This window comes from Enterobacter cloacae complex sp. IR5418 (genome assembly GCF_049238105.1).
GTDB lineage: Bacteria > Pseudomonadota > Gammaproteobacteria > Enterobacterales > Enterobacteriaceae > Enterobacter > Enterobacter hormaechei.
Window position 1 is genome coordinate 1 of the sequence record NZ_JBMKHS010000015.1, and the last position, 100,016, is coordinate 100,016.

At 55.9% G+C, this 100,016-nt stretch carries 93 protein-coding genes, 2 pseudogenes and 1 riboswitch; of the genes and pseudogenes, 61 read left to right on the plus strand and 34 right to left on the minus strand.

The window, feature by feature from the left end; genetic code table 11:
* Positions 1-520 precede the first annotated feature (520 nt).
* The gene (gene purT, locus ACOTX7_RS13120; protein ID WP_221813086.1) at positions 521-1,699 is read right to left on the minus strand and encodes a formate-dependent phosphoribosylglycinamide formyltransferase; all 1,179 of its coding nucleotides are present in this window, start codon (positions 1,697-1,699) and stop codon (positions 521-523) included.
* 172 nt (positions 1,700-1,871) lie between these two features.
* Here purT and ACOTX7_RS13125 point away from each other — a divergent pair, with 172 nt between their 5' ends.
* Together ACOTX7_RS13125 and ptrB are read left to right on the plus strand one after the other, a co-directional pair.
* Positions 1,872-2,522: a tellurite resistance TerB family protein gene (locus ACOTX7_RS13125; RefSeq protein WP_006811019.1), complete on the plus strand. Its 651-nt coding sequence runs from the start codon at positions 1,872-1,874 to the stop codon at positions 2,520-2,522.
* A gap of 75 nt (positions 2,523-2,597) precedes the next feature.
* Positions 2,598-4,673: an oligopeptidase B gene (gene ptrB / locus ACOTX7_RS13130; protein WP_047354225.1), complete on the plus strand. Its 2,076-nt coding sequence runs from the start codon at positions 2,598-2,600 to the stop codon at positions 4,671-4,673.
* Here ptrB and exoX read toward each other — a convergent pair.
* The 3 genes from exoX to ACOTX7_RS13145 form a co-directional block, all read right to left on the minus strand.
* Positions 4,655-5,317 (minus strand): exodeoxyribonuclease X, encoded by a 663-nt coding sequence (gene exoX / locus ACOTX7_RS13135; RefSeq protein WP_047354224.1) that lies wholly within the window; start codon positions 5,315-5,317, stop codon positions 4,655-4,657. The two genes, ptrB and exoX, sit on opposite strands and share 19 nt — an antisense overlap.
* Positions 5,318-5,341: 24 nt before the next feature.
* On the minus strand, positions 5,342-5,992 hold the full coding sequence (locus ACOTX7_RS13140) for a nitrilase-related carbon-nitrogen hydrolase (RefSeq protein WP_047354223.1): 651 nt from the start codon (positions 5,990-5,992) through the stop codon (positions 5,342-5,344).
* 111 nt (positions 5,993-6,103) lie between these two features.
* Positions 6,104-6,334, minus strand: coding sequence for a DNA polymerase III subunit theta (locus tag ACOTX7_RS13145; protein ID WP_003859784.1), 231 nt, complete (start codon positions 6,332-6,334; stop codon positions 6,104-6,106).
* Positions 6,335-6,471: 137 nt separating this feature from the next.
* Between ACOTX7_RS13145 and yobA the strand changes: the two genes are divergently transcribed.
* The 3 genes from yobA to ACOTX7_RS13160 are packed head-to-tail and all read left to right on the plus strand — an operon-like array spanning position 6,472 to position 8,070.
* Complete coding sequence (yobA, locus tag ACOTX7_RS13150; RefSeq protein ID WP_032673899.1) at positions 6,472-6,843, plus strand: CopC domain-containing protein YobA; 372 nt, start codon at positions 6,472-6,474, stop codon at positions 6,841-6,843.
* 1 nt (position 6,844) lies between these two features.
* Positions 6,845-7,714, plus strand: coding sequence for a copper homeostasis membrane protein CopD (copD, locus tag ACOTX7_RS13155; protein WP_221256137.1), 870 nt, complete (start codon positions 6,845-6,847; stop codon positions 7,712-7,714).
* Positions 7,715-7,731: 17 nt separating this feature from the next.
* Positions 7,732-8,070, plus strand: coding sequence for a YebY family protein (locus ACOTX7_RS13160; RefSeq protein ID WP_000753186.1), 339 nt, complete (start codon positions 7,732-7,734; stop codon positions 8,068-8,070).
* A 125-nt stretch (positions 8,071-8,195) separates the two neighbouring features.
* Here ACOTX7_RS13160 and ACOTX7_RS13165 read toward each other — a convergent pair whose 3' ends face one another.
* Both ACOTX7_RS13165 and ACOTX7_RS13170 read right to left on the minus strand, forming a co-directional pair.
* Positions 8,196-8,393, minus strand: a complete 198-nt coding sequence (locus ACOTX7_RS13165) for a hypothetical protein (protein ID WP_000460990.1) — start codon at positions 8,391-8,393, stop codon at positions 8,196-8,198.
* A 69-nt stretch (positions 8,394-8,462) separates the two neighbouring features.
* Positions 8,463-9,419 carry a VirK/YbjX family protein gene (locus ACOTX7_RS13170; RefSeq protein ID WP_221256136.1) on the minus strand — a complete coding sequence of 319 codons (957 nt, stop codon included), beginning with the start codon at positions 9,417-9,419 and terminating at the stop codon, positions 8,463-8,465.
* A gap of 167 nt (positions 9,420-9,586) precedes the next feature.
* Between ACOTX7_RS13170 and pphA the strand changes: the two genes are divergently transcribed.
* Positions 9,587-10,231 carry a protein-serine/threonine phosphatase gene (gene pphA, locus ACOTX7_RS13175; protein ID WP_221257254.1) on the plus strand — a complete coding sequence of 215 codons (645 nt, stop codon included), beginning with the start codon at positions 9,587-9,589 and terminating at the stop codon, positions 10,229-10,231.
* A gap of 34 nt (positions 10,232-10,265) precedes the next feature.
* Here the strand turns inward: pphA and ACOTX7_RS13180 are convergent, their stop codons facing one another.
* From ACOTX7_RS13180 to yebS, 4 genes are all read right to left on the minus strand, one after another.
* Positions 10,266-10,505 carry a YebV family protein gene (locus tag ACOTX7_RS13180; protein ID WP_006811010.1) on the minus strand — a complete coding sequence of 80 codons (240 nt, stop codon included), beginning with the start codon at positions 10,503-10,505 and terminating at the stop codon, positions 10,266-10,268.
* Between the two features lie 105 nt (positions 10,506-10,610).
* Positions 10,611-12,008 (minus strand): 16S rRNA (cytosine(1407)-C(5))-methyltransferase RsmF, encoded by a 1,398-nt coding sequence (gene rsmF, locus ACOTX7_RS13185; protein WP_407045038.1) that lies wholly within the window; start codon positions 12,006-12,008, stop codon positions 10,611-10,613.
* A gap of 122 nt (positions 12,009-12,130) precedes the next feature.
* Positions 12,131-14,764, minus strand: a complete 2,634-nt coding sequence (locus tag ACOTX7_RS13190; RefSeq protein WP_125358995.1) for a PqiB family protein — start codon at positions 14,762-14,764, stop codon at positions 12,131-12,133.
* Positions 14,733-16,016, minus strand: coding sequence for a paraquat-inducible protein A (gene yebS / locus ACOTX7_RS13195; protein WP_221256134.1), 1,284 nt, complete (start codon positions 16,014-16,016; stop codon positions 14,733-14,735). Before yebS ends, ACOTX7_RS13190 begins: the two co-directional genes overlap by 32 nt.
* A 132-nt stretch (positions 16,017-16,148) precedes the next feature.
* On the opposite strand from yebS, the gene ACOTX7_RS13200 reads away from it, so the two are divergent.
* The 4 genes from ACOTX7_RS13200 (at position 16,149) to htpX (ending at position 20,572) form a co-directional block, all read left to right on the plus strand.
* Positions 16,149-16,646: a GAF domain-containing protein gene (locus tag ACOTX7_RS13200; RefSeq protein ID WP_006811006.1), complete on the plus strand. Its 498-nt coding sequence runs from the start codon at positions 16,149-16,151 to the stop codon at positions 16,644-16,646.
* 96 nt (positions 16,647-16,742) lie between these two features.
* A complete protein-coding gene (proQ, locus tag ACOTX7_RS13205) occupies positions 16,743-17,429 on the plus strand; it encodes an RNA chaperone ProQ (RefSeq protein ID WP_006811005.1) in 687 nt (228 codons plus the stop codon).
* Positions 17,430-17,448: 19 nt separating this feature from the next.
* On the plus strand, positions 17,449-19,497 hold the full coding sequence (gene prc / locus ACOTX7_RS13210; protein ID WP_221256133.1) for a carboxy terminal-processing peptidase: 2,049 nt from the start codon (positions 17,449-17,451) through the stop codon (positions 19,495-19,497).
* 193 nt (positions 19,498-19,690) lie between these two features.
* Complete coding sequence (gene htpX / locus ACOTX7_RS13215; RefSeq protein WP_003859899.1) at positions 19,691-20,572, plus strand: protease HtpX; 882 nt, start codon at positions 19,691-19,693, stop codon at positions 20,570-20,572.
* Positions 20,573-20,623: 51 nt separating this feature from the next.
* On the opposite strand, the gene ACOTX7_RS13220 is transcribed toward htpX, so the two are convergent.
* Positions 20,624-21,997, minus strand: a complete 1,374-nt coding sequence (locus ACOTX7_RS13220; protein ID WP_221256132.1) for an MFS transporter — start codon at positions 21,995-21,997, stop codon at positions 20,624-20,626.
* Between the two features lie 178 nt (positions 21,998-22,175).
* Here ACOTX7_RS13220 and kdgR point away from each other — a divergent pair, with 178 nt between their 5' ends.
* Positions 22,176-22,967 (plus strand): DNA-binding transcriptional regulator KdgR, encoded by a 792-nt coding sequence (gene kdgR / locus ACOTX7_RS13225; protein WP_006811002.1) that lies wholly within the window; start codon positions 22,176-22,178, stop codon positions 22,965-22,967.
* Positions 22,968-23,029: 62 nt separating this feature from the next.
* On the opposite strand, the gene ACOTX7_RS13230 is transcribed toward kdgR, so the two are convergent.
* Complete coding sequence (locus ACOTX7_RS13230; RefSeq protein ID WP_148385365.1) at positions 23,030-23,269, minus strand: YobH family protein; 240 nt, start codon at positions 23,267-23,269, stop codon at positions 23,030-23,032.
* Between the two features lie 160 nt (positions 23,270-23,429).
* Here ACOTX7_RS13230 and mgrB point away from each other — a divergent pair, with 160 nt between their 5' ends.
* The 6 genes and pseudogenes from mgrB to rlmA all read left to right on the plus strand — a co-directional run bounded on the left by mgrB (position 23,430) and on the right by rlmA (position 27,785).
* Positions 23,430-23,573: a PhoP/PhoQ regulator MgrB gene (gene mgrB / locus ACOTX7_RS13235; RefSeq protein WP_003859906.1), complete on the plus strand. Its 144-nt coding sequence runs from the start codon at positions 23,430-23,432 to the stop codon at positions 23,571-23,573.
* Between the two features lie 74 nt (positions 23,574-23,647).
* The gene (locus ACOTX7_RS13240; RefSeq protein WP_006811000.1) at positions 23,648-23,932 is read left to right on the plus strand and encodes a YebO family protein; all 285 of its coding nucleotides are present in this window, start codon (positions 23,648-23,650) and stop codon (positions 23,930-23,932) included.
* 669 nt (positions 23,933-24,601) lie between these two features.
* A pseudogene (locus tag ACOTX7_RS13245) lies at positions 24,602-24,746 on the plus strand (DUF2627 domain-containing protein).
* A gap of 12 nt (positions 24,747-24,758) precedes the next feature.
* The gene (gene cspE / locus ACOTX7_RS13250; protein WP_001062678.1) at positions 24,759-24,968 is read left to right on the plus strand and encodes a transcription antiterminator/RNA stability regulator CspE; all 210 of its coding nucleotides are present in this window, start codon (positions 24,759-24,761) and stop codon (positions 24,966-24,968) included.
* Between the two features lie 216 nt (positions 24,969-25,184).
* Entirely contained in the window at positions 25,185-26,930 is a 1,746-nt protein-coding gene (ftsI, locus tag ACOTX7_RS13255) for a peptidoglycan glycosyltransferase FtsI (RefSeq protein WP_221256131.1), read from the plus strand.
* Positions 26,931-26,969: 39 nt separating this feature from the next.
* Positions 26,970-27,785: a 23S rRNA (guanine(745)-N(1))-methyltransferase gene (gene rlmA / locus ACOTX7_RS13260; protein WP_006810997.1), complete on the plus strand. Its 816-nt coding sequence runs from the start codon at positions 26,970-26,972 to the stop codon at positions 27,783-27,785.
* Here rlmA and mntP read toward each other — a convergent pair.
* The 5 genes from mntP to manX form a co-directional block, all read right to left on the minus strand.
* The gene (gene mntP / locus ACOTX7_RS13265) at positions 27,782-28,348 is read right to left on the minus strand and encodes a manganese efflux pump MntP (protein ID WP_032622454.1); all 567 of its coding nucleotides are present in this window, start codon (positions 28,346-28,348) and stop codon (positions 27,782-27,784) included. The genes rlmA and mntP overlap by 4 nt on opposite strands.
* Before the next feature lies 1 nt (position 28,349).
* A riboswitch (yybP-ykoY riboswitch) is annotated at positions 28,350-28,549 on the minus strand.
* A 198-nt stretch (positions 28,550-28,747) separates the two neighbouring features.
* Entirely contained in the window at positions 28,748-29,206 is a 459-nt protein-coding gene (locus ACOTX7_RS13270) for a DUF986 family protein (protein ID WP_006810995.1), read from the minus strand.
* A 54-nt stretch (positions 29,207-29,260) separates the two neighbouring features.
* A complete protein-coding gene (locus ACOTX7_RS13275; RefSeq protein WP_006810994.1) occupies positions 29,261-30,112 on the minus strand; it encodes a PTS mannose transporter subunit IID in 852 nt (283 codons plus the stop codon).
* Positions 30,113-30,124: 12 nt separating this feature from the next.
* Complete coding sequence (gene manY, locus ACOTX7_RS13280) at positions 30,125-30,925, minus strand: PTS mannose transporter subunit IIC (protein ID WP_003859914.1); 801 nt, start codon at positions 30,923-30,925, stop codon at positions 30,125-30,127.
* A gap of 47 nt (positions 30,926-30,972) precedes the next feature.
* The gene (manX, locus tag ACOTX7_RS13285) at positions 30,973-31,935 is read right to left on the minus strand and encodes a PTS mannose transporter subunit IIAB (protein ID WP_047354212.1); all 963 of its coding nucleotides are present in this window, start codon (positions 31,933-31,935) and stop codon (positions 30,973-30,975) included.
* A 316-nt stretch (positions 31,936-32,251) separates the two neighbouring features.
* Between manX and ACOTX7_RS13290 the strand changes: the two genes are divergently transcribed.
* Both ACOTX7_RS13290 and yoaE read left to right on the plus strand, forming a co-directional pair.
* Positions 32,252-32,410, plus strand: a complete 159-nt coding sequence (locus ACOTX7_RS13290; protein ID WP_407045036.1) for a protein YoaL — start codon at positions 32,252-32,254, stop codon at positions 32,408-32,410.
* A complete protein-coding gene (gene yoaE / locus ACOTX7_RS13295) occupies positions 32,398-33,957 on the plus strand; it encodes a CNNM family cation transport protein YoaE (protein WP_006810992.1) in 1,560 nt (519 codons plus the stop codon). The genes ACOTX7_RS13290 and yoaE overlap by 13 nt, the downstream gene beginning before the upstream one ends.
* A gap of 6 nt (positions 33,958-33,963) precedes the next feature.
* Here the strand turns inward: yoaE and ACOTX7_RS13300 are convergent, their stop codons facing one another.
* The 4 genes from ACOTX7_RS13300 to pabB all read right to left on the minus strand — a co-directional run bounded on the left by ACOTX7_RS13300 (position 33,964) and on the right by pabB (position 39,150).
* The gene (locus ACOTX7_RS13300; protein WP_221256130.1) at positions 33,964-35,562 is read right to left on the minus strand and encodes an EAL domain-containing protein; all 1,599 of its coding nucleotides are present in this window, start codon (positions 35,560-35,562) and stop codon (positions 33,964-33,966) included.
* 129 nt (positions 35,563-35,691) lie between these two features.
* The gene (sdaA, locus tag ACOTX7_RS13305; RefSeq protein ID WP_047354210.1) at positions 35,692-37,056 is read right to left on the minus strand and encodes an L-serine ammonia-lyase; all 1,365 of its coding nucleotides are present in this window, start codon (positions 37,054-37,056) and stop codon (positions 35,692-35,694) included.
* Positions 37,057-37,240: 184 nt separating this feature from the next.
* A complete protein-coding gene (locus ACOTX7_RS13310) occupies positions 37,241-37,819 on the minus strand; it encodes a CoA pyrophosphatase (RefSeq protein WP_006810989.1) in 579 nt (192 codons plus the stop codon).
* A complete protein-coding gene (pabB, locus tag ACOTX7_RS13315; protein WP_221257253.1) occupies positions 37,816-39,150 on the minus strand; it encodes an aminodeoxychorismate synthase component 1 in 1,335 nt (444 codons plus the stop codon). Before pabB ends, ACOTX7_RS13310 begins: the two co-directional genes overlap by 4 nt.
* Before the next feature lie 61 nt (positions 39,151-39,211).
* On the opposite strand from pabB, the gene ACOTX7_RS13320 reads away from it, so the two are divergent.
* Positions 39,212-39,394 carry a YoaH family protein gene (locus tag ACOTX7_RS13320; RefSeq protein ID WP_003859925.1) on the plus strand — a complete coding sequence of 61 codons (183 nt, stop codon included), beginning with the start codon at positions 39,212-39,214 and terminating at the stop codon, positions 39,392-39,394.
* Positions 39,395-39,399: 5 nt separating this feature from the next.
* On the opposite strand, the gene ACOTX7_RS13325 is transcribed toward ACOTX7_RS13320, so the two are convergent.
* Positions 39,400-39,744: a RidA family protein gene (locus tag ACOTX7_RS13325; RefSeq protein WP_160863418.1), complete on the minus strand. Its 345-nt coding sequence runs from the start codon at positions 39,742-39,744 to the stop codon at positions 39,400-39,402.
* A gap of 133 nt (positions 39,745-39,877) precedes the next feature.
* Between ACOTX7_RS13325 and ACOTX7_RS13330 the strand changes: the two genes are divergently transcribed.
* The 5 genes from ACOTX7_RS13330 to rnd all read left to right on the plus strand — a co-directional run bounded on the left by ACOTX7_RS13330 (position 39,878) and on the right by rnd (position 46,258).
* Positions 39,878-41,788 carry an ATP-dependent DNA helicase gene (locus ACOTX7_RS13330; protein ID WP_221256129.1) on the plus strand — a complete coding sequence of 637 codons (1,911 nt, stop codon included), beginning with the start codon at positions 39,878-39,880 and terminating at the stop codon, positions 41,786-41,788.
* 66 nt (positions 41,789-41,854) lie between these two features.
* On the plus strand, positions 41,855-42,550 hold the full coding sequence (gene tsaB / locus ACOTX7_RS13335; RefSeq protein ID WP_221256128.1) for a tRNA (adenosine(37)-N6)-threonylcarbamoyltransferase complex dimerization subunit type 1 TsaB: 696 nt from the start codon (positions 41,855-41,857) through the stop codon (positions 42,548-42,550).
* Between the two features lie 37 nt (positions 42,551-42,587).
* Complete coding sequence (locus ACOTX7_RS13340; RefSeq protein ID WP_221256127.1) at positions 42,588-43,169, plus strand: Slp family lipoprotein; 582 nt, start codon at positions 42,588-42,590, stop codon at positions 43,167-43,169.
* A gap of 204 nt (positions 43,170-43,373) precedes the next feature.
* Complete coding sequence (gene fadD, locus ACOTX7_RS13345) at positions 43,374-45,059, plus strand: long-chain-fatty-acid--CoA ligase FadD (protein WP_125359005.1); 1,686 nt, start codon at positions 43,374-43,376, stop codon at positions 45,057-45,059.
* An 83-nt stretch (positions 45,060-45,142) separates the two neighbouring features.
* On the plus strand, positions 45,143-46,258 hold the full coding sequence (gene rnd / locus ACOTX7_RS13350; RefSeq protein WP_221257252.1) for a ribonuclease D: 1,116 nt from the start codon (positions 45,143-45,145) through the stop codon (positions 46,256-46,258).
* 92 nt (positions 46,259-46,350) lie between these two features.
* On the opposite strand, the gene minE is transcribed toward rnd, so the two are convergent.
* From minE to minC, 3 genes are read right to left on the minus strand one after another with little or no spacing between them, the layout of a single operon-like run.
* Positions 46,351-46,617, minus strand: a complete 267-nt coding sequence (gene minE, locus ACOTX7_RS13355; RefSeq protein WP_003859937.1) for a cell division topological specificity factor MinE — start codon at positions 46,615-46,617, stop codon at positions 46,351-46,353.
* A 3-nt stretch (positions 46,618-46,620) separates the two neighbouring features.
* Positions 46,621-47,433: a septum site-determining protein MinD gene (minD, locus tag ACOTX7_RS13360; RefSeq protein ID WP_003859938.1), complete on the minus strand. Its 813-nt coding sequence runs from the start codon at positions 47,431-47,433 to the stop codon at positions 46,621-46,623.
* 22 nt (positions 47,434-47,455) lie between these two features.
* Positions 47,456-48,163: a septum site-determining protein MinC gene (minC, locus tag ACOTX7_RS13365; protein ID WP_006810983.1), complete on the minus strand. Its 708-nt coding sequence runs from the start codon at positions 48,161-48,163 to the stop codon at positions 47,456-47,458.
* A 123-nt stretch (positions 48,164-48,286) separates the two neighbouring features.
* On the opposite strand from minC, the gene ACOTX7_RS13370 reads away from it, so the two are divergent.
* From ACOTX7_RS13370 to ACOTX7_RS13380, 3 genes are all read left to right on the plus strand, one after another.
* On the plus strand, positions 48,287-48,562 hold the full coding sequence (locus ACOTX7_RS13370) for a YcgL domain-containing protein (RefSeq protein WP_006810982.1): 276 nt from the start codon (positions 48,287-48,289) through the stop codon (positions 48,560-48,562).
* A gap of 47 nt (positions 48,563-48,609) precedes the next feature.
* Positions 48,610-49,269 carry a fumarylacetoacetate hydrolase family protein gene (locus ACOTX7_RS13375; RefSeq protein ID WP_221256126.1) on the plus strand — a complete coding sequence of 220 codons (660 nt, stop codon included), beginning with the start codon at positions 48,610-48,612 and terminating at the stop codon, positions 49,267-49,269.
* Between the two features lie 93 nt (positions 49,270-49,362).
* Complete coding sequence (locus ACOTX7_RS13380; protein WP_015570314.1) at positions 49,363-49,803, plus strand: YcgN family cysteine cluster protein; 441 nt, start codon at positions 49,363-49,365, stop codon at positions 49,801-49,803.
* A gap of 99 nt (positions 49,804-49,902) precedes the next feature.
* Here the strand turns inward: ACOTX7_RS13380 and dsbB are convergent, their stop codons facing one another.
* Both dsbB and nhaB read right to left on the minus strand, forming a co-directional pair.
* A complete protein-coding gene (dsbB, locus tag ACOTX7_RS13385) occupies positions 49,903-50,433 on the minus strand; it encodes a disulfide bond formation protein DsbB (RefSeq protein ID WP_032673889.1) in 531 nt (176 codons plus the stop codon).
* Positions 50,434-50,479: 46 nt separating this feature from the next.
* Positions 50,480-52,018: a Na(+)/H(+) antiporter NhaB gene (gene nhaB, locus ACOTX7_RS13390; RefSeq protein WP_221256125.1), complete on the minus strand. Its 1,539-nt coding sequence runs from the start codon at positions 52,016-52,018 to the stop codon at positions 50,480-50,482.
* 203 nt (positions 52,019-52,221) lie between these two features.
* Between nhaB and fadR the strand changes: the two genes are divergently transcribed.
* Positions 52,222-52,941 (plus strand): fatty acid metabolism transcriptional regulator FadR, encoded by a 720-nt coding sequence (gene fadR, locus ACOTX7_RS13395; protein WP_003859951.1) that lies wholly within the window; start codon positions 52,222-52,224, stop codon positions 52,939-52,941.
* Between the two features lie 72 nt (positions 52,942-53,013).
* On the opposite strand, the gene ACOTX7_RS13400 is transcribed toward fadR, so the two are convergent.
* The gene (locus ACOTX7_RS13400) at positions 53,014-54,546 is read right to left on the minus strand and encodes a SpoVR family protein (protein WP_006810976.1); all 1,533 of its coding nucleotides are present in this window, start codon (positions 54,544-54,546) and stop codon (positions 53,014-53,016) included.
* A 321-nt stretch (positions 54,547-54,867) separates the two neighbouring features.
* On the opposite strand from ACOTX7_RS13400, the gene ACOTX7_RS13405 reads away from it, so the two are divergent.
* Both ACOTX7_RS13405 and dadX read left to right on the plus strand, forming a co-directional pair.
* Positions 54,868-56,166 (plus strand): D-amino acid dehydrogenase, encoded by a 1,299-nt coding sequence (locus tag ACOTX7_RS13405; protein ID WP_006810975.1) that lies wholly within the window; start codon positions 54,868-54,870, stop codon positions 56,164-56,166.
* Positions 56,167-56,175: 9 nt separating this feature from the next.
* The gene (dadX, locus tag ACOTX7_RS13410) at positions 56,176-57,246 is read left to right on the plus strand and encodes a catabolic alanine racemase DadX (RefSeq protein ID WP_221256124.1); all 1,071 of its coding nucleotides are present in this window, start codon (positions 56,176-56,178) and stop codon (positions 57,244-57,246) included.
* Positions 57,247-57,360: 114 nt separating this feature from the next.
* Here dadX and ACOTX7_RS13415 read toward each other — a convergent pair.
* Positions 57,361-59,028 (minus strand): annotated as a pseudogene (locus ACOTX7_RS13415) (potassium/proton antiporter); the annotation flags it as partial.
* A 97-nt stretch (positions 59,029-59,125) separates the two neighbouring features.
* Positions 59,126-60,040 (minus strand): muramoyltetrapeptide carboxypeptidase, encoded by a 915-nt coding sequence (gene ldcA / locus ACOTX7_RS13420; protein WP_221256123.1) that lies wholly within the window; start codon positions 60,038-60,040, stop codon positions 59,126-59,128.
* 107 nt (positions 60,041-60,147) lie between these two features.
* On the opposite strand from ldcA, the gene emtA reads away from it, so the two are divergent.
* Entirely contained in the window at positions 60,148-60,759 is a 612-nt protein-coding gene (gene emtA, locus ACOTX7_RS13425; protein ID WP_017384310.1) for a membrane-bound lytic murein transglycosylase EmtA, read from the plus strand.
* Positions 60,760-60,796: 37 nt separating this feature from the next.
* Here emtA and ycgR read toward each other — a convergent pair whose 3' ends face one another.
* Complete coding sequence (gene ycgR / locus ACOTX7_RS13430) at positions 60,797-61,528, minus strand: flagellar brake protein YcgR (RefSeq protein ID WP_205923723.1); 732 nt, start codon at positions 61,526-61,528, stop codon at positions 60,797-60,799.
* A 160-nt stretch (positions 61,529-61,688) separates the two neighbouring features.
* Here ycgR and ACOTX7_RS13435 point away from each other — a divergent pair, with 160 nt between their 5' ends.
* Complete coding sequence (locus ACOTX7_RS13435; RefSeq protein WP_205923724.1) at positions 61,689-63,791, plus strand: TonB-dependent siderophore receptor; 2,103 nt, start codon at positions 61,689-61,691, stop codon at positions 63,789-63,791.
* Between the two features lie 90 nt (positions 63,792-63,881).
* Here ACOTX7_RS13435 and ACOTX7_RS13440 read toward each other — a convergent pair whose 3' ends face one another.
* The gene (locus ACOTX7_RS13440; protein WP_221256122.1) at positions 63,882-65,564 is read right to left on the minus strand and encodes an alpha,alpha-trehalase; all 1,683 of its coding nucleotides are present in this window, start codon (positions 65,562-65,564) and stop codon (positions 63,882-63,884) included.
* A 437-nt stretch (positions 65,565-66,001) separates the two neighbouring features.
* Here ACOTX7_RS13440 and ACOTX7_RS13445 point away from each other — a divergent pair, with 437 nt between their 5' ends.
* Positions 66,002-67,339, plus strand: coding sequence for a carbohydrate porin (locus ACOTX7_RS13445; protein WP_047355041.1), 1,338 nt, complete (start codon positions 66,002-66,004; stop codon positions 67,337-67,339).
* An 87-nt stretch (positions 67,340-67,426) separates the two neighbouring features.
* Here ACOTX7_RS13445 and gap read toward each other — a convergent pair whose 3' ends face one another.
* Together gap and ACOTX7_RS13455 are read right to left on the minus strand one after the other, a co-directional pair.
* Complete coding sequence (gene gap / locus ACOTX7_RS13450) at positions 67,427-68,437, minus strand: type I glyceraldehyde-3-phosphate dehydrogenase (RefSeq protein WP_205923725.1); 1,011 nt, start codon at positions 68,435-68,437, stop codon at positions 67,427-67,429.
* Between the two features lie 78 nt (positions 68,438-68,515).
* Positions 68,516-69,496, minus strand: a complete 981-nt coding sequence (locus tag ACOTX7_RS13455; protein WP_421626088.1) for a GlxA family transcriptional regulator — start codon at positions 69,494-69,496, stop codon at positions 68,516-68,518.
* A gap of 858 nt (positions 69,497-70,354) precedes the next feature.
* Here ACOTX7_RS13455 and ACOTX7_RS13460 point away from each other — a divergent pair.
* From ACOTX7_RS13460 to ACOTX7_RS13590, 27 genes are all read left to right on the plus strand, one after another.
* Entirely contained in the window at positions 70,355-70,849 is a 495-nt protein-coding gene (locus tag ACOTX7_RS13460) for a hypothetical protein (protein WP_006810964.1), read from the plus strand.
* Between the two features lie 23 nt (positions 70,850-70,872).
* Positions 70,873-71,376, plus strand: coding sequence for a type VI secretion system lipoprotein TssJ (tssJ, locus tag ACOTX7_RS13465; RefSeq protein WP_006810963.1), 504 nt, complete (start codon positions 70,873-70,875; stop codon positions 71,374-71,376).
* A gap of 28 nt (positions 71,377-71,404) precedes the next feature.
* Positions 71,405-72,748: a type VI secretion system baseplate subunit TssK gene (gene tssK / locus ACOTX7_RS13470; RefSeq protein WP_221256120.1), complete on the plus strand. Its 1,344-nt coding sequence runs from the start codon at positions 71,405-71,407 to the stop codon at positions 72,746-72,748.
* Between the two features lie 17 nt (positions 72,749-72,765).
* The gene (locus ACOTX7_RS13475) at positions 72,766-74,004 is read left to right on the plus strand and encodes a DotU family type VI secretion system protein (RefSeq protein ID WP_006810961.1); all 1,239 of its coding nucleotides are present in this window, start codon (positions 72,766-72,768) and stop codon (positions 74,002-74,004) included.
* A gap of 2 nt (positions 74,005-74,006) precedes the next feature.
* A complete protein-coding gene (tssM, locus tag ACOTX7_RS13480; RefSeq protein WP_221256119.1) occupies positions 74,007-77,627 on the plus strand; it encodes a type VI secretion system membrane subunit TssM in 3,621 nt (1,206 codons plus the stop codon).
* 16 nt (positions 77,628-77,643) lie between these two features.
* On the plus strand, positions 77,644-78,360 hold the full coding sequence (gene tagF / locus ACOTX7_RS13485) for a type VI secretion system-associated protein TagF (RefSeq protein WP_006810959.1): 717 nt from the start codon (positions 77,644-77,646) through the stop codon (positions 78,358-78,360).
* 11 nt (positions 78,361-78,371) lie between these two features.
* Positions 78,372-79,388, plus strand: coding sequence for a type VI secretion system protein TssA (tssA, locus tag ACOTX7_RS13490; protein WP_214591934.1), 1,017 nt, complete (start codon positions 78,372-78,374; stop codon positions 79,386-79,388).
* Between the two features lie 75 nt (positions 79,389-79,463).
* Positions 79,464-79,988, plus strand: a complete 525-nt coding sequence (gene tssB / locus ACOTX7_RS13495) for a type VI secretion system contractile sheath small subunit (RefSeq protein WP_008502644.1) — start codon at positions 79,464-79,466, stop codon at positions 79,986-79,988.
* A 3-nt stretch (positions 79,989-79,991) separates the two neighbouring features.
* Entirely contained in the window at positions 79,992-81,491 is a 1,500-nt protein-coding gene (gene tssC / locus ACOTX7_RS13500; RefSeq protein ID WP_006810956.1) for a type VI secretion system contractile sheath large subunit, read from the plus strand.
* A gap of 368 nt (positions 81,492-81,859) precedes the next feature.
* A complete protein-coding gene (locus tag ACOTX7_RS13505) occupies positions 81,860-82,252 on the plus strand; it encodes a T6SS amidase immunity protein Tai4 family protein (protein WP_409557583.1) in 393 nt (130 codons plus the stop codon).
* A 177-nt stretch (positions 82,253-82,429) separates the two neighbouring features.
* Complete coding sequence (locus ACOTX7_RS13510) at positions 82,430-82,912, plus strand: Hcp family type VI secretion system effector (protein WP_014884229.1); 483 nt, start codon at positions 82,430-82,432, stop codon at positions 82,910-82,912.
* 57 nt (positions 82,913-82,969) lie between these two features.
* On the plus strand, positions 82,970-83,512 hold the full coding sequence (locus tag ACOTX7_RS13515; RefSeq protein WP_047360871.1) for a hypothetical protein: 543 nt from the start codon (positions 82,970-82,972) through the stop codon (positions 83,510-83,512).
* Entirely contained in the window at positions 83,503-83,910 is a 408-nt protein-coding gene (locus ACOTX7_RS13520; RefSeq protein WP_213827394.1) for a putative T6SS immunity periplasmic lipoprotein, read from the plus strand. The genes ACOTX7_RS13515 and ACOTX7_RS13520 overlap by 10 nt, the downstream gene beginning before the upstream one ends.
* 82 nt (positions 83,911-83,992) lie before the next feature.
* Positions 83,993-85,762, plus strand: coding sequence for a type VI secretion system-associated FHA domain protein TagH (gene tagH / locus ACOTX7_RS13525; protein WP_221813094.1), 1,770 nt, complete (start codon positions 83,993-83,995; stop codon positions 85,760-85,762).
* Positions 85,759-86,556, plus strand: a complete 798-nt coding sequence (locus ACOTX7_RS13530) for a PP2C family protein-serine/threonine phosphatase (RefSeq protein ID WP_221256117.1) — start codon at positions 85,759-85,761, stop codon at positions 86,554-86,556. The genes tagH and ACOTX7_RS13530 overlap by 4 nt, the downstream gene beginning before the upstream one ends.
* Before the next feature lie 16 nt (positions 86,557-86,572).
* Positions 86,573-87,565: a hypothetical protein gene (locus ACOTX7_RS13535; protein WP_221813097.1), complete on the plus strand. Its 993-nt coding sequence runs from the start codon at positions 86,573-86,575 to the stop codon at positions 87,563-87,565.
* 9 nt (positions 87,566-87,574) lie between these two features.
* Positions 87,575-88,387: a type VI secretion system accessory protein TagJ gene (locus ACOTX7_RS13540; RefSeq protein WP_221256115.1), complete on the plus strand. Its 813-nt coding sequence runs from the start codon at positions 87,575-87,577 to the stop codon at positions 88,385-88,387.
* Positions 88,380-88,943 (plus strand): type VI secretion system baseplate subunit TssE, encoded by a 564-nt coding sequence (gene tssE, locus ACOTX7_RS13545; protein WP_015570336.1) that lies wholly within the window; start codon positions 88,380-88,382, stop codon positions 88,941-88,943. The genes ACOTX7_RS13540 and tssE overlap by 8 nt, the downstream gene beginning before the upstream one ends.
* Before the next feature lie 2 nt (positions 88,944-88,945).
* The gene (gene tssF, locus ACOTX7_RS13550) at positions 88,946-90,817 is read left to right on the plus strand and encodes a type VI secretion system baseplate subunit TssF (protein ID WP_221256114.1); all 1,872 of its coding nucleotides are present in this window, start codon (positions 88,946-88,948) and stop codon (positions 90,815-90,817) included.
* Positions 90,814-91,857, plus strand: a complete 1,044-nt coding sequence (tssG, locus tag ACOTX7_RS13555; RefSeq protein WP_006810944.1) for a type VI secretion system baseplate subunit TssG — start codon at positions 90,814-90,816, stop codon at positions 91,855-91,857. The genes tssF and tssG overlap by 4 nt, the downstream gene beginning before the upstream one ends.
* 38 nt (positions 91,858-91,895) lie before the next feature.
* Complete coding sequence (gene tssH, locus ACOTX7_RS13560; RefSeq protein ID WP_221256113.1) at positions 91,896-94,511, plus strand: type VI secretion system ATPase TssH; 2,616 nt, start codon at positions 91,896-91,898, stop codon at positions 94,509-94,511.
* A gap of 24 nt (positions 94,512-94,535) precedes the next feature.
* Positions 94,536-95,966 (plus strand): serine/threonine protein kinase, encoded by a 1,431-nt coding sequence (locus ACOTX7_RS13565; RefSeq protein WP_221813099.1) that lies wholly within the window; start codon positions 94,536-94,538, stop codon positions 95,964-95,966.
* Positions 95,967-95,991: 25 nt separating this feature from the next.
* On the plus strand, positions 95,992-97,458 hold the full coding sequence (locus tag ACOTX7_RS13570; RefSeq protein ID WP_221256111.1) for a phospholipase: 1,467 nt from the start codon (positions 95,992-95,994) through the stop codon (positions 97,456-97,458).
* Positions 97,455-98,216 (plus strand): ankyrin repeat domain-containing protein, encoded by a 762-nt coding sequence (locus ACOTX7_RS13575; protein ID WP_407045037.1) that lies wholly within the window; start codon positions 97,455-97,457, stop codon positions 98,214-98,216. Before ACOTX7_RS13570 ends, ACOTX7_RS13575 begins: the two co-directional genes overlap by 4 nt.
* Positions 98,217-98,268: 52 nt before the next feature.
* A complete protein-coding gene (locus tag ACOTX7_RS13580) occupies positions 98,269-98,679 on the plus strand; it encodes a hypothetical protein (protein ID WP_260630795.1) in 411 nt (136 codons plus the stop codon).
* A gap of 167 nt (positions 98,680-98,846) precedes the next feature.
* Positions 98,847-99,281 carry an immunity protein Tsi6 family protein gene (locus tag ACOTX7_RS13585; protein ID WP_260630796.1) on the plus strand — a complete coding sequence of 145 codons (435 nt, stop codon included), beginning with the start codon at positions 98,847-98,849 and terminating at the stop codon, positions 99,279-99,281.
* Positions 99,282-99,366: 85 nt separating this feature from the next.
* On the plus strand, positions 99,367-100,016 hold a 650-nt coding region (locus ACOTX7_RS13590; protein ID WP_421626090.1), incomplete at its 3' end, for a type VI secretion system Vgr family protein.

Consider the following 100,016-nt stretch of genomic DNA (forward strand, 5'->3'; position numbering starts at 1 on the left):
AAGATGCGTGATCTGATCCTTCAACTCAGCAAAAGTTCGATTTATTCAACAAAGTCATGCCTCTCTGGGCGCAAAGAGTGCCGGGTATCGGTGGCTGGCACTGGCATTTGCAGCGGATGCGGTAAAATATGCCCAAGGGGAGCAACTCGTAGCTTATTCTGACAAAAACAAATTTTGTATTACTGCGCTTTCCTCCAGGAAGACCGCTATTCCGAAAAAGCTTGTCTGGTGCAACTGGAATCATCCCCTTTATCCTGCGGGGATGGCGGCTTTATTCTGCGTATTATCCCTCATTGCCTATCGTATCAGTTTCCCTGCGCAAAATGATCCGCCAGCAATCTGGGCACTGATGGCGAGCATCTTTATTCCCTTCGTAATTTTTATTGGCATGGGTATTTTTATTTTCATATCGAAAACTAATGCAGCCTATGAGGATATGGAATTCTAATGGGAGCGATGGGATGATAAAAAGTCAATAATGCAATGCGGCTGGTCACCGAGGTGACCAGCCTATAGTTATTTATCCTGTCACGTTCACCGCTGTGGCCGCTTTTTTCGCTCTCGCGACGGCGTCGTCCACGTTATCCCCGGTGGCTAATGCCACGCCCAGACGGCGGCTTCCGTCGATCTCCGGTTTGCCGAACAGTCGGACCTGCAAGCCTGCACCAACCGCACCTTCGACGTTATCAAAGGTGACATTCTGGCTGGTCAGCTGCGGCAGGATCACCGCCGAGGCTGCCGGGCCGTACTGACGGATACCGCCAACCGGCAGGCCGAGGAAAGCACGCACGTGCAGCGCGAACTCGGAGAGATCCTGTGAAATCAGCGTAACCATCCCGGTATCGTGCGGGCGAGGGGAGACTTCACTGAAAATCACTTCGTCGCCGCAAACAAACAATTCCACACCGAACAGGCCGTAGCCGCCCAGCGCCAGCACCGTCTTGCGGGCGATCTCCTGCGCGCGTGCCAGCGCCAGCGCGCTCATCTGCTGCGGCTGCCAGGATTCGCGATAATCGCCGTCTTCCTGTCGATGCCCAATCGGGTCGCAGAAATGAACGCCGTCCACGGCGCTGACGGTGAGCAGGGTAATTTCAAAATCAAACTTCACCACGCCTTCCACGATGACGCGCCCGGCACCGGCACGGCCGCCCTGCTGGGCATAGTCCCAGGCCTTGTCCAGCGTGCTGCTGTCGCGGATAAAGCTCTGCCCTTTGCCGGAGGAGCTCATTACCGGCTTAATGATGCACGGGTAGCCAATCTCTTCTACGGCCTGAAGAAACGCGGCTTTATCCCCGGCAAAACGGTAGCTGGAGGTCGGGAGCTGTAATTCTTCTGCCGCCAGGCGACGAATGCCTTCCCGGTTCATGGTCAGTTTTGCCGCTGTGGCGCAGGGCACCACGCGCTGGCCTTCCTGTTCAAGGGCAACCAGCATCTCAGTCGCAATGGCTTCAATTTCAGGTACCACGAAATCCGGTTTTTCGTCAGCAATTAACGTGCACAGGGCGTTACCGTCAAGCATATCGATGACGTACGAGCGGTGCGCGACATGCATGGCAGGCGCATCCTTATAACGGTCAACCGCAATCACCTCGACACCCAAACGCTGACACTCAATGGCCACTTCTTTACCCAGTTCACCCGATCCCAACAGCATGACGCGCGTCGCGGCAGGACGTAGCGCAGTTCCTAAACGAGTCATAAAAATCCCCCTGAAAAAGATGCGGGCAGTATAAACGAAAACGTTTGCGTCTGTCTTGTATGGGAACAGCGACAGTAGGGGTGAAATTTGCGCTTCTTTAGTACTGACAGACATTTCCTGACACCCGCTCGCTTAGGCTGTGAAGGTTACGCACTGTTACGTGAGGAAAAATATGTCAGGCTGGATGAATCAACTGCAATCCCTGTTGGGACAAAAAGGCTCGTCGTCCGGCGAGCAGGGTCTAAGCAAGCTGCTGGTGCCGGGGGCGCTCGGCGGGCTGGCCGGTTTGCTGGTGGCCAATAAGTCATCGCGGAAACTGCTTACCAAATACGGTACCGGCGCGCTGCTGGCGGGCGGAGGGGCTATTGCAGGCTCCGTCTTGTGGAACAAATACAAAGACAAGGTGCGCAACGCGCATCAGGATGAACCGCAGTATGGGCAGCAGGTATCACCGTTAGATTTACGCACCGAACGCCTGATCCTCGCTCTGGTCTTTGCGGCCAAAAGCGACGGACATATCGATGCCAGTGAACGTGCCGCAATTGAACAGCAGATGCGGGAAGCGGGCGTTGAGGAGCAGGGCAGGGCGCTGGTGGCGCAGGCCATCGAACAGCCGCTCGATCCGCAGCGTCTGGCGCAAAGCGTGAAAAACGAAGAAGAGGCGCTGGAACTCTATTTTCTGAGCTGTGCCGCCATCGATATCGATCACTTTATGGAGCGTAGCTACCTGAACGCCCTGGGCGATGCGCTGAAGATCCCACAGGACGTTCGCGAGGGAATTGAGCAGGATATTCAGCAGCAGAAACAGACCCTCGCGGGCTAGAAGGCCATGTTTCGCTTGCATCATACGCGTGTTTTGCCAACCTTATAGGATGTAAAACGAAAAAGTAAGAATGCCATGCCTCCAAAAGCCCGACGTACTCCTTATGCGATCACCACGCATGGCGATACGCGTATCGATAACTACTACTGGCTGCGGGACGATTCTCGTTCCCGGCCAGAAGTACTCGACTATCTGCACGAGGAAAACGACTATGGCCGACAGGTCATGGCCAGCCAGCAGGCGCTTCAGGATCAACTTCTGAATGAAATGGTGCAGCGTATCCCCCAGCGTGATGTCTCTGCCCCGTGGTGCAAAAACGGTTATCGCTATCGCCATATTTATGAGCCGGGAAACGAATATCCCATCTACCAGCGCCAGTCTGTGCTGAGCGCCGAGTGGGATGAATGGGAGATCCTGCTGGATGCCAACAAACGTGCGGCTCACAGTGAGTTTTATACGCTGGGCGGCATGTCCATTTCCCCCGATAACGCCATTATGGCGCTGGCTGAGGATTACCTCTCCCGCCGCCAGTACGGTTTGCGTTTCCGTAACCTGGAAACGGGGAACTGGTATCCCGAAATGCTGGATAATGTCTCCCCCGATTTCGTCTGGGGTAACGATTCAGAAACGGTCTATTACGTTAAAAAGCATGCGTCTACGCTGCTGCCTTATCAGGTCTGGCGCCATACGGTCGGGACCGATTCCGCCGACGATGAACTGGTTTATGAGGAAAAAGACGAGACGTTCTACGTCAGCCTGCATAAAACGTCATCTCGCCACTACGTGATCATTTTCCTCGCCAGTGCCACTACCTCCGAAGTGCTGCTGCTGGATGCCGAGCTGCCGGATGCCCAGCCGCTGTGCTTCCTGCCGCGGCGCAAAGATCATGAGTACAGCCTGGATCACTTCCAGCACAGCTTTTACCTGCGTTCGAACCGCGAGGGCAAAAACTTTGGCCTCTATAAAACCAAAGTGCGCGATGAACGTAAGTGGGAAGTATTAATTCCCGCGCGCGATCAGGTGATGCTGGAGGGGTTCACCCTGTTTACCGACTGGCTGGTGGTGGAAGAGCGGCAGCGCGGGCTGACCAGTATCCGCCAAATCAACCGTAAAACCCGCGAAGTGGTGGGCATTGCGTTCGATGACCCGGCTTACGTGACGTGGATCGGCTTTAATCCGGAACCGGAATCGTCCCGCCTGCGGTACGGCTATTCGTCGATGACCACCCCGGATACGTTGTTTGAACTGGATATGGACACCGGGCAGCGTCAGGTGATTAAACAGGCGGAGGTCCGGGGGTTTGAGTCGGAAAATTATCGCAGTGAGCACCTGTGGGTGACCGCACGCGACGGCGTCGAAGTCCCTGTTTCCCTCGTCTATCACAAGGCGCACTTCAATAAAGGCAAAAACCCTGTTCTCGTCTACGGTTACGGCTCCTATGGATCCAGCATGGACGCCGATTTCAGCACCAGCAGGCTGAGCCTGCTCGACCGCGGTTTTGTGTATGCGATTGCCCACATTCGCGGCGGCGGCGAGCTGGGTCAGCACTGGTATGAAGACGGAAAATTCCTCAAAAAGAAAAATACCTTCAATGATTACCTTGATGTCTGCGACGCGCTGATCGCGCAGGGTTATGGCGATCCGCAGCGCTGCTTTGGCATGGGGGGCAGCGCCGGAGGCATGCTCATGGGTGCCGTGATCAACCAGCGGCCTGAACTGTTTAAAGGCGTTATCGCCCAGGTGCCGTTTGTGGACGTGGTAACGACCATGCTGGATGAGTCCATTCCGCTGACCACCGGCGAGTTTGAGGAGTGGGGGAACCCGCAGGATGAGACCTATTACCGCTACATGAAAGAGTACAGCCCGTACGATAACGTCGAGGCAAAAGCCTATCCGCATATGCTGGTGACCACCGGCCTGCACGATTCCCAGGTGCAGTACTGGGAGCCTGCGAAATGGGTGGCGAAACTGCGTGAGCTGAAAACTGACGATAATCTGCTGCTGCTCTGTACCGATATGGACTCGGGGCACGGGGGAAAATCAGGGCGATTTAAATCCTATGAAGGGGTGGCGCTGGAGTACGCCTTTTTGATTGGCCTGGCGCAGGATACGCTGCCAGGCCAGGCGGGAACTCAGGCTTCGCCTAAATAATGCTTCAGCGTCAGGCGCAGTTCCGGGCTCATTCTGTCGAGGTTGTTATACAGCCAGCGCAGGTAGCCCGGATCTTTATCCGCCACTTCCGATACCGGTTTCCCGCGATATTTACCGAACGTGAAAGTGGTCAGTAGCGCGGGGCGCCCGGTAATGGTTGCCATATCGTCTGGCGTCCAGCCGGAAGTTTTCATGATATCAATCAGGAGCGCTGCGGTGATGTAGCAGTCGTAGAGGGCACGGTGATGATGCAGCCCTTCCGGCGTCCGTACGCTAAGTTTGCGCGACTTATACAGCGCCATATTGCTGTATTTGATCCCCGGCCACAGACGGCGCGCCAGCTTCATGGTGCAAATCCATTCGCCGGGCATCTCTGGCAGCACGCGGCGGTCAAAGCTGGCGTTATGGGCCACATACCACTGACTGCCGTGGTAGAGAGGGATGATCTCTTCAATCCACGGCTTGTCCGCCACCATCGACTCCGTAATGCGATGTATGGCCATTGCCTGCGCACTGATGGGTCGATCCGGGCGCACCAGGTGGCTCATTGGGTTGACTATTTTTCCGTCAATCACGTCGACAGAAGCGACTTCCACAATTCCACCCTGCAAATCGCAAGTTTCGGTATCGATAACGCGCAGCATTGATCGCTCCTGATCCTAAAATGCCTAGCCTAATGGAATGATATCGCCTTGCCAACCCTGTCGGCCTAAAGAACCGGTTAACAGCAGCTCTCCCTTATCGGCACGCACGATCAGCTGACCTTTTTCATCCCATAACGCGCTACCGCTGCGCGCGTTCGCCATTAACACCGCGATGGCGTATTTGTGCGCGAAGCGTTGTAACGAACCGATGGATTGCCGCCAGCGGTGCTCGCCCACCGCCAGGCTGCTGGTGAACAGCGTTGCCTCCGGGTCCAGTTCCGGGGCGTCTGTCTGGTTATCCACGATGGTGAGCCGTTTATCGCCAGGGATGACGCCCGCCCCGTTACCCTGCGGATAACGCCGGATGGTTGACAGACTGGGCGTGAAAAGCGCGAGTCCTTTCTGACGCTGGTCGTGTTGCTGGAGCGTAATACCGGCAATCACCGTGATGAAACGTGTCTGCGCGGCGTGAAGGAGGGGAGCAAGCTGCAAATCGTCAGGGGGTGGGGGTAAGGTTGTTCCGCCGGGACCGGTAAGCGAAAGTTCCGGAAAGACGATTAAATCACACCCATGCCAGGCAGCTTCGGCAATGAAGTGCAGGTGGTGTTTTACGTGCTCATCAACACAGCTGTGCCGCGGAGCATACTGGGCCGCGGCAATATTCCATCGGGACATCGTGACTTCCTTATACACTGAGTCGCTGGGATTTTAAGATTACACCTAAATTTATCAGGGTTTTCTTATCCTGCCACATAAGGCGTAAGGAAGTGTAACGAGACGTTAAGCTTATTTAACTTTAGGTTCGTACGGCAGGCGCGAGAGATTGACGGAGGCGAGGCGATGCGCAATCAGACGTTCGCGAAACCAGTCACGCAGATGCGCGGGTTGTTCACGCTCTACCACTTCAGCCACGACGGGCATGTTGTAACGCTCTTTGAATGCGACCCCCGCGGCGGCGAGATCGACATTCACTTTGTCCATCTCGTCCTGAGGAAGGGCGGCCAGGTTAACGTTCATTTCCTTCTCCTTTTTCTGCGGCGGCAACGTTACCGCGATTGTGCAACGATGACAAGGGAGCAAAGGATGATCCTCGACTCGTTAATTATACAGAGTTATTCTTTAGCATTCAGGCATAACGAAAAGGAATGATTGTGATGCATTTTACCCCTTCCCGTATCGCGTGCGCGCTGGTCTTTCTGCTCTCTTCGGCCATCACGCCCGCAGTTCTGGCCCATGCGCATCTTAAGCAGCAATCCCCGCAGGAAAATACCGTCGCGGTGGCACCCGAGGTCATTACCCTGAACTTCTCGGAAGGCATTGAGCCAGCTTTTAGCGGCGTTGTAGTGACGAATGCGCAGCAGCAGAAGATCAAAACCGGCGCGGTGAAGCGTGACGAGAAGGATAATGCAAAGCTGATTGTTCCCCTTGAGAAACCGTTGACGACCGGCACCTATACGGTGGACTGGCATGTGGTCTCCGTAGACGGTCACAAAACCAAAGGCAGCTATCACTTTAGCGTGAAATAGTATGCTGGCCCTGAGCTATGTCGCGTTACGCTTTATCCATTTTGCGGCGCTGATCCTGCTTTTCGGCAATGCGCTTTACAGCGTCTGGTTTGCGCCGTCTTCGTTGCAGCGCCTCATGATGCAGCGTTTCCAGCGGCAGCAGAACATCGCGGCCCTGGTCAGCCTGATGGCGGCCCTGCTGATGTTCGGCCTGCAAAGTGGGTTAATGGGCAACGGCTGGGGCGATGTCATTCGCCCGGCGGTCTGGCACAGCGTGCTGGGAACGCAATTTGGTGGCGTCTGGTTGTGGCAAATGGTGCTGGCCGCGGTGACGGCGGGTGCAGCATGGCTTACCCCGCAAAAAGGCTCACGGCTGTTACTGCTCGCGATGGGGCAACTGGTGCTGCTGGCGGGCGTGGGACATGCCGCGATGAACGGTGGCGCGCCGGGCGCGTTGCATCGTCTGAACCATGCGCTTCACCTGCTCTGCGCCGCGACCTGGGTGGGCGGTTTACTGCCGCTGCTGTATTGCATGCAACTGGCGAAAGGCCGCTGGCAGCCAGCCGCAATTTTTACCATGATGCGCTTCTCCCGGGTGGGGCATTACGCCGTGGCGGGCGTGCTGCTGACAGGGATAATCAATACGCTCTTTATTGTTGGCATAAACGTGCCGTGGCAGGCGCCTTATGTCCAGCTGTTGTTGTTCAAATGTGCGCTGGTGATGATGATGGTGGCAATTGCGCTGGCGAATCGGTATTTTCTTGTGCCACGCTTTCGCCCTGAGACCGGGCGGGAACAACAGATTTTTATCAGGATGACACAGGCAGAAGTGGTGCTGGGCGCGCTGGTACTGGCGGCTGTCAGCCTGTTCGCGACCTGGGAACCCTTCTGACAAGGTTAAATAGACATATGAAAAAGACACTGCTTTCTCTTTTACTCCTCACCTGTGCCAGCAGTGCGCTGGCCGCGCCGCAGGTCATCACCGTCAGCCGGTTTGAAGTGGGCAAGGACAACTGGGCATTTAATCGTGAAGAGGTCATGCTCACCTGCCGTCCCGGTCACGCGCTGTATGTCATCAATCCCAGTACGCTCGTGCAGTATCCGTTAAATGATGTAGCGGAGCAGCAGGTTGCCAGCGGGAAAAGTAACGGACAGCCCGTCAGCGTGATCCAGGTCGACGATCCGGCAAACCCAGGGCAGAAGAAGAGTCTGGCACCGTTTATTGCGCGCGCAGAAAAGCTCTGTTAGCGGTCAGGTTTCCAGTAAAAAAAAACCGCAGGTGCTTGTAAAAGCTCTGCGGTTTTTCACATTTAGTGATGTTCTGACGCTTTTTTTCAGGCCACTTTTACTGTGGACTGGAAAACCTGACGTCGTCATCTATTCTTAAAGGGCAAGGCGATTGAGCCTGCATTAATGCCAACTTTTAGCGCACGGCTCTCTCCCAAGAGCCATTTCCCTGGACCGAATACAGGAATCGTATTCGGTCTCTTTTTATCTGCATGAAAATAAACGATAAATTCCGGTTTTCGTCTCAGCAGGAGGTTCACTTCCTGTGCGCCTGCTTCAAACATACCACAACCCGGCAGGCGTAAGTCCAGTCCTTTTTGGCTGTTTTGTTAAATTTTTGTTTGTTTTTTGCCTTAGATGACGGTCGACTCAATCCGCGCCTGTACGGAAGCTGCAATATCATCAAGTAACGCAAAGCGGCGACGGTATTCGGCGCGCTTTTTACTGGCAATCTCCTCCAGCGCTTTACGCTCAATCTGGAGCGGCAACTGCCAGCAGAAGGGGGAAAGTTTCTTTCCGTTCAGGCCTTCCCAGAACTCGTCGTAGCTGGCGTGGAAATGACGGCCTTTGCTCAGACGGTAGCGCAGCGCGCGGAAAACATGTCCCTCATCGCTGACGGCAAAAATAGCACTGATGTTCGAGCGTGACGCAAGCTGGAAGATCACCTCCATCAGTACGCGTTTCGGGAACAGACCATGGCAGGCACGGGTGGCCTGTTTAATCACCTCCCGTGAAACATGACGACGCGGACCCTGAAGGCCGCCGATCACCAGCACCGTACGGCCGTTACTGCGTGCGACACAGAACGTCAGGCTGGCCAGCAGCGTATTGTCATTGTCATGCAGCCAAAGCGTGCTTTCGCCTTCGCGTTCGGCCTTACCTGCGGACGAGGCGTGGACGGTATAAATTTCGCCGTTTTTTGCCTCGAACCGGATAACTGGCAACGCCTGTGGGCTGGTCAGCGCGTGGGCGAGTGCCGTGTTTTTCAGACTATCAATCCAGTGATAGTGGCTGACGATAGCATCGGCCCGGTCGTGAGAGGTCAGACCGCGCATCAGATACTGACGGTGAGTTTTGCTCGGCAACGTGATTTGAGAGGCCAGCAGCCTGTCGAAATCATCGCGTCCGGATAGCGCCTCCAGCATGCGATGGGTGGAGGACCAGAATAAGAGCGAGCGCAGAAGAAACTTTAAACGGTAATCACGTTTGTGCCAGATAGGGCCAGGAACGCGTTTCCCGCTCACCAGTTCAGAAATAATATTTGTGCGATGCGGATAATAAACATCGTTTTGCAGGTGTATGTTTGACACGTGAAAATCCCTCTATTTATTCCGCTCTATCTTAAGGGCCAGGGAATAAGGGATTAATAGCGCAGCGATCTTTATTTCCGGCTGGTTGATGGTTTGTTTGGATTCGCGATATCTCACGCCCGCTTATGACATTTTCTGTGGCAGCTATACTTCTTACAGGAGGCGTTATGTATCAGAAAATTGAGGGAGACCACTGGCGCCATGTCTGGGTTGTCAGCGATATTCATGGTTGCTATCAGTGGCTTATGGATGAGCTGAAAAAGCGGCATTTTAATCCTGACAGGGATCTGCTGATCTCGGTGGGGGATATTATCGACCGCGGGCCGGACAGCGTAAAATGTTTAGAGCTGATGCAGGAAAAGTGGTTTTATGCGGTACGCGGTAATCACGAGCAAATGGCATTAGATGCGCTTGAAAATAATGATTTTAGTCTGTGGTCGATTAATGGCGGTATGTGGTTTACCGGCCTTAATGCGGCTCAACAAAAACAGGCGAAGGGTTTACTCGACGCGTGTCGGGCCTTACCGCACATCATTGAAATAACCTGTAAAAATGGTCTGAACGTGGTGGCTCATGCGGATTATCCCTCCGCTGAATATGCCTGGCATAAGCCGGTAGATGCCCGGCGCGTGTTGTGGGATCGCGATCGCTTAATGGGCTTTATGGAGGGTAAAGGGCAGGGCATAAGGGGTGCGGATCACTTCTGGTTCGGACATACACCCGTGGACAAGCGATATGATTTCAACAATCTGCACTACATCGATACGGGGGCGGTGTTCGGAGGCTTTCTGACGCTGGTGCAGCTTCAGTGATAAATAACCCGCCTTCGGGCGGGTTCTCTTTAGGTCAGGCAAGACGCAAGACCCAGGCATCGGTTTTACTGTCGTAATGCTCACGGTACAGAACGGAATGTTCCCCATCAAGGATCGCCGGAACGCTGGTATCGGCATCCCAGGCGTCCAGCTGCATGCACAAATCCGGATCGGATTTGCAGGGAATACTTAACGTTCGTTCGCCTTGTGCTTCGCCGCGCAATTCAGCGTCGTCGATTTCAAAAGCGCCAATGCGTACGCTGGTTTTCGTCATAATGCTCTCCGGTTTGTTGCCCAAAATCTGGTATGACCAGTGCAGTCACCCATTTTTGATCCTAGACAAGGAGAGCGAAATCGCCAGTAAAAAAATGCGCTTTTTTCAGGCAGTGCGGTTGTTACCGGTAAACAGGCGACCATCGCGTACCAGTTCGCGCGGATAGCTGTTTTTTAGCCGCGAGCCGACTTTTTTCGCCAGCCCCAGCGGAAAGCCCTGATACGTCACGATCACTTCATCCTGCGCCGGGCTGTTCTCCGGGTAAACGTCACGACCGCGATACCACTCTTCCGCTTCCTGATGCGTCAGGGCGAAGGTGTTCTCATCACCTGCCAGCGCAATGACCGCTTCGTGCTGCCAGCGATAGCCCTTATTGTGGATCTCCGCCAGGCGAATACCGAGGCGGGAGAAACGCACTTTACCTATCAGCGGTTCGATAGTGGTCGGGAACAACCACAGCTCTTTGTCACGCATCCAGAGGCGCAGGCTCTCATCCCAGTGCAGGCCCACTTTGCTCGCAGCCGCTTGCACCTGTGCCGCTTCACGGCCTTTGACCGGCGCGAACGGGAAGTTGCCGACCTTAAACGCAGGCGCAGGCAGGGGATCAACGGCGCGGGTTTTACGCAGACGCGCAACAAAGAAGCCCTCGCAATCGTAAATCTGCGGGAAGACGTGCAGGAAGCCTTCAGGCGTGGCCGCATGGCTGGCCGAGTCGAAGAGGGTGTCCAGCGGCAGAAACTCGACGGCATCCGCATAGCGTTGCTTCAGCCACAGGCAGACATCCTCGTTTTCATCGCGATTCAGCGTACAGGTGGAATAAACCAGCGTCCCGCCTGGGCGCAGGGCATGGAACGCACTGTCGATCAGTTCACGCTGCGTGGCGGCGATCTCCAGGTTGCTTGCAACGGACCAGTTTTTTAATGCATCAGGATCTTTGCGCACTACGCCTTCGCCGGAACAGGGTGCGTCGAGCAGGATAGCATCAAAGACTTCCGGCAGGGCAGCCCCAAACACGCGACCGTCGAAGTGCGTCAAGGCGACGTTGCGGATCCCGCAGCGGCTGATATTGGCATGCAGAACTTTGACGCGGCTGGCAGAAAATTCGTTAGCGAGGATCGCGCCGCGGTTATTCATCCGGGCAGCAATTTGCGTGGTTTTGGAGCCAGGTGCCGCCGCCACGTCCATGACCCGCTCAGGCTGGTTTTCGTCGGCAAACAGCGCGGCAACCGGCAGCATGGAGCTGGCTTCCTGAATATAAAACAGCCCGCTCAGGTGCTCGGCGGTGCTGCCGAGCGGCAAGCTCTCTTCATCATCCCGCTCGATCCAGAACCCTTCTTCACACCACGGCACCGGCGTCAGTTGCCAGCCGTAGGGGGAGACGAGATCCAGAAACGCCCCGACGCTGATTTTTAGCGTATTGACGCGAATACTGCGGCGCAAAGGGCGCTGGCAGGCGGCGACAAAATCGTCGAAAGAGAGATGAGCAGGAAGCGCCTCGCGCATCTGTGCGAGGAATTGTTCGGGAAGAAATACGGAGTTTTGAGCCACGGGCACACCACAGGGAAACATTCAGGTGCGCAGTGTAACATAAAGGCTCCGGCGCGTTGACACCGGAGCCTGCGAGATTAACGTGGCAGCGCCGTTCCCCATTCGCGCCACTCTTTCGGTTCACTTTCCAGCAGAAGGAAATGTTTTCCTGCCTGCGCCTTAGGTGCCAGAGGCGTACCCGGAGGCGTCGCAAAGGCTATGCCGCCGCGAATGAACTGGTTGAAGGTCCCCGTTTTGACCACGCCACCGGTCAGGCCGAAGTCCAGCGAGTAGCCTGATGCCAGCCAGAACACCGAGTTGTTGCGAACCAGATGCTGATAACGCTGGCTGATGCGCAGGCCGACCATCACGCGATCGGACAGGTTACCCAGCGTCAGGCTCGTGACCGTCCCCACTTCAATGCCGCGGAACAGCACCGGCGTGCCGATGCCCAGCGAACCGGCTTCCGGCACTTCAACCACAATGCTCAGACCGTCCAGATAACGGGAGTCGGTGATGGTCGCCTCCTGCAACTCAAATTCGCGACGTGCGTTGCCGCGACCCGGTTCAACGTTAATGTACGGCTGAAGAATGGTGTCGAGGTGCTCAACCCCTGCGGCAGAAATTTGCGGCGTAACCACCGAGAAGCGCGAGCCTGCCCGGGCAAAGGTCTGTACATATTCCGGATAAAGCACGGCGGTAGCCTGGACTTCATTGCGCGCGGTGATCAGCGTCAGTTTCTGGACCTGCCCGATATCAATGCCGAGATAGCGGATGGGCATGCCTTCCGCCAGTTTACCGGCGTCAAAAGTGTGTAGGGTAATCTGCCCCCCGACGGCGCGCGCCGCGGTTTCAGACGGGAAGAGGATCCGCTTGTCACCTTTACGCATGTTGCCGCCCGCGCCGCTCAGGTTATCAAAGCTGATCGCACCGCGCAGGGCACGGGAGAGGGGAGAGGCCTGTACGGTCAGCCCGTTGCCGTTAAGCTGCACTTTCGCGCCGCCTTCAGCCCAGAACACGCTGTTTGGCGTGAGCAGCTTGCGGTATTCCGGTTTGATATGCAGCTCGATATCAAACGCGTCCGCCCGGGGACGAACGGTGATCACTTCCCCGACCTCAAACTTACGATAAAGCACGACGGAGCCTGCCTGGACATCCGGCAGCGTTTCAGCGCTTAAGGTCAGCGTGGTGGTCGGCAGGTCGCCCAGGCTGTTTTCAATGGCCTTGTCCAGATTGGCGAACAGCGGATAGCTCTCGCGCAGCGCACCCTTGCTGCCCGGCAGAATGCGGATCCCGCCGTTAACCCACTCGCTGGCGCTGGCGCCGAGGAACTCAACCCCGTCCAGACCCACCTTCACGTCGACCCGGCTGTTAACCACAAATTTACTGTCGCCGTGGACCAGATTGCTGTACTGCGGATCGATGGCGGCGGAGAAGGAGACCCCTTTTTCCGACAGCTTACGTTCGAGAACCTGGCCCACCTGCACACCGTGCAGGATCAGCGGTTGCCCGGCTTCGATACCATAGCTTTCCGGCGCATTCAGCGTCACCGTCAACACACCTGGTTTTTGCAGCAGGGCTTTATCCGCTGGTGCGATAACGAAGTTTTTATTCGGCGCACCTTCACCGGGGATCAGTTCAAAGGTACTGCCCGTCAGCAGAGAACTGATGCTGGCGTCGCTGAGGGAGAGCTTCGGATTACGCAGTTCAATGCGCGTTTTTTCCCGCAGGAGATCCACCACGCTCGGATCCACCGTCATTTCGCCGGTAACGGAGCCGCCCGCATTGAGGGTTAGTTTTGTTAACTGACCGACCTCTAATCCCTGATACATCAGCGGGGTCGAACCGGCTTTCAGGCCTTTGGCATCCGGCAGGGTCAATTTGACGATGACTCCGCGCTGGCTGTGCGCAAGGTCAGCGTACAGGCCAAAGGTATCTTCTGCCTCGGCAGGGCTGGAGTCAGCAGGTGAGTCGAAGGCGATAGCGCCATTCACCAGCGCCGCCAGGCTCTCAAGCTTCACTTTCGCGCCGCTTAAGCTCAGGTCGGCATCGACGCCGGAGACGTTCCAGAAGCGGCTGCCTTTTTTCACCAGGCTGGTAAAACGCCGTTCGATGAGTACATCAATGGTCACGCCATCTTTGTTCGGGTTAATGGCGTAATCGTAAACGCGGCCCACCGGAATTTTGCGGAAATAGACCAGAGAACCACTGTTCAACGAGCCGAGATCCGGCGCGCGGAGGTGGATCATCAAATCGCCGTTATTCAGCCGGTATTTCGGCTGGGTATCCAGCGCAACAAAGTGATCCTGTGGCTCACCTTTCCCGGGCATCATGCCGATATAGTTACCGCCGACAAGCGCATCCAGCCCGGAAACGCCAGCCAGGGAGGCTTTAGGCGTGACCAGCCAGAACTGCGTTTCGGCGCGCAGGGCATCCTGCATGTCAGACTTAATGCTCGCCCGGACCTGGATTTTGTTCAGCCCTTTGCCGAGGGAAATATCCTGCACGGTGCCCACTTCCACCCCCTGGAAGCGAACGGGGGTGCGTCCGGCGACAATGCCGTCCGCAGACTGGAAATCAATCGTGATGGTACTTCCGCGATCTTCATAGGTCGTCCAGATAAGCCAGCCTGCGATCATCAGCGCGATCACAGGCAGCAACCAGAATGGCGAAATGCGGCGTTTTGTTTTAATTCTCGCTTCAGTCGGCGAAGCGGGCGTTTCCTGACTCATGTGCGTCCCAAAGTAAGCGGCTGTCCAGCCATTCCACTGCAAGAATAGTCAATATCACCGCAGAGCCGAAATAAAAAGCTGCGGGTCCCATGGTAAAAGCAAGTAACTGATCGCGATTGATGAGCGACATCATCAGCGAAATCACGAACAGATCCAACATCGACCAGCGACCAATCCAGGTCACGAATCGCAGAAGCAGGATGCGGGTGCGTAGTCCTTGTTTGCATTTAAAGTGAATGCTAATAAGCAGCGTAAACATCACCACCACTTTGGTAAAGGGCACCAGAATACTGGCGATGAAAACGATGGCGGCGACCCCCACGTTACTGTGCGCCAGAGAGATAATCCCTGAAAGGATAGTATCTTCCTGACGGGCGCCGTTCACATAAATCACGGAGATCGGCAGCATATTGGCCGGGAACAAAAAGACCAGAGAGGCAATAAGCGCCGCCCAGCATTTTTGCAGGCTGTTGTTGCGCCGCAATCTTAACGGAATGTGGCAGCGCGGGCACCTCCCGCGTTTATCCGGGAAACCGGTGTAATGACACCCCAGGCAGACGCGCAGGTTTTCATCAGGTCGGGTCGCGGGGCGCTGAGGGTAAAATCGCTCCCAAAGCTGTTCAACATTCAGATGAATCAGGGTCAAAATACTCAGCAGGACCAGCGAAATAAACGCGAAAAGGCCAATGCCGGGCTGTAAAAAAGCATAGTCCTGCACCTTGATGGAGGCCACACCCACGCCGACCAGATAGATGTCCAGCATGACCCACTCTTTGAGCTTTTCCAGCATCAGCAGGACCGGGCGCAGGTTCATCCCCAGGATGTTGCCAAACCACAGGTAGGCAATTGCCGCGACCAGTACCAGTGGGGCGCCGACGACGCAGAACAGCACCATGGCGGCCGTAAGCGGATCGCCCTCGCGCGTCATCTGCCAGATCCCCTGCAACACGTTAGCGTCAATACGCACGCCAAGGAGGTAGAGCTTTAACAGCGGCTCGGTCCAGGCGAAGGGCATCAGCAGCAGCATGGTGACCGCCATGGCCGCCAGCCGCGTCAATGACCAGTCCCGGCCATCGCGAATTTTGGCATCGCAGCGAGGACAAAAAGCGCTTTGGTGCGATTTCATCTTCGGCAACATAAAAAGCGTATCGCACTGCGGACAACGCTGATAATGTGCACGAGGCAGAGCCTGGCTTACCGTACGGACAACGATCTTTCGTGTCGGCGTAATTTGGGGTGTTTTTAGGGCCATCAGTCGCACACAGATAAGTATTGTTGAAAGTTATAATAACTCATGAACGGATTCATCTTGAGCATGAGTGCATTTAATGCTTATTTTAATAGGCTATGCGGTAAATATGTAAGTTAACTAAGTGATTGAATAATGAACAAAACAGAATTCTACGCGGATCTGAATCGCGATTTTAAGGCATTAATGGCGGGGGAAACCAGTTTCTTAGCCACTCTGGCAAATACCAGTGCGTTACTGTTCGAACGCCTTTCTGACGTGAACTGGGCGGGCTTTTATCTGCTCGAAGGTGACACGCTGGTGCTGGGGCCTTTCCAGGGGAAACTCGCCTGCGTGCGTATCCCGGTAGGTCGCGGCGTGTGCGGTACCGCAGTGGCGACCCGGCAGGTTCAGCGTGTCGAGGACGTTCATGCGTTTGACGGCCACATTGCCTGCGATGCCAGCAGCAATTCTGAAATCGTACTGCCGCTGGTGGTTAAAAATCAGATTATTGGCGTTCTGGATATCGACAGCACGGTCTTCAGTCGCTTTACTGCCGAGGATGAGCAGGGGTTGCGCGCGCTGGCGGCAAACCTGGAAAATGTTCTGGCAGAGACCGATTATCATAAATTCTTTGCGAGCGTCGCAGGATAATCAACGGATAACGTAGCATTTACTGATAGCGTCATTATAATGTCGCCTGTTCATGCCTGCGCTTGTTGGCAACGTCCGTTGTAATCAGGAAATTTCATGGAAAATCAACCTAAGTTGAATAGCAGTAAAGAAGTTATCGCATTTCTGGCCGAGCGTTTCCCGCAGTGCTTCAGCGCTGAAGGTGAAGCGCGTCCTCTGAAAGTCGGTATCTTTCAGGATTTGGTCGCGCGCGTTGAGGGGGAGATGAACCTCAGCAAAACGCAGCTTCGTTCTGCCTTACGCCTTTATACCTCGAGCTGGCGTTACCTGTACGGTATCAAGCCGGGTGCGACCCGTGTCGACCTCGATGGCAACCCGTGCGGTGAGCTGGACGAGCAGCACGTAGAACATGCGCGTAAGCAGCTTGAAGAAGCCAAAGCTCGCGTGCAGGCACAGCGTGCGGAACAGCAGGCGAAAAAACGCGAAGCCGCAGCGGCTAACGGTCAGGAAGACGCCCCTCGTCGCGAGCGTAAACCGCGCCCGGCGCCGCGTCGTGCTGAAAATAACGATCGCAAACCGCGTGCTGACAAACCAGCAGCTAAAGCCCCACGTGCGCCGCGCGAAGAGCCGCGCCACACCCCGGTTTCTGACATCAACGCGCTCAGCGTGGGTCAGTCTCTGAAGGTTAAAGCGGGTAACAACGCGATGGACGCCACCGTACTGGAAATCACCAAAGATGGCGTTCGTGTACAGCTGACTTCTGGTATGTCAATGATTGTACGCGCAGAACACTTGTTGTTCTGAAACGGAGGCCGAGCCTGGCATGAACACTTTTTTTAAGCTCACCGCGCTGGCTGGCCTGTTTGCTATAACAGGCCACGCTTTCGCTGTGGACGATATTACGCGTGTAGATCAAATTCCGGTTCTCAAGGAAGAGACTCAGCACGCGACGGTGAGTGAGCGCGTGACGTCGCGCTTTACTCGTTCGCACTATCGTCAGTTCGATCTCGATCAGGCCTTTTCGGCCAAAATCTTTGACCGTTATCTGAACTTGCTGGATTACAGCCATAACGTACTGCTGGCCAGCGATGTCGAACAGTTCGCTAAACGCAAATCCGACGTGGGTGATGAGCTGCGCTCCGGAAAGCTGGATCTGTTCTACGATCTGTACAATTTATCGCAAAAGCGCCGTTTTGAACGTTATCAATACGCGCTGAAGGTGCTGGAACGTCCGATGGACTTCACCGGCAACGACACCTTTAATCTGGACCGCAGCAAAGCGCCATGGCCGAAAGACGAGGCTGAACTGAATGCGCTGTGGGACGGAAAAGTCAAATATGACGAACTGAGCCTCAAGCTCACGGGCAAAGACGAAAAAGAGATTCGTGAGACGTTAAACCGTCGCTACAAATTCGCTATTCGTCGTCTGGCGCAGACCAACAGTGAAGATGTTTTCTCACTGGCGATGACCGCGTTTGCGCATGAAATTGATCCGCACACCAACTATCTCTCTCCACGCAACACCGAACAGTTCAATACCGAAATGAGCCTGTCTCTGGAAGGCATTGGTGCGGTGCTTCAGATGGACGATGACTACACCGTGATCAACTCCATGGTGGCCGGTGGCCCTGCGTCGAAAAGCAAAGCGATCAGCGTAGGCGACCGTATTGTCGGTGTCGGTCAAACCGGAAAGAGCATGGTGGACGTGATTGGCTGGCGTCTTGATGACGTTGTTGCGCTGATCAAAGGGCCGAAGGGCAGCAAAGTTCGCCTGGAGATCCTGCCAGCCGGTAAGGGGACCAAAACCCGTATCGTTACTCTGACCCGTGAGCGTATCCGTCTGGAAGATCGCGCGGTGAAAATGTCGGTGAAAACCGTGGGTAAAGAGAAGGTTGGCGTTCTGGATATCCCAGGCTTCTACGTTGGCCTGACCGACGATGTGAAAGTGCAGCTCCAGAAGCTTGAGAAGCAGAATGTCAGCAGCGTGATCATTGACCTGCGCAGCAACGGCGGCGGGGCTTTGACCGAGGCCGTCTCGCTTTCCGGGCTGTTTATCCCGTCTGGCCCGGTGGTACAGGTGCGTGATAACAACGGTAAAGTGCGTGAAGATGCCGATACCGATGGCGTGGTTTACTATAAAGGTCCGCTGGTGGTGCTGGTCGATCGCTTCAGTGCCTCTGCATCGGAAATCTTCGCTGCTGCCATGCAGGATTATGGCCGTGCGTTAATCGTCGGCGAACCGACGTTTGGCAAGGGCACCGTGCAGCAGTACCGCTCTCTGAACCGTATTTACGACCAGATGCTGCGCCCTGAATGGCCGGCGCTGGGTTCAGTACAGTACACCATTCAGAAGTTTTACCGCGTCAACGGCGGCAGTACGCAGCGCAAAGGCGTTACGCCGGATATCCTGATGCCGACAGGTACTGAAGAGACGGAAACGGGCGAGAAGTTTGAAGATAACGCGCTGCCGTGGGATAGCATTGATGCCGCGACATTCGTGAAATCGGGTGATATGAAACAGTTCGGACCGGAACTGCTGAAAAATCACAACGATCGCATCGGGAAGGATCGGGAATTCCAGTACATCATGAAGGACATCGCACGTTTCAACGCGCTTAAAGCGAAACGGAACATTGTCTCTCTGAATTACGCCCAGCGTGAAAAAGAGAACAATGAAGATGACGCAACACGTCTGGCGCGTATCAACGATCGCTTCAAACGTGAAGGCAAGCCTCTGCTCAAAAAACTGGACGATCTGCCGAAGGATTACCAGGAGCCCGATCCGTATCTGGACGAGACGGTGCATATCGCGCTTGATCTCGCGAAGCTGGAGAAAGAGAAGCCAGCCGTGCAACCTGCTCCGGCAAAATAATCCCCCAACAGGCACAAGAAATTGTGCCTGTTTCTTTTTGTTCCTCATCCTTCCGTCAGACAGATTTCCAATTGTGTAAAGTTGTGTCTTTCTGGTGACTTACGCCGTCTGGATGCTTGAAAATAGCCGCAATACCCATACGATGTGGGTAATCGCATAGTGCGTTTTGTTAAACTGAGGTTAAAAGAATATTATGATGCGAATCGCGCTCTTCCTGCTCACCAACCTGGCGGTCATGGTGGTATTCGGGCTGGTGCTAAGCCTGACGGGAATTCAGTCGAGCAGCGTTCAGGGTCTGTTGATTATGGCGCTGCTGTTTGGTTTCGGTGGCTCTTTCATTTCACTGCTGATGTCGAAGTGGATGGCACTGAAATCCGTTGGCGGTGAAGTTATTGAGCAACCGCGTAACGATATGGAACAGTGGCTGATGAGCACCGTTGCTCAGCAGTCAAAACAGGCGGGCATTGCCATGCCGCAGGTTGCCATTTACCACGCGCCGGATATCAACGCATTTGCTACCGGTGCGCGTCGTGACGCGTCCCTGGTGGCCGTCAGTACTGGTCTGCTGCAAAATATGAGCCGTGACGAAGCGGAAGCGGTTATTGCTCACGAGATCAGCCACATCGCCAACGGCGATATGGTCACCATGACCCTGATCCAGGGTGTGGTGAACACCTTCGTTATCTTTATTTCCCGTATTCTGGCGCAAATTGCTGCCGGGTTTATGGGAGGCAATCGCGATGAGGGTGAAGAGAGCAACGGCAACCCGCTGATCTATTTTGCTGTTTCGATGGTGCTGGAGCTGGTGTTCGGTATCCTGGCAAGCATCATTACCATGTGGTTCTCCCGTCACCGTGAGTTCCACGCGGATGCCGGTTCCGCGAAACTGGTGGGTCGTGAGAAGATGATTGCCGCGCTGCAACGTCTGAAAACCAGCTACGAGCCGCAGGAAGCGAACAGCATGATGGCCTTCTGCATCAACGGTAAATCAAAATCGCTGAGCGAACTGTTTATGTCTCACCCGCCGCTGGATAAACGTATTGAAGCGCTGCGTAGCGGCGAATACCTGAAGTAAGGCAATCGGGTTGAAAAAAACCGGGCAGGAGAGCTTCTCCGCCCGGTTTTTTTATGCCTGCGCCTTTGGCTGGGTGACCCGAATGCCGCTAATGATCGCCGCGAGGGTCGCCAGTGTCCCTGCGGTAACCAGCGCAACGTGTGTCGCATTCTGCCCGGCAAGGTTAAACATCAACGCCACCATGGCGGCCCCGGTGCTTTGCCCTAACAATCTTGCCGTACCCAGCATCCCGCTGGCGCCACCGCTGCGATGACGTGGGGCCGAGGTGATGATCGTGTGGTTATTGGGAGACTGGAACAGTCCAAAACCGGCCCCGCAGAGGATCATGCGCCAGATAATATCCAGATCTCCCGGTGAGGAGGGCAGGAGCGCCAGCGCAAACAGTCCCACCGCCATGACGACCAGCCCAATCGCCCCCAGCAGTCCGGCATGAACTCGCTCAATAAGGTAACCGGCCAGCGGGGCCATCACCATGGTTGCCAGAGGCCAGGGGGTGAGCAGCAAGCCTGTTTCCACTTCCGAACGACCAAGCACGCTCTGTAAAAAGAACGGCAGCGCAACCAGCGCCAGCATCTGGGCGCAGAACGAACAAATGGAGGTACAAATGGAGAGCGAAAACAGCGGAATACGCAGTAAATCGACAGGTAATAATGGCACCGGCAGGGCCAGCTGACGCCGCACGAAGAAAAAGCCGACGGTGAGCATGGCAACGATTTCTGCGGCGATCAGCGTCAGAGACTGCCCCTGTGCAAAACCGCTGAGCGCGGTAATCAGCAGGCCGAACGTCAGCGCGTTCATCACTGCGCTGGGCAGATCAAAACGCGGCATGGCGCTTTTCGGGCCATTTTCCGGCAAATAGCGCAGGGCGAAGACGATCGCCACAACGCCCAGCGGCACGTTAATGGCAAACAGCCACTGCCACGAGGCAACGGACAGAATGGCGGCGGCAATCGTCGGCCCGGCGGCAGACGACACGGCCACAATAAAAGAGTTAATGCCCATGCCGCGCCCAAGATGGCGATGAGGATAGATGAGTCGTATCAGGGCCGTATTCACGCTCATCAGCGCCGCGCCGCCAAAACCCTGTGCGATACGCGCAAGCGTAAGGGTGTGCAGTGAATCGGAAAGAGCACAGAAGAGCGAGGTGAGGGTAAAGACCACCAGCCCACACTGGTAAACCCGGCGATAACCAAACATATCGCCCAGGAATGAGAGCGACAAAAGGGAAATCACAATCGCTATCTGGTACGCATTAACAATCCAGATGGAGCTTGCGGGAGAAGCATTAAGGTCTTTGGCAATGGTAGGAAGCGCCACGTTGGCAATCGCACCGTCAAGGACAGCCATCGAAATACCGATGACAATAGTGGCAATTGCCCCATACCGTTGCGGTAAGGGCAGGCCATCAGAAACGTTTTTTTGCATGGGAAAAGAATGACTCAACGTGAAATTATTTTCAGGGTAACTATTTTAGCATCGTTATTTCGGTTTTATGTCGCAGATTTGTAACGAAGTAAAGCCAGACAGATTGCAGCACGCATCACACGAATTTATAATAAAAACCGGTTCTGATTTTTATAAAACACTCTCCATGAGGTGATAAATGGCAATCGCAGATTTGGATAAGCAGCCAGATTCTGTTTCTTCCGTGCTGAAGGTGTTTGGCATCTTGCAGGCGCTCGGAGAAGAGCGTGAAATTGGTATTACAGAGTTGTCGCAGCGTGTGATGATGTCGAAAAGCACCGTTTATCGCTTTTTGCAGACGATGAAATCATTGGGTTATGTCGCGCAGGAAGGAGAATCAGAAAAATATTCTCTGACCCTGAAACTGTTTGAACTGGGTGCCCGCGCCTTGCAAAACGTGGATCTGATCCGCAGCGCAGACATTCAGATGCGCGAACTTTCGCGGCTGACGAAAGAGACCATTCACCTTGGCGCACTGGATGAAGACAGCATTGTTTACATCCACAAAATTGACTCTATGTACAACCTGCGCATGTATTCACGCATCGGTCGTCGTAACCCGCTGTACAGCACCGCAATTGGTAAAGTGCTGCTGGCCTGGCGCGATCGCGAAGAGGTGAAGCAAATCCTTGACGGTGTGGAATATAAACGCAGCACCGACCGCACGATTACGAGTACGGATGAACTGCTGAGCGTGCTGGATCAGGTGCGTGAGCAGGGTTATGGGGAAGATAACGAAGAGCAGGAAGAGGGGCTACGTTGCATCGGTGTGCCGGTATTTGACCGCTTCGGCGTTGTCATTGCGGGCCTGAGCATTTCGTTCCCAACGCTGCGTTTCTCCGAAGAGCGTCTTCATGAATATGTGGCGATTCTGCATACCGCAGCGCGCAAAATTTCAGAGCAGATGGGCTATAACGACTATCCGTTCTGATCGACGACCCAACAAAAACGCCGCAACAGTGCGGCGTTTTTGTAAGCAAAATTCAGCGCTGATTAGCCGTTATCAACCACAACAGATGATTTTCGCAGCACAGGACAGTTGGTTAACCCGATGATCCCGCTGTCTGAATGGATGTACTGTGCCGTGCTTACCCCCTGGGCGGTGAGATATTTACACTGGATACCCAGACCCGCGGCATTTTCTTTGCTCCCCATAAGTACGCCATACCCACTTAATAACAGGCCGATCCACACAATGGCCAGTACAATTACCGTACGAATAAGTAAACGCATCGTTGCCTCTTTTTTCTTTGTTGTCATGGAGTAAGCGTAACGGGTTTACGCAGTGAAACAAGTGCACGATTCCGAAAAGAGTCTGTTGAAGGTACAGTTAGCCCCTGTTTAAGATAACCGTGATAACCTGGCTGCATCAGGTCATAAGACGGAGTGTGGAGTGAAAAAAATACGCTGGGTAATTCTGATTATCGTGTTGATAGCATGCGTGGTGCTGTGGACGCAGACTATCAATGTGATGTGCGATCAGGATGTACAGTTCTTTAGCGGCATTTGTTCAATCAATAAATTTATCCCCTGGTAGAGGCCATTTTTACGCTGAGTGATGTCCTTACGTGGCGGCAGTGGTAAAATGGCGGTTTTTACTGAGGTGGTGAAATGGGTGAGTTACTGAATTCGGGGCTGCTGAGCATTGCATCCCTGGTCATGTCTTTGGTGGTGCTGGTCGTTGGGCTGGTGCTGTGGTTCTTTGTTAACCGCGCCAGCTCCCGCACCAACGAGCAGGTTGAGCTGCTGGAAGCATTGCTCGATCAGCAGAAACGGCAGAATGCGTTGCTGCGTCGTTTGTGTGAAGCCAACGAGCCGGAAGCGAAAGAGGTAGCGAAGGACGCCGTTGCTCAACAAGACGAGGAAGACTTCATTCGTCTGGTAGCCGAACGATAGTCTGCCCGGAGCGGGGAGGTGGCCTGACGTACGGCGTAAATCCCCTCCCTAATCAAATGTGCCCCTCAACATCTCTGCATGTAATTAAGCAGCCGTTAACTATTGTTTCAGCATACTGAAAATTGGCGAATATTTATCCTTATTCAACAATTACGGTTTCGTTGAATAAAGAGTGTGCTTTATCTTTCCTGAAGTGTTTTATTTTTATCGAAACGTTTTGCTTGCCTTCTTTTGAGGCAGAGTCATAAAAATTTCATTATTTTGGTGCAGAATAACGCTTATTAAATGGTGGATTTTAATACAGTTAGCAAAATGGAATTAACATCGTATATTCCCTGTCACACATTGGTGCGTTGCAATGTTTTCAGCATAACTTTTCACAAAATGTTCTAACTCAGTCATTACTTTTAAGAAAATCAGGGATTGGGATGGACGCTTTGAAATGATTGAGCTATGTTTAAAAAGTCTTTGATTACAGGGCGCGTCATTGCACCCTGCGGGCAGTCAGGTCAGGTGGTGCCTCATTAGACAATTCGCATAACTGTGCAGATTGTTATGAAGTAAAGCCTGAATTTGTGCGGCGGATCGAGACACGTTTAAAAATGGCTTGCCATATTAAACGTTGTGTGTGATAACACGTTTTGGGTCAAACGAGGTACAGTTCTGTTTATGTGTGGCATTTTCAGTAAAGAAGTCCTGAGTAAACACGTTGTCGTTGAATACCGCTTCTCTGCCGAACCTTATATTAGTGCCTCAAGCAGTAATGTCTCAGTTTTATCTAAGTCAAAGCCTGCGGGCTAAGAAAACACTCTAAGGAATTTTGCAAATGGCAAAGATTAAAGGTCAAGTTAAGTGGTTCAACGAGTCTAAAGGTTTTGGTTTCATTACTCCTGCTGACGGCAGCAAAGACGTGTTCGTACACTTCTCTGCAATCCAGGGTAACGGCTTCAAAACTCTGGCTGAAGGCCAGAACGTTGAGTTCGAAATTCAGGATGGCCAGAAAGGCCCAGCTGCGGTTAACGTAACTGCTATCTGATCGAATCACTGCTGACTGAAGCGCCCGGCGCTTCGATCTCAGACATAAGCCTCGCCAATGCGGGGCTTTTTTATTCGCTTATTTTTCAAAATATTACGTAATCCTCCTCTGTTATTATCTTGTTGCAAAGCCGCGAGGTTATTAGCATTGTTTTCCCGCCTGATTAGCCGTTTTTCCCGTTAAATCAGGGCGTTGATCAACAGCCCTGGGATTAAGGTGAAAAAAAATACAATAACGACCACCGGAAACTTTACTCCGGCACGTTTTGCACTGCTGTGTCTCGCCATCTTTTGTAGCCTTGCATTTCTGCTGGGCCGCGTGGCGTGGCTACAAATTATCAAACCGGACAATCTGGTAAAGCAGGAGGATATGCGTTCTCTGCGCGAAGTGGCGATAGACGCCCCGCGTGGGATGATTGTAGACCGTGAAGGGCGTCCCCTTGCGGTAAGCGTCCCTGTCCAGGCCGTCTGGGCCGATCCTAAAACAGTGCTGGAAAAAGGAGGGGTCGGTTTTGACTCGCACTGGCAGGCTCTGGCAAATGCCTTACACCTTTCTCTGAGCACGCTCGCATCACGAATCAACAGCAACCCGCACGGGCGATTTATTTACCTTGCCCGTCAGGTTGATCCCTCCCAGGCAAAGTGGATCGATAAGCTGCGTCTTCCCGGTATCAATCTCCGCGATGAGTCCCGCCGTTTTTATCCTGCCGGACATGTGGCGGCTAACCTGATTGGCTTCACGAATATTGATGGTCAGGGCATTGAGGGCGTCGAGAAAAGCTTCAACACGCAGCTTACCGGCAAGGCAGGCGTGCGGCTGGTCAGGAAAGATCGCTACGGACACGTGGTTGAAAACCTCACGGAGGTGGCTCCCGTACCTGCACATAATATCCAGCTTAGTATCGATGAACGCCTGCAAACCATCACCGAAGACGCGCTGGATAACGCCGTGGCGTGGAACAAAGCCGAATCTGGCGCGTCGGTACTGATTAATATCCAGACGGGCGAAATTCTGGCGATGGCGAGCTTCCCCGACTTCAACCCCAACAACCGGGAAGGGGCAACGCTGGATGATTTTCGCAATCGTGCGATCAGCGACACCTTTGAACCAGGCTCTACCGTTAAGCCTTTGGTGTTAATGACGGCGCTACAGCAGGGGCTGGTTCAGCCTGACAGCGTGATAGACACGCATCCCTACACCATTGATGGCCATCGTATCCGCGATGTGGGCTACTACCCTGAACTGACGATGACCGGGATCCTGCAAAAATCCAGCGACACGGGCGTATCCCGTCTTTCGCTGGCGATGCCCGTGCAACGGTTACTGGATACCTATAAACACTTCGGTTTTGGCGAGAGTACCGGGCTTGGTTTAACGGGAGAAAGCGCAGGTTTACTGCCGCAGCGAAAATTCTGGAGTCAGTTAGATCGGGCGACCTTTGCCTTTGGTTATGGCCTGATGGTCACCCCTCTCCAGCTGGCGCATGTGTATGCCACCATCGGCAGTTATGGTATTGAACGGCCTCTGTCCATCACCCGTATCGATCCGCCGGTGATTGGCAAGCGGGTGATGCCCGAGGAAATTGTTCACGAGGTGGAACACATGATGGAGAGCGTCGCGTTACCCGGCGGTGGCGGGATCAAAGCGGCGGTACGTAACTATCGCGTGGCGATAAAAACCGGGACGGCCAAAAAAATCGATGAGCATGGGCAGTATGTGGATAAATACGTCGCCTATACCGCAGGCGTTGCGCCTGCCAGCGATCCCCGTTTTGCGCTGGTGGTGGTGATTAACGATCCGCAAAACGGCGCCTATTACGGCGGGGCCGTTTCCGCACCCGTATTCAGCGAAATTATGGGCAACGTTCTGCGCCTGGAAAACGTGAAGCCAGACGGGCTGCCGGCAGATTCTGACCATCTGATCGTGATGCGCCACCCAGCCGTTTATAACCCTGGCGAATAGCGGTACACTTCGCCTTTTGGTTTACGCCCTGGAGTTGTCATGTCTTTCAGTTGTCCCCTTTGCCACGCGCCGCTGACGCGCGCGGAGAAAACGTTTATCTGTCCACAGGGACATCAGTTTGACCGGGCGAAAGAGGGCTATGTGAATCTTCTGCCTGTACAGCACAAGCGTTCCCGGGATCCGGGTGACAGCGCAGAGATGATGCAGGCGCGCCGGGCGTTTCTTGATGCCGGGCACTATCAACCGCTCAGGGATGCCGTTGTCGCCTTACTCCGTGGATCTCTGACAGAAGGCGCATCCGCTATGCTGGATATCGGCTGCGGTGAAGGCTATTACACTGCCACGTTTGCTGACGTGGCGGCTGAGAAGGGCGCTGAAACTTACGGGCTGGACGTCTCGAAGGTGGCTATCCGTGCGGCAGCAAAGCGCTACTCAGCGGTAACGTTCTGCGTGGCCTCCAGCCACCGCCTGCCGTTTGAGGAGGCGAGTATGGACGCCGTGGTGCGTATCTATGCGCCGTGCAAGGCAGAGGAGCTGGCGCGCGTCGTTAAGCCCGGCGGGTGGGTTATCACCGTCACGCCCGGGCCACGTCACCTGCTGGAGCTGAAAGGGCTGATCTATGATGAAGTCCACCTGCATGCGCCTCACTCTGAACAACTGGCGGGCTTTGCGTTAAAGCAGGCGCAGTCGGTGGCGTATGACATGACGTTACAAGGAAGCGAAGCGGTGGCGTTACTGCAAATGACGCCCTTTGCATGGAGGGCAAAACCAGAGGTGTGGGAAACGCTGGCAGCACAGACTGAATTTTGCTGCCAGACGGATTTCAGCATCCATTGCTGGCAGCGCGAAGGTTAACCCGCGAAGTGTGCCCAAAGGATTTGGGCACCAATCCCGATCAGTACGATACCGCCCAGGATTTCGGCACGTTTACCCAACAGCGGGCCAATGAAGCGACCCACCATCATCCCCAGCGTTGACATGATCAGCGTGGCGCAGCCAATCGCCAGCGCGGTGGCGATAATATTGACCTGCAAAAACGCCAGACCCACACCCACGGCCATTGCGTCCAGGCTGGTTGCGATGGCGGTTGTCACCAGAAGCCAGAAGCCGTGACGTTGCAGCGGCGCGTCATCTTCATCGCTATTGCCACGAAACCCTTCAATCACCATGCGTCCGCCGAGGAACACCAGCAGCACGAAGGCAATCCAGTGGTTCCACTCCAGCACGAACTGGCTTGCGAGCATTCCCAGACCCCAGCCGATAAGCGGCGTCAGCGTTTCGATAGCGCCAAAGATGAGACCGGTACGCAGGGCTTCGGAAAATTTAGGTTTATGGAGGGTAGCACCTTTACCGATAGAGGCGGCAAACGCGTCCATGGACATGCCAAAAGCCAGAAGGATTGTAGCGGAGATATTCATAAGAGCGTCCAGACCGGGGATATCCATATGACACATCACTGCCCCCAGTAAACAGCAGTTGATGTATCTATGGTCTCGCCTGATCACTTCTGCACAGTAAGTGTGCTGAAAGCGATCCGTACGCGCCACGTTTTTCAACGAGTATGTTGACACGTACATTTCCTGTAAGCAGGAAATCGGCTACTCCCCAACGACGGGCGCAACCTTAACATATTTTGAGAATATAAAACAACAACGAAGAAGGCTTTATTTAGCCACTTCGTTGATAACGATTTTCATTTAGATTTATGCGTGAAAACATCGTTAATAAATATAAGTTAATTAGCAGAGAAGATATAGCAACGGCTATATTGCTCATTGAAAAATAATGCAATATATAGCCGATGCTATAATATTAACTCATTGAGTTTTAAGGAGTAATTTGTAGATCTTTTCCAGGTCATCAATATTTTTAACCCGGATGAGCAGGCGGCGTTGTTCTAATTGCATTACCAGTACCCCGTCTTCAGATAAATTCATCTCTTTAATACGGTTATATTCTATCCAGACATTGGCGAAGAAAAATCCGTGTTTTTTAAAAATGAGTTTAGGCGCGCGGATCCAGAACAGGTAAATGGCCATTAATGCCAGCGCACATAATAACCATGTGGTTAATATTGCACCGTGGCTGGTCACGTTATTGTAAATCAGGATGACTACCAGACCCGCGAAGATAAACGCATCAACGCGTCCACGGCGTAAAAGGGGAAGGGTCAGTAGCGTCTCGCCATGGCGGCGAGGCATAATGAACTCGTCATAGATCGCGTAAGCCAGTAGGGCAACAATAAATAAAACCAGTACGGTGTCCGTGACAGTCATTCATCCTCCAGATAAAAAGACCGGGGGCAAGCCCCCGGTCGGTAACGCATTTTATTACAGACCCAGCAGGCCGACGGCGTAGCCCGCGATACCGATGACGAAGAAGCCAACGATGATCCACAGCGGGTTCACTTTCTTACGCAGCAGCCACATACAGGCGAAGGTTAACAGCAGCGGGACCAGGCCCGGCATCAGCTGGTCCAGAATGGTCTGCACGGTGGTGACACGGGTCTGACCATCCTGACCGGTGATCGTCGAGACCACCAGCGGGATGTTCACGTGCGTCCACTTGTTCACCAGGGCTCCCATTACAAACAGGCCGAGGATTGACGCCCCCTCAGTCAGTTTTTGCAGGAAGCCGCCGCCCATATCCTTAACGATATCCACCCCTTTACGGTAACCGTACGCCACGCCGTAGTAACGGGTCAGCAGACGCACCGCGTTGAACAGAATGAAGAACAGCAGGGGACCGAGCAGGCTGCCGCTCATGGCGATCCCGGCGCCCAGTGCCGCAAAGACCGGACGCACCGTACCCCAGAAGATCGGGTCGCCCACGCCTGCCAGCGGCCCCATCAGACCGACTTTGATACCGTTGATAGCACCATCGTCGATCTCAGCCCCGTTCGCACGCTGCTCTTCCATCGCCAGCGTCACGCCCAGAACAGGCGCTGCAACATAAGGGTGGGTGTTGAAGAATTCCAGGTGACGCTTAATTGCCTGACGGCGTGCTTCGTTGTTTTCCGGATACAGGCGTTTGATGGCCGGTACCATGGAGAAGCAGAAGCCGAGCGCCTGCATACGTTCGAAGTTCCATGAACCCTGAAACAGGTTAGAACGGATGAACACGCCACGAATATCACCCGGAGTGAGTTTTTTCTCAGTGGTAGTTTTAGTCATATCAACCATTTCGCTCACCTGTTAGTCCAGTTCGTTATCGAGATCGTTGTTACCAGCTGCCTGCGCAGGGGCACCCGCGACGCGGTTGTATTTCGGGCTGAGCTGGATATAAAGAATCGCCATCACCGCACCAATCACACCCAGCGCAACCAGGTTGAAGTTGGTGAACGCAGCGGTAACGAAGCCGAGGTAGAAGAATGGCATCAGGTAGCCTGCGCGCATCATGTTGATGACCATCGCATAACCAACCACCACGATCATGCCGCCCGCAATGTTCAGACCGCTGGTGACCACTTCAGGGATAGCATTCAGCATGCCCTGAACTTCGCTGGTGCCGACAGAGATCGCCACGATAACCGCAGGGATCGCGATACGCATCGCTTGCAGGAACAGGGAAGACACGTGGATCCAGGAGAGCGCGGTGAGGTTGCCGTTTTCGGCCGCCTTATCCGCCGCGTGCTGGAAGGCAACGGTGATAGTACGAACGATGATGGTCAGCACCTGACCCGCTGCGGCCAGTGGGATAGCCAGCGCGATACCGGCACCAATACTCTGGTGGCCAGCGATAACCAGAACGGTTGAAATAATGGACGCCAGCGCGGCATCTGGCGCCACTGCCGCACCGATGTTCATCCAGCCGAGGGCGATCATTTCCAGGGTACCACCGATGATGATACCGGTTTTCATGTCACCGAGAACGGCGCCAATCAACGTACAGGCCACCAGCGGACGGTGGAACTGAAATTCATCAAGTACGGACTCCATACCCGCAATACATGCGACGATGAACACCAGTACAATCTGAAGAGTAGTAATCTCCACTGCACTTCTCCTATTACATAAGCTCTATATGAAAAACCGGCCCGGGCTTATTTCCCCACCTTGCCGATCAAATCCATCATTTTCAGTTTCTGATCCGTGGAAACCTTACGGGCTTCCAGTTCGATACCGCGGGCATTCAGTTTATTGAAGGCCTCGATATCTTTCGCATCCACTGAAATCGCGTTGTTGACCTGCGTTTTGCCCTGACGGAATGCCATACCGCCAATGTTAACGGAGGTGATTTTCACGCCGCCTTCAACAATGCGTTCGACGTCTGTCGGGTTGGTGAAGAGAAGCATCACGCGCTCGCCCGCATATTTCGGGTTGTTGTAAACGCGGATCATTTTGGCGACATCCACGACGTGCGCGGTGACGCCCGGCGGTGCAACCTGGGTGAGAAGGGTTTTACGGACAGTGTCGGCGGCCACTTCGTCACTGACCACGATGATGCGTTGTACGTTGGTCTCTTTGGTCCAGCGTGTCGCCACCTGGCCGTGGATCAGACGGTCATCAATACGCGCCAGGCCGATAACCATGTAATCGTTCGGACCCATCGGTTTTGCGGGTGCCGCCGCCTTTGGCGCTGCCGCAACAGGGGCGGGTTTCTCAACCGGCTGCGCTTTCAGTGCTTTCACACCTTCGCGACCGGTTTCAACCGCCAGCGCCACCAGTTCATCAAAGCCTGGGTTATCGTCGCGCGCCATAAAGGTTTCCACCAGCATAGGGATGTTAACCCCGGCGACGACTTCATAATGCTCTTTATCGACGACAATGCGGCTGGCAGCGTTGAATGGGCTGCCGCCCCATGTATCCACGAGAAATAGCACGCCCTTGCTGGTATCCAGCTTCTCAAGCTGAGCAGTGTATTTTTCAATCAGCGTCTCGGCATTTTCACCGGGAACGAAATCGATCCAGCCGACGTTTTCCTGCTCGCCCAACAGCATTTCTGCTGTTTTGAGTAACTGCTCCGCAGCCCAACCATGTGTGCCTATGACAATAGCAATGGTCACTTGCTACCTCCTTTTATTATCATTTATACGTCTGCCAGGCAGGCGTACTGAGAATCGTATTGGCGAACCGAATCGATTCAGATAAGGGTTAGAGTTAAAAAAACTAAGACTTCCGCGAATTATTTTAGATAGTGAAAAAATAATTTATGTGATGAAGATCCGTAATTTAGCTACGCCTTACAGATTTTTCTCTAAGATAATCCGCGTGTGTTACAGAAGTTTGCAAAGGAACGTAAATCTTTGCTAAAAACCAATTGTCTCTGATATGTTTAGCGTCCGTTTAATTATTCAGGAGTATAGGGCTACAGCCCACTATATGGACCGTCACCGACGTCAGTCATCTTCCAGGCCATCCCGCGCCTTATTCACCGGCGATCTTCGCCACGCATCAACTCTCTTTCCCTTTGAAATGCCCGTCATTAGCGGGGCACCGTTTTGTCATTCCTTTAGCAGGAGCGTTTCATGGAATTCTTAATGGACCCGTCAATCTGGGTAGGCTTGCTTACGCTGGTCGTGCTGGAGATCGTTCTCGGTATTGATAACCTGGTGTTTATCGCCATCCTCGCGGATAAGCTGCCGCCGAAACAGCGTGATAAAGCCCGTCTGATCGGCCTCTCGCTGGCGCTGATCATGCGACTGGGCCTACTGTCTGTGATCTCGTGGATGGTCACCCTGACGAAGCCCCTGTTTACCGTCATGGATTTCACCTTCTCCGGTCGCGATTTAATCATGCTGGTGGGGGGACTATTCCTGCTGTTCAAAGCCACAACAGAGTTGCATGAACGGCTGGAGAACCGGCAGCATGATGACGGTCACGGGAAGGGTTATGCCAGCTTCTGGGTGGTTGTTCTTCAGATTGTGGTGCTTGATGCGGTCTTCTCGCTGGATGCGGTGATTACGGCGGTCGGTATGGTGAACCATCTGCCGGTGATGATGGCGGCGGTTGTGATTGCGATGGCGGTCATGCTGCTGGCGTCTAAACCGCTGACGCGTTTCGTCAACCAGCATCCGACGGTCGTCGTGCTGTGTCTGAGCTTCCTGCTGATGATTGGTCTGAGCCTGGTGGCAGAAGGTTTCGGCTTCCATATTCCGAAAGGCTACCTGTACGCCGCGATTGGCTTCTCGATTCTGATTGAACTGTTTAACCAGATTGCGCGTCGTAACTTTATTAAACAGCAGTCGAATCAGCCGCTGCGAGCCCGTACCGCAGATGCGATTCTGCGACTGATGGGCGGGCGTCGTCAGGTGAACGTGCAGGCTGATAACGAGAACCGCAACCCGGTTCCGGTGCCGGAAGGCGCGTTTGTGGAAGAAGAACGCTACATGATCAATGGCGTGCTTTCGCTGGCTTCCCGCTCCCTGCGCGGCATTATGACCCCGCGCGGTGAAATCAGCTGGGTGGACGCCAACCTGAGCGTTGATGAAATTCGTCAGCAGTTGCTCTCCTCGCCGCACAGCCTGTTCCCGGTCTGCCGGGGTGAGCTGGATGAAATCATCGGTGTCGTGCGCGCGAAAGAGATGCTGGTAGCCCTGGAAGAGGGGGTTAACGTCGAGGCCGTTGCGGCCGCGTCGCCCGCCATCGTGGTGCCAGAGACGCTGGACCCAATCAACCTGCTGGGCGTATTGCGTCGTGCCCGCGGAAGCTTTGTTATCGTCACCAACGAATTTGGTGTGGTACAGGGGCTGGTGACGCCGCTGGACGTGCTGGAAGCGATTGCCGGTGAATTCCCTGATGCGGATGAAACGCCGGAAATCGTTGCCGACGGTGACGGCTGGCTGGTGAAAGGCACTACCGATCTGCACGCGCTCTCGCACACGCTGGGCGTGGAAAACGTGGTCAATGACGATGAAGACATCGCTACGGTGGCGGGGCTGGTGATTGCCGTTAACGGGCAGATCCCGCGCATCGGTGATGTGCTCGAACTGCCGCCACTGCAAATTACCATCGTTGAAGCCAACGACTATCGCGTGGACATGGTGCGTATTGTTAAAGAGCACTCTGCACACGACGAAGAAGAGTAACGCTATCTAGCGTAGCGGCAATAAGGGCACGATGTGCCCGTTATGACGGGCTGGCGGAGAGTGACTTTCCTCCAGCCATTTCGGAAATTCCCGCAGCGGCATCGGCCGCGGATACAAATACCCCTGTAAAATGTGTACGCTGTGACGGCGCAAATAGCGTGACTGTTCCTCCGTTTCAACCCCTTCCGCGACCAGTTCAATATTCAGCCGCTGACCCAGCGCAATAATGATATCCGTTACCGTTGAGTTCACGGCGTCTGTGCCGATCGCGGTGGTGAAGGATTTATCAATTTTCAGCACATCCGGGTGCAGTTTTTCCAGCCACGAAAGTGAACTGTTGCCGGTACCAAAATCATCTATCGCCAGTTTCACGCCTTTGCGGTGAAGCTCACGCACGATGCGGTAATCCACATCGAGCAACGCATCGCGTTCGGTTAACTCCACAATCAGCTGTTGAACAGGGTTCGCGTTAAACCAGATGCGGTTGAGATCCCGGATCAGCACCGCGCGGCGAAAATGGCTGGCGGCCACGTTGATACCAATATGAAAATCCCGTGAGGCCGGGAAATAGCCTATCTGACGCACCGTTTCGCTGATGACATAGCGGGTAAGCGGAACAATCAGGTTATGTTCTTCGGCCAGAGGGATAAAAACATCGGGCGAAATCCATCCCTGACGCGGGTTGTTCCAGCGCAGGAGGATCTCGACGCCGACGCACTCCCGGGTGCGGGCATTCACCAGCGGCTGGCAGAAAAGTTCAAACTCCCGCGCCGCAATGCCCAGATTAATTTCCCAGGTAAAACTCATGCGCCGCGCCGTGGCGAGCCAGGCGATATACCCCATCAGTAAACTGAGCATCAATGCCAGCGGCAGCTGGGTGGGCAGCGTTTTCAACGCCATTTCGCCTGGCCCCGGGCCGCTCACCGTGACGCTGAATGGGTAATGCTGTGACGACTGCTCCAGCAGGGAGGCGTTTTCATTGATGGTCGGCGTATTCGTCACCTGTTGCCCGTCGCGGAGGAACTTATCACCCACTTTCAGGACAACGTCGGTGATCTGCGGCCGCTGCGGCTCCAGAATCATTTTAGTGATGAGATCGATGTTCACCACCTCCATCACCCCGTCATTGCCGTCGCTCGGGAGGGGAGACCACTGAATCAGTACCGGGCTGCCTTTTACCAGCCACCGATCGGTCAACAGCAGCAGCCTGGATTCACTGACTGGAAGCAGGGGCACAAACTCACTGACGGGCACATTTCGGCTGCCATAGACGCTTGAGCAATACAGTATTCCATCTTTAACGAGGGCGATGGAGCGAACGGTCTGGAGGATCGCCGCCTGTTTTCGCAGGATCAGATTCGCCTCAGAACAGGGTATGCCAACCAGAGAAAGCAGCATTTCGCGCTGGGCCTCTAACGAGAGAAGCACCTTATCAAGCGCGCGCACGGTGTGGAGAGTAAAGTCGTGGATCCGATCCTGATTTATGTTGCGCTGTGAAATAAAGCGAATGCCCAGCGTCAGGACGAGCGTAACGAGCGCAACCGTGACACAGACGATAACGCGTTTTCGGCGATAGTCTTTTATGATCGTTTGTGCAGTTTGCATGAACGGTCGCCTGATAAGCATCGGCCAGAAAAGCCAGACGCAACAGTGACAGTGTAGTGGGGAATACGTGAAGCGACGAGACGAGAGGGGAAAATTCGCCCATCCGTAGCAGATGGGCGAAAGGAAGGCTTAGTCGCACTGCACCTTAATAGCCAGACCGCCGCGCGAGGTCTCACGGTACTTCGCGTTCATGTCTTTGCCGGTTTCGTACATGGTTTCAATCACCTTATCCAGCGACACGCGTGGCTCGCTGGTACGGCGCATTGCCATACGCGAGGCGTTGATCGCTTTGACGGAGGCGATGGCGTTACGCTCAATGCATGGCACCTGCACCTGGCCGGCAACCGGATCACAGGTCAGACCGAGGTTGTGCTCCATGCCGATTTCCGCCGCCACGCACACCTGCTCAGGGCTTGCGCCCAGCAGCTCCGCCAGACCCGCTGCCGCCATGGAGCAGGCCACGCCCACTTCACCCTGACAGCCCACTTCGGCGCCGGAGATAGAGGCATTCATCTTGTACAGCGCGCCGATAGCGCCTGCCGCGAGGAAATAACGGATATAGATGTCCGGCGTCACAGGCTCGATAAAGTGATCGTAGTAGGCCAGCACCGCCGGAACGATGCCGCACGCGCCGTTGGTTGGCGCCGTCACAACGCGACCCCCCGCTGCGTTCTCTTCGTTAACCGCGAGGGCAAACATGTTGACCCAGTCAACCACGTTCATTGGGTCATTGGAGAACTTGTCGGTGGTGACCAGCATGCGGCGCAGGGCAGAGGCACGACGCGGGACGCGCAGTGGTCCAGGCAGAACGCCTTCGGTGTTCATCCCGCGGTCAATGCAGGCGCGCATGGTTTGCCACACGTTAGCAAAATAGTCTTCGATCTCTTTCTTGCTGTGCAGCGCCAGTTCGTTCTTCATCACCATGCCGGACAGGGACAGACCGGTCTCTTTGCAGTAGCCCAGCATCTCAGTGGCCGATTTAAACGGATAGGGCACATTCACATCGCCCGCGCTCTCTTTGCCAAAGTGTTCTTCGTCAACGATAAAGCCGCCGCCGATGGAGTAGTAGGTTTTGCTGTAGATCTCTTTTTCGCCGCTCCAGGCGTGGATGGTCATGCCGTTTTCATGCAGCGGCAGGTTGTCGCTACGAAAACGCATCCCGTCATCCTGCGGGAAGTCCACTTCGTGCTGACCGTTAGCCAGCAGCAAACGACCGCGCGTTTCCACGTCGCGGATAAATGCCGGAATGGCATCAATATCAACGGTGTCCGGCATATTGCCCGCCAGACCCATAATTATGGCGATATCGGTGTGGTGGCCTTTACCCGTTAATGACAGTGAACCGTAAACGTCTACGGCGACACGGGTAACGCTTTCCAGTAATCCTTTTTCGACCAGATCATCGACGAACTGTTTACCGGCCTTCATCGGCCCTACAGTGTGGGAAGAAGACGGACCAATCCCCACTTTGAACATGTCGAATATACTAATCACTTTCACACTCCTGACAGGGTTACTGGGGTTCCAGTAACGATGTTATAACTGCGCATAGTGTAAGAGGGAACACCCACCTCGGCTTAACTATTCACATGAATTAAACTAATGGTTAACGATGGTTTTGCTAATAGCGCGACGCCGATCGCAAACCTGCCAGAAAAGGGTGGAATGTAAAGTATAGTCAAGGCTTCAGGCCGATTTGCAGGGCCAGCTCACGAATGATGCCTGCCGTCATGCCCCAGACAAAATAATGCTGATACCAGGACAACCAGACCCGATGATCGTGCCCGCGGCGGTGTATATCCAGAGGATGATAGCGGCCCAGACGAAGGGCCTCTTCCAGCGGCATTTCGAACACCGCTGAAACTTCATCGACGCTGGCGTGATACTGAAGATCGGGCGGAATAATGCCGACGACCGGCGTGACCTGAAAGCCGGTTACGCTGTCAACAGGCGGCAGCACGCCGATGACCTCGACCGACGCCGGGGGGATGGCCACTTCCTCATGCGCCTCGCGCAGCGCGGCGGCAATCAGGGAAGCATCGGTGCTGTCCACCGCGCCGCCGGGGAACGCAACCTGACCGGCGTGTTTTCGCATATGCGGTGAGCGCTGGGTAAGCAACAGACCCGGCTGTTCACGACGCACGACCGGGATCAGCACCGCCGCCTGACGTTGATTCAGCGTGGCGCGGTTAACCTGGGGCCGCAGAAGCTGAAAGCGCGACAGAAAATCATCCAGCGTCAGGTTGTCTTTCTTCACCGTGAGTTCTCCAGTTGTTTCAGGATACGATTCACTTTATCGAAGGTTTCCTGATATTCCGCCTCGGCCTGACTGTCGGCCACAATGCCACCACCTGCGGAACAGTAGAGGTTGCCGTCGCAGGCCGTCAGGGTGCGAATGGTGATGCTGGTATCCATGGTGCCGCACAGGCTTATATAGCCGATGCTGCCGCACCAGGCGTTGCGGCGGTGCGGTTCCAGTTCGTCGATGATCTCCATCGCACGGACCTTCGGCGCGCCGGTGATGGAGCCGCCCGGAAACGCGGCGCGGAGCAGATCGCAGGCGGTTCGCGAGGACGGCAAACGCGCGGTAATGGTGCTGACCAGATGATGCACCGCCGGGAAAGGCTCGACGACGAACAGTTCCGGCACACGCACGCTGCCTGGTTCGGCGACGCGGCCAATATCATTGCGCATCAGATCGACAATCATCAGGTTTTCAGCGCGATCTTTCGGTGAGGCCGCCAGCTTCTCCGCCTGCTGGCGGTCGGCGTCGGCATCGGCAAGCCGTGGCAGGGTGCCCTTTATCGGGCGAGTCTGAATAATACCGTCAGCCAGGTGAATAAAACGCTCAGGCGACAGGCTGAGGATGGCGCCGTGCTCAAGGCGTACAAATGCGCTGAACGGGGCCTTATTGCTGGCATTAAGGCGAGTAAACGCCTGCCACTCATCCCCCTGATACGTCGCCTGAAAACGCTGGGCAAGATTGACCTGATAACAGTCACCGCTGTGCAGATACGCCTGCACACGGGAAAATTTTTCCGCATACTCCGGCGCGGTCATATTCGAGCGCCAGCCGGAGGTCAGCATAAAGTGTTCCGGTGCGGCGGGACGTTGCGCCTCAAGCCAGGCCAGACGCGCCTGCACGTCATGATGGCTCAGCAGAGAAACCGTTTTTTTCTGGTGATCCACAATCAACGCCCAGTCATACAGCCCCACCGCCATATCCGGCAGGGGAATATCCGCCTGCGCATGCTCGGGCAGCTTTTCGAAACGGCGCCCCAGATCGTAACCAAACAGGCCCAGCACGCCCCCCTGGAAAGGCAGATCCGGATCCGGTGTGGCAGATAAGCCCAGAGCATGGATCTCATTCTGAAGCTGCATCAGCGGATCGTCCGTTGGCGACAGGTCATCGCTTGTCAGCGTTTTTACCGGATCGGCCACCAGAATATCAAAGCGGCTGAAGGGGTGATCCGCATGGCCAGAGTGCAGCAGCATGGCAAAGGGAAGATGGCTCAGACGGGCAAACCAGAACTCGGCGGCGTCTGCACGCCAGGGCAAGGTCATAACAGTGGGGAAGCGCATGTTCATGTATGGCATACTACCGGGTAGCGTGAAATAATTAGCGCGAATAATTTAGCAGGAGTTAACGATGTTTGCAGGTTTACCTTCTCTCAGCCATGACCAACAGCAGAAAGCCGTTGAACGTATTCAGGAGCTGATGTCCCAGGGGATGAGCAGCGGACAGGCAATTTCACAGGTCGCGGAAGAACTTCGCGCCACGCATACCGGCGAGCGGATCGTGGCGCGCTTTGAGGATGAAGATGAAGAATAACCGGCTTACACTGCCGCGATAATCTTGATCTCAACCTTATATTCCGGTTTCATCAGCGTGGCCTGTACGGTGCAGCGTACAGGCGCGTGACCCGCCGCAACCCACGCATCCCAGGCTTTATTCATCGCCGCGAAATCGTCTTTATTCGCCAGAAAAATCGTCGCATCCAGAATGCGGGATTTGTCGCTGCCCTGTTTTTCCAATACGGCGTCGATCTGCGCCAGGGTGTTCGCCGTCTGCTCGAAGGCATCGGCGTCCAGATTGGCAGGAACACCGGTGTAGTACAGTGTCTGGTTATGGATCACCACATCAGACCAGCGGGCTTCGGCATCAATGCGCGTAATTGTCATAAACGTATCCTCGTTATCTTTCGTCGTCAGGCGGCAAGACTGCCATATTGTTCCGCCGTCGTCACTATTTGGGGTGGCACCGGAGAGAAGGGGCTGACATAATCCCTGTGCAAAAATACAGTGAGAGAACACCGTGGCAGACGATTTTTCCCCAGAAGGTCAGTTAGCACAGGCTATTCCCGGTTTTAAACCGCGTGAACCCCAACGTCAGATGGCGCACGCCGTCGCGCATGCCATCGACAAGGCGCAGCCGCTGGTGGTGGAGGCCGGAACCGGGACGGGGAAAACCTACGCTTATCTCGCGCCTGCGCTGCGGGCAAAAAAGAAGGTGATCATCTCTACGGGGTCAAAAGCGCTCCAGGACCAGCTCTACAGCCGCGACTTACCGACGGTGGCGAAAGCGCTAAAATACAAAGGGCGTCTGGCCTTGCTGAAAGGGCGCTCTAACTACCTGTGTCTGGAGCGTCTCGAACAGCAGGCGCTGGCGGGCGGCGACCTGCCGGTACAGACCCTGAGTGATGTGATCGTCCTGCGCGCCTGGGCCAACCAGACGGAGGAGGGGGACATCAGCACCTGCGCGAGCGTCCCGGAAGACTCCCCGGCCTGGCCGCTGGTGACCAGCACCAACGACAACTGCCTTGGCAGCGACTGCCCGCTGTATAAAGACTGTTTTGTGGTGAAAGCGCGTAAAAAGGCGATGGACGCCGACGTGGTGGTGGTGAACCATCACCTGTTCCTTGCAGATATGGTGGTCAAGGACAGCGGGTTTGGTGAACTGATCCCGGAGGCGGAGGTGATGATCTTTGATGAAGCCCATCAGCTCCCGGACATCGCCAGCCAGTATTTCGGCCAGTCGCTCTCCAGCCGTCAGCTTCAGGATCTGGCGAAAGATATCACCATTGCCTATCGCACCGAACTCAAAGATACCCAGCAGTTGCAGAAGTGCGCGGATCGCCTGGCGCAAAGCGCGCAGGATTTCCGCTTACAGCTTGGCGAGCCGGGCTATCGCGGCAACCTGCGTGAACTGCTCGCAGACAACAATATCCAGCGCGCGCTGCTGCTGCTCGATGATGCCCTTGAACTCTGTTACGACGTGGCAAAGCTGTCCCTTGGACGTTCAGTACTGCTGGACGCCGCCTTCGAGCGCGCCACGCTCTACCGTGGACGGCTGAAACGGCTGAAAGAGATCAACCAGCCGGGCTACAGCTACTGGTATGAATGTACCTCGCGCCACTTCACCCTGGCACTCACGCCGCTGACCGTTGCCGATAAATTCAAAGAAGTGATGGCGCAAAAGCCCGGCACCTGGGTCTTTACCTCGGCCACGCTGTCGGTCAATGACGATCTGCACCACTTTACCGAGCGTCTCGGCATTGATGAGGCAGAATCACTGCTCCTGCCCAGCCCGTTCGATTATGAAAAACAGGCGCTGCTCTGCGTGCCGCGCAATCTGCCGCTGCCCAATCAGCCGGGGGCGGCGCGCCATTTGGCGGCTATGCTCAAGCCGATGATCGAGGCCAACAACGGGCGCTGCTTTATGCTCTGTACCTCACACGCCATGATGCGCGATCTGGCCGAACAGTTCCGCGCCACCATGACGCTGCCGGTCCTGTTACAGGGGGAAACCAGTAAAGGGCAACTGCTCCAGCAGTTTGTCAGCGCCGGTAATGCCCTTTTGGTGGCGACCAGCAGCTTCTGGGAAGGGGTGGACGTGCGCGGCGATACGCTCTCGCTGGTGATTATCGATAAGCTGCCGTTCACATCGCCGGACGATCCCCTTCTGAAAGCGCGTATGGAGGATTGCCGCCTGCGCGGGGGCGATCCGTTCGACGACGTTCAGTTGCCGGACGCGGTCATTACGCTTAAACAGGGGGTAGGGCGTCTGATCCGCGACGTCACCGACCGCGGCGTGCTGGTTATCTGCGACAATCGCCTGGTGATGCGTCCCTACGGCGCCACCTTCCTCGCCAGCCTGCCGCCCGCGCCGCGCACGCGGGATATTAAACGCGCGGTCCGCTTCCTGGCGAACCCAACGGCGGAGTAATTTTCCCCGGAGTGTGTTAAGATGCGCGCCATTTTGTGACTGACCATTGCGAGAGCGCGACGACTGATGCGAATTCTGGCTATTGATACCGCGACAGAGGCCTGTTCCGTTGCCCTGTGGAACGACGGTACGATTTTTGCTCATTTCGAAGAGTGCCCACGGGAACACACCCAACGTATTCTGCCCCTGGTAAAAACCATTTTGACCGAGGGCAACACCGCCCTGACTGACCTCGACGCGCTGGCCTATGGCCGTGGCCCTGGCAGCTTTACGGGCGTACGTATCGGGATTGGCATTGCGCAGGGGCTGGCGCTGGGCGCTGACCTGCCGATGATTGGCGTCTCAACCCTGGCGACCATGGCTCAGGGGGCCTGGCGCATGACCGGCGCCACCCGCGTACTGGCCGCGATTGACGCTCGCATGGGTGAAGTTTACTGGGCGGAGTACACCCGTGACGAAAACGGCGTCTGGCACGGTGAAGAGACGGAAGCCGTGCTTAAGCCTGAAGCCGTTACTGAACGCCTGAAGCTGTTGTCCGGCGAGTGGGCGACGGTCGGCACGGGCTGGGCGGCGTGGCCGGAGATGGCGAGTGGCACCGGCGTGACGCTGGTGGACGGTAACATGCTTCTGCCTGCCGCCGAAGATATGCTGCCGATTGCCTGTCAGCTGCTTGCCGCAGGAAAAACCGTGGCGGTTGAACACGCTGAACCGGTTTATTTACGAAACACCGTCGCGTGGAAGAAACTTCCTGGCCGCGAGTGAATCTCAGTAACAGGAACTGAGAAAAAGGAGTCGCATCATGGCGGTTCAGTCTAAAGTTGTACGCTTTCTTATGGCAGGCGCGGTTGCCATAGCACTGAGCGGGTGCGTCACCGTTCCTGATGCGATTAAGGGCACCAGCCCGACGCCACAGCAGGATCTGGTACGCGTGATGAATGCCCCGGAGCTGTATGTCGGGCAGGAAGCGCGGTTTGGCGGCAAGGTGGTTGACGTCATCAACCAGCAGGGGAAAACCCGTCTGGAGATTGCCACCGTCCCGCTGGACAGCGGCGCGCGGCCTGTTCTGGGTGAAGCCTCGCGCGGGCGGATCTACGCTGACGTCAGCGGCTTCCTCGATCCGGTCGATTTCCGCGGGCAGCTGGTGACCGTCGTCGGACCGATTACCGGTTCGGTGGCCGGGAAAATCGGCAATACGCCATACAAATTTATGACCATGCAGGTGAACGGCTACAAACGCTGGCGTATCGCCCAGCAGGTGGTGATGCCGCCACAGCCAATCGATCCGTGGATGTGGGGACCGCATCCGTATCGTTACGGCTACGGTGGCTGGGGTTGGTACAATCCAGGCCCTGCACAGGTTCAAACAATCGTAACTGAGTAACTTACTGTTATTGTTAGGAAAGAGACAGCGGCTCAGCCGCTGTCTCTGTTTTTTTACGGATAAAACGAAAAAAAAAGAGTGACGCGCTTCGCAACCTGCAATCTGAACAATTAATAAACTGGTACGCTGAGTTAATATAATGTTAACAAACTGTTTATTATCGGGGCTGTGATGACGACGAACACTCATTTCAGAGGTGATGCATTGAAAAAGGTTTGGCTTAACCGTTATCCCGCGGATGTCCCTGCGGAGATCAATCCTGACCGTTATCAATCCCTGATTGAATTATTTGAACACTCGGTACGGCGCTACGCTGACCAGCCCGCGTTTGTGAATATGGGCGAAGTGATGACCTTCCGTAAGCTGGAGGAGCGCAGCCGGGCGTTTGCGGCCTACTTACAGGAAGGGCTGGGCTTGCAGAAAGGGGATCGCGTCGCGCTGATGATGCCAAACCTGCTGCAATACCCGGTGGCGCTGTTCGGGATCCTCAGGGCAGGGATGATCGTGGTTAACGTTAACCCGCTCTATACCCCGCGCGAGCTGGAACATCAGTTGAATGACAGCGGGGCGGCGGCGATTGTGATTGTCTCCAACTTTGCCCACACGCTGGAAAAAGTCGTTGACAGAACCCAGGTTAAACACGTCATCCTGACGCGCATGGGCGACCAGCTCTCTACCGCGAAAGGAACGCTGGTCAACTTTGTCGTTAAATACGTTAAGCGACTGGTGCCGAAATACCACCTGCCGGATGCCATCTCCTTCCGCCGCGCGCTGCATGCGGGCTACCGGATGCAGTACGTGAAGCCGGAGATCGTGTCCGAGGATCTGGCCTTCCTGCAATATACCGGCGGCACCACCGGCGTGGCCAAAGGGGCGATGCTGACCCACCGAAATATGCTGGCGAACCTTGAACAGGTAAATGCGACTTACGGGCCGCTGTTGCACCCGGGCAAGGAGCTGGTGATCACCGCGCTTCCGCTGTATCACATTTTCGCGCTGACCATGAACTGCCTGCTGTTTATCGAGCTTGGCGGTCAAAACGTACTGATCACCAACCCGCGTGATATCCCGGGGCTGGTCAAAGAGCTGGCGAAATATCCGTTCACCGCCATGACCGGGGTGAATACTCTGTTTAACGCCCTGCTCAATAATAAAGAGTTTCAGCAGCTCGATTTCTCCACGCTGCACCTCTCGGCGGGCGGCGGGATGCCGGTTCAGCAGGCGGTTGCCGAGCGCTGGGTGAAACTCACCGGGCAGTATCTGTTGGAAGGCTATGGTCTGACGGAGTGCGCCCCGCTGGTCAGCGTCAACCCGCATGACATCGACTACCACAGCGGCAGTATCGGGCTGCCGGTCCCGTCGACGGAAGCAAAACTGGTGGATGATGAGGATAACGAAGTGCCTCATGGCGAGCCGGGGGAGCTGTGCGTCAGAGGGCCGCAGGTAATGCTGGGCTACTGGCAACGTCCGGATGCCACGGATGAGATCATCAAAGACGGCTGGCTGCATACGGGCGACATCGCGGTGATGGACGATGAAGGCTTCCTGCGCATCGTCGATCGCAAGAAAGACATGATCCTGGTGTCAGGGTTTAACGTCTATCCGAACGAAATCGAAGACGTGGTGATGCAGCACAGCGGCGTGCTGGAAGTGGCGGCGGTGGGCGTTCCTTCCGGCAGCAGCGGCGAAGCGGTGAAGATATTTGTAGTCAAGAAAGATCCTTCTCTTACTGAGGATGCGCTGATAACGTTTTGTCGCCGTCAGCTGACGGGCTATAAAGTGCCGAAGCTGGTGGAATTCCGCGATGAGCTACCGAAATCCAACGTCGGGAAGATATTACGACGAGAATTACGTGACGAAGCCCGTGCCAAAGTGGACAATAAGGCCTGAGCTTCACGTTAATCGCCCAGACGCCGGTTAAGCCGGCGTTTTTTATGGGCGCAAACAAAAGAGAGTCCGATTTGAATTACCAGATAATCACTACCAACGACGAGCTGGCTTCGCTGTGCGAGGTGACGCGTGATTTTCCCGCTATCGCCCTGGATACGGAATTTGTCCGCACCCGAACGTACTATCCGCAGCTGGGTCTGATTCAGATGTATGACGGCAAACATGTGTCGTTGATTGACCCACTCGACATTACCGACTGGGCACCAATGCGCGAACTGTTGCTTGATACCGCCGTGACCAAATATCTGCACGCGGGCAGTGAAGATCTGGAAGTATTCCTCAACACCTTTGGCATCATGCCGCAACCGCTGATTGATACCCAGATCCTCGCGGCGTTCAGCGGTCGTCCGCTCTCCTGGGGTTTTGCGGCGATGGTGGAAGAGTACACCGGTCTGACGCTGGATAAGAGCGAATCGCGCACCGACTGGCTTGCGCGACCGCTCACGGCGCGTCAGCTTGACTATGCCGCGGCAGACGTCTTCTACCTGCTGCCGATCGCAGGCCAGCTGATGAAAGAGGCGGAGGCTTCCGGCTGGCTGTCTGCCGCGCTGGACGAGTGCCGCATGACGCAGCAGCGTCGTCAGGAAGTGGTTGACCCGAAAGAAGCCTGGCGTGACATTACCAACGCCTGGCAGCTGCGCACCCGTCAACTGGCCTGTCTGCAATTGCTGGCTGACTGGCGTCTGCGCAAAGCGCGCGAGCGCGATCTTGCGGTCAACTTCGTGGTGCGTGAAGAACACCTGTGGGCGGTGGCGCGTTATATGCCGGGTAGCCTTGGTGAACTGGACAGCATTGGCCTTTCCGGAAGTGAAATCCGCTTCCACGGCAAAACGCTGCTCGCGCTGGTGGAGAAAGCCCAACAGCTACCGGAAGAGGCACTGCCAGAGCCGCTGCTTAACCTGATGGACATGCCGGGCTACCGCAAAGCGTTTAAAGATATCAAAGCGCTGGTGCAGACGGTGGCGGGTGAAAGCAAACTGAGTGCCGAACTGCTGGCTTCACGTCGTCAGATTAACCAGCTGCTGAACTGGCACTGGAAGTTGAAACCGCAAAATGGTTTACCGGAACTGGTCGCCGGATGGCGAGGGGAACTGATGGCCGAACGCCTGAATTCTCTGCTGGAAGGCTATCCACGCTAAAAATTGTAGCCCCGGTAAGCGCAGCGCCACCGGGGAAATTGCCGGGCAGCGCGATGCTTGCCCGGCCTACAAAACGACAAACCACATACGGTTTAACGCGACTCTTCCGCTTCCGGAAGCGTCACGTTCAGCTCCAGAATCGAAATATCCCCGTCTTTTTGCTCCAGCTGAACGGTGACCATTTCCGGGTCAATCTGCACGTATTTGCAGATCACTTCCAGAATGTCTTTGCGCAGCTGCGGCAGGTAGTGCGGTTCGGCGTCGCTACGACGACGTTCCGCCACGATGATTTGCAGACGTTCTTTTGCGATGTTGGCGGTGCTTTTTTTCCGCGAGAGAAAAAAGTCCAGTAATGCCATAACTTATCCTCCGAACAGGCGTTTGAGGAAACCTTTCTTCTCTTCTTCAATGAAGCGGAAAGGACGTTCTTCTCCCAGCAGACGGTCAACGGTATCCGCATACGCTTTACCCGCGTCTGCCTGTGTATCCAGGATCACTGGCTCGCCCTGGTTAGAGGCGCGCAACACGGACTGATCTTCCGGGATCACGCCAACCAGTTTGATGCGCAGGATCTCCAGCACGTCTTCCATGCTCAGCATGTCACCTTTATTCACGCGGCCCGGGTTGTAGCGGGTCAGCAGAAGGTGCTCTTTGATTGGCTCCTGACCATTTTCCGCGCGACGGGATTTCGAGGCCAGAATGCCGAGAATACGGTCGGAGTCACGTACTGACGAGACTTCCGGGTTGGTGGTGATGATGGCTTCATCCGCGAAGTAGAGCGCCATCAGCGCGCCGGTTTCGATACCGGCCGGGGAGTCGCAGACCACGAAGTCGAACTCCATCTTTTTCAGATCGTCGAGCACCTTTTCCACGCCTTCGCGGGTCAGGGCGTCTTTATCACGGGTCTGGGATGCCGGGAGAATGTAGAGATTCTCGGTGCGCTTGTCTTTAATCAGCGCCTGGTTAAGGGTGGCATCGCCCTGAATGACGTTCACGAAGTCATAGACCACGCGACGCTCGCAACCCATGATCAGGTCCAGGTTACGCAGACCAATATCGAAGTCGATTACGACGGTTTTCTTTCCCTTCTGGGCCAAACCAGTAGCGATGGCCGCGCTGGAGGTGGTCTTGCCAACGCCTCCTTTACCCGAAGTCACAACAATAATGCGTGCCATAGAAATTCCTTGTTAAAAGGGATCAATTTAACGGTTGAACGGTCAAAGCGTTATCTGCCAGTTGCAGACGAGCCGCTTTGCCATAAAATTCGGCTGGGATTTTATCGCTCAGCCAATATTCACCTGCGATAGACACCAGTTCTGCCGTCAGATGAGTACAAAAAATTTGTGCTTCTCGATCGCCGCTGGCGCCCGCAAGCGCGCGCCCACGCATCATACCGTAAACGTGAATATTGCCATCTGCAATCAGTTCCGCGCCAGCACTGACGTGGCTTGTCACAATCAGATCACAGTTTGGCGCATAAATGCGCTGACCGGAACGAACCGGCAGATCAATCAATCGCGTTTTTGTGACTGGGGTTACAGTTTGCGCCGGAGGCGGGGGAGCGGGAACGGTTGCAGGCGTGGCACGTGGGGCTTTTTCTTTGCCTTCGTTTAACAAGGGCAAACCCGCGCGTTCAATTTCAGCTTTCAACTCAGCGTCTTTGCAGCCGCTAATGCCGACGATGCGCAAGCCCGTAGCGGCGACGGCCTGCTGAAGCCGTTTCCAGTTAACCGGCCCCTCAAGGTCGCTTACATTGACGACAACAGGAGCATGCTTAAGAAAAGCGGGAGCCTGCGCGATTTTGTCTTCTAACGCCTGACGAATAACCTCGGGTTTTGCATCATGCAAATGAACCACTGATAAGGTGAAGCTACTGCCTTTAAGCTCGATGGGCGTATTTGACATCCTGGCCTTACTCAATTTGCTATTAACCGCAACACATCGCCGCGATATTCCGAAGAGTATCAGGCATGTTATAGTCAGGAGTATATTGAGGCAAGCAACCACCCGTTAATTCAGAGTAAAAACATGTTTTGTGTGATCTACAGAAGTACCAGCCGCGACCAGACCTACCTTTATGTCGAAAAGAAAGACGATTTTTCCCGCGTGCCTGAAGAATTAATGAAAAGCTTTGGCCGACCGCAGCTGGCGATGCTGCTGCCGCTGGACGGCCGTAAGAAGCTGGTGAACGCCGATCTGGAGAAAGTCAAAAAGGCATTAACCGAGCAGGGCTATTATTTACAGCTTCCGCCGCCACCGGAGAATTTATTAAAACAGCATCTTGAGGTGAGCGGAAAGAAATAAGCCCGGGTCCTTCCGGGAACAACTCATCAACCGATTAGGGGTCGACCATGTATCAACATCATAACTGGCAAGGTGCATTACTGGATTATCCCGTCAGCAAAGTGGTCTGCGTGGGCAGCAACTATGCAAAACATATTCAGGAGATGGGCAGCGCCGTGCCGGAAGAGCCGGTTCTGTTTATTAAGCCAGAAACCGCACTGTGCGATATTCGCCAGCCGCTGGTTCTGCCGCAGGGACTGGGCTCGGTGCATCATGAAGTGGAGCTGGCGGTGCTGATCGGCGCGACGCTGCGCCAGGCAACCGAAGAACACGTAGAGAAAGCGATTGCGGGTTACGGTGTCGCGCTCGACCTGACGCTGCGCGACGTACAGGGCAAAATGAAGAAAGCAGGGCAGCCGTGGGAAAAAGCCAAGGGATTTGATAATTCATGCCCGATTTCCGGTTTCGTTCCTGTCGGTGAATTTACCGACGATCCGCAGAACACGCCGCTTAGTCTGAAGGTTAACGGCGAGATCCGGCAGCAGGGCACTACCGCTGACATGATCCATAAGATTGTCCCGCTGATTGCCTACATGAGCCGCTTCTTCACCCTGAAACCCGGCGATGTGATCCTCACCGGCACTCCGGAAGGTGTGGGGCCGCTGCACAGTGGCGACGAGCTGGACGTCAGTTTTAACGGCCAGTCGCTGAAAACCCGCGTGCTGTAAAAGCATCTTGCCGCCTGAAAAGGGCGGCAAAACTTGCATCAACGTGCCAGACTCGTTATAAGGTGCGCTCTATTTTGACGTGTGGACATCCTGATGAACGACATTCCTTTCTGGCAAAGCAAAACGCTCGACGACATGACCGACGCGGAGTGGGAATCGTTGTGTGACGGCTGCGGGCAGTGCTGTCTGCATAAGCTGATGGATGAAGATTCGGACGAAATCTACTTCACCAACGTAGCGTGCAAGCAGTTAAACATCAAAACCTGCCAGTGCCGCAACTATGAGCGCCGTTTCGAATATGAGCCGGACTGCATCAAGTTAACCCGTGAAAATCTGCCGACCTTTGAGTGGCTGCCGCATACCTGCGCGTATCGTCTGCTGGCGGAAGGAAAAGATCTGCCGACATGGCACCCGCTGTTGACGGGGTCGAAAGCGGCGATGCACGGCGAACGTATTTCCGTGCGCCACATTGCGGTGAAAGAGTCCGAGGTGCGGGACTGGGAAGACCACATCATGAATCACCCTAATCGGTGACAATAAAAAACCCGCCTCGGCGGGTTTTTTATTGTGTGCAATGGTGTCGGGTGGCGCTACGCTTACCCGACCTGCAAAACTGACGTTGCCGTTTTGCTTTTACCTGCCAAAAAGATCGCGTTTCTTTGGTTTGAACGGCTGGGCAATCAGCACCAGAAGTGCCACCACGAAGTAGGCGACAAAAATGCCCACCAGCCATTGCGGCATCTCCAGGGTCAGAAACTCCCACTGGCGCACGGAGCAGTCACCGGAGGCGACAAACACCTGCGGCAGCCATTTATCCAGCGGCAGCCAGCTCGGGAAGCGGGCGGCAAAATCGCAAGTCATAAACGGTGACGGGTGAAGCTGCATCTGGGTGTGTTCCCAGGCCAGCGCAATGCCTTTCCAGGCGCTGTACAGCCAGATGGCAATTGCCGCATAGCGTAACGGTGTTTTTGGCGCAATCGCACCCACCAGACCGGCGCCCATAATGCCGAACAGCGCACAACGCTCATAAATACACAGTACGCAAGGTTTCAGCCCCATCACGTGCTGAAACCACAGCGCGACCATTTCCAGCGCAAAGGCGGTCAGGGCCATCAGCAACCACGCCCCGCGACCGCGTGAGCACTGGTTCAAAAATCGCAACATAATCATTTCCCTGGAACATGCTTAGACAGCGCAGTGTAAACGAATTTTAATGCGCCGCAAGTATACCTGCTTGCAACAACCATTGCGTACAGGGAACGAGAGTAATTTTGATGCACAGCAAACCAACAAGGGTGAGCACCACCGTATATGGCAGCGCCATCCAGACCATTCTTCCATAAGAAAGTCGTATGAGTGGTGCCAGCGCCGAGGTCAGCATGAACAGAAATGCCGCCTGGCCGTTCGGCGTTGCCACGGAGGGCAGGTTCGTTCCGGTGTTGATCGCCACCGCCAGCAGCTCGAACTGACCGGTGCTTACAATCCCTTGCTCCATCGCGGCTTTGGCTTCATTGATGTACACCGTCCCGACAAAAACGTTATCGGAGATGGAGGACAGCAGACCGTTAAAGAGATAGAACAGCGTCAGCTGCGAGTCCGGCGCAGCCTGAAGCACGAACGCGATAATCGGGGCGAACAGATGTTGGTCAATAATCACCGCCACGACGGCAAAAAACACCGCCAGCAGCGCGGTAAAGGGCAGCGCTTCGGTAAAGGCCTTACCGATAGCATGTTCGTCCGTGACGCCGCTCAGGCTGGTGGCAAGAATAATTACCGACAGGCCAATCAGCCCCACCTCGGCAAGGTGGAAGGCCAGCGCGGCGATAAGCCATACGCCGATGATGCCCTGTGCAATCAGGCGCAGCGTCTCCTGGCGCGTACGTTGTTTGCGGCTCTGCTCGTCAAACTTTTGCAGCTCCTTGCGGACCGGATCGGGCAACTTCGCGCCATAGCCAAAGAGGTTGAATTTTTCGACCAGCACACAGGTTGCTAACCCGCAGATCAGTACGGGCACGCTAACCGGCGCCATACGCAGGAAAAATTCGCCAAAATGCCACTCCGCCGCTTTGGCGATGATCAGGTTTTGCGGCTCCCCGACCATGGTCATCACGCCGCCCAGCGCCGTCCCCACGCCCGCATGCATCATCAGGCTCCGCAGAAACGCACGGAACTGTTCCAGCACGTCACGGTTATGCGCTTCAACGTGGCTGTCGTCCTGTAAGTTTTCGCCGGGACGAGACGAGGCCACACGGTGGTAAATCCCGTAAAAACCGACGGCGACGCTGATCACCACCGCCACGACCGTCAGCGCATCCAGGAAGGCTGACAGGAAGGCCGCGGCAAGACAAAACGCCAGCGAGAGCAGCGATTTCGATGGAATGCTCAGCAGCAAACGGGTGAAGATAAACAGCAGAAGCTGCTTCATAAAGTAGATCCCCGCCACCATGAAGATCAGCAGCAGCAGGACTTCGAGATTCGACGCAATCTCGTTTTTAACGTGCTCCGCGCTGGTCATTCCAACGATCACGGCTTCCAGCGCCAGCAGCCCGCCGGGCAACAGCGGATAGCACTTCAGCGCCATCGCCAGGGTAAAGATAAACTCGGCGACCAGTACCCACCCGGCAACAAAGGGATCCAGCAAAAAGATAACGGGATTAACGACCAGGAATACCAGTAAAATGAGTTTGTACCAGTCCGGTGACTGGCCTAAAAAATTGCGCCACAGTGCGCGCCCAAATGAAATTTCCACGACAGACGTCCTTTCCCCGCCAAATAAGACAAGACATCAGTATACGCAAAAATGAGGGCAGAGAGGGGGATAAAGCCATTTTGTAAATTTCATAAAAATGAAACAGCGATCCCTCTTTTCTGTCTCTGCTGCGCTATCTGCCTCTGCGCGCCTCTGGTATGATGAGTGCAATTTGCTAAAAGCTGTGTAATGGAAATCTCACTATGGTCATTAAGGCGCAGAGCCCGGCGGGTTTCGCGGAAGAGTACATCATTGAAAGCATCTGGAATAATCGTTTCCCTGCGGGATCAATTCTACCTGCTGAACGCGAACTCTCTGAACTGATTGGCGTCACCCGTACCACGCTGCGAGAAGTGCTCCAGCGTCTGGCGCGCGATGGCTGGTTGACGATACAGCATGGCAAACCCACTAAAGTGAACAACTTCTGGGAAACGTCCGGGCTGAATATTCTGGAAACGCTGGCGCGTCTCGACCACGAAAGCGTACCGCAGTTGATTGATAATCTGCTTTCCGTGCGCACCAACATCGCCACCATTTTCATCCGCACCGCGTTTCGTCAGCACCCTGAAGATGCGCTGAAAGTGCTCGCCACCGCCAATGAGGTGGAAGACCACGCGGATGCCTTTGCGACCCTGGATTACAACGTGTTCCGCGGTCTGGCGTTTGCTTCCGGCAATCCGGTTTACGGTTTGATCCTGAATGGGATGAAAGGGTTATATACGCGCATAGGTCGTCACTACTTTGCCAACCCTGAAGCCCGCAGCCTGGCGCTCGGCTTCTACCATAAACTGAGCAAACTCTGCACCGAAGGGCTGCACGATCAGGTCTATGAAACGGTGCGTCGTTATGGCCACGACTCCGGAGAAATCTGGCACCGGATGCAGAAAACCCTGCCGGGTGATTTAGCGATTCAGGGCCGATAAAAGAAAAAACCTCTCGATTGAGAGGTTTTTTTTCGCCGGGTGGCGGCTTCGCCTGACCGGCATAAAATCCCACTAAAGCGTATTCATCCGCGCCGGGCACCGTTCCAGCAGCTCCACGCTGCCATCTTCGTTCTGCTGCTCCAGCAATACGTCAAATCCCCACAGGCGATGCACATGCTTCAGCACTTCTTTACGCCCCTTATCCAGCGGCGCGCGGTTGTGCGGGATATAGCGCAGCGTCAGAGAGCGATCGCCGCGCAGATCCACGTTCCAGACCTGAATGTTCGGTTCAAGATTGCTCAGGTTGTACTGGGATGACAGGCGCGAGCGGATCTCGCGATAGCCCTCTTCGTTGTGGATGGCGGAGATCTCCAGGTAGTTGTTGCGGTCATCATCCAGTACGGTGAAGAAGCGGAAATCACGCATGATCTTCGGCGACATGAACTGGCTGATAAAGCTCTCATCCTTAAAATCACGCATCGCGAAGTGCAGCGTTTCCAGCCAGTCGGAACCGGCAATATCCGGGAACCAGTATTTGTCCTCTTCAGTGGGCGACTGGCAGATACGCTTGATATCCTGGAACATGGCAAACCCAAGCGCGTAGGGGTTAATGCCGCTGTACCACGGGCTGTTATACGCGGGCTGGAACACCACGTTGGTATGGCTGTGCAGAAACTCCATCATAAACCGCTCGGTGACTTTTCCTTCGTCATACAGATGGTTAAGAATGGTGTAGTGCCAGAAGGTCGCCCAGCCTTCGTTCATGACCTGAGTCTGCTTCTGCGGATAGAAATACTGGCTCACCTTGCGCACGATGCGCAGGATCTCACGCTGCCACGGCTCCAGCAGCGGGGCGTTTTTCTCCATAAAGTAGAGCAGGTTTTCCTGCGGCTCGGAAGGGTAGCGACGCGCCTCGGCGACGGTTTTCTCCTCCTCGCGCTTCGGCAGGGTGCGCCACAGCATATTCACCTGGCTTTGCAGATACTCCTCGCGGCTCTTTTGCCGGGCTTTCTCTTCCTGTAACGAAATCTTTTGCGGACGCTTATAGCGGTCAACGCCGTAGTTCATCAGCGCGTGGCAGGAGTCCAGCAGCTTCTCCACCTCGTCCACGCCGTAGCGCTCTTCGCAGTCGGTAATGTATTTGCGGGCGAAGATAAGGTAATCGACGATGGAGCTGGCGTCCGTCCAGCTGCGGAACAGATAGTTATTTTTGAAGAACGAGTTATGTCCGTAGCAGGCGTGCGCCATCACCAGCGCCTGCATGGTAATAGTGTTCTCCTCCATCAGATAGGCGATACACGGGTTAGAGTTAATGACGATTTCATACGCCAGTCCCTGCTGCCCGTGCTTATATAGCCGCTCTGTCTCAATGAATTTTTTGCCAAACGACCAGTGCGGATAGTTAATTGGCATCCCGACGCTGGAGTAAGCGTCCATCATCTGTTCCGAGGTGATGACTTCAATCTGATGGGGGTAGGTATCCAGACGATAGAGTTTGGCCACCCGGTCGATCTCCGCCAGGTAGACATCCAGCAACTCGAAGGTCCAGTCGGGTCCATCGCTCAGACGGGTACTGTCCCTGGACATGGAATCTAGTGTAGCCATTAGCGCGCCCTCGTTGTTGGTCGCTCTCTCTGACTGGAGAGCCTCCTTTCAAGCATAGATCACCCCATTCAAATGCGCGGGGCGCAGAAATTTTTTCTTTGCGATTTCCCGTTTTCGATACGGCAAAAAAAGCGGTGCTCGCAGAATTTTCTACTGGTTAAAAATAACGCGCAGCAGGAGATCCCAAATAAGCGCTATCCCCTGATACAGCGGGATATGTGAGATGAGTCACCATAAAAAAGTCATATGTTGAATAATATTTTCAACTAGGTTATCAATCTGTAATTAGATGATTGTTCTTTTGCTCATAATGGAGTGGCTATGCGTGTTGTCATACTGGGAAGTGGTGTCGTTGGCGTAACCAGCGCCTGGTATTTAAGTCAGGCGGGACATGAGGTTACCGTGATCGATCGCGAATCCGGTCCGGCGCTGGAAACCAGTGCGGCGAACGCGGGGCAAATTTCCCCGGGCTACGCTGCGCCGTGGGCGGCCCCGGGCGTTCCCCTGAAGGCGATTAAATGGATGTTTCAGCGACATGCGCCGCTGGCGATAAGCCTCGACGGCACGCAGTTCCAGCTTAAGTGGATGTGGCAGATGCTGCGCAACTGCGACACCCGCCACTACATGGAAAACAAAGGGCGCATGGTGCGCCTGGCGGAATACAGCCGCGATTGCCTGAAAGCGCTGCGTGCCTCAACGGGCATCGAATATGAAGGGCGCCAGGGCGGCACGCTTCAGCTGTTCCGTACCGCGCAACAGTACGAAAACGCTACCCGCGATATCGCCGTGCTTGAAGATGCGGGCGTACCGTATCAGCTGCTGGAGGCCAGCCAGCTGGCGCAGGTGGAACCGGCGCTTGCCGAGGTCGCGCACAAGCTGACGGGCGGTCTGCGTTTACCGAACGATGAAACCGGCGACTGCCAGCTTTTCACCCAGCGTCTGGCGCGCATGTGCGAGCAGGCCGGGGTGAAATTCCGCTTCAATACTTCTGTCGACAAGCTGCTGTCGGAAGGGGAGAAGATTTACGGGGTGAAGTGTGGGGAAGAGGTGATTAAAGCTGACGCCTACGTGATGGCGTTTGGCTCCTACTCAACCGCGATGCTGAAAGGGATCCTGGATATCCCGGTCTATCCGCTGAAAGGCTACTCCCTGACCATTCCGGTGAAAGAGGACAACGGCGCGCCGGTCTCTACCATTCTTGATGAAACCTACAAAATCGCCATCACCCGCTTTGATAACCGGATCCGCGTTGGCGGCATGGCGGAGATCGTGGGCTTTAATACCGAGTTGCTCAAACCGCGTCGTGAAACGCTGGAGATGGTCGTGGGCGATCTCTTCCCGCGTGGTGGCTTCATTGAGCAGGCCACGTTCTGGACCGGCCTGCGTCCAATGACGCCAGACGGCACGCCGATAGTGGGCCGCACGCCGTACAAAAATTTGTGGACTAATACCGGTCACGGCACGCTCGGCTGGACCATGGCCTGCGGTTCGGGCCAGCTGCTGAGCGACCTGATCTCCGGGCGTACACCGGCCATTCCGTTTGACGATTTAAGCGCGGCACGCTATCAATCAGGGTTTACCCCATCGCGTCCACAGCATCTGCACGGCGCGCATAATTAAGGAGTTGTCATGTCCCGTCCTATTCTGGCCCAGCTGGATTTGCAGGCGCTGAAGGATAACCTGCAAATTGTTCGCCGTGCTGCGCCGGGTTCTCGTGTCTGGTCGGTGGTGAAAGCCAACGCCTACGGTCATGGTATCGACCGTATCTGGAGTGCGCTTGGAGCCACCGATGGTTTTGCCTTGCTCAATCTGGAAGAGGCCATCCTGCTGCGCGAGCGCGGCTGGAAGGGACCGATCCTGCTGCTGGAAGGATTCTTCCATGCGCAAGATCTGCCTCTGCTGGATAAGTATCGTCTGACGACCAGCGTGCACAGTAACTGGCAGATCAAGGCCATTCAGGATGCGAAGCTGCATGCCCCGCTGGATATCTATCTCAAAGTGAACAGCGGTATGAACCGTCTGGGCTTCCAGCCTGAGCGGGTACATACGGTCTGGCAGCAGCTTCGTACGCTGAAAAACGTCGGTGAGATGACGCTGATGGCGCACTTCGCCGATGCGGAAAAGCCGGACGGCATTGCCGATGCCATGGTGCGCATTGAGCAGGCGGCAGAAGGGCTGGATTGTCCGCGCTCACTGTCGAACTCCGCGGCTACGCTCTGGCATCCTGAGGCGCACTACAACTGGGTGCGTCCGGGGATCATTCTGTACGGCGCGTCACCCTCCGGGCAGTGGCAGGATATTGCCAACAGCGGCCTGAAGCCGGTGATGACTCTGCGCAGTGAGATCATCGGTGTACAGACGCTGAAAGCGGGCGATACGGTGGGCTATGGCAGCCGCTACCGGGCAGCGGGCGAACAGCGTATCGGTATTGTGGCGGGGGGCTATGCAGACGGTTATCCGCGTATCGCCCCGAGCGGCACGCCGGTATGGGTAGATGGCGTGCGCACGGGGACGGTCGGCACCGTTTCAATGGACATGCTGGCCATTGATCTCACGCCGTGCCCCCAGGCGGGGATCGGCTCACCGGTTGAACTGTGGGGCAACGAGGTCAAAATTGATGACGTGGCGACCGCAGCGGGCACCGTCGGGTATGAACTGATGTGCGCGCTGGCGCCAAGAGTGCCGGTTGTGACGGTGTAACCTCACGATGTGCCGGGTAAGCGTTAGCGCCACCCGGCAAAAAAGCCGCTACTCCGCCTCCTCCTCCATCGGCCTTACGCCGACTTTGCGCACCGCGTTATCTTCTTTCTCCGCTACCGTCCAGATCATCCCGGCAAACTCCACCTGGTCACCAACGACTGGCGCAGCCCCTAATAATTGCTGGATAATCTCACCCAGTGTTTGCTGGTTATCGCGATTCTCCAGTCCTCCTTCCAGGCCATAAATCAGCGCCACATCCGCAAAGCGGGCGCTGGCTTCCAGGATAAAATCGCCGAAGAAACGCTGATCCAGCGCCACCGGAGGCGACTGGCTGAACAGCTTGCCGAGGGCAGGCAGGTCGCGCTCGCGGCCAATCACGCAGAGAATATCGTTCTCACGCAGCCGCGTGCTGCCGGTAGGGTGCAGCAGGGCGTTATCCCGGAACAGGGCCGCAATGCGCGTTTCAGCGGGCATATGCAGGTCGCGAAGGGACGCGCCCACGCACCACTTATCGGCGCTCAGCTGGTAAACAAACTGTTCCCACGGATTCTCAGGGTGAATATCTAGCCCCACGCGGGAGACGGGCCAGCCAACGGGCGGTACGACCACTTTGGCTTTTTTCGCCGCCCAGCCCAGCGACGTTCCCTGGAACAGCAGCGACACCAGCACCACGAAGAAGGCGACGTTAAAGAACAGGCGGGCGTTGTCCAGCCCGGCCATCATCGGGAACACGGCCAGAATAATCGGCACCGCACCGCGCAGCCCCACCCAACTGATAAACACCCGCTCGCGCAGGTTAAACCCGCGAAACGGCAGCAGGCCGGCAAATACCGACAGCGGACGGGCGAAGAAGATCATCCACGCTGATAACAGCAGCGCCGGCACGGCGATGGGCAGCAGATCCGACGGCGTCACCAGCAGGCCCAGCACGAGGAACATGGCGATTTGCGCCAGCCAGGCCAGCCCGTCAAAGTTTTGCAGAATCGCATAACGGTTACGGATCGGCCGGTTGCCCAGCAGAAAACCGCAAAGGTAAACCGCCAGAATGCCGCTACCGTCGAGCGCGGTGGTGACGGCGAAGATCAGAATGCCGCCGCTCAGGGCCAGCAGCGGGTAAAGGCCGGAAGGCAGTGTGATTCGGTTGATCGTATGCTGCAACAGGTAGCCGCCGCCGAGACCAATGATAATCCCCAGGCCAAACTGCTGAAGAATGTGCCAGGCAAACATCCAGCTCAGGCCGGTTTCATGCTGCTGGATCATCTCAATCAGGGTGATGGTCAGAAACACCGCCATCGGATCGTTACTGCCGGATTCAATCTCAAGCGTTGAGCCAACACGTTCGTTCAGCCCCTTGCCGCCGAGCAGCGAGAAAACCGCCGCCGCATCGGTAGAGCCGACAATTGCGCCAATCAGCAGGCCTTCCATTATATCGAGGTTAAACAGCCAGGCTGCCATCATGCCGGTCAAACCGGAGGTGATCAGCACCCCGACGGTCGCCAGAGACAGCGCCGGGCCTAAGGCCACGCGAAACGAACTTGCCTGGGTGCGCATGCCGCCGTCCAGTAAAATCACCGCCAGCGCGAGGTTACTCACCATATAGGCGAAAGGGTAGTTATCGAAGGGGATACCGCCGATACCGTCGATCCCGGCCAGCATGCCGATAGCCAGGAAAATGACAAGAATAGGTATGCCAAGACGCGATGAAAATGAACTTAATAAAATGCTAAAGGTTACCAGGATGGAACCCAGAATGAAAAGACTGATTATCGCTGTGGCACCCAATGTCGTCTTACTCCCACCTCAATGTGAACGCTGTTATTAAAACCCTAACATATTAACAACGTTAACTGCGTTTTATTGAGGGGGAATAACGGCTTTTTTATGCCTTTAAGACCGGATGACCGCTGATTGTCAGCCGACTGCCTGAATTATCGTGCGTCAGGCGCGCCCGGGCACCCAGCGGCAGCGTCACGGTTTGCTGCTCATGGCCGAAATCGAGACCGGCGATCACCGGGATATCCAGCCGGGAACGAATGAAATCGACCATGGTTTCCAGCGTGTAGCCCGCATCGTAATCGTTGGGCGCTGAACCGCTAAAACTGCCCAGTACAATGGCCGACTGCCGCTCCAGGATCCCGGCGTGATACAGCTGCAACAGCATGCGTTCCACGCGGAACGGGTGTTCGTTGATATCCTCCAGCACCAGTATGCCGTCCGTGATCTGCGGCAGCCACGGCGTACCCATCAGCGACACCAGCATCGCGAGGTTTCCGCCCCACAGTTGCCCTTCACATTCCCAATGCGGTCCGTTGCCTTGCCATTCAATGGTGAAGGTCGCGTTTTGCAGGGCGCGCCAGAAATGGTCCTGCGTAAACGCATCCAGCTCCGGCGCGCCAAAGTTACCGGCCAGCATCGGGCCGCTAAAGGTAATGACGTTATGCAACGCCAGCAGGCCGAGCTGGATCGCCGTGAAATCGCTGTGTCCGCAGATCAACAGCGGATCCTGCTGCTGGCGTGCGGCCAGCCCGGCCCAGTCGATGCTCTCCAGCAGTCGGCTTGCGCCATAGCCGCCGCGCACGGCCAGCACAATGTTATTTTTGCCTTCCAGCGTCACCAGGCTGTTGATATCGCTCAGTCTCTGCGCTTCCGTACCGGCAAAACGCTGCATGCGGCGGGGGATAATTGTCTGATTTTCTACCTGATGGCCCATTTCCAGCAGGCGCTGAACGCCCCGCTGTGCCGCCTCCTGGTTGATGCAGTAGCCCGACGGTGCGATGAGATGAAACTGAGGCATGGCAATTCCTTGCTGAATGAGAATCTAATTGTCTATATCATGCCGCTTATACGCCGCCTGCTTCAAGGGGCGACGTACCGCGATGACCGGCTATAAGGATAGATGACGTGAAATTGAGATGGTTTGCTTTTTTGATTGTGCTGCTCGCTGGCTGTAGTTCAAAACATGATTATCAAAATCCCCCCTGGAACCCTGAAGTGCCAGTAAAGCGGGCCATGCAGTGGATGCCGATCAGCGAACAAGCCGGGAAGGCCTGGGGCGTTAGCCCGCGCCTGATCACGGCAATCATCGCCGTGGAATCCGGCGGCAACCCGACGCTGGTGAGCAAATCGAATGCGGTGGGGCTGATGCAGTTAAAAGCCTCGACGGCGGGGAGAGAGGTCTATCGCTACATGGGCTGGAAGGGACAGCCTTCCACCAGCGAACTAAAAAACCCGGAACGTAATATCTCTATGGGAACCGCTTACCTGAGCATTCTGGAGCATGGCATTCTGAAGGGGATTGACGATCCGGAAGTGATGCAATATGCGCTGGTGGTGTCGTATGTGAACGGCGCTGGCGCGCTGCTCCGAACCTTCTCATCCGATCGCAAAGAGGCGATAGAAGAGATCAACGATATGGATAAAGATGAATTCTTCGAGCACGTTGTGAAGAATCATCCGTCAGCACAGGCGCCGCGTTATATCTGGAAAGTACAGAAAGCGATGGACGCGATGTAACGCCTTTGTCGGGCGGCAGTACGCTGCCCGACGCCTTTCAGCGCACTTTGTTCGCGCGTTCCCGCGCGTCACGCTCCAGTGAAAAGATGATGCGCTGTAGCTCGCGCTCGGCGCCTGGCCCGACGTTCAGGAAGCGAAAGCTCAGCCGTGGCGTGGTAATGGTTTCGTTTTTGCTGTCCACCACCTTGCGCTCACTGATGGCAATCAGCTGGGCGTCAAACCAGAAGCGTCCCCATCCGCCCATATCCAGCTCAATCTGACTAAAACGCATACCTTCCACCAGGCCTTCCGGCTTCGGCGTATCCATCAACGCGCCCATACCGCCCAGCGACAGGTCAAAGAGACGAAAGCGGATCTCTTTTTTGTCCGGCATTTTTGCCTTACAGAAATAGGCCGGGTGAAGCGGGGCGCTGATGCGAAAGTATTCCCGGCGTTGCACGAACCAGAGGTTAGCGGGTAAGGGGGCGATAAACGCAGGCAAACCCTGGTAGGCGATCGTGGTCAGGCGAGGCAGCACAAACTCGACTTTAGCCCCCTGCGTTTCGGCCATTACCGAGAGATTTTTTGCCTGTAGCGCGGCACGGTTTTCATCGGTCTGGCTACCCAGATCCACGATCAGGTGTTCTGCCGTTACGTCCAGGATCTTGCTGATAAATTGACTGGTTGACCAGTTGATGCGCAGCGGCACCTCACCCTTTTTCAGGTCGCGTAACACCCCTAATACAGCCAGCGGATTTTGTTTCAGGAACTGCTCACTGTAGCTACTCACGCCAGATGGCTCCTCGATAGATGACAGACTGTCTCTGGGTTATCGGCACGCTGGCATGAAACTTAATACAAACGATCTGTTTTTCTCTGCTGATATTGCTTTGCTAATGGAAATGATAATAATTGACGTTCCCAATATCATCTTATAACAAGACGACACTATGAGTACTTCACGTTTTGCGTTATGCGCGTTGGCAGGCGCCGTCACGCTGGGATTGCAGACACAGGCTTTCGCAGAAGAATCCACCATCGTGGTGACAGGCACAGAGCAGGGCAGCGCGCTTCCCGGCTGGACCAACAGCGCCACGAAATCAGCCGTCGCGGAAAGTAAAACGCCGCAGGTGATCAACACCATCGCCGCAAAAGAGATTGAGCAGCGGCACGCCAGTTCTATAAACGAGATCCTGCGCTATGCGCCGGGCGTTTCCACGGAGGTGCGCGGGAGTACCTCTTACATGAGCGAGTACAAAATCCGCGGGTTCAACGTCGAGCAGGAGTTCTACAACGGCCTGCAACTCCCCTATAACGTCACCGGGAACACCAAAGCGCGAATCGATCCGCTGCTGGTTGAGAGCGTCGATATCCTGAAAGGGCCGTCGTCCGTGCTTTATGGCGGCGGCTCCCCGGGCGGGCTGGTCAATATCCAGAGTAAAAAGCCGCAAAAAGAGGCGAAAACGGAGCTGGGCTTTAACACCGGAAACCGTAATCTGAAAGAGGGGTATCTGGATTCTACGGGGCAGATCGCGAACAGCGACTGGAACTATCGCCTGCTGGGCAAAGCGACGGAAAGTGACGAACAGGCGCACACCACGCGCTATGAAAACTATCTGGTGGCCCCCTCCGTGACCTGGCAGCCGGATGACAAAACGCGTCTGACCATTGACGCGCTGGCGCAAAATACGCCGAGCCTGACGCCGTCTGACCCGATGCCGCTAAGCTATCTGCGATCGAAATACGCCGATCGTCGTGACTATGCCGGGGATGAGTGGAGCGGCTTTAAACAGCGCCAGTGGATGGTGGGCTACAGCTTTGAACATGAGTTTGACAGTGGCTGGGGCTTTAACCAGAAAGCGCGCTACTTTGATGTGGACACCCACCAGCGCAGCGCCTATTCCACCGGGACGGGCAGCGAGGTCTACCAGCTCAACCGCTTCGCCTATACCACGGATGAAGATTTGCAGAGTTTCAACATTGATAACCAGGTGACCCGAACCGTCGCGCTGGGAGAGTGGAAACACCATCTGCTGGCGGGCTTTGACTATCAGAAGCTGAATTCTCACTTCCATTATCGTTACGCCTCGTCCACACCGGGTATCGATATGCGTCATCCGGATCACGCGCAGATCGATAACGATGCGCTGGGGCTTTATACCGCGCAGAAAAACCGTCTCAGCTATCAGCAGAATGGCTATTACCTCCAGGATCAGATTGCGTTTGGCGGGCTGAACGTACTGGCCAGCCTGCGCTATGACGACTACCGTTCCGTCACCACCAACTATCTGCAAAACGGTGACAAAGCCTGGGTATCGCAGGATCGCCTCACGAAACGCCTGGGTGCGCTTTATGCCTTCGACAATGGACTCTCGCCGTTTATCAGCTATTCGGAAGGGTTCGCCCCGGTATCGCCGCAGGGCACGCTGACTGCGAAAGACGTTAAGCCCACCACCAGCAAGCAGGTGGAGGGTGGGGTGAAATACCTGCTGGCGGAATACGCAACCACCTTCACGGCCTCGGTGTTTAACATTCGTCAGAAAAATGTGGTGACCAGCGATCCGGGCTTCCTGAACTATCGCCAGACCGGGGAAGTGGAATCGAAAGGCGCGGAGCTTTCTGCCGTCAGTCGTCCAACGGATAACCTGACGCTGATTGCTAACTACGCCTATACCCACGCCATCAACACTGAAGATGACAAGTACCAGGGCAAACGACCGACGCAGGTCCCTGAGAACGCCTTTAATCTGTGGGGAGACTACACCTTTGACAGCACCCCGCTGAGAGGTTTAACGCTGGGGGCAGGCGCACGCTACACCGGACCGATGGAAATCTCGCCAGCCAACGACGCAGGCAAGCTGGGCGGTACAACGCAGTACGATTTGGCGGCATCCTACCGCATGGGCGAACTGGCGCCATCGCTGGAGGGGCTGACGCTGAAAGCGAGCGCGCAGAACGTCACCAACAAAGAGACGCTCACCTGCTATGACGCGACCAACTGCTGGATAGGCCGCGATCGCACGTTCCAGGTCGGGGCGAGCTACAGCTTCTGAAAAAAGCCCGGTGGCGCAGTGCTACCGGGCAACGCTATTGCACGGAACCGTCCCCTCGCCCCACCGGGGAGAGGGTCAGGGTGAGGGGCGCTACTGCGCCGCCTGTTTCGCAGGGGCAACGTCATCGTTAGCCGCAGGCTGATTCTCCGGCACGCTGTCGCACGGCTTCTCTTTCGAACAGACCATGTCCAGCATTCTGAGCGTCACGCCGTTACTCCAGCCAAAACCGTCCTGCAACGGATACTCACCGCCACCACCGCCGGTACCGGTCGAAGAGACGTCGTATTTCTCAACCAGTTTCTTCTCGCGATCGTAGGTATGCTGAACGTTTTTCAGGAAACGCCAGGTCACGTCCATCGCCACTTTCTGCTGACCATAGTTCTGCAAGCCTTCCACCGCAACCCACTGCAACGGCGCCCAGCCGTTTGGCGCATCCCACTGCTGTCCGCTGTTGATGGTGGTGGTAGAAATTCCGCCCGGTTTCAACAGGCGTGACGAAGCGGCTGCGGCCACTTTGTCGGCGCGATCCTGCGATGCGGCTTTCACATACAGCGGGAAGAGGGCCGCGGCTGTCAGCTGGTTACGCACTTTCCCGGTTTTCAGATCGTAATCCGCATACCAGCCCTCTTTATCGTTCCACAGATGGCTTTCCATCGCTTTCTGACGTGCGGAGGCCAGCGCGTCGTATTTGCTTGCGCTGGCGGTATCACCGTCTTCCTGGCTGGCGCGGGCCAGCAGTTTTTCCATCTTAAACATCAGCGCATTCAGATCCACCGGCACGATGCTGGTGGTGCGGATGGTGCCCAGCTTCTGTGGATCGTCCATCCAGCGGGAGCTGAAATCCCAGCCCGAGGCGGCGGCAGAGCGCAGATCGCGGTAAATCTCCGTAGCCGGACGGTCAGGGTTATTTTTGGCGGTGGTAACATCATCCAGCCAGGACTCAGGACGTGGCGTATCCTTGTCATCCCAGTAACGGTTGAGAAGGGAGCCGTCATCCAGCTTCACCACGCGTTTGTTCGCCTGACCAGGCTGAAGCCCATCCGCCCCCTCCATCCAGTAGGCATACTCCTTTTCCATCTGCGGACGGTATTTCTTTAACGCATCGCTGTCATGCGTGGCCAGCAGTTCCACCATCAGCGAGAAGAACGGCGGCTGAGAGCGGCTCAGGTAATAGCTGCGGTTGCCGTTAGGGATATGGCCCCAGGTATCAAGCTCGTAAGCGAAGTTGTCCACCATGTCGCCGATCTTGTCCCAGTGGCCGCTCTCGGCCAGCCCCAGCATGGTGAAATAGCTGTCCCAGTAATAGACTTCGCGGAAGCGTCCCCCCGGCACGACATAGGGTTTTGGCAGGGGAAGAAGAGAGTCCCATTTGTTCGCTTTGTCGGTGGTGCGGGTCAGCACAGGCCACAAATCGTCTATGTGTTCGCGCAGGCTTTGGCCCTCCGGGGGAACGTATTTCTCACCTTCCTTCGGCAGGATAAAGTTCATCTCCACGAAGTGGCGCAGGTCAAAACCGGACTGGGTATGCTGCATCCGGTAATCCGCGAGGATCGTTAGCGGGTCGCTTTTGGGAACGGCATCCGCGAAGGTTTTCTGATCCGGGAACAGTTTGGCGCTCTGGACTTCATTAAAGAGGGGGCCAAGGAGAATATCAGGTGAGCTTTGCTGGCTCGCTGGCTGGTCTTCAGCGTAACCCAATGCGGTTACACCGAATAGTGCGCCTGCCAACGCAAGGTGTAACAAGCCGGGGCGTAGCATTCGAGTTTTTATCATCGGTTCATCTCCATTCGTCGCTGGGCAGCGTCACCGCTGTCGTCAATCACCTGAAAACCTTAGACGAATATTGCCCGCTTCGCGTGTTGAATATCCCATTTTGCGCATTACCAGACAATTTACCGCCGCGCCCGGGCGCGAGACGCGCGGCGAAAAGTATTTACCCAGGAAATGTTTTTTAGAGAGTAATAATTATTAAATATCCTATCAGGCAAAGCTATGAATATTGGCCTGGCTAACGGGTTGCACCCTTTTTTAATTCTGTGAGCGGGGTTGTGTTTATTTATTTCATTCCGCGAATAAGTTTCCGCGAAGGTCACACAAAGTAAAAATCATAACCGATATAACAAAAAACATAATAGCCCGCCGAAAAGCATTTCGACGAAATAGGGTGACCCATCACCGTGGGTGTTCACTTTTATTTCAGGATGGATTCTATGCAATTAAAAAAAATGGTTGTCCTCGTGGGGGCACTCTGTTCTGGCTCTCTTTTTGCTGCACAAAACGCGACGAGCATTGATGAAAAACTGGCGCAACTGGAGGCGCAAATCGAGGCGCTGAAACAACAGCAGGCGGCCAGCCAGCAGGCCGCGCCCGTGGTTGTGCAGTCAGAAGAGCCCGTCAATAAAGATGCACCACCGAAGCTGACGCTTTCGGGCTTTGGCGATATAAAATTTTATGGCGATGTGGAATTTAATATGGATGCTGCCAGCAAAACCGGCAGCCTGACCTCTGTTAAGCAAAGCGCTAATAGCGACTGGGCGCCGGGCGATAAAGAACGCTGGGATATTAATGGTCGTATTTTGCTGGGCTTTGATGGTTACCGGAAAATGGATAACGGTCATTTTGCCGGATTTTCTGTGCAGCCGCTGGGAGATTTGGCGGGGCAAATGTACCTTGATGATGCGGTATTCTTCTTTGGCACAGAAAACGACTGGGAAATTAAAGTGGGACGTTTTGAAGCCTACGATATGTTCCCGCTCAACCAGGATACCTTTGTTGAATACTCGGGCAATACCGCGGACGATCTTTATAGCGACGGCTACGGTTACATTTATATGCTGAAAGAGGGGCGTGGCCGTACCGACAGCGGCGGAAACTTCCTGATGAGTAAAACGCTGGATAACTGGTATTTCGAGCTGAATACGCTGTTCAAAGACGGCAGCGATCTGTATGTCGACCAGCGCTACCATGGTGCGGAACTGGAAAATGACAAGAACGTCGCCTATGTCCGGCCGGTTATTTCGTGGCAGGACGGCCCGTTCTCAACGGCCATCGCCATGGAAACCAATCTGGTCAACAATGCTTATGGCTATCGGGATGACGCGGGTCGTTGGGTCGATCAGTCTGACCGCACCGGTTACGGATTCACCATGACCTGGGATGGTCTGAAAACCGACCCGGAGGATGGGGTAGTCGTGAATCTCAACACAGCGTATCTGGACGCCGCAGACGAAACGGACTTCACCACGGGTATCAATGCCCTGTGGCGTAACGTTGAGCTGGGCTATATTTATGCCCATAACGAAATCGAAGAATTTAACACCTCCACCTTTGACGCAGAGTGTGAGAATGACTGCTGGATCACCGATCCGGGTGAGTATGATATTCACACTGTCCATGCGTCATACCTCATTCCCAACGTAATGAAGATGAAGAACTTTAATATTTATCTGGGCGCCTACGCTTCGTGGGTGAACGCGTCGCCGAAAGAGGGAAGCGATAAGAACGACGATCGTTATGGCGGTCGTGTGCGGTTTAAATATTATTTCTGAAAGGTGTCATGGTGCCCCCCTGTTAGCTGGCAGAGGGGCCATTTTGCAGGCCGGGTAAGCGCAAGCGCCACCCGGCAATGCGGTCGGCTACAACCCTTTCTTATCCATCAGCACCGCCAGATCCACCAGACGGTTCGAGAAGCCCCATTCGTTGTCATACCACGACAGGATCTTCACCATATTCCCACCAATCACCAGCGTTGACAGCCCGTCGATGATGGATGAGCGCGGGTCGCCCTGATAATCACTGGAGACCAGCGGTTCATCGCTGTAGCCCAGGATGCCTTTCAGCGGCCCGCTGGCGGCGGCCTGACGGAACGCGTCATTCACCTCTTCGGCGGTCACGTTGCGGCTCAGCGTTACGGTCAGATCGACAATCGATACCACCGGAACCGGTACGCGCAGGGAATACCCGGTAAGTTTGCCGTCCAGTTCGGGGATCACTTTCCCGAGCGCTTTTGCCGCGCCGCTGGAATAAGGGACAATCGATAATGCTGCCGCGCGCGCGCCGCGAAGATCTTTTTCCGGCTGGTCATGCAGCGCCTGGCTGTTGGTGTAGGCATGCGTGGTGTTCATCAGCCCATGTTCGATGCCAAACTGCTGGTGCAGCACCTGCGCCGCCGGTGCCAGCCCGTTAGTGGTGCAACTCCCGTTGCTGACCACAACATGCTGAGCCGGATCGTACAGCGTGTGGTTCACGCCCATCACCACCGTCAGATCATCATTTTTAGCGGGCGCGGAGATAATGACGCGCTTCGCGCCGCCGCGGGTGATATGCACCGCCGCTTTTTCACGTTCCGTGAAGAAGCCGGTGGCCTCGATTACCACCTCGACACCGGCGTCTTTCCACGGAATGTTTGCCGGGTCGCGTTCGCTGAATACGGTGATGCGCTGCCCGTCAACCTGAAGCGCGCCGTCCGCCGCTTCAACGGGCACCGGCAGCGTACCGAGCAGAGAGTCATATTTCAGCAGATGAGCGAGGGTTTTACTGTCCGTCAGATCGTTAATGGCCACAATCTGGAGATCCGGGTTGCCCAGCGCCGCGCGCAGAACATTACGTCCGATACGGCCGAAACCGTTAATACCGACCTTAACCATGATGCACTCCTTATCTGTGTTGTCTGGAGTCACTGTAGGCGTCAGGCCGGATGGCGTAAATGACAAAAAAGGATCAGATTACGCCATTCTGCGGCAGTGGAAGCGCTGGCGGTATTCGCCCGGTGTGAGATGAAGCTGCTTCTCAAAAACGCGGCGCAAGTTAATGCTGGTACCAAACCCGCTTTTTTCAGCAATCACATCAAGCGGATCCGGGGTCTGCTCCAGTAGCTGGCGGGCGGCAGCCAGGCGCGCCTCGGTAACATATCGGGCCGGAGGCACACCCACGTCACGCGTGAACACGCGGGTGAAATTGCGCGGACTCATGGCGACCCGTTCGGCCAGCTTCTCGACGCATAAATCTGCGGTGAGATTTTGCAGGATCCAGCTTTGCAGTTCGCTGACAGGTCCGGTCGCGCCGGACTGCTCCAGGTTATAGCGGCTGAACTGTAGCTGGCCGCCAGGCCGACGCAGGTACATCACCATATCCTGCGCCACGTTGCGGGCGAGGGTGAAGCCATAATCGTCTTCCACCAGCGCCAGCGTCAGATCAAACCCGGAGCTGACGCCGCCGGACGTCCAGACGGGACCATCCTGAACATAGAGCGGGCCGCCCTCAACGTTGACCGCCGGATAGCAGGTTTTTAACGTCTCCAGAAGCCGCCAGTGGGTCGTTGCCCGGCGCCCGTTGAGCAGTCCGGCCTGTGCCAGCAGCAGGGCTCCGCCGCAGACAGAGGCGACGCGTCGCGCATGCGGCGCGGCCAGATGCAGCCAGTCCACCACGACGGTGCTCTCCTGCTCATTCATGCCGCGACCGGTGATGATGATCGTGTCCAGCGGCGCGCGCGGATCCAGCTCCGGCAGGCGATAGTCCGCCAGCAGGTTTAATCCGGACTGGCCGTGGATCACCAGGTGAGGCTGGGTGGTGGCGATAATGATGCGATAGCGGGGCTGCGCAAGGCCGTCCGGGTGCAGCCGGTTGGCCTGCATCAGAATGTCGGCGATACCGGCGGCCTCAAACAACATGCCACCGTCAGGTACGATAATCAGGATCTTCTTCATGTCCTGAAAAGTACCTTTATCACAAAATAAGTCAAGCGGCAGGCGAATACCGCAGACAAGACACCGGAGGCGTGGAGAGGCTTGCCCGGGGGAAAGAATGAAACGCCAGATGTTGGTAAGAAGTAAACGAAATATGTAGTAACGGTAAAACTTCTTGCGTGAGATTATTTGTCAACGACGCTGAAACCCCCAGTTTATGGGGTGTGCGGGAGCGCGCTGAACAACAACCCATCAAAAAGATGTAGTCAGGCTTAATTATTCATGCACAAAAAATAACCCCTGAGGATAATTTCGATAACGTTATTTCGGAACGCGAAATTAAATCCCTGCCATTTTCTTCTTCAGTTTTTGTTAATGCGGGGTACGCCTGTGCAATTAAAGTTATCTTCAGGATGCAACAATGAAAATATCCCAGATATATCCCGCAGCGCACAGAAAAAATGAAATTCTACTAATTATGGTAGTGGCGATAATAAGGGGTTACGTTAATGATAGCGGTTCTCTTTTGCCTGTTTAGCCATTAATTTTCATATAGTTATGTGCAAATATTGTCTAAGAAAAAGACGATTTCATCTAAGTGCGCATTTTTAATGAGATTAATCCTATAATGCATTGGGCGTATCATTAAACGTCATTAAGCAGGCGGGAAATATTGAATTGATGACAAGCTCATGTAAACTTGTCTACCGTTTGTCAAAATATGTCAGGAGCATGCTGGGCCGATTTCTGTCGGGCTCGTGCGGTAGCTATGCCTTAAAATAGTTACATGCTGAAAATATCCTGACTATTTTAACAATAGCACCTAAGTCAAATTTTATCCCCTCACTTCATCCTCTAAATATCGCTACGGAAAAGCATATGAAACTGCGCGTATTGTTATCACTTCTGTTTGTTATGGCGGTGGCGGGCTGTAAGGCGCCGCAGAAACCAGCGATCACCGATGATACGATTGTGACCAGCCAGGTTAATGGCATCACGCTAACACACCGTCACGCTGTTACGCCTCCGGCGGAGTTCACTCAGGTGAATGAGCCATATCGTGCCATGTACCCGGCATCCCTGATGAGCCGTCCTGACTACGGCGGAAAAGTGATCCGTACGCTGGAGACCGGCAAAACTTACGTTGTGCTGGGGCAGGTTGAACATTTCTGGATGGCGCTGGCCGATGAAGGGAGTGAACAGCTGATTGGTTATGTGCCGATGCGTGCCGTGATCAAGGCCGACCAGTACGAAGCCACCGTGCGTAAACAGGCGCTGCGCCCGAAAGCGCGCAAGAAAACCACCTGTGTTGATGTCGATGGCAACAGCAAAGCCTGCAAAGACAGCGCGAACGGTACCTGGATCCTGAACTAAACGGGTTTCACGAGCGTATTTTTATGAATAATAAAAATGTTTATCGGATGTGGTTCCCTTTTTTTGCGCTGATATTCGCGCTGATCGGTGGTTGTACGTCGTCTTCACACAGCGACCCCTCCCGATACAATCTTCAGTTTCAGGCTCATCCTCAAATCAATGATTCTGCGCCGCTTAAGGTCAGAGTGTTGCTGCTGAAATCCGATGCGGATTTCATGTCCAGCGACTTCTACTCCTTACAGAACAACGCGTCAGCCACGCTTGGCGCGAATCTGCTGAACAGCGATGTATTCTTCCTGATGCCGGGCCAGCTTTCGAAAACCCTGAGTGGTCAAAGCTCACCGGAAGCGCGCTATATCGGCGTGATGGCGGAATACCAGGCGCTCGACGGCAAAAAATGGCGCGTCTCACTTCCTTTGCCTGTTCCCGGCGAAAACGCGATTTACCAGTTCTGGAAATGGTCCGCAGATGAACTCCAGGCCAGCGTCTTCCTTGACGTAAATGGTATCCGGGTCATCAGCCAGTAACGCCCTTCATAACAGGAAAGAGATCATCATGACGAAAGCAGAAAAGGTCGTCTGGACCGAGGGCATGTTCCTGCGTCCCCACCATTTTCAGCGGACAGAAAGTTACCTCCTCAACCACGTTCGTGAGTGGGGGGCCTTGCAGCGACCGTATCTCTGGGGGTTCCTCGACCTTGAGCTGGATGAAGCCATGCTTCGCCAGGGCTGCATTGCCCTGAGCTACTGTAGCGGCTTGCTGCCTGACGGCACTTTTTTCCAGGTTCGCAGCGACCGCAACGGTCCGGCCCCGCTAAAAATTCCCGACAATCTCACCAATGAAAAGGTAGTGCTTGCGCTGCCGGTTCGTCGCGGGGGGCGAGAAGAGGTGATTTTCAGCGAGGAGCAGGCTTCTCTGGCGCGTTTTATTACGTTTGAACAAGAAGTGGAAGACGATAACGCCATGTCGGTCGGGGAGGCGACGGTCCAGTTTGGCCGCCTGCGTCTGACCCTGATGCTGGAGAAAGATCTGACGGCAGAATGGACCGCCATCGGCGTGGCGTTCGTCACCGAAAAGCGCAACGACAACCACGTGCGGCTCGATAACAGCTACATCCCGCCAATGCTGAATGCCAATAACAGCCCGCAGCTGTACAGCATGATCAACGACCTGCACGGCTTGCTGGTGCAGCGTAGCCAGCAGATCGGCGGCCGCCTGCGCCAGCCGGGGCGTTTCAATACGTCCGAGATGGTCGAGTTCACGCTTCTCTCGCTGATCAACCGCCACCTGGGCGACGTCTCGCATTTAAAAACGCTGCCGCTGCTTCACCCTGAAGCGCTGTGGCGCAGCTGGCTGCCGTTTGCCACGGAGCTAGCCACCTGGACGCCGCAGCGTACCGCAGAGAGCATTCTGCCGGTATACGACCATGACGATCTCGCCGTTTGCTTCAGCAAACTGATGCTGATGCTGCGCCAGGGGCTGTCGCTGGTCATGGAAGATCATGCCATCCAGCTGCCGCTGCACGAACGCTCTCACGGGCTGAACATCGCCACCGTGCCGGAGACCAGCATGGTCCGCGAATTCGGCTTCGTGCTGGCCGTCAAAGCCAATGTCCCCGGCGAACACCTGCAAACCCATTTCCCTGCCCAGATGAAGGTTGCGCCAGTGTCGAAAATTCGCGATCTGGTCCAGCTTCAACTGCCGGGCATCATGCTTCGGGCAATGCCCGTCGCGCCGCCGCAGATCCCGTGGCATGCAGGCTACAGCTATTTCGAACTCGAAAGGGGCAGCGAACTGTGGCACGAGATGGACAAGTCCGGGGCATTCGCGCTGCATCTCGCAGGGGAATTCCCGGGTCTCGATATGGAGTTCTGGGCCATCCGTAGCCCGACAGAATAATAAAGCGAGCGCTTAATATGCAGGAACGACAGGATACCGGCAGTGATGCCGTGTTTACCGGAGCCAGTGGGAACAATCAGCTGGTGGCGGCCGCCAATCCGCTGCTCAATGCGATTCCGCAAATCCGTCATTCGGTTTCCCACGACGATCAGGTCGGGCTGCGCCAGCGCCTGATTGACGAAATTCGCCGTTTCGAAGTGCGGTGCCAGCAGGCGGGCTTACCGTATGAAGTGATTGTCGGCGCGCGCTATTGCCTCTGCACGGCGCTGGACGAGGCCGCCGCGCTGACCCCCTGGGGAAGCAGTGGCGTCTGGTCAAGCAATGGTCTGCTGGTGACGTTTCATAACGAAACCTGGGGCGGCGAGAAGTTCTTCCAGCTGCTGGCGCGTCTGTCGCAGAATCCGCGCGAGCACATTCTGCTGCTGGAGATGATCAACTACTGTCTGCTGCTCGGCTTTGAAGGCCGCTACCGCGTGCTGGACAATGGCCGCACCCAGCTTGAAACCATCAAACAGCGCCTGTGGCAGATGATCCGTGGCGTACGCGGCAGCTACCCGCCGCCGCTCTCGCCACACCCGGAAGACCGCCCCGTTCTGCGCAAGCTCTGGCGACCGATGATCCCTCTCTGGGCGTGCGTGGCGCTGGTCGGCTTTATCGCCTGCCTGTTCTATATCGTGCTGAACTGGCGTCTGGGTGATAACACCAGCCCGGTGCTGGCGAAAATTTACCAGTCCCAACTGCCGGAAACCACGATCCAGCAGCCTGCGCGTCAGCTGCCAGCGGTGCTGAACCTGCGCGGCTTCCTGAAACCGGAAATTGATGCCGGTCTGGTGGCCGTTAAGGATGAGGCAGATCGCAGCGTGGTGATCCTCAAAGGGGACGGACTGTTTGCTTCGGCCTCAACGGTAGTGCGCGATCGCTATGAGCCGGTCATCGACCGCATCGCCCAGGCCATGAATAACGTCAGCGGTAAAATTCTGGTCGTGGGGTACAGCGACAACGTGCCGATCCGCAGCGCGCGCTTCGCCTCCAACTATGAACTCTCGCTCGAGCGCGCCCGTTCGGTGCAAAAACAGCTACAGGGCAGCCTGTCACAGCCTGAACGCGTCAAAGCGGAAGGGCGGGGAGAGATCAACCCGGTAGCGCCCAACACGACGCCTGAAAATCGCGCCCGTAACCGCCGCGTGGAGATCACGCTGCTGGTGTCGCCTGAAAATACCCAGGCCGAGCTGAACGGATTGCCGCAAGGAAACTAAGGATGCTGACTACTCTACTTTCTATACTGACCAATCGCATTCTGTGGAGCTTCCTGGGCGTAACGGCGCTCGCGGCGGTCATCTGGATGATTGGCCCGCTGTTGTCCATCGTGGATACCCGGCCCCTTGAATCAGAGCAGAACCGCGTCATCAGCATTGCGGTGGTCTACCTGATTTGGGCCCAGAGCCACATTCTGCCGCGGCTGTATAACGCCTGGCTGAACCGTAAGCTGATGGACAAGCTCAACGAAAATACCACCAGCCCGGAGGCGGCCGATCCGCAGAAACGCCTGAACAGCGAGGAGCAGATCCTTGCCGGGCGTTTCGATGAAGCGGCCCAGATGCTGAAAAAAGCCCACTTCAGCAAAGCGGGGCATGGCGCGCAGTGGACGCAGCGCTTCAGCACGCAATATCTCTATCAGCTACCGTGGTACGTCATTATTGGCGCGCCGGGTTCCGGTAAAACCACTGCGCTGGCCAACTCCGGGCTGCAATTCCCGCTGGCGGACCGCTTCGGTAAAACCGCGCTGCGCGGCATTGGTGGCACGCGCAACTGTGACTGGTGGTTCACCAACGAGGCGGTTCTGCTGGATACCGCAGGACGCTACACCACTCAGGAGAGCGAGCAGGTTCAGGACGCCGGGGAATGGCTGGAATTTATTAACCTGCTGCGTAAATACCGCCGCCGCCAGCCCATCAACGGCGTGATCATCACCATCAGCATTTCCGACCTGCTTTCGCAGTCCGCCGAGGCCTCCCGCCAGCAGGCGGTCAACCTGCGCCAGCGTCTCTCTGAGCTGCACGAACAGCTGGGTATTCGTTTCCCGGTGTATGTGATGGTGACCAAAGCGGACCTGCTCAAAGGCTTCCGCGCCTGGTTTGCCGATTACGACAAAGCCCAGCGCGACCAGATCTGGGGCTTTACGCTGCCGTGGGAGCAGACCAAACACGCAGATTACGACCTGATGGGCAACTTCCAGCAGGAATTTTCCCTGCTGCAACAGCGTCTGGATGCTGGCCTGCCGGAAACCATGCTCAAAGAGCATGACGCCAAAACCCGTGCGGAAGCCTATCTCTTCCCGCAGGAGTTCGCCGCGCTGCGTCCGCTGCTGGCAGACTACCTGAGCACGGTTTTTGCCCGCTCAAACTTCGAAACCGAATTTTCGCCGCGCGGCATCTACTTTGCCAGCGGTACCCAGGAAGGGATGCCGTTTGACCGCGTGATGGGCGAGCTGAACCGCGCGCTCTCCTTGCCCGAAGGGGAAGAAAGCACGCGCTGGGATTCGGTGAGCAAAGAGGCGCCGATCCCGGGCGCGAAGGGCCAGAGCTTCTTCATTAAAAACCTGCTGCAAAACGTGATTTTCCAGGAAGCGGGCATCGCCGGGGAAAACCGCTGGTGGGAGCTGCGCAACCGCGCCGTGATGTGGTCTGGCTACGCGGCGCTGCTGGCCCTGCTGGTGATCCTGGGGGGCCTGTGGCTGACCAGTTACGCCAAAAATAAAGCCTATCTGGAAGAGGTGGATGCAAAAGTGCCGATGCTGGAGCAGCAGAGTAAGGCGCTGCAAAACCAGCCCCAGCGCGATCTGTTTGCGCTTCTGCCGCTGCTTAACAGCCTGGTGGATCTGCCGAAAAGCGAAGCCTTTGACGTTAACGACCCGCCGGTTTCCCGCCGCATGGGGCTTTATCGCGGGGATGACGTCAGCGATGCCTCGCAGTCGCTGTACCAGAAAGCGCTGGATCAGATGCTGCTCCCCGCCGTGGCGATGCACATTACCACCTGGCTGCGCAACGATAACGGCAGCGACGTGGAGTACAGCTATGAGGCGCTGAAAGCCTATCAGATGCTCTACCAGCCTAAGCATTACGATGGCAAATTCCTGCACTCGTGGGTGATGCTCAACCTGCAACGCAACCTGCCGCAGAACGTGACGCAGGCCCAGCTTCAGGAGCTGGAATGGCACCTGACCCAGCTGCTGGAGCCAAAAATTCAGGCTTCACCGTATGCGCAGGATGAGGATCTGGTGGCCCGCGAGAGGGCGCTCATCAACCAGCAGCCGCTCTCCACCCGCGTATATGGCCGCCTGAAACGTCTGCTGGAGCATGATGAGAGCCTCAAGCCGGTTTCGCTTTCCGATCTCGGCGGCCCGCAGAGCGAGCTGGTGTTTTCCCGTAAAAGCGGCAAGCCAGTGAGTGAGGGCGTGCCGGGTCTCTATACGCCGGACGGCTACTGGAAAAGCTTTAACGACCAGATCGACAGCGTGACCACCGCCCTGCACGAGGACGATGCCTGGGTACTGGGTGCGACCACCGCCCAGGAAGATAAACAGCAGATCGACAACGCCGTGCGTCAGCTCTATATGCGCGACTTTATCGTCAACTGGGATCGCTTCCTCGCTGACATTCAGCTCAACAACAGCGCCGATCTCTCCCAGCGCATCAACACCGCGCGCCTGCTTTCAGGCACCAACTCGCCGCTGCGCCGCCTGGTGCTCAACCTGAGCAAGGTGCTGACCCTCTCGCGCACTGCACCAGCGCCGGAAGATGCGCAGAAAGCGGAAGCCCAAAGTAACCGCGCCACCCGTACTCTGGAAGCGCTGTTCAGCAACGGCGACAATGCCCCGACGCAGGGCGCGGTTGTGACGCAGGCGCCTGAGCAACTGGTGACTGACCACTATGCGCCGATGATTGAGCTGGCGCAGCCGCTGGAGAAGGGCGGCAAAACCATCGTCTTTGATGATTTTCTTAAGCAGGTTGACGAGCTTTATCGCTATTTGACCGCCGTTCAGGATGCAGCAAACAGCGGTATGCCCGCGCCGGGCGGCGATGCCATCAGCCGCCTGCAAGCCAGCGCGGGCCGACTGCCGGGCGGGCTGCAAACCATGTTCAGCAATATGGCCGTCGGCGCCAGCAGCGACACCCAGCGTCGCGATCTGGAGAACGTGCGCAAGCGTATTAATGTGGAAGTGGGTGGATTCTGCCGTCAGGCGATTGCCGGACGTTATCCGCTGGTACGCAGCGCCAGCACCGAGGTGACGCCGGACGATCTCGCCCGCATGTTCGCCCCGGGCACCGGGCTGATGGACACCTTTTTCCGCGACAATCTGACCAACAAGGTGGACACCACCCAGGCGAACTGGCGCTTTATGCCGGGCATCGACGGTAAAACGCTGCCGGGCAGTGAAGGGCTGTTGCGTCCGTTCCAGCAGGCGCAGTCAGTCCGCGATGCTTTCTTTGCCAACGGCGCGACCACGCCATCCTTCAAGGTAACGGTGCGCACCGTGCGGATGGACAACACCATTCTGAACCTCACGCTGGACGTGGACGGCCAGCTGCTGCGCTACAGCCACGGTCCGCAGGCAGTGCAGATCATGACCTGGCCGGGGCCGGGCGGGACGAATCAGGTGCGCATGCAGCTTGGTCTGGCCAATGGCAGCACCGCAACGCTGGTAACCAACGGTTCCTGGGCACTCAACCGCTTTTTCGACAAGGCGCGCACCAGCCCTGGCGCCGGTAGCCTGAGCCGTCAGGCGACCTTCAACGTCGACGGACATCAGGTCACGCTGGAGTTTGCCCCAAACAGCATCCGCAACCCGTTCCAGCTTCCCCGTTTCTCATGCCCATAACCGCAAGGACAGCCGTATGACGAATACCCCTGCGATGAACCGTTATAGCTGGTATGGCAAATTACCCAGCGCCGGAGATTTTTTGCAGCGTCGCTTTCCGGATACCCTGCAACGCCAGTGGTCGCACTGGTTCCAGGTCGGCCTGCTGGCCTGGCAACAGGAAGAGCAGCGCAGCGGCGAGCGCCCGTTTTCTAAAGCCCCGGTGTGGAACTTTGTCGTCCCGCCGATGCTCGGCAGCCAGATGATTCAGATGGGCTGCCTGCTGCCGGGCCGTGACAGCGTAGGCCGCCACTATCCGGTATGTCTTCAACTGAGTTTTACCCCGGCCGAGTGGTCATCTCGCCTGCTCGGGCAGGCTGAAAGCTGGTATCAGCAGCTTGGCCGTCTGGGGCTGCACGCGGTGCGTAACAGTTATTCTGCCTCCCAGCTGGATGAAATGCTGATGACCATCCCGGCACCCCAGCCGGTTGAGCCGCAAAAGCGTTCCGACATTCTCGATGTGATTGGCTACGACGATGAAGGTCAGAGCACGCTGGGCTGGCCGCAGGCAGCGGAGTGTTTTGATCCGCTGCGCCAGACCAGCTACTGGTGGACGAACCGCTGCGACGGCTATCCGCTTTACACCCACGTCCACAGCGGTAACTTCACCGGGCAGCTCTTTACGCTACTGTTCGATCCGGCAGGCGGTGCCCGTCCGGGCCGCCACGGTCTTTACCCGCCTATGTTTGAATAAGCAGGGACCTTATGAATATCGATGACTTTCTCGCGCCGATAAGCCCCGACAACCCCTGCGGTGAAAACCTGGAGTACGACGCTGATTTCCAGGCCATGGGGCAGGCCAGCCAGGGCAAAGCCGAGCAGCAGTTTGGCGACACCATCATCCCGGCAGAACCCGCCGACTGGAACACGGTAGAAAAACTTGCCACCAGCCTGCTGGGACGCACCAAAGATCTTCGCGTCATGCTGGCGTTAACCCATGCCTGGACGCGTCGTCGCGGGCTGGCCGGTTACGCCGACGGGCTGCTGCTGGTGCAGGAAGCCCTGTCCCGTTACTGGGAGCAACTGTACCCGCTGCTGGAAGAGTATGGCGAAACCGATCCGTTCTACCGCATTAACGCCCTCGCCGGGCTGAGTGATAAATCCGACCTGACGGTCGCGGTGCGCAACGCCTCACTGCTCCGCTCAAACGGCGATGAGATTTCGCTCCGTGACGCCCAGGCGCTGCTTGACGGCAGTAAAACCGAGTGTCCGGATTATCCGGGCGGTCGTCCACGGCTGATTGATGAACTGGCCCGGGGCGATCAGCCCGGCACCGAAGCGGTTATCGTGATCAACGAACGCCTGCTGGCTATCCGCGAACGGCTTACCGGCTATCTCGGTGAAAGTGGCGTACCGGAGATGGAACAGCTGCTGAAAACCGTCGGGCTGGTTTCCAGCGCCTGCCAGGTGACCGATATCAGCAAGCTGCTACCGAACCGGGACGCGCAGGCTGAACAACACGCCGAGCCACAGCCGGTGGCCGCGTCGCCTGTCCAGCAGGTGACGGACTGGCGCAGCGTGCAGATCACCAGCCGCGCCGACGCGCAGCTGATGCTGGAAAAAGCGAAACAGTATTTTGCGCAGTATGAACCCAGCCATCCCGCACCGCTGATGATTGAACGGGTGCAGCGGCTGTCTGAACTCAACTTTATGGACATTATTCGCGACCTGGCGCCAGACGGCGTTAACCAACTGGAAAACATCTTTGGACGCCGTGAATAACGCGTCCTGGCATTATGACGACAGGCATGGAGTCTGCCGTTTCACCTTCACCGCGCATCTTTGATGGAGAACATCATGGCAATGAGTAACAGTGGACAGAAATTCATCGCACGCAACCGTGCTCCCCGCGTGCAGATCGAGTACGACGTCGAGATCTACGGCGCAGAACGCAAAATTCAGCTGCCGTTTGTGATGGGCGTAATGGCCGATCTGGTTGGCAAGCCGGTGGAAAACCTGCCAGCCGTCGACGAGCGTAAGTTCCTGGAAATCGACATTGACAACTTCGACGAACGCATGAAGGCGCTGAAGCCGCGCGTGGCGTTCCAGGTGGATAACACCCTGACCGGCGAAGGTAAGCTCAACGTCGATCTGACCTTTGACAGCATGGACGACTTCCTGCCGGACGCAGTGGCCCGCAAAGTCGAGCCGCTGAACAAGCTGCTGGAAGCCCGTACCCAGCTCTCCAACCTGCTGACCTACATGGACGGTAAAAACGGTGCGGAAGAGCTGATCGCGAAAATTCTCCAGGATCCGACGCTGCTCAAATCCCTGAGCCAGTTGCCAAAAAATGACGAAAGTGCGAAAGGTAGCGAGGAATAATCGATGAGCAACCAGACTCAACAACACGATCAACAGGCGGGCCAGGCGTTCAGCCAGGACGAGTTCAGCGCGCTGCTGAATAAAGAGTTCCGCCCGAAAACCGATCAGGCGCGCTCTGCCGTAGAAAGCGCGGTAAAAACCCTGGCGCAGCAGGCGCTGGAAAACACCGTGACCTTCTCAAACGATACCTACCGCACCATTCAGAACCTGATTGCCGGTATTGACGAGCAGCTTTCACAGCAGGTGAACCAGATCATTCACCACGAGGAGTTTCAGAAGCTGGAGAGCGCCTGGCGCGGTCTGAGCTACCTTGTGAACAACACCGAAACCGACGAGATGCTGAAGATCCGCTTTATGAGCATCTCCAAACAGGAGCTGGGCCGTACCCTGAAACGCTACAAGGGCGTGGGCTGGGACCAAAGCCCGATCTTCAAGAAAATCTACGAGCAGGAGTACGGTCAGTTCGGTGGCGAGCCGTTTGGCTGCATCGTGGGCGACTACTACTTCGACCACAGCCCGCAGGACGTTGAGCTGCTGGGTGAGATGGCGCGCATCGGCTCTGCGGCCCACTGTCCGTTCATCACCGGCACCGCGCCGGGCGTGATGCAGATGGAGTCCTGGCAGGAGCTGGCTAACCCGCGCGATCTGACTAAGATTTTCCAGAACACCGAATACGCCGCCTGGCGTTCACTGCGTGAATCGGAAGATGCCCGCTATCTCGGTCTGGTGATGCCGCGCTTCCTGTCGCGTCTGCCGTACGGTATTCGCACCAACCCGGTCGACAGCTTTGATTTTGAAGAGCAGACCGACGGCGCGAACCACAACAGCTACTCGTGGGCAAACGCGGCCTATGCGATGGCGGCCAACATCAACCGCTCCTTCAAAGAGTACGGCTGGTGCACCTCGATTCGCGGCGTGGAGTCCGGCGGGGCGGTGGAAAACCTGCCGTGCCACACCTTCCCGAGCGATGACGGCGGCGTGGACATGAAGTGCCCGACCGAGATCGCCATCAGCGACCGTCGTGAAGCGGAGCTGGCGAAAAACGGCTTTATGCCGCTGGTTCACCGCAAAAACTCCGACTTTGCCGCCTTCATCGGCGCACAGTCACTGCAAAAACCGGCCGAGTACCACGACCCGGATGCCACCGCTAACGCGCGTCTGGCCTCTCGTCTGCCGTACCTGTTCGCCTGCTGCCGCTTTGCTCACTACCTGAAGTGCATCGTGCGCGACAAAATCGGCTCCTTCCGCGAGCGCGAAGAGATGGAGCGCTGGCTGAACGACTGGGTGATGAACTACGTGGACGGCGACCCGGCGAACTCCTCGCAGGAGACCAAGTCCCGCAAACCGCTGGCGGCTGCGGAAGTGCAGGTGCAGGAGATCGAAGATAACCCGGGCTACTACGCCGCGAAGTTCTTCCTGCGTCCACATTACCAGCTGGAAGGTCTGACCGTTTCCCTGCGCCTGGTATCTAAACTGCCGTCGCTGAAGACGAAAGACGCGTAATGATAATTGCCGGCCCGCAGGGGCCGGCAGCTTTACTGTTAATTCGAGATAGCTAATGAATTTACCTTTAAAAACGATAACAAGAAAATTCATCAGCTATTTAATCAGTTATACGTTGCTCATTATTTCATTCATGCTATTTGTGACAGTATCTGGCTACTATTTGTTAATATTTAACTGGCCGGACGATGTCCGGCAAATCGTAATGCATGGTTCCTTGTGTGCTGGACTTAATGCATTAGCGATAGGTATATACGTTGTTGCAGAGAAGCGGAAAGAGAAATGTTAGTTCCTCATGCTGGTCAGTGTGTTACTGAGTATATAGAAAAGGATATCAGATGAAATATTTGGGTTATCTCCTCGTGTTTATGACTTCTTATGTAAATTCCGGAAATAGCTATCCTGATTTTTATCATCAGCAAACATACCGGCAGGTTTTAAAAGATTTAGTTCTGGCGCGCTGCCTTGCGCAGGTGGCAGATAAAGGCAGTCAGTTTTCTGCTGATGCGGCTCGCAGTGCGAGTGCATTCATTGAATGGATTCCTTTTGATGCCGAAAATGGCACGGATAAAGTGAATGTCCTCATTGGGAAATATATAAATCAAATTAACGGATTTCATTCAGAGCGAAAACCCGATGTCAAAGGCGTAACCTTAAACTGTTTACGACTTTATCACAGCGACGAACTTAACGAACTTGCTCCTCAGTTAATCATCGGAAATCCTGATCGCACCTGGATTCAGGATAATCCACAAGAGTAAAAGACTTCACATTCTTTCCGTTCATTCAGGGGGGATGTAAGACTGTCAAATGACACGGGTCATTTGATGTGAGGCAGAGGTAAAATATGGACGGTTTTATTCAGCCCCATGCTTTCCTGTTTGCCATATAAGGGCTTTTTCGAAAGCAATATTGTTCATCCACGAAGAGTAGATATTATGGCTATTGATATGTTTCTGAAGGTCGAGGGTGTTACGGGCGAATCTAAAGATTCTAACCACACCGGCTGGACTGATATTACCTCCTTCTCCTGGGGCGCGTCCCAGCCAGGTAATATGAGCGTTGGCGGTGGCGGCGGTGCCGGTAAAGTGAACTTTAACGACCTGCACGTTAACGCTCTGATCGACAAATCCACTACAGCAATCCTGAAACACTGCGCAAGCGGTAAACACCTGACCAAAGTTGAACTGTCCGTCTGCAAAGCGGGTGGTCAGCAGGTTGAATACACCCGCATCACCCTGGAAGACGTTCTCGTGACTTCCGTGCAGTACACCGGTGCAGACAACGGCGATACCGTTGGCGTGACCTATGCATTCCAGGCTGCGAAAGTGAAACAGCAGTACTGGGAGCAGACCACTGCCGGTGGTAAAGGTGCTGAAAGCAGCGCTGGCTGGAACATCAAAGAGAACAAAGAAGCGTAATTGCCCGTATGGCCGGGGAGTTTTCCCCGGTCATTATCAACCGGAAGGGAAGATAGTATGGCAAGTTTGCAGGAAGGAAGCTCTCGTCCTCTGACTATTGGCGAAATCGCCCTCGCACGAACCGTGTTTGGTGACGCCATAAAATATTCAGAAGTAAAAGTGCATAATAAAAGCTATCTGCCATTTAATATGCAATCTAACAATGTTGCAATGACGCCTAATGGTGAACTCTATTTCCGGGAACCCCATTACCGTGATGATTTCTCCACGGAAGTCCCTCGGTATAAACACTGGTTTATTCATGAAATGGTTCATGTGCTGCAACACCAGATTGGAATGAATGTACGAACCCGAGGCGCATTCAGTTGGGCCGCAAGCTATAATTACTCGTTACCGCCGGATAAAAAACTCTCGGACTTTGGGATGGAGCAGCAGGCTTCAATCATTTCAGATTATTATTTTCTGATAAATCACGGCTTGGGTGATTTTCGTAATATTGCAGGTTTTGAAGGTATTATCGGACCAGATCTGAGGGATAAGTATCAGCAAGCATTGTCTTTGTTTATTAAAAACCCTAAGGAACGGCGGGCATGGTTATGAAAAAAGTATTCGGTGCATTATCGGTTACGTTAATGGCGAGTGCCTGCGTGTCTCATCCCGCACAATATCAGTCGCTTACCGTCACGCTAAAAAACAACGAACCCTGCTTCGCACTTCCTGCTAATTCCGGATTAGATGCGCCTGTTACCAGCCATTCCCCCACCATTATGAAACGGGCGGGGAATGAATGGAAAACGATATCACCGCCATCTACGTATAGCCCTGTGGTGACGTTGAATACTCAGCAGTGTCACCAATGGAGCGGTATTGCGTGGCAAACCGGGGAATATGATGTCGCCCTGAAAGTCTCGGGAAAAAACGATTCTGTTCGTTATGCTGCTCGATTCTCGCTCGAAGAAAATGCGTCAGGCCAATTTAAGATTACGCAGACCGAATAGGATGCCTTAACCCCCAAACCCCGCCGTTTTCACCCCGAGAGCGGCAGCGTTTGAGCGCTAATCATACCAGCAGGAATACGCCATGCGATTCACGATTATTTCTACGAAACCCGGTCATCAGCCGCCGCAAAGCAGCTGTGATTTTTATGCCCCGGGCGGCACCATTGGGCGCGGTACGGATAACAATCTGGTGCTGCCGGACAACGATCGCACTATCTCGCGTTTGCAGGCTATCGTTCACGTCGACGCCAGTGGCGAATGCCGCGTCACGAACCGCGGCAGCGTTACCCGCGTGGTACTGAATGATATTCCGCTGGAGCGTGGGCGTCAGGTTGAGCTTCAGGATGGGGATATTCTCGGGATTGATGACTATCGCATCGAAGTCAGCGAACTTATTCACGATACCCAGCCCGTAAGCCGGATGGCGGCCAGCATGCAGCAGGCACGTCCATCGGCGACACCTGCTCCGGCGCCGCAACCGAAACCGGCCAGCGCCGCGCCGCGCGGCAAAGCTGAACCTACGGCCGTGCCGTCGGAAATCTGGGACAGCCTGATGCAGGAGTTTTCCATCTCCGACAGCATCTCCAGCAACCGGGCAAAACCGCAGCCCGCCGCCTCCCACGACCCGTTCTCCCAGCCTGCGGCCCCGGAGCGTAACGCCGACGATCCGCTGGCAATGTTCAACGATGCCGATCCGTCGCTTGAACGGAAAAACGTTGACCCGGACACGCTGTTCAGCGATGACGCGTTGTTTAAAAAAGAGAGCATTTTCGACGATGTCACCCCTTCAACGCTGGTACAGCCGGACGAAAGCAAACCCGCCCAGCCAAAGGAAGAGGCGTCGGATGAACTCGATCCGTTAGCCCTGTTTGGCGGCACGGCCAGTGCGCCTGCCGCGCGTCACGATGATCCTCTCGGTCTGATGGGCGGCGCGCCGTTAACCCATCCGGATGACATCGCGGCTGAGAAGCCGGAGCCTGAACCGCAAGCCGCACAGGAAGAGGATGCGCTGGCCAGCTCTCCGCTGTTCGATCCGGAGCCGTCTGAACCGCAGAACGCGCCGCTTACGGAAGAAGAGCCGGTACGTCCCGATTACGCTGGCTTCACCATGCCAACGCCGCAGGCCGTCGCACGCAGTAGTGCACAGACGCCTAAAGGCCGTCTGCGTATCGACCCGGTTAAAAACGCGGCATCGCCTGCTGCCTCCGCGCAGACCGGCGAGCGGGGCGAGGTGCTCCAGGGCGAACTGCTGGAGGCGCTGCTGGAGGGCATGGGCCTGAGCGAAATGCAGCCGGTGCCGCAGTTTGACCGGGAAAATATGCGTCAGCTGGGGCAGATCCTGGGCATGTTCTCGCAGGGGACCGTGGCGCTGCTCTCGTCGCGCTCCATCCTCAAGCGTGGGGTGAAAGCCGATATGACCATGGTGCTCGACGATGCGAATAACCCGTTCAAGCTGCTGCCAACCGGGAAAACGGTGCTGATCCAGATGTTCGGCACGCCGATGCCGGGCTTTATGCCACCGACCAAATCGGTGCGTGATGCGCTGATCGATCTCCAGGCGCACCAGCTGGGGATGATCTCCGGTATTCGCGCCATTATCGCCGCCATGCTGCAATCCTTTAACCCGGAACAGCTGGAAGAGCAGGCGAAGCAGAACGGCATGACGTCGCGCCTGGCGCTGCCGGGCAGCCGTAAAGCCGCGCTGTGGGATTATTTCGTGCGCAGCTATGGCGAGACGGCGGGCGAGATCGAAGATGACTTCCATACCCTGTTTGGCGAAGCCTTCCTCCATGCCTATGACATGGAGGTCAATCAGTACAAAGACTCACAAAGCGGATCGGAAGAAAAATGAATATCGCAACGGCTTCTCTCTCCCGCAAGGGGACGCGCGCCAGCAACCAGGATCAGACGGGAGAAACCATCGGGGAACGTTCAGCCTGCTTTGTCGTCTGTGACGGCATCGCGGGCCTGCCGGGCGGCGAGGTGGCCGCTGAACTGGCCCGCAACAGCATTATTTCCCGCTTTGACGGCGACAAGCACCTGAATGCACAGCATATTCGTGACTACGTCCAAACGGCGAACCGCACCATCCTCAGCGAACAACAGGCCGTGCAGGACTATCGCCGGATGGGCACCACGCTGGTCAGCCTGTTTATCGACAGGGATTACCGTCTGGCTTACTGGGCGCACGCCGGAGACAGCCGCCTGTACCTGTTTCGCCGCGGCTGGCTGTGGCATGTCACCACCGATCACAGCCTCGTTCAGCAGATGAAAGATGCCGGGCATCAGACTGACGATCTCAACAGCAACCTGCTGTATCTGGCGCTGGGCATTGAGAATGGCGGACCGGAAGCGAGCTACAGCGATGTCGTGCAGGTTGAAGACGGTGATGCCTTCCTGCTCTGCACCGACGGTTTCTGGCACGGCGTCAGCGAAGAGCAGATGAAGCAGTCGCTGCACATGGTCAATACGCCACAGGAGTGGCTGACCTTAATGAACCAAATCATTCAAAAGAATGCTGAACAGGAGGGCAATGCTCAGGACAACTATACCGCCGTCGCGGTGTGGATGGGCAACCCTCAGGACACCACTTTGCTGCATACGCTCTCTGACGCAGCACAATTTCTTCCCTGCGGAACTGATTAGACACACAAGGATTGATATGAAACTTTGGCTATCGGGTTTGGCTCTTCTGACGGTGGCGACCACCGCACAGGCTGAAAACTTCCGCATCGTGCAGTCTCCTGCGCAGAAGCTGGATATCTGGATCGACAACATTAAAGACAATACGCCGCAAAGCTGGTGTAAGGCGGACGTGGCGCTGCGTATTGTGGCGAACGGCAAGAAAGATGTGTCGGTGCTGGAAAACTTCGTGCCGCGCCTTGGCTCGCTGCTGGAGCACCAGTGCAGCAAGCTGAATACCCTGAACTGGACGCTAAACGATCCGGAAGGCACGACGCTTGCCCGCGGCACAGCGGCTAAAGCGCAGGACTGGGCGCTGGTGGTGAAGCAGCAGGAAACGGCGGCGGCAACGACCGCCACCAACACTTCAGGCGCGCTGCTGCCGCCTGACCAGAATCCGGAGACGCACACCGTAGCGGCAGATCGTACGCCATGGCAGGAGTTCACTCTTCAGGACGGTTGCCACCTGCGCACCTTCTGGGAGGGCGGTTCCTCCGCGCCAGCGCTGTTTATTCCGGACTCCGACACCACCCGCTGCGGCAACGGTAGCTGGCTCAGCGGCCATACCGTGGTGACGCAGAACCGTAACGGGACGCAGAAAGCGATTCCCGTCACCTACATTCACGGCTTCCCGGTAATGGGGCTGAACAACGCGGTCGATCCTGAAAGCGCGTTGATCACCTCCGTCAACAAAGAACGCATGGTCTTCAGCACCCAGAACAGCGACCAGAGCTGGATGATCCTGCCGTACGACAGCACCCTGAACGGCTGGAAGAGCAACGGCACGGTGGCGGTGGAAATCACCCGTGAGATCGCCAGCGACGACGCCAGACTCCAGGCGCGTATCGCGGAGGTGAAGAAGATCTGGAGCGCATGGGTAGCACCGGGCGCGGAACTGAACGTTGTTCTGATTGACACGCTGCGTCCGCAGCTGCGCGATCCGGCAGTGGGCGCCTGGCGCGCGGCGAATTAAGGAGGGGCTATGAATACGCTTTATCAACGTCTGGCGGGTGAGTCGATTAGCGACGCGCTGCTTCGCCTGGAAGCCGATATCAAAGCCCGTCCGGCGGATGCCGATCTGCGCGCCGCGTTTGTGCAGTTTCTGATCCTCAGCGGCAACTGGGCGCGCGCCCTGACCCAGCTGAAAAGCTGGCTGGCGCTGAAGCCGCAGGCAAAACCGACCGTAACGCTGCTGGAGCAGGCCATTCAGGGTGAACAGCAGCGGGCGCGCGTGTTCGCGGGAGAGGCGCGTCCGGCAATGCCGGAGGCGCAGTGGCCGTGGCTGACGACGTTAGCCCAGGCGCTGACGGAAAGCGCCGGGCAGGCACAAGCCCTGCGTCTGTCGGCACTCGAACAGGCGTCGGCAAGCCGCGGGCAGGTCACGCTGGAGAATGAAGAAAACCACACCTTTGAATGGCTGATGGACGGCGATGCCCGTCTGGGGCCGGTGTGTGAAACCCTGGTCAATGGCCGCTATTTCTGGGTGCCATTCTGCGCCATCGACACGATCCGTTTTCAGGCTCCGGCCAGCGTGACCGATCTGGTGTGGCGTCATGCGCTGGTCCGCCTCACGGACGGCACCGAGCAGGTGTGTCAGATCCCGGCGCGTTATCCGTTTGCTGACGGGGCGCCAGACAGCGTTAAGCTGGGGCGCACCACCGAGTGGCTCCCGCTCGACGACGACGGCACCCTGTATGAAGGTCTGGGGCAAAAGGCCTGGCTGAGCGAGCAAAGCGAAAACCCGCTGCTCACCCTGAGCCTGGTAACGTTTACCACGGATGGTGCGGATGAGTAATCCCGCTGGCGAAGGCGATCTGCTGCGCAGCGGCTGGCAGGCCCGCAGCAGGCAGGAGAAAGTGGGGGCGCGCGACAAAATGCAGCCCTCGCTGCTGGATCGCCTGACGGATAACGATCCGGAAAAAAAACGCGAGTCCGCCAACAGCAATCTGATCACCCATGCTGCACTGCGTCGTAACGTCCTGCGGGATTTACAGTGGTTGTTTAACACCATTAACCACGATGCCTCCAGCGATCTGAGCGGGCTGACGCAGGTGAGCCGTTCCGTCGTCAACTTTGGCGTTGCGCCGCTGGCGGGAAAAAGAATGTCCGATATCGAATGGCACGACATTCAGCGCAAGCTCACCGAAGCGATAATTAACTTTGAACCGCGGATCCTGCCGCAGGGGCTTCAGGTTCGCTGCGTGTCCGATACCTCTTCGTTAGATTTGCACAACGTTCTGTCTATCGAAATCAAAGGCCGTCTGTGGTGCGTACCGTATCCGCTGGAGTTTCTCTTTCGCACAGACGTCGATCTGGAAAACGGCCATTTTGAACTGAAGGATGCGGGGTAATCATGGAAAGCAAACTGCTCGAATATTACAACCGTGAACTGGCCTATCTGCGCGAGATGGGCGCGGAGTTCGCCGAACGCTACCCGAAAGTGGCGGGGCGGCTCGGCATGCGCGGCATCGAAGTGGCGGACCCGTATATCGAACGCCTGATGGAAGGTTTTGCCTTCCTGACCTCCCGCGTGCAGATGAAAATGGACGCCGAGTTCCCGCGCTTTTCACAGCGTATGCTGGAGATGATTGCGCCAAATTATCTGGCGCCTACGCCGTCGATGGCGATCGCTGAAATTCAGCCCGACAGCAGCCGCGGCGACCTGAGTAAAGGCTTTACTGTGCCGCGCGGCACCATGATGGACAGCCTGGCGCTGAAAAAAACCGGCGTCACGTGCAGCTATACCACGGCGCACGAGGTCAACCTGCTGCCGCTAAAAATCGACCGGATCGAGCTGGGCGGCGTTCCCGCCGATCTGCCGCTTGCCCAGCTCGGCCTGAGCCAGCGGGGGATCAGCAGCGCCTTGCGGATCCGCATTGCCTGCGATGGCCCGCAGCATCTCGGGCACCTGGATTTTGACCGCCTCGAGTTTTTCTTAAGCGGCCCTGACATCGAAGCGCTGAAGCTGCTGGAGCTGGTGATGGAGCACCACGCGGGTATTGTCTGCCAGACGGTCAGCAAGCAGCCCCAGCGCCAGCTGTTGTCGTCTGACGCCCTGCGTCAGGAGGGCTTTGAGGCGGATCAGGCGCTGCTCCCGGACGATCTGCGCAACTTCGACGGCTATCGCCTGTTGCAGGAGTACTTTGCGTTCCCGGCGCGTTTTCGCTTCATCAGCCTGAGCGGGCTGGGCAAGCTGATCCAGCGCTGCGAAGACGAAAAAGCGTTTGATATCTTCATTCTGCTCGACAAGAGCGACGATCAGCTGGAGCGCGTGGTGGACGCCAGCCATCTGGCGCTGCACTGCACACCGGTGATCAACCTGTTCCCGAAGGTGGCGGCCCGGCAGAAGCTGAGCGAAAGCCAGCATGAATACCATCTGGTGGTGGATAACATCCGACCGCTGGATTATGAAATTTATGCCGTGAAAAAAATCTATGCCAGCGCGGATGGTCAGCGGGACGACCAGACGTTTCGTCCGTTCTGGAGTACCTGGAGCGGAGACGCGGGTAACTATGGCGCCTATTTTTCCCTGCGCCGTGAGCAGCGCGTCCTCTCGGAACACGCGCTGCGCTATGGCACCCGCACGGGCTATATTGGCTCGGAGGTCTTCGTCTCGCTGGTGGATGCGCAGCACGCGCCGTGGCAGGAGAATTTGCGCTACATTTCCGCCGAGGTGCTGTGCACCAGCCGCGACCTGCCGCTGATGCTTCAGCAGGAGCTTGGGCAATTTATTATGGCCGACTCCATGCCGGTTAAAGCGTTAACCCTGCGTAAAGGCCCGACGCCGCCCCGTCCGGCGCTGGCGGAAGGGTTCAGCACCTGGCGGCTTATCAGTCAGCTGCAAATGAACTACCTCAGTTTGATGGACAGCGAAAACGAAGAGGGCGCTGCCGCGCTGCGTCAGCTGTTAGGGCTGTACGCCAACCTGGCCGAGACGCCGGTTGCCCGTCAGGTGGAGGGCGTTCGTCACTGCGTGCTGGAGCCGGTGCACCGCCGCGTACCGGAACCCGGCCCGGTGGTGTTCGCCCGCGGGATCGGCATCACCCTGACGGTGGATGAACGCGCCTTTTCCGGCGCCAGCCCGTGGCTGTTTGGCAGCGTGCTGGAACGTCTTTTTGCCCGCCTGGTCTCCATCAACAGCTTTACGGAGTTCACGCTCAAGAGCCAGCAGCGCGGCGAGATCGGCTACTGGGCGCCGCGCATGGGTAAAAGGGCGCTGGTATGAGTGAGGTTGCCCCTGCAACGCTGCGCGTGCATCGCCTGACGCCACTGCCCGATGCGTTCTGGCGCGGGGTGCGCGAGACGCCGTGGCGCTACGATCTGTTCCAGCTGTTAAGACGCATTGATGCCCAGGGCGGTGAACGTTATCCGCTGGGCCGCGCGCCGCTGCCGAAATTTGAGCCGCTGCGTATTGGTCAGCAGCCTTCAATGGGGTTTGCGCCGTCAACGGTTGCTGAGGTCCGGCAGCGGGAAGAGAACGGGCTGCATGACGTTTCCATTCTGAGCTTCGGCCTGTTTGGTCCTAACGGCCCGCTGCCGGTGCACATGACCGAATATGCCCGCGAGCGTATTCATCATCATCAGGATCACAGCCTCAGCGCGTTTGCCGACCTCTTTCACCACCGCCTGACGCTGCTGTTCTACCGCGCCTGGGCGGACGCGCAGCCTGCCGTTTCACTGGATCGCGACGACAACCGGCGCTTCGAGGGGTATCTGGCGTCGCTGATTGGCATGGGCCAGCCGGGTCAGATGGCGAAAGGCAGCCTGAGCGCGCATGCCCGCTTTACCCACGCCGGGCACCTGACCCGCCACGGGCGGGACCCGGAAGGGCTGGAGAAGATCCTGCGCAACTATTTCAACGTGCCGGTCAGGCTGGTGGCTAACGTCCCGCAGTGGATGCCGCTCTCCACGCGGGAGCAGGCACAGCTGGGTGAGGGGCGGCGTCTGCCGCGCATGGGGGAGTCTGCCTTTCTCGGCATTGCGGTACGCGACGTGCAGCATAAATTCCGGCTTGAGATTGGCCCGTTGAGCGCAGACGACTACAACCGTTTTCTGCCGGGCGAAGGGTGGGTCACCGAACTGCGCGACTGGGTACGACAGTACGCTGGGGTGGAATTTGAATGGGAAACACGGGTGATCCTGCGCGCCGATGCGGTGCAGGGCGCCACGCTCGGCAGCGCCGGGCGATTAGGGTACAACACCTGGCTGGGCCTTCAGCCTCAGCCTGTTCCGCGTGGCGATCTGGTGTATCGCGCAGAGCGATAATCCTTCCGTATACCGAATCATTGTTAATGGAAACTAACATGTCAGAAATTAGCCGTGCCGTGCTTTTCGGCAAACTGGATACGCTGTTATTTACCTCTCTGGAAAGCGCGACTGCCTTCTGTAAGCTGCGCGGCAACCCGTACGTTGAACTGGTGCACTGGCTGCATCAGCTGATGCAACAGCAGGATGGCGATCTGCAACAGGTCATCCGTCACTTCGCCCTTGATGAGCAGCAGCTGACGCGCGATATCGTGGCGGCGCTGGATGCCCTGCCGCGTGGCGCAAGTTCCGTGTCTGATCTTTCCGAGCATATCGACAGCGCCGTCGAGCGCGCCTGGGTCTACGGCTCGCTGAAGTTTGGCGTCAGCCGCATCCGCGGCGGCCATTTGCTGATCGGCATACTGAAAACGTGGAATCTGGCTAACGTGCTGAAAAGCATTTCGGCGCAGTTCACCCGTCTGAACGTTGAGGTGCTGATCGAGCAGTTCGACGCCATTTGCGCCAGCAGCAAAGAGAGCCAGCAGGCCACCGCCGCAGCGGACGCGCCTGCCGGGGCAGTACCGGCTGCGCAGGGCACGCTGGCGCAGTATGGTCAGGATCTGACGGCGCGCGCCCGGGAAGGGAAAATTGACCCGGTGGTGGGACGTGATGAAGAGATCCGCCAGATGATCGATATTCTGATGCGTCGTCGCCAGAACAACCCTTTATTGACCGGGGAAGCTGGCGTCGGAAAAACGGCGGTGGTGGAAGGGCTGGCGCTGCGAATCGCTGACGGCGACGTGCCGGAGCCGCTGCAAAACGTTCAGCTGTGGCTGCTGGATATCGGCATGCTTCAGGCCGGTGCGGGCATGAAAGGGGAATTTGAGGCGCGCCTCCAGGCGCTGATTAACGAGGTACAGTCCAGCGCCACGCCGATTATTCTGTTTATTGATGAGATCCACACCCTGATTGGCGCTGGCGGTCAGCAGGGCACCGGCGATGCTGCTAACCTGCTCAAGCCTGCCCTGGCGCGCGGACAACTGCGCACCATCGGCGCGACCACCTGGGCGGAATACAAGAAATATATCGAGAAAGATCCGGCGCTGACCCGCCGTTTTCAGACCGTGCAGGTTCACGAGCCGGACGAAGCCAAAGCCGTGCTGATGCTGCGCAGCACCGTGTCGCCGCTGGAAACCCATCATCAGGTTTTACTCCTCGACGAAGCGGTCAGCGCGGCAGTGAAACTGTCGCATCGCTATATTCCCGCGCGTCAGCTGCCGGATAAAGCGGTGGCGCTGCTCGACACCGCCTGTGCGCGCGTGGCCGTCAGCCAGAGCGCGCCGCCTGCCCAGCTGGAAGACTGCCTGCGTCACCTGGCGGCCCTGGACGTGGAGCTGGAAATTGCCGAACGCGAAGCGCGCGTGGGCGCAGGCGATCCGGCGCGTGTGGCAACCTTAACCGACGAGCGAGACGCGTACGAAAGCAAACGCGAAGCCCTGGCCCGTCGCTGGGAAGAGGAGCGCACGCGGGTGCAGGAGATTATCCGTCTGCGTGCCGCGCTGTTTGCGGCGGGTGATGAGGATACGGCTGAACTGCGTAGCCAGCTGGCAGAGCAGCAGCAGGCGCTGCATACCTTACATGGTGACGAACCGCTGCTGTTTGCCGCGGTGGATGAAAACGTGGTGGCTGCGGTGGTCTCGGACTGGACCGGGATCCCGCTGGGCCGGATGGTGAAAAATGAGATCGACGCGGTGCTGAACCTGGCAGACACGCTGAACCAGCGGGTTATTGGTCAGCGTCACGGTCTGGATCTGATTGCCCGGCGGGTAAAAACCTCGCGGGCGAAGCTTGACGATCCCAACAAACCGATCGGCGTATTTATGCTCTGCGGGCCGTCTGGTGTGGGTAAAACCGAAACCGCGCTGGCGCTGGCGGAGTCACTTTACGGCGGCGAGCAGAACGTCATTACCATCAACATGAGTGAATTCCAGGAAGCGCACACCGTTTCGACGTTAAAAGGTGCGCCTCCGGGCTATGTGGGCTATGGTGAAGGCGGCGTCTTAACCGAGGCCGTGCGCCGCCGTCCCTACAGCGTGGTGCTGCTGGACGAAATTGAAAAAGCGCACCCGGACGTGCATGAGATCTTCTTCCAGGTCTTTGACAAGGGCTGGATGGAAGACGGCGAAGGGCGTCACATTGATTTCCGCAACACCATTATTATTCTGACCTCTAACGTCGGCACCGACCTGATCGCCGCCATGTGCGCCGACCCGGACCTGATGCCGGAGCCTGACGCGTTAAGCGGCGCCCTGCGCCAGCCGCTGCTGGAGGTATTCCCGCCTGCGCTGCTGGGCCGCCTGCTGGTGGTGCCGTATTACCCGCTGAGCGACGAGATGCTGGGGCAGATTGTGCGTCTTCAGCTCGGGCGCATTCAGCGTCGCCTGGAAGAGAATCACAACATTATTTCTGAATTTGACGACAGCGTGGTCGAACAGATTGTTCAGCGCTGTACCGAGGTTGAGTCGGGCGGGCGTATGGTGGATGCGATTCTGACCAATACGTTGCTGCCTCAGATGAGCCAGATTTTACTTACCGCCAGCCGCAGCGACGAGCAGTACCGACGTCTGCATGTCACCTGCGAGCAGGGCGAGTTCCACTGTCAGTTTGCCGCGTAATAATCATCAAGAGAACTGTAAAAGATGACGGATAATGATAACAATCGGACTGTCCCAAACGCGCTCCCGGTCGGGTACCGTTTCAATGAGTTTGAGATAAAAGAGGTGATTGGCGGCGGCGGATTCGGCATCGTCTATCGCGCCTGGGATCACCAGCTCGAACGCACTATCGCTATCAAAGAGTTTATGCCTTCCTCCCTCGCCGTGCGCGGCGAGGACATGACGCTGGTACTGCGCAGCGAGCGCTTTGGCAAAGCGTTTTCTGCTGGCCTGAACAGCTTCATCCAGGAAGCCCGCCTGCTGGCGCGCTTCAACCACCCGAACCTGCTGCACGTACTGCGTTTCTGGGTGCAAAACGACACGGCCTATATGGGAACGCTGTTTTACAGCGGCACCACGCTGTCGCGTCTGCGGGAAGAAAAACCGGAACTGATTAACGAGGCGTGGATCCGCCGCATGCTGCCCATGCTCTTCGGTGCCATCAAAACGATCCACGACGAAGGCTACCTGCACCGCGACATCTCGCTGGATAACATTCAGATTCAGGACAACGGCCTGCCGGTGCTGCTTGATTTCGGATCGGCGCGCCGCACCATCGGTAACCTCTCTGATGAGACGGAAACCATGCTGCGTCCGGGGTTCGCGCCTATCGAGCAGTATACCGACGACAATGAAAGCGAGCAGGGGCCGTGGACGGATATCTACGCGCTCGGCGCCGTATTGCGCACCCTTATCGTCGGCTCTCCGCCGCCGGTCAGCGTGGTGCGTTCGATTCAGGACACCTGCAAACCGCTGGTGGAGCTGATGCCCCAGGGCTATTCCATCCCGCTGCTTCAGGCCATCGACAAGGCACTGGCGCTGCATATGGAAGACCGTCCGCAATCTATCGAGGAGTTTGCGGCATTGATCGAGATGCCTGTCGCCGGTATCGACGAGGTACTGACCGCGAAGAAGACCGGCACGATGCTGGTGCCGGTGGAAGAGGAGGCATCTGCTTCCGCGCTGGACTGGCGACGTTACAAGCTTCCGGGGCTGGTGGCCGCGGGCGTGCTGGTTGGGGTGGTTGCCGGTGCGATGCTGTTCGGCGGCGGTCATGAAACGCCAGAACAGACGGCGCAAACCCCTGCCGTCAGCCCTCCGGCTGAGACCTCTGCCGCAGCGGAAACCAGACCGGCAACGGCAGAGGTGAGCGAGCCGGTCACGCCACCGGCTACGGCGCAGCAGAGTGCGCCGCCTGTCGATGCCAGCCCGGTCGCGCTGGTGTACATCCGCATGCTCGATGGCGAGACGCTGAAGGTGAACGGCGAGTCTAAAGCGCTGCGTCCGGGCAATAACGGTTACGCCTCGCTGAAATTGCCAGCGGGTGAAACCCGCATTGAACTGGAAGGCAATGGAAGAACGCGTACCCAGACGCTGGATATTGCGAAGCCAGGTACCTGGCTGGTGAATCCGTAGGCCTGCGGGTAACAGGACGGAGCGAATGTATAACATCAAGTTTGTCTATCTGTTCCACGAGAACGTCTCGCCAGCGCTGTTTGCAAAAATTATCCGCCCGTCCGTTGCCGGACAGTGGATTATGTCGGTTCCCGACCATTCGCTGCGCTCGCTCTTCACGCGCTACGATCTGCTGCGCACGATCACCGGCGCGAATCCTTATCAGTCCGGGCGCGATACCCGCACGCTGATTGCGCAGGATTTAGAGATGGGCAGGGTGGTTGCCATTGACGAAAGTTTTCGTGACTGGTCATCAGTAACGGAAATTTTTTACATCAATGCCAAAGGGCAACTCCAGGCTGCCTCGCTGGTCGGCCTGGGCTGGTATCCGGTAAGTACGATTGTCGACCGCTATGAAACCATGGTGAGAACATACGGATCTCGCCCTGCGCCAACGGTACTGCCGAAACAGGTAGTGAAAGCTAAAACGGCGCAGGTGCCGGATGAGCCGACCCCGGGTAAAGACGGCAAAACCTATGCCTCGCAGCTTCAGAAGATGAGCAAAGCAGAACGCTGGCAGGCGCGTAAAGATCTGATCGCGAAGGGGAGCAATAGCCTTTATCCGGATGCGCAGATCGCCGCTAAGCGTCTGGCGGCGAATAATATCGCGGTGGAAAAAGCGAAGCTTGCGGAGAATATTTACAAGACCGTCAACCCGCTGGAAGCAACGCCCGGCGTGCCGGAGGGATGGACGGATATCAGTAATGACGATGCGCTGTTAGGAAAGTTCGGGCTGAACAAATCGATGCTCTTTGACGATGACACATCCCCCAATTTTCTGGCGCGCGTCTATCAACCGAAGCCGGAAGTGTTCGGCACTGACATGAACCCCACGCTGGTCTTCAGGGGATCGCGCGAGCCTGGTTTCGCCTCACTGTCTGAGAATGTCTCCTCTTTACTGACCAAAGGGGAGCTGGCGCCGGTGGTAAACGGGGCTGACTGGTCGAATAACTTCTCGCAGGGCATGGGTATGGCTTCAGATTATTATAAAAAGGCCGTGAGTATTGGTAAGGAGCTGGCAAGGTCAGGCCAGGATATTGATATTGCCGGACATTCCCTTGGCGGTGGCCTCGCCTCTGCAACCTCCATGGGCAGCGGGAAAGCGGGATGGACGTTCAATGCCGCAGGTCTGAATGCCGGAACCGTAGAAAAATATGGCGGTAAGGTATTAGGCAGTACGGATAATATCCAGGCGTATCGGGTTGAAGGGGAGTTGCTCACGAAGATTCAGGAAGTTAACGCCTGGGAAGATCTGAAAATGATGAAAGGGCATGTCCCGTCGTGGATCCTCAAGGAGGAGATCTCTGCGCTAAGCCCTAATGCTGCCGGAATACCTCACGATCTTCCCGGTGGCACCGGAAGCGCGCTGGATCGCCATGGGATTAATCAGGCGATTGATTGCATAGAGCAACAGAAGGATGAGGATATGTCGATTATCGGGAGTCGATTGTGAAAAAACGGTTGATGGCTTTTGTCGCGTTATGTTTTTTATTCATGATTCATGGGTGTAAGCAGGATATGGACCTTAATCCACAGGACTACTTCAGCGGTCAGCAGCTTGAACTGGCGAAAGCGATTGAAGAAGGCGACGTCGATGCGGTGAAGACGCTTGCGCCAGACAGCGACCTTAATCAACCTGGAAAGCAGGATATGACCCTGCTTTTCTGGGCCATTGGCAACGCAATTAATGATAAAAAAACGTCGACCCATTTAAAGGTGATTACGGTGCTTGTTCAGGCTGGCGCAGATCCACTCCAGCCTCGACCACAGGGAAAAAGCAGTCCTGCTGAATTTGCCCTGAAGGGAGACAGCGCGGACTGGATCGACGCGATGCTGGACGGTGGCCTCTCACCCAACGTGAAAGATAAGGTTTTCCACGAACCGATCGTCTTCCAGTCGCTTAAAGCGAAAAATACAGAGACGCTGGAAGCCATGCTCGATCGCGGTGCTGACGTCAACTCAACCAACTCACTGGGTAAAACGCTGGTGTTTGATGCCCTGGATAACCAGGCTTACGATCATGTCTTGTTGCTGCTCGATCGTGGAGCGGACCCATCAATTAAGGCCAAAAATGGCTGGTCGATGAGCAATGCGCTCGCGGACGCGCTGAATGGACTTGACCGAGGCAGTGAGCAATACGAGAGATTAAACGAAATAAAAGAGAAAGTTATCCAGAAAGGGGGTGAGTGGCCACCTGCGCCGGTTAAGTGATTGCTTAACGGCCATGAAAGTCAGAGATAAGGTTTTCATTTTCTGGGGATGCATGGATGCCTTGGCCATTGTGCTCTATTGTGCCCAGTCCGTGCGTCATGACAGGATCCCTTTTATTTCCGATATACACGCCTTCAGTACGGTTGTGAACACGCTGTCTGTTGGCGGGTATAGCGCTCTGGTTATTCTGTTCTTTATTTTCGATTTCGTATTATTGGTATCGCTTTTTGCTTCAGCATGGCTCTTTTGCCTAAGCAAGCCCTTTGCGAGGAGATTGGCGCTCTGTCAGGAATTTTTGCGACTGGTCTCCTTTCGATGCTCTGTTTCGCTTTTTCCACTGGCGTTGGATCTGGTGGGTGAGTCGAACGTCTGGCTGAATGGCATTTTATTCATCTTTTCAGAGTTTTTAAAAATTTACACCTTGTGGATTTTTAATTATGAAAGGACTGTATCTCTCAAATAATTAATGATCTTTTGCCTGGAGGGTGAAACGCAGTGTTCCGAAGTGCTATGCCGTTGATATGTTACTGGCAAGAGAATGACTTAAGTAATTATGCGGAAAAAATCCGAATGATTATTGACGTTTCATGTGTAAATTCATCGATTTTTATTTTCGCATAAGGATGCGTATTGCTCGATCTTCACAGCGAAGATGCCGTTATTAATCATTATGCCGATCGTTACCGTAACCTGATGCCGGTAAATAGCCGTAAGTCCATAAAGATAATGGATACAGCAGAAGCGCATGCATTTGAAATATGGGATAAATCATTACCTCTCGTCGTATCGGAAACGAACTCACTCGATAAAGCAGTAGGCGCTTTAGTGGGGCTGGCTGTGGGAGATGCTGTCGGGGCGGCGCTGGAATGTAAACGACGTGATAGCGAACATTCATTAAATTTGGGAACACTAGCCTCAAAAGCATTCTCAACTACGGATGAAGAACTGGCGAAGCATTTATCGAATGCAAATTATATAGCTTCGCAAATGGCCCAGGGTTTAAAAATAATTCTTCCACATGAACAAGACAGTGAATTTCTGAACAGAAAAAAATATCGCTTATAAAAAATTGCGCATATCTTTAGACAGCTTGTGGAAACAATTCGTCATTAAAAATTTTTTCAGCATAAACCATTATGGAATAAAGATTATGCTCAACCGAATTACCGTTCAGCTCCCGGTTGAGGGGCTGCTCTTCTGGAAACTCTCCGGCCGCGAGGCGATGTCCGAGTCGTTCGCGCTGACGCTGACGCTGCTCGGCACAGACGCGCGCATTGATCGCAGCAAGCTGCTGGGCCAGCCGGTCACGGTGACGATTCCGACGCAGAACCTGCTTACCCCCCGCTACATCAACGGCAAAGTCACGCGCGTGGCGGTGAGCGCCGTGGAGCTGACGGGCACCCGCTACGCGGTGTACCAGCTGACGGTGGAGCCGGACCTGTGGCCGATGAAGCGCGACCGTAACCTGCGTATCTTCCAGGGGCAGACGGTACCGCAGATTGTCAAAACCCTGCTGGGTGAGCACCAGGTTAACGTTGAGGACAAACTCACCGGCAGCTACCGGGTGTGGGACTACTGCGTGCAGTATCAGGAATCGAGCCTGGACTTCATCAGCCGCCTGATGGAGCTGGAGGGGATTGCGTACTCCTTCAGCCACGAGGCGGACAAGCACACCCTGGTACTCACCGACGCCGCGACACAGCACCAGCCGTTCAGCGGCTACGAGGTCATCCCTTACCACCAGACGCCGTCCGGCGGCAGTACGGATGAAGAGGGTATCAGCCAGTGGGCGCTGGAGGA

Excerpts from the sequence above, each read along its gene's own strand:
- purT (WP_221813086.1), bottom strand. The coding sequence starts at position 1,699 with ATGACTCGTTTAGGAACTGCGCTACGTCCTGCCGCGACGCGCGTCATG.
- ACOTX7_RS13125 (WP_006811019.1), top strand. The coding sequence starts at position 1,872 with ATGTCAGGCTGGATGAATCAACTGCAATCCCTGTTGGGACAAAAAGGC.
- ptrB (WP_047354225.1), top strand. The coding sequence starts at position 2,598 with ATGCCTCCAAAAGCCCGACGTACTCCTTATGCGATCACCACGCATGGC.
- exoX (WP_047354224.1), bottom strand. The coding sequence starts at position 5,317 with ATGCTGCGCGTTATCGATACCGAAACTTGCGATTTGCAGGGTGGAATT.
- ACOTX7_RS13140 (WP_047354223.1), bottom strand. The coding sequence starts at position 5,992 with ATGTCCCGATGGAATATTGCCGCGGCCCAGTATGCTCCGCGGCACAGC.
- ACOTX7_RS13145 (WP_003859784.1), bottom strand. The coding sequence starts at position 6,334 with ATGAACGTTAACCTGGCCGCCCTTCCTCAGGACGAGATGGACAAAGTG.
- yobA (WP_032673899.1), top strand. The coding sequence starts at position 6,472 with ATGCATTTTACCCCTTCCCGTATCGCGTGCGCGCTGGTCTTTCTGCTC.
- copD (WP_221256137.1), top strand. The coding sequence starts at position 6,845 with ATGCTGGCCCTGAGCTATGTCGCGTTACGCTTTATCCATTTTGCGGCG.
- ACOTX7_RS13160 (WP_000753186.1), top strand. The coding sequence starts at position 7,732 with ATGAAAAAGACACTGCTTTCTCTTTTACTCCTCACCTGTGCCAGCAGT.
- ACOTX7_RS13165 (WP_000460990.1), bottom strand. The coding sequence starts at position 8,393 with ATGTTTGAAGCAGGCGCACAGGAAGTGAACCTCCTGCTGAGACGAAAA.
- pphA (WP_221257254.1), top strand. The coding sequence starts at position 9,587 with ATGTATCAGAAAATTGAGGGAGACCACTGGCGCCATGTCTGGGTTGTC.
- ACOTX7_RS13180 (WP_006811010.1), bottom strand. The coding sequence starts at position 10,505 with ATGACGAAAACCAGCGTACGCATTGGCGCTTTTGAAATCGACGACGCT.
- rsmF (WP_407045038.1), bottom strand. The coding sequence starts at position 12,008 with ATGCGCGAGGCGCTTCCTGCTCATCTCTCTTTCGACGATTTTGTCGCC.
- ACOTX7_RS13190 (WP_125358995.1), bottom strand. The coding sequence starts at position 14,764 with ATGAGTCAGGAAACGCCCGCTTCGCCGACTGAAGCGAGAATTAAAACA.
- yebS (WP_221256134.1), bottom strand. The coding sequence starts at position 16,016 with ATGGCCCTAAAAACACCCCAAATTACGCCGACACGAAAGATCGTTGTC.
- ACOTX7_RS13200 (WP_006811006.1), top strand. The coding sequence starts at position 16,149 with ATGAACAAAACAGAATTCTACGCGGATCTGAATCGCGATTTTAAGGCA.
- proQ (WP_006811005.1), top strand. The coding sequence starts at position 16,743 with ATGGAAAATCAACCTAAGTTGAATAGCAGTAAAGAAGTTATCGCATTT.
- prc (WP_221256133.1), top strand. The coding sequence starts at position 17,449 with ATGAACACTTTTTTTAAGCTCACCGCGCTGGCTGGCCTGTTTGCTATA.
- htpX (WP_003859899.1), top strand. The coding sequence starts at position 19,691 with ATGATGCGAATCGCGCTCTTCCTGCTCACCAACCTGGCGGTCATGGTG.
- ACOTX7_RS13220 (WP_221256132.1), bottom strand. The coding sequence starts at position 21,997 with ATGCAAAAAAACGTTTCTGATGGCCTGCCCTTACCGCAACGGTATGGG.
- kdgR (WP_006811002.1), top strand. The coding sequence starts at position 22,176 with ATGGCAATCGCAGATTTGGATAAGCAGCCAGATTCTGTTTCTTCCGTG.
- ACOTX7_RS13230 (WP_148385365.1), bottom strand. The coding sequence starts at position 23,269 with ATGCGTTTACTTATTCGTACGGTAATTGTACTGGCCATTGTGTGGATC.
- ACOTX7_RS13240 (WP_006811000.1), top strand. The coding sequence starts at position 23,648 with ATGGGTGAGTTACTGAATTCGGGGCTGCTGAGCATTGCATCCCTGGTC.
- cspE (WP_001062678.1), top strand. The coding sequence starts at position 24,759 with ATGGCAAAGATTAAAGGTCAAGTTAAGTGGTTCAACGAGTCTAAAGGT.
- rlmA (WP_006810997.1), top strand. The coding sequence starts at position 26,970 with ATGTCTTTCAGTTGTCCCCTTTGCCACGCGCCGCTGACGCGCGCGGAG.
- mntP (WP_032622454.1), bottom strand. The coding sequence starts at position 28,348 with ATGAATATCTCCGCTACAATCCTTCTGGCTTTTGGCATGTCCATGGAC.
- ACOTX7_RS13270 (WP_006810995.1), bottom strand. The coding sequence starts at position 29,206 with ATGACTGTCACGGACACCGTACTGGTTTTATTTATTGTTGCCCTACTG.
- ACOTX7_RS13275 (WP_006810994.1), bottom strand. The coding sequence starts at position 30,112 with ATGGTTGATATGACTAAAACTACCACTGAGAAAAAACTCACTCCGGGT.
- ACOTX7_RS13290 (WP_407045036.1), top strand. The coding sequence starts at position 32,252 with ATGGACCGTCACCGACGTCAGTCATCTTCCAGGCCATCCCGCGCCTTA.
- yoaE (WP_006810992.1), top strand. The coding sequence starts at position 32,398 with ATGGAATTCTTAATGGACCCGTCAATCTGGGTAGGCTTGCTTACGCTG.
- ACOTX7_RS13300 (WP_221256130.1), bottom strand. The coding sequence starts at position 35,562 with ATGCAAACTGCACAAACGATCATAAAAGACTATCGCCGAAAACGCGTT.
- pabB (WP_221257253.1), bottom strand. The coding sequence starts at position 39,150 with ATGAACATGCGCTTCCCCACTGTTATGACCTTGCCCTGGCGTGCAGAC.
- ACOTX7_RS13320 (WP_003859925.1), top strand. The coding sequence starts at position 39,212 with ATGTTTGCAGGTTTACCTTCTCTCAGCCATGACCAACAGCAGAAAGCC.
- ACOTX7_RS13325 (WP_160863418.1), bottom strand. The coding sequence starts at position 39,744 with ATGACAATTACGCGCATTGATGCCGAAGCCCGCTGGTCTGATGTGGTG.
- tsaB (WP_221256128.1), top strand. The coding sequence starts at position 41,855 with ATGCGAATTCTGGCTATTGATACCGCGACAGAGGCCTGTTCCGTTGCC.
- ACOTX7_RS13340 (WP_221256127.1), top strand. The coding sequence starts at position 42,588 with ATGGCGGTTCAGTCTAAAGTTGTACGCTTTCTTATGGCAGGCGCGGTT.
- minE (WP_003859937.1), bottom strand. The coding sequence starts at position 46,617 with ATGGCATTACTGGACTTTTTTCTCTCGCGGAAAAAAAGCACCGCCAAC.
- minD (WP_003859938.1), bottom strand. The coding sequence starts at position 47,433 with ATGGCACGCATTATTGTTGTGACTTCGGGTAAAGGAGGCGTTGGCAAG.
- minC (WP_006810983.1), bottom strand. The coding sequence starts at position 48,163 with ATGTCAAATACGCCCATCGAGCTTAAAGGCAGTAGCTTCACCTTATCA.
- ACOTX7_RS13370 (WP_006810982.1), top strand. The coding sequence starts at position 48,287 with ATGTTTTGTGTGATCTACAGAAGTACCAGCCGCGACCAGACCTACCTT.
- ACOTX7_RS13375 (WP_221256126.1), top strand. The coding sequence starts at position 48,610 with ATGTATCAACATCATAACTGGCAAGGTGCATTACTGGATTATCCCGTC.
- ACOTX7_RS13380 (WP_015570314.1), top strand. The coding sequence starts at position 49,363 with ATGAACGACATTCCTTTCTGGCAAAGCAAAACGCTCGACGACATGACC.
- dsbB (WP_032673889.1), bottom strand. The coding sequence starts at position 50,433 with ATGTTGCGATTTTTGAACCAGTGCTCACGCGGTCGCGGGGCGTGGTTG.
- fadR (WP_003859951.1), top strand. The coding sequence starts at position 52,222 with ATGGTCATTAAGGCGCAGAGCCCGGCGGGTTTCGCGGAAGAGTACATC.
- ACOTX7_RS13400 (WP_006810976.1), bottom strand. The coding sequence starts at position 54,546 with ATGGCTACACTAGATTCCATGTCCAGGGACAGTACCCGTCTGAGCGAT.
- ACOTX7_RS13405 (WP_006810975.1), top strand. The coding sequence starts at position 54,868 with ATGCGTGTTGTCATACTGGGAAGTGGTGTCGTTGGCGTAACCAGCGCC.
- dadX (WP_221256124.1), top strand. The coding sequence starts at position 56,176 with ATGTCCCGTCCTATTCTGGCCCAGCTGGATTTGCAGGCGCTGAAGGAT.
- ldcA (WP_221256123.1), bottom strand. The coding sequence starts at position 60,040 with ATGCCTCAGTTTCATCTCATCGCACCGTCGGGCTACTGCATCAACCAG.
- ACOTX7_RS13435 (WP_205923724.1), top strand. The coding sequence starts at position 61,689 with ATGAGTACTTCACGTTTTGCGTTATGCGCGTTGGCAGGCGCCGTCACG.
- ACOTX7_RS13440 (WP_221256122.1), bottom strand. The coding sequence starts at position 65,564 with ATGATAAAAACTCGAATGCTACGCCCCGGCTTGTTACACCTTGCGTTG.
- ACOTX7_RS13445 (WP_047355041.1), top strand. The coding sequence starts at position 66,002 with ATGCAATTAAAAAAAATGGTTGTCCTCGTGGGGGCACTCTGTTCTGGC.
- gap (WP_205923725.1), bottom strand. The coding sequence starts at position 68,437 with ATGGTTAAGGTCGGTATTAACGGTTTCGGCCGTATCGGACGTAATGTT.
- ACOTX7_RS13455 (WP_421626088.1), bottom strand. The coding sequence starts at position 69,496 with ATGAAGAAGATCCTGATTATCGTACCTGACGGTGGCATGTTGTTTGAG.
- ACOTX7_RS13460 (WP_006810964.1), top strand. The coding sequence starts at position 70,355 with ATGAAACTGCGCGTATTGTTATCACTTCTGTTTGTTATGGCGGTGGCG.
- tssJ (WP_006810963.1), top strand. The coding sequence starts at position 70,873 with ATGAATAATAAAAATGTTTATCGGATGTGGTTCCCTTTTTTTGCGCTG.
- tssK (WP_221256120.1), top strand. The coding sequence starts at position 71,405 with ATGACGAAAGCAGAAAAGGTCGTCTGGACCGAGGGCATGTTCCTGCGT.
- ACOTX7_RS13475 (WP_006810961.1), top strand. The coding sequence starts at position 72,766 with ATGCAGGAACGACAGGATACCGGCAGTGATGCCGTGTTTACCGGAGCC.
- tssM (WP_221256119.1), top strand. The coding sequence starts at position 74,007 with ATGCTGACTACTCTACTTTCTATACTGACCAATCGCATTCTGTGGAGC.
- tagF (WP_006810959.1), top strand. The coding sequence starts at position 77,644 with ATGACGAATACCCCTGCGATGAACCGTTATAGCTGGTATGGCAAATTA.
- tssA (WP_214591934.1), top strand. The coding sequence starts at position 78,372 with ATGAATATCGATGACTTTCTCGCGCCGATAAGCCCCGACAACCCCTGC.
- tssB (WP_008502644.1), top strand. The coding sequence starts at position 79,464 with ATGGCAATGAGTAACAGTGGACAGAAATTCATCGCACGCAACCGTGCT.
- tssC (WP_006810956.1), top strand. The coding sequence starts at position 79,992 with ATGAGCAACCAGACTCAACAACACGATCAACAGGCGGGCCAGGCGTTC.
- ACOTX7_RS13505 (WP_409557583.1), top strand. The coding sequence starts at position 81,860 with ATGACTTCTTATGTAAATTCCGGAAATAGCTATCCTGATTTTTATCAT.
- ACOTX7_RS13510 (WP_014884229.1), top strand. The coding sequence starts at position 82,430 with ATGGCTATTGATATGTTTCTGAAGGTCGAGGGTGTTACGGGCGAATCT.
- ACOTX7_RS13515 (WP_047360871.1), top strand. The coding sequence starts at position 82,970 with ATGGCAAGTTTGCAGGAAGGAAGCTCTCGTCCTCTGACTATTGGCGAA.
- ACOTX7_RS13520 (WP_213827394.1), top strand. The coding sequence starts at position 83,503 with ATGGTTATGAAAAAAGTATTCGGTGCATTATCGGTTACGTTAATGGCG.
- tagH (WP_221813094.1), top strand. The coding sequence starts at position 83,993 with ATGCGATTCACGATTATTTCTACGAAACCCGGTCATCAGCCGCCGCAA.
- ACOTX7_RS13530 (WP_221256117.1), top strand. The coding sequence starts at position 85,759 with ATGAATATCGCAACGGCTTCTCTCTCCCGCAAGGGGACGCGCGCCAGC.
- ACOTX7_RS13535 (WP_221813097.1), top strand. The coding sequence starts at position 86,573 with ATGAAACTTTGGCTATCGGGTTTGGCTCTTCTGACGGTGGCGACCACC.
- ACOTX7_RS13540 (WP_221256115.1), top strand. The coding sequence starts at position 87,575 with ATGAATACGCTTTATCAACGTCTGGCGGGTGAGTCGATTAGCGACGCG.
- tssE (WP_015570336.1), top strand. The coding sequence starts at position 88,380 with ATGAGTAATCCCGCTGGCGAAGGCGATCTGCTGCGCAGCGGCTGGCAG.
- tssF (WP_221256114.1), top strand. The coding sequence starts at position 88,946 with ATGGAAAGCAAACTGCTCGAATATTACAACCGTGAACTGGCCTATCTG.
- tssG (WP_006810944.1), top strand. The coding sequence starts at position 90,814 with ATGAGTGAGGTTGCCCCTGCAACGCTGCGCGTGCATCGCCTGACGCCA.
- tssH (WP_221256113.1), top strand. The coding sequence starts at position 91,896 with ATGTCAGAAATTAGCCGTGCCGTGCTTTTCGGCAAACTGGATACGCTG.
- ACOTX7_RS13565 (WP_221813099.1), top strand. The coding sequence starts at position 94,536 with ATGACGGATAATGATAACAATCGGACTGTCCCAAACGCGCTCCCGGTC.
- ACOTX7_RS13570 (WP_221256111.1), top strand. The coding sequence starts at position 95,992 with ATGTATAACATCAAGTTTGTCTATCTGTTCCACGAGAACGTCTCGCCA.
- ACOTX7_RS13580 (WP_260630795.1), top strand. The coding sequence starts at position 98,269 with ATGGATGCCTTGGCCATTGTGCTCTATTGTGCCCAGTCCGTGCGTCAT.